The sequence below is a fragment of the Pseudomonas sp. NBRC 100443 genome, assembly GCF_030268185.1.
GTDB lineage: Bacteria > Pseudomonadota > Gammaproteobacteria > Pseudomonadales > Pseudomonadaceae > Pseudomonas > Pseudomonas citronellolis.
The window spans coordinates 1-111,280 of record NZ_BSQE01000023.1 but is presented as its reverse complement, the minus strand read 5'-3'; the positions used below and the strand labels follow the sequence as shown (position 1 = coordinate 111,280).

Sequence of the window (111,280 nt, the reverse complement as noted above, 5' to 3'; positions counted from 1 at the left end):
CAGAGCCTGCACGCCCAGGTCGGTCTGCGCGATCACATCGACGTCGCGGATGCAGCCGTAGACCACGATGCCTTCCCAGCCGTTCTTCGCCGCCTTCTCGGCCAGCATGTCGCCCAGCAGCGCGCGGCGCAGCGAGCCGCCGCCGTCGACCACCAGCACCTTGCCCTTGCCGTCCTTGTCCACCTGCTCCTTGACCAGCGAGTTGTCCTCGAAGCACTTGATGGTGACGATCTCGCCGCCGAAGGAGTCGCGACCGCCGAAGTTGCTGAACATGGGCTCGACGACCTGGACCAGGTCGGGATAGGCATCGCACAGATCAGGGGTGACGTATTGCATGGAGAGACTCCTTGGAGTGTCGGGATGAACCTGCGGCGGACCGGCGGAGCGGCGATGAAGCCCGGAATGACCGGAACCCGGCTTGGCGTCACAGTCTAGCGACTGTCACGCCATCCGCCTACGCCCGCCGCCCTGCTCCGCGGCTTGGCGCCTTTCGCCGGGAGGCACGCGTAGGGCGCATAACGCCTACGGCGTTATCCGCCGCCTGGCCTTGATTGCCGGCGGCGCCAGGGTTGACCTGGGCGTTGGCCATGGCCTCGGTGTATCGGCGGATAACCGCGAACGGTTATTCGCCCTACGCCGCCCCACCTGCACCATTCCCCTGCGCGCGAAATCGCGGGCAGGGCCCGCTCCTACAGCCCGCCGGATGGCACGGTATTCCTCCCCCCGTAGGAGCGGACCTTGTCCGCGATAACCGGACGTCCCGGCGCGGATCGCGAATAAGATCCGCTCCTACGCTGCCCCACCCACGCCATTCCAATGTAGGAGCGCGCCCTGCGCGCGAAATCGCGGGCAGGGCCCGCTCCTACAGCCCGCCGGATGGCACGGTATTCCTCCCCCGTAGGAGCGGACCTTGTCCGCGATAACCGGACGTCCCGGCGCGGATCGCGGATAAGATCCGCTCCCACGCTGCCCCACCCGCGTCATTCCCCTGTAGGAGCGCGCCCTGCGCGCGAAATCGCGGGCAGGGCCCGCTCCTACAGCCCGCCGAATGGCACGGTATTCCTCCCCCCGTAGGAGCGGACCTTGTCCGCGATAGCCGGACGTCCCGGCGCGGATCGCGGATAAGATCCGCTCCTACGCTGCCCCACCCATGCCGTAACCATGTAGGAGCGCGCCCTGCGCGCGAAATCGCGGGCAGGGCCCGCTGTCCTACGAAAAGCACCTCGGCGCAGCCTGTAATCCTACGGGTTGCCGGGAGGCAGGGCCTGGTGCTGCAGCCAGTGCAGGACCCGCGGCCAGACCTCGCGCTGGGCGCTCTTGCTCACCAGCATCTCGACGTGCCCGAAGTTTTCCGAAAAGCCCTGCCGGCGCCCCAGGCAGAGGTATTCACGGACCTCGGAGCCGAACTGTTCGAACAGCTTGCGGCAGGCCCAGGGCGGGTCCTGGCGGTCGCCCTCGGCGCTGACCGCCAGCACCGGCGCCGTCACCTTGGCCAGGCCGCCCCACCAGTCGTTGTCGCGTTCGCCGAAGCGGCCGAACAGGCCGTACCAGCGCAAGGCCTCCAGGGCCAGGCCGATGGGCTCGTCCTCCGGGCCGCGGCGCAGGCGCGGGCCGGGGATCACGCCCATGCGCTTGAGCAGCAGGCGCCCGCTCCAGGCCACCGGCGGCAGCTTCAGCGCCCAGTAGTCGCGGCTGACCTGGCTGCCGAACAGGGCCACGCTGGCCACCTGCTCCGGCGCCAGGTAGCCGCCGCCGAGGGTCGCCGCCAGGCTGATGCCGCCCAGGGAATGGCCGATCCAGTGCGGCGCCTGGCCGCTCTGCTCGACGACGAAGGCGGCGATGGCCGGCAGGTCGAAGCGCGCGTAGGCGGCGACGCTGTTGCGCGAATAGTCGAGGTTGCGCGGCGACAGGCCGTGGCCGCGCATCTCCGGTATCCACACGTCGAAGCCGGCGCGCGCCAGGTACGGCCCCAGGCCGATGCCCTTGGGCGAGTACCAGAAGCGCCGGTTGGAGAAGCTGCCGTGCACCAGGATCACCGGTACGCCACGCTGCTCGCGGCCCGGCAGGCCCAGGCGGGTCAGCGCCAGCTCGACGCTGGGGTCCGGGCTGTTGTTGGGTTTCAGGCGGTAGACGTCCTCGGTGAGGTCGCCACGCAGTTCGGCGCTGACGAGCGCCACGGGAAAGAGTCGGCTACTGCTGTGCATGTCGTTGGATGGGCTGGCACGAAAAAGGGCGGGTGCAAGCACCCGCCCTTCCTGAACCCGCAGGTTCGGTTGGCGTCAGGCCTGGCCTTCGGCCAGGAAGAACCAGGTGTCGAGCACCGAGTCGGGGTTCAGCGAGACGCTCTCGATGCCCTGCTCCATCAGCCACTTGGCCAGGTCCGGGTGGTCCGAGGGGCCCTGGCCGCAGATGCCGATGTACTTGCCGGCCTTGTTGCACGCCTGGATAGCGTTGGCCAGCAGCTTCTTGACCGCCGGGTTACGCTCGTCGAACAGGTGCGCGACGATGCCCGAGTCGCGGTCCAGGCCGAGGGTCAGCTGGGTCAGGTCGTTGGAGCCGATGGAGAAGCCATCGAAGAACTCCAGGAACTCCTCGGCCAGCAGGGCGTTGGACGGCAGTTCGCACATCATGATGACCTTCAGGCCGTTCTCGCCGCGCTTCAGGCCGTTGGTGGCCAGCAGTTCGACCACCTGGGAAGCCTCGCCGAGGGTGCGCACGAAGGGCACCATCAGCTCGACGTTGGTCAGGCCCATCTCGTTGCGGACCTTCTTCATCGCCCGGCATTCCAGCTCGAAGCAGTCGCGGAAGGATTCGCTGATGTAGCGCGAGGCGCCACGGAAGCCGAGCATCGGGTTCTCTTCTTCCGGCTCGTAGAGCTTGCCGCCGATCAGGTTGGCGTACTCGTTGGACTTGAAGTCCGACAGGCGCACGATGACCTTCTTCGGCCAGAAGGCCGCGGCCAGGGTGCTGACGCCCTCGACCAGCTTCTCGACGTAGAAGCCCACCGGGTCGTCGTAGCCGGCGATGCGCTTCTCGACGCTTTCCTTGATGTCGGCCGGCAGGCTGGCGAAGTTCAGCAGCGCCTTGGGGTGCACGCCGATCATGCGGTTGATGATGAATTCCAGGCGGGCCAGGCCCACGCCCTCGTTGGGCAGTTGGGCGAAGTCGAAGGCGCGGTCCGGGTTGCCGACGTTCATCATGATCTTGAACGGCAGCTCGGGCATGGCGTCGACCGAGTTCTGGCGCACGTCGAAGCCCAGCTGGCCTTCGTAGATCAGGCCGGTGTCGCCTTCGGCGCAGGACACGGTGACCTGCTGGCCGTCCTTCAGCACGGCGGTGGCGTTGCCGCAGCCGACCACGGCCGGGATGCCCAGCTCACGGGCGATGATCGCCGCGTGGCAGGTACGCCCACCGCGGTTGGTGACGATGGCGCTGGCGCGCTTCATCACCGGCTCCCAGTCCGGGTCGGTCATGTCGGAGACCAGCACGTCGCCGGGCTGCACCTTGTCCATCTCGGAGACGTCGTGGATGACCTTCACCGGGCCTGCGCCGATGCGCTGGCCGATGGCGCGGCCTTCCACCAGGACCTTGCCCTTCTCCTTGAGCAGGTAGCGCTCCATCACGGTGGCGCTGGAACGGCTCTTCACGGTTTCCGGGCGGGCTTGGACGATGTACAGCTTGCCGTCGTCGCCGTCCTTCGCCCATTCGATGTCCATCGGCCGCTGGTAGTGCTTCTCGATGATCAGCGCCTGCTTGGCCAGCTCGGTGACCTCGGCGTCGGACAGGGCGAAGCGCGCGCGGTCGGCCTTCTCCACGTCGACCACCTTGACCGACTTGCCGGCCTTGGCTTCGTCGCCGTAGATCATCTTGATCGCCTTGCTGCCCAGGTTGCGGCGCAGGATCGCCGGGCGGCCGGCTTCCAGGGTGGGCTTGTGCACGTAGAACTCGTCGGGGTTCACCGCGCCCTGCACCACGGTCTCGCCGAGGCCGTAGGCGCCGGTGATGAACACCACGTCACGGAAGCCGGATTCGGTGTCCAGGGTGAACATCACCCCGGCGGTGCCGGTTTCCGAGCGGACCATGCGCTGCACGCCGGCGGACAGGGCGACCAGCTTGTGGTCGAAGCCCTGGTGCACGCGGTAGGCGATGGCACGGTCGTTGAACAGGGAGGCGAAGACTTCCTTGGCCGCGCGGATCACGTTGTCCACGCCGCGGATGTTCAGGAAGGTCTCCTGCTGGCCGGCGAAAGAGGCGTCCGGCAGGTCTTCGGCGGTGGCCGAGGAGCGCACGGCCACGGCCATGTTGTCGTTGCCGCCGGCCATCTCGGCGAAGGCCTTGCGGATGTCGGCGTCCAGCTGGGCGGGGAACTCGGCGTCCATCACCCACTGGCGAATCTGCGCGCCGGTCTTGGCCAGGGCGTTGACGTCGTCGACATCGAGGGCGTCCAGGGCGGCGTGAATGCGGTCGTTCAGGCCACTCTGCTCGAGGAAGTCACGGTAGGCCTGGGCGGTGGTGGCGAAACCACCGGGAACCGAAACCCCAGCACCGGCGAGGTTGCTGATCATTTCGCCCAGGGATGCGTTCTTGCCCCCCACACGTTCGACATCATGGACGCCGAGCTTATCGAGGGAAACTACGTACTCTACCAAGGTGATCTCTCCACTGAATGTTGGAAAAGCTCAAACGGGCCACCGCGACACCGCCCCTTTCTGGCCGCGGCCAGAAAAATAAGTGACAATGCCCCGGCAGGAGGCCTTGCAAAAGCGCGGCCTATCATACTCAGGATTCTTTCCTACATTAAGGCCCGCAGCGCAATGAAACGTACGGCTTTCTTCATTTCCGACGGAACCGGCATCACCGCCGAAACCCTCGGCCAGAGTCTTCTTGCGCAGTTCGAGAACATCCATTTCCACAAACTGACGCGACCGTACATCGACACCGAAGAAAAAGCGCGCGTCATGGTACAGCAAATCAACGCGGCTGCGCAGGCGGACGGCGCCCGCCCGATCATCTTCGACACCATCGTCAACCGTGAGATCCGGGCGGTCCTGGCCCAGTCGAACGGCTTCATGATCGACATCTTCTCGACCTTTTTGTCCCCTCTGGAGCAGGAATTATCCGCGGACTCGTCGTATTCCGTCGGAAAATCCCACAGCATCGGCCACAATCCGCACTACATGGAGCGGATCGACGCGGTCAACTTCGCCCTCGACAACGACGACGGCGCCCGCACCCACTACTACGACAAGGCCGACCTGATCCTGGTCGGCGTGTCGCGCTGCGGCAAGACGCCCACCTGCCTCTATATGGCAATGCAATATGGCATTCGTGCGGCGAACTATCCGCTGACCGAGGAGGACATGGAGCGCCTGCAGTTGCCCAACGCCCTCAAGCCCTACAAGGGCAAGCTGTTCGGCCTGACCATCGACCCCGACCGGCTCACCGCCATCCGCAACGAGCGCAAGCCCAACAGCCGCTACGCCAGCTTCGCCCAGTGCGAGTTCGAGGTGCGCGAGGTGGAGAACCTGTTCCGCCGCGAGAACATCGCCTACATCAACTCCACCCATTTCTCGGTGGAGGAGATCGCCGCCAAGATCATGGTGGAGAAAGGCGTCGAGCGCCGCCTGAAGTAGCCCCGCACGGCCCTGTGAACCGACTCACGCTGCCGCCCGCCGGGGCCTGGCGGGTGTCGTCACACGGCACCTGCGTGCTAGAATCGCGCCCCGCATCCCTCCTGGGGGGCCCAGGCCCCGGCCAAGGATGACTCGCCCGCAGGCCGTGGCGTTTGCCGGATGTACCCGTTCACTGGCCTACGGCCCCCAGCGCTCAGGACTTATGAGACTCAAGCCCACAGCCCTGCTGCTCCTGATTTTCCTGGCGGCCTTCGGCGGCCCCGCCGGCGCCGCCGGCAAGACCGTCTACGGGCTCATCGAATACGCCCACATCGGCCAGCTCGACCAGGTGCTGGCGGCCAAGCTCGACACCGGCGCCAAGACCGCCTCCCTGAGCGCCCGCGACATCAAGCGCTTCAAGCGCGACGGCGAAACCTGGGTGCGCTTCTACCTGGCCACCGACACCGCCGACAGCCAGCCGCTGGAGCGGCCGCTGGCGCGCATCAGCAAGATCAAGCGGCGCCACGGCGACTTCGACCCCGACGAGGGCAAGGCCTACACCGCGCGTCCGGTCATCGAGCTGGACGTCTGCCTGGGCAGGCTGCGCCGCACCATCGAAGTGAACCTTACCGACCGCAGCGCATTCCAATATCCCCTGCTGATCGGCTCCGACGCGCTCAAGCGCTTCGGCGCCCTGGTCGACCCCAGCCTGAAATACGCCGCCGGCCAGCCCGGTTGCCCCGTTGCGAAACCTGCCGAGTAAAGCCCATGCGCTCCATCAACCTGCACCTGAAGATCCTGATCGCCATCCTGGTGGTCCTGGGCGTTTCCATCACCGCCTACCAGATCTTCATCCTCGGCATCCCCATGACCGAGGCGGAAACCGACGACCTGTGGAACATCGACGCCAAGGTCGAATTCCTCGCCACGCCGAAGACCCCGGTCAAGGTGCAGATGTTCGTGCCGCCGCTGACCCAGGGCTACGTCAGCCTCAACGAGAGCTTCGTCTCGAACAACTACGGGGTGAGCATCAACCGCGCCGACGGCAACCGCAAGGTGACCTGGTCCTCGCGCCGCGCCAACGGCAAGCAGACGCTCTACTACCGCCTGGTGCTGACCAAGCGCTTCAGCGGCGAGCAACCCAAGGAAAAAGGCCCGATCTTCCGTGACAGCCCGCCCCTGGAAGGCCCGGAGAAGATCGCCGCCGAAGCGCTGATCGCGCCCATCCGCCAGCACTCGGCGGACATCGAGACCTTCGTCAGCGAAACCATCAAGCGCGCCAACAACCTGGCCGACGACAACGTCAAGCTGCTGCTGGCCGGCGACACCAGCCTGGAGAAGCGCTCGTACATCGTCGAGACCCTGCTGGCCCAGGCCCACGTGCCCATGGAGCGCGTGCACACCCTGCGCCTGCTGGCCAACCAGGCGCAGAGCCCGGAGCTGTGGCTGCGCAGCTACAACGGCAAGGACTGGCTGTACTTCAACCCCGAGACCGGCGAGCGCGGCCTGCCCGCCGACCGCCTGATCTGGTGGCTGGGCGACGAGCCGCTGCTGGCGGTGGAAGGCGGCAAGAAAGCGCTGATCAGCTTCAGCCTGAACAACAGCGAGATGAACGCCATCCGCCTGGCCAAGCTGACCAACGAGAACACCGACGCGTCCTTCCTCGACTACTCGCTGTACGGCCTGCCGCTGTCCACCCAGCAGACCTTCCAGATCATGATCATGATCCCCTTCGGCGTGCTGGTGATCCTGGTCCTGCGCAACCTGATCGGCATCCAGACCCTCGGCACCTTCACCCCGGTGCTGATCGCCCTCGCCTTCCGCGAGACCGGCCTGCAGTGGGGCATCGGCCTGTTCACCGTGATCACCGCCCTGGGCCTGTCGCTGCGCTCCTACCTCGAGCACCTGAAGCTGCAGATGCTGCCGCGGCTGTCGGTGGTGCTGACCTTCGTGGTGGTGATGATCGCCGCCATCAGCCTGCTCAGCCACCGCCTGGGCTTCGAGAGCGGCCTTTCGGTGGCGCTGTTCCCCATGGTGATCCTGACCATGAGCATCGAGCGCCTGTCGATCACCTGGGAAGAACGCGGCGCCGCGCACGCCATGAAGGCGGCGGTGGGCACCCTGTTCGCCGCGGCCCTGGCGCACATCCTGATGCGCGTGCCGGAGCTGGTGTACTTCGTGTTCACCTTCCCGGCGGTGCTGCTGCTCCTGGTGGCCTTCATGCTGGCGATGGGTCGCTACCGCGGCTACCGCCTGACCGAGCTGTTCCGCTTCAAAGCCTTCCTGAAGGACTGAGCCATGTTCGGCCTGATCAAGCGGTGGAAAGCCCTGGAAGCCAAGGGCATCATGGGCATCAACCGGCGCAACGCGGACTTCGTGCTGAAGTACAACAAGCGCCACCTGTACCCGATCGTCGACGACAAGATCATCACCAAGGAACGCGCCATCGCCGCCGGCATCCACGTGCCGGAGATGTACGGGATCATCTCCACCGAGAAGGAAATCGAGAAGCTCGATTCCATCATCGGCGAGCGCAACGACTTCGTCATCAAGCCGGCGCAGGGCGCCGGCGGCGACGGCATCCTGGTGATCGCCGACCGTTTCGAGGGCAACTTCAAGACCGTCTCCGGGCGCATCATCAGCCGCGAGGAGATCGAGTATCAGCTCTCCAGCATCCTCACCGGCCTGTACTCCCTGGGCGGGCACCGCGACCGCGCGCTGATCGAGTACCGCGTCACCCCCGACCAGATCTTCCGCAGCATCAGCTACGAGGGCGTGCCGGACATCCGCATCATCGTCCTCATGGGCTACCCGGTGATGGCCATGCTGCGCCTGCCGACGCGCCAGTCCAACGGCAAGGCCAACCTGCACCAGGGCGCCATCGGCGTGGGCGTGGACCTGGCCACCGGCATCACCCTGCAAGGCACCTGGCTGAACCGCAAGATCGCCAAGCACCCGGACACCACCAACGCGGTGGACGGCGTGCAGCTGCCGCACTGGGACGGCTTCATGAAGCTGGCCGCCGGCTGCTACGAGCTGTGCGGCCTGGGCTACATCGGCGTGGACATGGTGCTGGACCAGGACAAGGGCCCGCTGATCCTCGAACTCAACGCCCGCCCCGGGCTGAACATCCAGATCGCCAACGACTGCGGCCTGACCGGCCGCGCCCAGGCAGTGGAGGCCCACCTGGTGGAGCTGCAGGCCAAGGGCGTGCAGGAGACACCGGAGGAGCGGGTGCGTTTCTCGCAGAAGCTGTTCGGGCATGTGCCGACGCGGGAGATCTGAGGCGGAGTCGGGGGCTTTTCGTAGGAGCGAGCTTGCTCGCGAACAACCGAGTCAAGCTCGACTCCAGAGCGATATCGAAGTCCGTCCCCTCTCCCCAACCCTCAGCTGCGCGCCCCGCCCTGAAGGGAGAGGGGGCTTGTCCGTGCGGAGAGGAGGAATGGTTTCAGCCGGAAACCTTCGGTGCTGCCGGCTGACTCAGGAATACCTACGCACTCCGAACGGTCCCCTCTCCCTTCAGGGAGAGGGTTAGGGAGAGGGAGCGGAGCCAAGCCCGAGCACCGTACCCGGCAGGCCCCTCCCGCCTGTAGCCCATCGGGGCTCTCGCGACATCCATGTCGCATGACCTCCTGAGCGCCGGTTTCGCTCGGCCTTCTGAAGGGGCGTTTCGGTGCGCGCGGCTATTTCTCTGGAAGTCCGAATCGCGGACAAGGTCCGCTACACCACCCCACCCACACCATTCCCTGTAGGAGCGCGCCCTGCGCGCGAAATCGCGGGCAGGGCCCGCTCCTACAATCCGCCGGGAGGCATGGTGTTTCCCCGTAAGCGGACCTTGTCCGCGATAGCCGGAACCTCCGGCGCGATTCGCGGATGAGATCCGCTACGGTTCCAGGAAGCACGGCTTTTCGTAGGATGGTGTTGAGCGAAGCGATACCCATCACCACGGCAGCATGGGTATCGCAAGCTCAACCCATCCTACGGTTCAGGGAGGCACGGGCGTAGGAGCGGACTCCGTCCGCGATCGACCAACCGCCCGCAGCGGGCTATCCGGTGACGCTCAGCGCACCACCGCCAGCTCGAACCCACCCTGGTCGGCATGCTGCCGCACCTTCATCCCCTCCTCGTTCACCGCCAGGTTTTCCAGCGGGCGCTTGTAGGGTTTGTTGTCCAGCGTCTGCAGGGCGCGGTCCTCGTCGGTGGTCAGCAGCAGCACGTAGCGCTCGCCCTGGTTGGCGCGCACCGGTACCGTGCCTTCGATGAAGGCGTAGCGGTACCAGGTTTCCGGGTTGAGCTTGTAGACCGCGTCGCTGACCAGGCGTGTCGGGCGCTTGCGCTCGTCGAGGAACAGCAGCGAGGGGTAGACCACCTGGTGGTTGGAGAAGCTGCGCACGCGCAGGCCGTAGACCTGCTGCGAGGCCGGCAGCTTCATGGCCACGTAGTAGCTCTTGCCCATGGGGAAGTCGAAGCTCGGCGAGAACTTGTTGAGCTCCTCGTAGCGCGGCTCGTCGGCGTTCAGCTCGGTGAACTCGCCCTCGGCGATCTGCTCGCAGCAGCGCCTTTGCAGGTCCTGGTAGAGATCGTTAAGGGTCTTGCCGCTGCCCTTGAGCAGGGCCTTCATGGCGTCGCTCTGCTCGCCGCTGCCGTCCAGCCCCGGCAGGGCCTGTGGGCGCTGTTTGAATTGCACTTCACGGCCCTCGGTGAAGGCGATCTGGTTGCGGCGGATGCCGTCGGCGCGGTCCTGGGCGGTGATCGGCGAGTTGTGCATGCGGCCCTGCTCGTCGACCCAGGTGTAGTACGGGTTGCCGTTCTCGCTACGGACGAAGCCCTTGTCCTCGTAGGCCTCAGCGTCGATGTACTCGGAGGAGTGGTCGCCGTTGGGCAGCACGTAGTCGCCACGCCCGGCGGGCACCTGGTTGCCGGCATAGAAGCTGTTCTGCAGGTTGCCCTGGCCGTCCACCCAGGTGAAGTAGCGGCGCTTGCTCTCCCCCGCCGGCGCGCTGCCGGGCCAGAGGGTGCCGCCGTCGTCGCGCAGGCGGGCGCGGTCGCTCTGGTCGATGCGCCTGGCCGCCTGGCGCTGCTGCTGGCCGTAGCCGGCGTCGACGAAGGTGTTGTGCACCTGGCCGCTGTCGTCGATCCACGACAGGTAGCGCCCGGCGTCGGCCAGCGCCGGCAGCGGCGCGGCCGCCGTGGCCAGCAGGCAGAGGAACAGGTGGCGGGAACGCTGCATCGGGCCGCTCCTCAGAAGGTGGTGTTGTAGGTCAGGGCGAAGATATAGGCCTTCACCGTGGTATGTACATCCATGCCGGCATAGGGGTTGTAGACCAGGTTGTCGATGCCGGTGCAGGTCAGGTTGCAGCTCTGCCCGGACTTGATGCTCTGCTTGGAGACGAAGTAGTTGAAGCCCAGGTCGATGTTGGTGTCCTTGTCCCAGCGGTAGCCCAGGCCCAGGCCGTAGAGGTCGGCGTCGCCGATGGGCACCAGGGCGTCGGCCTTGCTCTTGGGGATCGCCGAGGGCCGGTACTCGTAGCCGGCGCGCAGCTGCAGGCGGTCGTTGACGTCGTACTGCACGCCCATGGCGTAGCTCCAGGTGTCGCGGTAGCCACGGTCGAGGATGATGCTGTGGTCGGTGGCGCCGTTGGGGGCGAAGTTCTTGGCGATGCGCAGCAGGTCCAGTTCCCTGTCGAACTCGATCTCCAGGTTGTTCCAGTCGCTGTAGCCGCTCCACTTCAGGTCGAAGTTGAACTGCCAATTATCGAACGGGCGCAGCTTGATGCCGGTGGAGAAGTTGTCCGGGTTGGTCATCTTCAGCGTCGCCACGCCGTGCTCCTCCTCGGCGTTGCCGTAGGGGAACAGCGGGCTGAGGAAGGCGCCGAACACCGAGTTCTGCAGGCCCGACCAGAAACCCTGCCAGTCCTTGGTGTAGTCCACCCGGTACTTGCCCTTGAGCTTCATGCGCGACTCGCTCTGGTACACCGCGCCCCAGGCGAACCAGTCGGTGGGCTCCCAGAGCACGCCCAGGTTGTAGCTGGGCGAGAGGGTCTGCTGCATGTCCAGCTTGAGGTTGGCCAGGGTGTCGTAGGGGCCGATGCGCCCGCCGCAGACGTTGAACACCAGCTCGACGATCTCCTGCGCGCCGGGCACGCAGGTGGTGTCGTGGAGGGTCTGCAGCAGGCCGGTGAGCAGGCCGGGGTTGCGGAAGTCGGTGTCCAGGGCCATGGCCTGGTGCGAGAAGCCGATGGACAGGCCGAACGACAGCGTGTCGTTCATCTGGTAGCCCACCGAGGGCGAGAAGTAGGTCAGCCGCTGCAGCGACACGCGGCGCCCGTCGTAGCGCCCCGGGTCGCTGTCCGAGTCCCGCGAGTAGCCCAACGCCTGGGGCGTGTAGACGTTGGTGGCGAAGGTGAACTTGGAGCCCGGCGGGTTGATCGACAGGCCCGCCAGCGGCGCCACCAGCATGGGCACGTCGGTCATGCCGCCCAGGCCCGGCAGGTACATGGTCGGCGTCATGGTGCGGCTGTGGGAGTTGGCCACCGGGTCGTCGGACACGCCGAAGGTGCTCTCGCCGTAGTTCGGCGGCGCGTGGAAGCCGGCGCGGATGTCCATCACCCCGCTGACCAGCTTCACCGTGGTCTGCCGGCCCTTGAGCTTGGTCAGCGCCGCGGGGTTGTAGTGCACGGCGTCGATGCCGGTGGAATCGGCGGTGACCGCGTTGCCCAGGGCCATCGCCTTGGGGTTGCCGATGGTGATGTCGTTGGCCAGTTGGGCCTGGGCCGGCAGAATCCAGCCAAGCCCCGCCCCTGCCATCGCCAGCAGAAGTGGCGAAATGCGCTTCGTCATGGGAACTCCGCTCGCCGTTTAGTCGGGCTTAAGGCCCTTGATATCCAGGGGCAGGGAAACCCCCAGCAAGATATCCGGTGAGTCTTCAGTCAAGCCGAAGCCGGCGTTCACGTTGACGATGTAGTCAGGCGAGGTGCGCAGGCCGAGCGAGAAGTTCATGACCGCGCTGGTCTGCTCGGGAGCCTCCACCGTGCGGGTGTCGAAGTGGTAGCGGCTCTTCATCTGGTAGGCCATCTGGTAGGAGGTGGCCAGGGACACGTCGTAGGACAGCGCGTAGGCCATGCCCATGGCGAAGTTCAGGGTGTCGCCCGGGGTGACCTTGTTCAGCTCCTCGCCGTACTGGTTCTGGTGGATGTTGTCGACCTTGAGGTTGTAGGTGTAGCCGAGCGAGCCGTAGAGCACGACCGGATCGATCACGTAGGACATGTTCGCGCCCACGCCGAGGCTGTAGTAGCCGTTGCCGGTGGACACGTCCTTGTCCGGGTTCATGTCGAACGGGCTGTCGCCGGTGGGCAGCCCGAGGGTGGCGTAGAAGGTGGTGACCGGGCGGCCGCGCATCGCTGCCCAGGGCTGCCAGCGCAGGGTCGCGGAAATGTCGCCGAGGCTGTAGGCGTGGACGTCGCTCTCGGTGTCGTACTTGGCCACGAAGGGCAGGCGCAGGCTGAAGGTCAGGTTGTCCCAGATGCCGTAGTCGAAGGTGAAGGAGTTGGTGAAGGTGTGCTGCGCCTCGCTGGTCGCCAGCACGCTGTACACGCTGTCGCCGGTGCGCACCTGCTGGATGCGGGTGTCGCGCATCATCGAGTAGTCCAGGCCGTAGGTGAGGGTCCGCTCGCCCTTCTTCAGCAGGGTGTAACTCTTCTCCGCCGCCTGGAATACCTCTTCCAGGGCCTTGGCGCTGTCGGCGTCGTCGGCCTTCTTGGCCAGCGCGTCACGCGCCTGGTCGACCGAGCCTTCCTCGGCCGGCGCCGGGCCCGATGCCAGCAAGGCCAGTATGGCGGCGCACGCATACCCCCTGAATCTCATGATGCAATCCCCTGGTCTTGTTCTTATGGAAGGATGAAACGTCGATCACTTGCTGCGTATGAACTGCACGTCGCCTTTGGATGCGGCCTCGATCATCCGGTTGCTGGTGAACTTGCTCATCTCCGGGAACTCGCGGAAGGCCAGCAGGCTCACGGTACGGTCGTCCACCAGGCGCAGGTCCTGCTCCTTCAGGGCCAGGGCGTTCTTCGGCTCCTGGCCGCTCGGGTAGATGACGAAGAGCACGTTCTGGTCCCAGATCGCCTCGAAGCGGCTGCGGGTGAAACTGATGTTGCCCAGGGCAGGATCGGCAACGAAGACGTGGTCGTTGTAGACGTCGCGCACCACCACGAAATGCTTGAAGCCACCGTAGTGGATGGGCACCAGCGCCGGGTGCTCGAGCGAATCCAGGTCGGAGAATTCGGCGCGGAAGCCACCGCTCCTGTAGCCCAGCGCGGCCGCGTAGCGCTTCATGTCCAGCAGCGAGAAGCCGCGGCGCTGGACGATCTTGTCGGCCTCGCCGTACTTGAGCAGGCCTTCCATCACCTGGCGTTCCTGCAGGTCGCGGCCCAGGTAGTAGTCCAGCAGGGTGGTCAGCGCCGCCGAGCCGCAGCTGTAGTCGTAGGCCTGGCGGATGACGTTGCGGAACTGCACCTGGCTCATGGGTTCGAGTTGCACGGCCTCGCGGAAGGGGCCGTTGGGCGTGAGCTGCTGGGTGATGTTCACCGTGCCCCGGGGTTGCGGTTGGGTATCCACCGTCTGGGTGAAACCGAACAGGCCGAGCAGGCTTCCCAGCAGTATCTCGAACATCCCCTCTCCTCTCTCCTGGAAGAACCCTTGCCGGCACGGGCCGGCAAGGGGATACGCGTCACACGACCGATGGATCAGTGGCCCCAGATGCGAACCTGGGAACCGGCCATGTTCAGGTTGGAAACGGTCAGCGAACCGATGCTGGCGGCGCTGGTGTCGCCCACCTTGATGGCGCCCACCGAGACGTCGCCGGTCATGCCCGGCAGGCCCAGGGCCAGTTGCTGGGTGTCGGCGGTGCCGATCTTGGTGGTGACCACGTCGACGGTCAGCGGGTTGGCATCGTCGATCTTCAGGGCGGTGCCGCCCGGGCCGGTCAGGGTGATGTTCTCCAGGCGCAGGGAACCGGACTTGGTGTCGTCGATCTTGTCGGTGTAGACCACCGCCCCGATGCTCGCCTTGAAGTCACCGGCGATACTGATGCCGTCCTGGCCGGTCACGCCGGCGAGCGCGCTGTCGTCCATGGATTTCAGATCGGCATGGGCCAGGAAGGGAGCGGCCAGAACAGCACTTGCAAGAACCAGTTGTTTGATTTTTTTCATTCTTGTTTCTCTCCAGTGTTCAGGTGGGTTGCCCCAGGGCACTGCAGGGGGCGTCCTGCCCCGCTGCAGGTTGGCCGGCCAAGCCGACCCTCCAGACCCGCGCCGTCTTCCCTAGGTGCCGCGGGCATGGATTCGTGAAGCTCCAGGCTTCGCGTCCTGTTTCCCAAGCTACTGGGCAACCCCCCACCTGCCAGCCCATCCAAGGGATGGAGCCGGAAACGTCGTTCGCCTCAGGCTTCGCTGAGCAACCCCAGGCTCTTGCCCTTGAGTACCGCCTGGGTACGGCTGCGCACCCCCAGCTTGGCGAACAGGTTGTGCAGGTGCCACTTGATGGTGGCCTCCGACAGATGCACCGCCTGGGCGATGTCGCGGTTCGAAAGCCCGGCCGCCACCAGCCGCAGGATTTCCCGCTCGCGGTGGCTAACATCTTGATTTTCCTCGAAACCTGCTGGGTCGACGGACAGCCTGCGGCACTGTTCGCGGAGCAGTTCCGCCACCCCCTGCCAGGCCGCGGCGCGCTTGGGCTCGGCCTCGCGCCAGGCGTCCCAGAACGGCAGCAGCCAGATGGCGTCGTCCTGGAACAGCCGGCGGTAGCCCTGGTTCCAGGCTTCCTCCAGGGTGGGCGCGAACAGGGCGAAGGCCTTTTCGCTGTTACCTTTCTGCCAATACGCCACAGAAAGTAACAAGGCCAGACGCAACCGCCGGTCGCGCAGATAGGGCGAGGCGTTCGCCGCCAGCGCCGATTCCAGACGCTGCTGGGCGCGCTCGGCGCGCCGCTCGGACAGCGCCACCCGCGCCTCGGCCAGGGCCAGCGCAGCCTGGGCATCGGCATAGCGCTCGGCGGAGAGCCCCGACAGGTGCCGGGCCAGTTGCAGGCAGACGCGCTCGGCCTCGTTCGGCCGGCGCAGCCACAGCAGCAGCTGCACCTTGCAGCCCATGGCCAGCGCGTAGACGCGCTCGTAGCCCGGCGACTGCAGGCCGGCCAGCCATTCGTCGAGCTGGGCCAGGCCCTGTTCGGCCTCGCCGGCGAAGAAGCGCGCCTTGGCCATCACCAACTGGCCGCGGCTGATCAGCTCCATGGGCGTGGCCACATCGCGCCAGGTGGTGGCCAGCGGCAGTTCGGCGAGGATGGCCGCATGGCGGTCCTGCTCGTAGAGGATGTCGGCATAAGCCAGGGCCAGCGGCCCGCCCACCCGGCTGCGCCGGCCGAACACGCGCTCGACGCGGCTGCGCGCGCCCTCGGCGATGGTCCGGCCGCGCTCCAGCTCGCCGCTCTCCTTGCAGATCAGCGCCTCGATCATGCTCGCCACCACCTGCAGGTACTCGCTGTCGGCCATGCGCAGGCACTCGCGGGCCACGCCGATGGCGCCGGCGGCCTCGGCGTAGTCGCCCAGCAGCGCATGGGCCGCGGCCAGGATGCAGGCCAGGCTGGCGCGGAACACCGGCTGGTTGGCCGGCACCAGCGCCAGCCACTGGCGCGACACCTTGAGGCTGGCCTCCAGCTTGTCCTGGTACAGCAGCACCAGGGCCTTGAGCACCTGGGCCACGGCCAGCAACTCGGCCAGGCCGAAGTTGCGCGCCTTGCCCTGGCCCATCAGCAGGCGGGCACTGAGTTCCTCGATGAGCGCCTCGGCCTCGGCGAACTTCTGTTCGAAGGCCAGTTGCCAGGCGTAGAAGATCTGGAACACCGGATGCTCGCGGATCACCTCGGCGGGAATGCCGCCGAGCATGCCGAGGATGCTGTACACCCGGTTGCCGGCGATCAGCCGCGCGCCCTGGCGCTCCAGCAGGTCGGCGGCGAAGGCGTAGTCGCGGGCGCGCAGGGCGTAGCGCACGGCGCGGTCGGCCATGTCGCGGCTTTCGCACCAGCGCGCGGCGGCGTTGAGCAGCGGCGTGGGGTCGGCGCTGCGGGCCAGGCGCCCCTGGAGGAAGTCGGCGAACAGGTGGTGGTAGCGGAACCACTCGCGCGTATCGTCCAGGGGGATGATGAACAGCTGCTCGTTCTGCAGGCGCATGAGCATGTCCAGGCCGTCGCGGCGCCCGGTCAGGGCGTTGCACAGCTCGGCGCAGAACTCGTCGAGCACCGAGGTCTGGTCGAGGAACTGCTGCAGCGCCGGCGGCAGACTGGCCAGCACATCCTCGGCGAGGTAGTCGGCGATGTCCCGCTCGGTGCCCGACAGCCCGCGCAGGAAGCCCTCGCGATCGCTGTGCCGGGCCAGCGCCAGGGCGGCCAGGTGCAGCGCGGTGATCCAGCCCTCGGTGCGCTTGTACAACAGGCCCAGCTCGGCGTCGTCCAGCTGCAGGCCCTTGAGCTCCAGCAGGTAGGTGTCGGCCTCCTCGCGGGTCAGGCGCAGGTCGGCGCCGTTGAGGCAGAAGGCCCAGGGCGCCAGCGCCGGCTCGTCCACCAGGAAGCGCGGGCGGTAGCGGGTGCTGGTGACCAGGCGCACGTTGTCTGGCAGGTGCTCGATCAGGTAGCGCGCCCCCGGTTGCAGGGCCGGGTGGCGGATCTGGTGGAAGTCGTCGAGGAACAGGTAGAGCGCCCCGTCGATGCGCTTGAGGTCGGCGAGGAAGGCATCCAGCAGCCCTTCCAGCGGCAGGGTCATGTCCGACTGCAGCAGGTTCGAGGTGTTGGCGCCGAAGCCGGGGACGACGCTGCGGATGCTCTCCACCAGGTACTGCAGCAGGCGCTGCGGCTCGCTGTCGCCCTCGTCGCAGGACAGCCAGGCCACCAGCGCGCCGCTGGCCAGCAGGCGCTCGCGGAACAGGCTGAGCACGGTGCTCTTGCCGAAGCCGGCCGGCGCGCTGAGGATCAGCGCGCGCTGCTGGCGCGCCGCGAACAGGCGGTCGATGAGCGCCCGCCGCGGCAACAGCAGGGCGCCGTCGGTGCGCGGCGGGAACAGCTTGGTGCGCAGCAGCGGCAGGGGCGGCTGCTGGGAGTTGAGTGTGGTCATGTCAGAGCAGGCTCAGCTCGCGGGCACGGCGAATCGCTTGGGTCCGATTGCGCACCTTGAGCTTCTCGTAGATGTTGTGCAGGTGCCATTTGACGGTGCCCAGGGCCAGCGACAGTTGCTGGCCGATCTCCTCGTTGGAGAGCCCCTGGGCCGCCAGGCACACCACTTCCCGCTCGCGGTCGGTCAGCCCTTCCTCGAGCACGTCCTGTGCCTTGCGCGTTTCCTGGCCGGGCCACAGTCCCAGCAGGCTGCGGATGAACACCTGCAGCGCCGGCTGGCGCTCGGTGGCCTCCAGTTGCTGGAGCATCTGGCGGATGCCCTCGCCTTCCTCGATGAACAGGCTGCGCACGCCTTCGCGCTCGGCGCCCACCAGGCATTGCCCGAGCAGGCTGTTGGCGCGCTCCTGGTAGCCCAGGCGCTGGTAGCTGAGCGCCGCCAGCAGGTCCAGGCGCAGGCGCTGCAGGCCGTGCCAGTTGGCTTGCAGCAGGCCGCGCAGCTGGGTGATCTCGTGCAGCGCCTCGCTGAAATGGCCGCGCGCCTGCAACAGGCGCACGCGGCTCAGGCCGCGCACCCAGAGCACCGGGTTGAACGGGCCCTGGCGGTAGGAGGCGGCGAGCTTCTGCCAGTCGATGCCGTTGAGGCGCTGCTCGGCGCGCTTGCAGCGGTCGGCCGCCGGCTCCTGGAGGATCAGGTTGATCTCCTCGCCCACGGCCATGGCGAAGATGCGCCAGGAATGGTTGCGCGAGGCCAGGCTCTGCATCAGCCCGAGAGTCGCCAGGGCCTCCTTGCCGCGCCCCTGCAGACGCTGCACCCGCGCCAGGCACTGCATGCCCTGGGCGTAGAGGTCGATGGGGTTGATCACGTCGACGCGCCCCAGCGCCCAGCGCAGGCGCTCTTCCAGGCCATCGACGTCCATGCGGTAGTAGGCGGTCAGGCCCTCGGTGATGGCCGGCAGGGCCAGCGCCTGGGAACGCCGGTCGAACAGCGGCACGGCCTGCTGCTTGACGCGCTCCACCAGCAGTTGCGCCTGCTTCACCTGGCCCTGCTCCAGGGCCAGCATCACCTCGATGGTGGACAGCTGCATGTGCAGGTAGCGGCCGTCGAGGAAATGGTTGCGCTGCTGCGCCAGGCCCATCAGGCGGCGCGCCTGCTCCGGCTGGCCGTGCATCACCTGGGCGAAGGCGGCGACCAGCAGGATGGCGCACTCGAGGAAGGCCGAGTTCTGCCCCAGTTGGCTCTCCACCCGACGGGCCAGGGCGATGCACTGCTCCAGGTCGTCCTTCTGCAGCGCCAGCACGGCCTTGACCGCCAGCGCCGAGAGGTACTGGTCGCCCATCGGCGTCTGCGGCTTGCCGTCGCTCCAGCGCGCCAGCAGCTCGTCGAGCATGCGGTTGGCCTCGGGCAGGCTCAGTTCGCTGGCGCGGGTCCAGACGTCGCTGAGCACCAGGATCGGGTAGCGCGCGGCGATCTCGTCGGGCACCTGCCGGCGCCAGCGTGAGATCAGGTACAACTGGCCGCGGTTGATCAGCTCCAGGCCGTAGCCGTCGACCAGGGCGGCGAGCATCTCCGGGTCCTCGGCCAGGCAGGCGTGCTCGATGGCCAGGGTCGGCATGTGGTGGTTGGTGAACCACAGGCTGGCGTTGAAGTGCAGTTGCTTGAAGCGCTCCGGCTCGCGTTCGCGCAGGTGCGCGCGAAGAAAGTCGGCGAACAGCTGGTGGAAGCGGTACCAGTGGCGCTCGCGGTCCAGCGGCATGAGGAACAGTTGCAGGCTGTCCAGGCGCTCCAGCAGGGCCTGGCCGTCCTGGCGGCCGGTCAGGGCGTTGGCCAGCTCGCCGTTGAAGCGGCTCGCCACGCTGAGCGTCAGCAGGCTGTCGCGGATGTCCCGGGGCAGGCGCTCGAAGACGCTGCGCAGCAGGTAGTCGCCGACCTCGGCGGGGCCGCCGCCCAGCTCGGCCAGGTCGCGCTGGGCGCCGGCGGGCGGCTGGCGCAGCCACAGGCCGAACAGCTGCACGCCCATCACCCAGCCCTCGGTGCGGGCGTACACGGCCTTCAGGCAGGCCTCGTCGAGTTCCACGCCCTCGCCGCTCAGGTATTCGCGGGTCTGCTCCTGGGACAGGCGCAGCTCTTCCACCCCGACTTCCAGCAGCAGGCCCTTGGCCCGCCAGGTGGCCAGGCTCAGCGGCGGCTGCGAGCGGCTGCCGATGGCCAGGGTCAGGCCCGGCGGGGCGTACTGCACCAGGCGGTTGAGGCCGGCGAAGATGTCCGGCTGGGTGATCCGGTCCAGGTCGTCGAGCACCAGCAGCAGCGGCACGTCGACGCGCAACAGGTCGGAAAGCAGGCTCTCCATGACCGCCACGGCCGGCACCCGCAGGGTGTTGTGCAGGTAGGCGGCGGCGTCCCGGCCGACGTCCGGCAGGCTGGCGGCCAGGGCCTCGGTGAGCTTGCCGCAGAAGCGCCCGGGGTCGTCGTCGGAGCCTTCCAGGGAAAGCCACACCACTTTCTGCCCCTGCGCTTCGCGGCGCTCGGCGAGCATGGCCAGCGCGGCGCTCTTGCCGAAGCCGGCGGGGGCGCTGAAGAGCAGGACGCGATGATGGGCGGAACGCTCCAGGGCAGCCTGGAGCTGGGGGCGGTACTGGTATTCGGCAGGCACCCCGGGAGGTGTCGATCTGGTACGCAGAAGGCTGCCGGCTGCGGTTTTTAGCACTACGTCCACGGCCTCTATCCCTGTTTCATTATCGTTGTGGTACGGAGCATGGCTTCCGCGGGATAATCCAATTCTTATCAGAATGCTTACCTTGCGTAAACCGAAGAGAAGGGCTCTAGCATCGACTCTTCGGGCGTGCGCAGGAATGGCTCTCAGCCTAGCCCAGGGTTCCTGTTCCTACCTATGTCCCGCTATTGTGTACACCCGCTCCCCTACCGGGAAGATCCGACGGCGCGCTTCGCCCGCATCGCCCAGGCGCCCGGCGCCGTGCTGCTGGACGCCGGCAGGCCTGGCGCCGACCGTGGACGCTATGACCTTATGAGCGCCTGGCCATTGGCAGAACTGGCGCCAAGTGCCGACGAATCGGCCAAGGCGTTCTTCGCCCGCCTGCGCACGGCATTGCAGAGCCTCGGACAGGCCGACGCGGGGGAAATTCCGGACCTGCCATTCGTCGGCGGAATGATCGGTTATCTGAGCTACGACCTGGGACGGCGCATCGAACGCCTGCCGCAGCACAGCCGGGACGACCTCGGCCTACCCGATGCGCGGGTCGGCCTGTACGCCTGGGCGCTGGTCACCGACCACCAGCGCGGCACCAGCCAGCTGGTGTTCCACCCGCGCCTGGAAGCCGCCGAGCGCCAGCGCCTGCTGGCGCTGTTCGAGGCCGACGCGGCGGCGCCGGCGCTGCCGCCCTTCCGCCTGCATGCCGGCTTCCGGCCGGACCTGAGCCGCGAGCAGTACCGCCAGGCCCTGGAGCGGGTGCAAGGCTACATCCTCGCCGGCGACTGCTACCAGGTGAACTACACCCAGCGTTTCCGCGCGCCCTGCAGCGGCTCGCCCTGGCTGGCCTACCTGGCCCTGCGCGAGGCCTGCCCGACGCCCTTCGCCGGCTACCTGGGCCTGGGCGACGGCGCCATCCTCAGCCTGTCGCCCGAGCGCTTCATCCGCATGCACCGGCGCCAGGTGGAGACGCGCCCGATCAAGGGCACCCGCCCGCGCGGCCGCACGCCCGCGGAGGACGCGGCCAACGCCGAGGAACTGCTGGCCAGCCCCAAGGACCGCGCCGAGAACCTGATGATCGTCGACCTGCTGCGCAACGACCTGGGACGCAGCTGCACGCCCGGCACGGTGCGGGTGCCGGAACTGTTCGCGCTGGAGAGCTACCCCAACGTGCACCATCTGGTCAGCAGCGTGACCGGCGAGCTGGCCGCCGACAAGGACGCCCTCGACCTGCTGCTGGGCAGCTTCCCCGGCGGCTCCATCACCGGCGCGCCCAAGGTCCGCGCCATGCAGATCATCGACGAGCTGGAGCCGAGCCGCCGCGGCATCTATTGCGGCAGCCTGTTCTACCTGGACGTGCGCGGCGAGCTGGACAGCTCCATCACCATCCGCACCCTGCTGGTGAAGGACGGCCAGGCCAGTTGCTGGGGCGGCGGCGGCATAGTCGCCGATTCGGACTGGGAGGCGGAATACGCGGAGTCGCTGACCAAGGTGGACGTGCTGCTGCGCACCCTGGAACGCCTCGGCGACTGAGCGCCGCGCCGCGCAGAGCGCTACGCCGCAGCCCGCCTCGGCAGGGCCACCCGTACCCGCAGGCCGCCCAGTTCGCTGCCTTCCAGCGCCAGGCTGCCGCCGCAGGCCGCGGCGATGTCGCGGGCGATGCCCAGGCCCAGGCCGTGGCCGGCCACCTGCTCGTCCAGGCGGGTGCCGCGCTCGAGCACGCTGTCGCGCAATTCCTCGGCGATGCCCGGGCCGTCGTCGTCCACCAGCAGGCGGTAGCCGTCCTCGCGCTTCTCCACTTGCAGGCGCACCTCGCTGGCCGCCCACTTGCAGGCGTTGTCCAGCAGGTTGCCGAGCAGTTCCAGCAGGTCCTCGCGGTCGAACGGCAGGCGCAGACCGGGCGCCGCCTGGCAGCTGATGCGCAGGTGTTCGCCGTGGATCAGCTGGAGCATCTCGCGCAGGCTGGGCAGCTCGGCGTCGCAGTCGAAATGCGCGCCGGGCAGCGCCTCGCCCACCAGGCGCGCGCGGCCCAGTTCGCGGGCCAGGCGCTGGTCGATCTGCTCCAGCTGCTCCTGCAGCACCCGCTTCAGCTCGGGGTGCTGCCGCAGCTCCTCGCGCTCGGCCAGGCTGATCAGCACCGCCAGCGGCGTCTTCAGCGCATGGCCGAGGTTGCCCAGGGCGTTGCGCGAGCGGCGCAGGGTTTCCTCGGTGTGCTGCAGCAGGTGGTTGACCTGTTCCACCAGCGGCTCCAGTTCCTGCGGCACCCGGGTGTCCAGCTGGCTGCGCTGGCCGTCCTGCAATTGGGCGATCTGCTGGCGCACCCGTTCCAGCGGGCGCAGCGCGCGGCGCACCGTCAGGCGCTGGAAGAACAGGATCAGCAGCAGCGCCAGCGCCCCGGCGCCCAGGCCGATGTTGCGCAGGCGGTTGAAGCTCTTGAGGATCGGCGTGTAGTCCTGCGCCACGCTGATCCGCAGGCTGCGCCCGTAACGCTTGTAGTCGCCGCGGAAGACCAGCAGGCGCTGGCCTTCCGGGCCCTTGGCCAGGCCTTCGCGCAGCCCCGTGCGCTCCGGCACCTTCAGCTCGTGGTCCCACAGCGAGCGCGAGCGCCAGTCGGTCTGTTCGAAGTGGATCTGGAAGTAGCGCCCGGAGAACAGCCGCTCGTAGGCGCCGTCGACGCGCTGCGGGTCCAGCTGCAGGCCGGCCGGGCCGCGAATGATCGCCACCAGCAGGCTTTCCGCCTCGTCCTGCAGGCCGCTGGCCAGGTAGCGGCGCAGGCCCTGGTCGAACAGCCAGAGCCCGGCCTGGGCCAGCGCCAGGCCGACCACCAGCAGCACCGCGGCGAGGCCGAAGCCCAGGCGCCGCTGGATCGAGATCAAGCCGCGCCCCCGCTGCTGCCGGCGAAGCGGTAGCCCTGGCCGCGGCGGGTCTCGATGATCTCGCGGCCGAGCTTGCGGCGCAGGTGGTTGATGTGCACCTCGATGACGTTGGAGTCGCGCTCGGTCTCGCCGTCGTAGAGGTGCTCGGCCAGGTGCGACTTGGACAACAGCTGGCCCGGGTGGAGCATGAAGTAGCGCAGCAGGCGGAACTCGGCGGAAGTCAGGTCGACCTCGCGGCCATCCTGCTGCACGCACTGGCGCGCCTCGTCCAGGCGCAGGCCGCCGGCCTCCAGCTGGGCCTGGTTGGCCACGCCGTGGGCGCGGCGCAGCAGGGCCTGGATGCGCAGGAAGAGTTCTTCGGGGTGGAAGGGTTTGGTCAGGTAGTCGTCGGCGCCGGCCTTCAGCCCGTCGATGCGCTCGGCCCAGGAACCGCGCGCGGTGAGGATCAGCACCGGGGTGGCCAGGCCCAGGCCGCGCCATTCGCGCAGCACGTCCAGGCCGGGGCGGCCCGGCAGGCCGAGATCGAGGATGATCAGGTCGTAGGGCTCGCTGGCCCCCTGCACCGCGGCGTCGCGGCCGTCGGCCAGCCAGTCCACGGCGTAGCCCTGGCGGCTCAGCCCGGCCAGCAGTTCGTCGGCGAGGGGGACGTGGTCCTCCACCAGCAGCAGACGCATCAGTCGTCTTCCTTATCCTTGAGGATGCGCCCGTCACGGGCATCCAGTTCCAGTTCGCGGACCACGCCGCCGGCGGTGAGCAGCTCTATCTCGTAGATGTAGGCGTCGTGCTCCTTCTCCAGCTCCGCCTCGAGCAGGCGCGAGCCGGGGTAGCGCTGCAGCGCGGCCGGCAATATCGACTCGAAGGGGCGGATCACCCCTTCGCGGGTCAGGCGCAGGGCCTCGTCCTGGCTGATGTCGTGGGCCGACGCCGCCCCGGCCAGGCAGACCGCGACGAGCAGCGCGTAACGCAGAGGATAGGTCATCAGTGGTCCTGGCGGTCCTTGAGCACTTCACCGCTCACCGCGTCCAGCTCGACATCCCACTTCACCCCCTGGGCGTCCTTGATGTCGACCTTGTACAGGTAGCGGCCGTGTTCCAGTTCGAGCTCGCTATCGTACACGGTTCCGCCGGCGTGCTTGGCCAGCGCGGCCTGGTTCAGGCGCTGGAAGTCCTGGATGGTGCCGGCGTCGCGCAGGCGCAGGGCCTCGTCGGGGCCGATGTCGTGGGCCAGCGCCAGGCTGGAGGCGCCGAAAAGAGCAGTGGCGGCGATCAGACGGGTGAGGGTTTGCATGGGAAGGCTCCTGCGAATTGCCAATGCTCGCAGGCTATCGAAAGGCCATTAACTCAAGCTGAATGGATGCAGGACGGATCATTCACCGGATGAAGGATGCTGCCTAGGAAAATACAGCGCTTATAATCGGCGGCTCGCCAGAGAGTGCCCCCATGACCGCCATCCACATCAAGTCCCCCGCCCTCACCCTCAAGGCCGGCGCCCGCGCCCTGCGGCGCATCCGCGAGCGCGGCCTGAGCCCCGCCGACGTCGGCATCCTGCCCGGCGCCGCCGGCGGGCCGAAGGCGCTGGGCATCCAGGGGCTGGACCTGGCGCTGTTCGGCGAATGGCTGCCGCGCGCGCCGCGCGAGCGCTCGCTGATCGGCGCCTCGATCGGCTCCTGGCGCTTCGCCAGCGCTTGCCTGGCGGACGCCGCCGCCGGCATCCGCCGCCTGGGCGAGCTGTACACGCAGCAGCGCTTCTCGCGCAATGCGGACATAGCCGAGGTCTCCGCCAGTTGCACGCGGATGCTCGACGACCTGCTCGCCGGGCAGGACGCCAGCGTGCTGGCCAACCCGCACTACCGCCTCAACGTGGTGGTGGTGAAGAGCCACGGGCGCCTGGCCGACGACGGCAAGCGCGCGCTCGGCCTGGGCCTGGGCGCGGTGATCCGCGACAACCTGCTCGGCCGCCGCCGCCTGCACCGCCACTTCGAACGGGTGATCCTCCACGACGCGCGCCTGGCCCCGCCGCTGGCGCCGCTGCGGGACTTCCCCTCGCGCTGCCTGCCGCTGGACGTCGGCAACCTGCGCCATGCGCTGCTCGCCTCCGGCTCCATCCCGATGGTCATGCAGGGCGTGCGCGACATTCCCGGCGCCGGCCCGGGCACCTACCGCGACGGCGGCCTGCTCGACTACCACCTGGACCTGCCCTACGAAACCGACGGCGTGGTGCTCTACCCGCACTTCACCGACAAGGTCATCCCCGGCTGGTTCGACAAGGGCCTGCCCTGGCGCCGCGGCGACGCCACCCGCCTGCAGGACGTGCTGCTGCTCGCCCCCTCCCCCGAGTACCTGGCACGCCTGCCGCACAACAAGCTGCCGGACCGCAAGGACTTCAAGCGCTACCTGGGCGACGACGCCGGCCGCGAGCGCTACTGGAACAAGGCGATGGACGAAAGCCGGCGGATGGGCGACGAGTTCCTCGAACTGGTCGACGGCGGGCGCCTGGGAGAAAGGTTGGTGCCGCTGTAGGGCGCATAACGCCTACGGCGTTATCCGCCGCTTGACCTTGGCCATAATCCCGCTCGCTCTCAGCCATGCAGCGGCCGGCAAGGAAGGTGTAGCGGCGGATAACCGCGAACGGTTATTCGCCCTACGTCCATGCTGGGCTTGGCGTAGGGCGCATAACGCCTACGGCGTTATCCGCCGTTTGACCTTGGCCATAATCCCGCTCGCTGCCAAGCACGGAGCCGCCGTCAAAGCCGCGCCAGGCTCAACCATGCAGGGGTTGGCGAGGAAGGTGTAGCGGCGGATAACCGCGAACGGTTATTCGCCCTACGTCCATGCTGGGCTTGGCGTAGGGCGCATAACACCTACGGCGTTATCCGCCGCTTGACCTTGGCCATAATCCCGCTCGTTGCCGAGCACGGAGCCGCCATCAAAGCCGCGCCAGGCTCAGCCATGCAGCGGCCGGCAAGGAAGGTGTAGCGGCGGATAACCGCGAACGGTTATTCGCCCTACGTCCATGCTGGGCTTGGCGTAGGGCGCATAACGCCTACGGCGTTATCCGCCGTTTGACCTTGGCATAATCCCGCTCGTTGCCGGGCACGGAGCCGCCGTCAAAGCCGCGCCAGGTTCAGCCATGCAGCGGCCGGCGAGGAAGGTGTAGCGGCGGATAACCGCGAACGGTTATTCGCCCTACGCCCATGGTGAACTTGGCGTAGGGCGCATAACGCCTACGGCGTTATCCGCCGCTTGACCTGGGCCATAATCCCGCTCGCTGCCAAGCACGGAGCCGCCGTCAAAGCCGCGCCAGGCTCAACAGGGAAGCACGTACGTAGGAGCGAACTCCGTCCGCGATGGGCCGAGCCCGCACACCACGCCCCACAGATGAATCCCCTACCCCGGCTGCCCGTCGATCCGGGCCTTCCACAACATCGGCCCGTAGTACCCGGCGAAGATCAGGAACGCCAGCGACCAGCACAGCGCCGCCAGCAGCAAGCCACCCAGCGGCAGCCACCACACCACCAGCACCCGCGCCACCACGCCCAGGTTGAGCAGGCCGAAGCCCCAGGCCATCGCCTTCGGCGGCTGCAGCGCGCGGCCGGTGTGGCCGAGGCTGACGCGGGCGATCATCGCCAGGATCAGCCCGCCGACGCCGCCCACGGTCAGCGCGTGCAACGGCAGGCTGGAGGGCAGCGCCACGCCGGCCGCGGAAGCCGCCAGGCCGAACAGCGCCAGGGTCATCCAGGCATAGGCCAGGTGCAGCGACCACAGCAGCGGCACGCTCCACAGGTCGCGGTCGTACCAGCGCACCAGGCGCACCAGGTGGCCCAGGCCGAGCAGGCCGAAGAGCAGCGCCAGCACAGGCCCCGGTTGCAACGCCGGGCCGGTGGCGCTGAGCACCGCGAGCAGTGCGCCACCCAGCAGCAGCGCCCAGTCCAGCCACGGCCAGGCCGGCACCTGGGCGGTACGTCCCAGGCCGCGCTGGGTGAAGAAGGGAATCACCCGCCCGCCGATCAGGCTCATCAGCGCCACCACCAGCCACAGCGCAGCCAGAACGCCGCCACGCTGCCAGGCCTCGTTGCCCAGCGCCTGTCCGGCCATGACCAGGGCGTCGGCCAGGGTCAGCAGGACCAGCACCATCAGCACCGGGTAATTGCGCGTCTGCCGCACCTGGTAGAGGCTGCGGCCGACGAACCAGGCCAGGGCCGGCGGGAAGGCCAGCTCCAGCACCGTGGCCAGCCACCAGGGCGCGCCCAGCAGCCAGGCCAGCCGTGCCGCCAGCCAGAGCAGGGCCAGGTTGCGCAACGGAGCGCCACTGAGGCCCGGGCGGCCGGTCCAGGTCTGCACCGCGGTGAGCAGGAAGCCGGCGATGATCGCCAGGGCAAAGCCGAACACCATCTCGTGGCGGTGCCAGCCCAGCCAGCCGCCCAGCGGCTGCCACGCGGGCAGCCAGCCGGCCAGCGCGGCGAGCCAGAGGAATATGGCGAGCGCCGCGAACAGCGCCCCGCCGAGGAAGAAAGGACGGAAACCCAGCCGCCACAGCGGCGGAATCGCCAATAGAACCTTGCGATCAACCAACAGCACAACAGACCTCCCAGCCTGGTTGGCGCATCTGCCGCTGGGCGATCAGGCGCAGCACGTAGCCCAGCTTGATGGCGGTCGGCCCGAGGACGGTCAGGGCGTGGGCGGCCACCAGTTGCGGCAAGTTGAGAAAGGCGTCGATGAAATAGGCGCCGAAGATGCCTCCCAGCAGCATAGCGGCCCCCGCGCTGAGCAGGGCGTTGGAATGGCTGAGATTGCGTTGCGGACAGGCGAAGAAGCCTTTCATCACACACCTCCGGTAGTTCGGGGTGGCCGGCCCGCATGGGCCGGCCGGTCTAGCCTCAGGCCTCCAGCGCGCTGGCGGGGCCGAAGAACTCGTAGTGGCACTGCTTTTCCGGCACGCCCAGCTCGCGCAGGAGGCGCTTCACCTGGGCCATGAACGGCTTGGGCCCGAGGAAGTAGGCGTCCAGGTCGCGCTGCTCCGGCAGCCAGTTGCTCAGCAGCTGCTGGCTGATGAAGCCCTCGGCATCGGCCTGGTCCTGCTCGCGCGGCTCGCTGTAGCAGAAGAAGTGCAGCAGCGTCGGGTGCTTGCGCGCCTGGTTCTCGATGAACTCGCGGAAGGCGTGCACGCCGCCGTGGCGCGCGCAGTGAATGAAGTGCACCACGCGGCCGGCGTCCAGCGCCTGCTGCAGCATGGCCAGCGACGGGGTGATGCCGACGCCCGCGGTGATCAGCGCCAGCGGCTTGTCGCTGTCGCCCAGGACGAAGTCCCCGGCCGGCGGGAACAGGTCGATCTCGTCGCCTTCCCGGACCTGGTCGTGCAGGTAGTTGGAAACCCTGCCCTCGGGCTCGCGCTTGACGCTGATGCGGTACTCGCGGCCGTTGGCCGGGGCCGACAGCGAATAGTTGCGGCGTACTTCCTCGCCATCCAGGTCCAGGCGCAGACCGATGTACTGGCCCGGCTCGAAGTCGAGCAGCGCGCCGCCGTCCACCGGTTGCAGGTAGAAGGAGGTGATTTCCTCGCTCTCGGCCACCTTGCGCGCCACGCGGAAGCGCCGCGCGCCGCGCCAGCCACCCTCTTCGGCGGCATTGCGGGCGTATACCGATTCCTCGGCGCCGATCAGGATGTCGGCCAGTTGCTGGTAGGCGGCGGCCCAGGCGGCGATCACCTCGTCGGTGGCGATCTCCTCGCCCAGCACTTCGCGGATGGCGCGCAGCAGGCAGGCGCCGACGATGGGATAATGTTCCGGCAGAATCTGCAGCGACACGTGCTTGTTGACGATCTGCCCCACCAGCGGGCCGAGGCGCTCCAGCTCGTCGATGTGGCGGGCGTACATCAGCACGCCGTTGGCCAGGGCCCGTTGCTGGTCGCCGGAAGCCTGGTGGGCCTGGTTGAAGAGCGGACGCACCTGCGGATACTCGGTCAGCATCAACTGGTAGAAGTGCCGGGTCAGGGCTTCGCCACCGGTTTCCAGCAGCGGGACGGTCGCCTTGATCAGGGTGCGTTGTTCGTTGGACAGCATGCGGATCTCCTTGGAACGCAAGACAGGGTGGGAACTGCCTGTAATCCTTCAGAAAACGTGCCAAGGCCGGCGCCCAGTATTCGCGGGACTTCCGCGGCGTCAGAAGTCATAATGACCAGCAATCATTCGAGTCATACGGACTACATAGAGGTCAGAATGACCAGCAACCCCTTGCTTGCCACCCTGCTCCCCCTGGTCGACGACCTGTCCCGCGAACTGCCCGACGAAGAACGCTACCGCCGCCTGCTGGAAGCCCTGCGCGAACTGCTGCCCTGCGACGCCAGCGCCCTGCTGCGCCTGGAGGGCGAGCAACTGGTGCCCCTGGCAGTGGACGGCCTGAGCCCGGACACCCTCGGCCGCCGCTTCAAGATCGCCGAACACCCGCGCCTGCAGGCCCTGCTGGAACGCCCCGGCCCTACCCTGTTCGACGCCAACTGCGGCCTGCCCGACCCCTACGACGGCCTGGTGGAAGGTGTGCACCTGGAAGTGCACGACTGCATGGGCTGCCCGCTGTACCTCGACGAGCAGCCCTGGGGCCTGCTGACCCTCGACGCCCTCGAGCCCGGGCGCTTCTCCAGCGGCGACCTGGACAACCTGCAGGCCTTCGCCAGCCTGGCGGCGGCCACGGTGAAGGCCAGCCAGCGCATGCTCGACCTCACCCTGCGCGCCGAGCACGAGCAGCAGCGCGCCGACGCCTACCAGCGCGCCGCCGGCGAGGCCCCGCGCGAACTGGTCGGGCAGAGCCCGGCGCACCGCCAACTGGTGGACGAGATCAAGCTGGTGGCCGGCAGCGACCTCAGCGTGCTGGTCACCGGCGAGACCGGCGTGGGCAAGGAACTGGTGGCCCAGGCCATCCACCAGCGCTCGCTGCGCCACGCCCAGCCGATGATCAGCCTGAACTGCGCGGCGCTGCCGGAAACCCTGGTGGAGAGCGAACTCTTCGGCCACGTGCGCGGCGCCTTCTCCGGCGCGGTGGGCGAGCGCCGCGGCAAGTTCGAGCTGGCCGACGGCGGCACCCTGTTCCTCGACGAAGTGGGCGAGCTGCCCCTGGCGATCCAGGCCAAGCTGCTGCGCGTGCTGCAGAGCGGCCAACTGCAGCGCCTGGGCTCGGACCGCGAGCACCGCGTGGATGTGCGCCTGATCGCCGCCACCAACCGCGACCTGGCCGCGGAAGTGCGCGCCGGGCGCTTCCGCGCCGACCTCTACCACCGCCTGAGCGTCTACCCGCTGCGCGTGCCGCCGCTGCGCGAGCGCGGCAACGACATCCTGCTGCTGGCCGGCTACTTCCTCGAACAGAACCGCCCGCGCCTGGGCCTGCGCAGTCTGCGCCTGAGCGCCGAGGCCCAGGCCGCCCTGCTCGGCTACCCCTGGCCGGGCAACGTGCGCGAACTGGAACACCTGATCGGCCGCGCCTCGCTCAAGGCCCTGGCCTCAAGCCCCGAACGCCCGCGCATCCTCACCCTGGAGCTCGACGACCTCGGCCTCGAACAGGGCCTGCACCTGCCGGAAGCCGGCAAGACAGCACCCGCCCGCGAACTGCCCAAACCCGGCATCGAACTGCGCACCGCGCTGGACGACTTCCAGCGCCAGCTGATCGCCGCCAGCCTGCAGCGCCACGCCGGCAACTGGGCGGCCGTGGCCCGCGAACTGGGAGTGGACCGGGCCAACCTGAACCGCCTGGCCAGGCGCCTGGACCTCAAGTGAGGGAGTGGGCGGGAAAGCAGACACCTCGACTCGACTACTGCTGTTCCAAACGTCATCGAAAAATATCGTCATATATCAGGCGGAGTGCCAGCATTCCTATCGTCTTCGAGTAAATGCTAGAAAACATGGCTTATCGATGGAGAACACCTGGCATGGAGCGCAAGCCCCTTCCTTCACTGGTTCGAATCATTATTCTCGGCTTGATTAGCATCGGCTTCCTAAGTGCTGCCGTATTGACGGCAATGCAGACAATCGATTTTCTGGAAAGTGCCGAAGTCGCACCTGGAGTGGTCAGCCGGTTGAATGCCGGTGGCTCTCATCCGCAAGTCCAATTCACCACCCTATCAGGCCAACAGTATGAGTTCCCGCAAGGGGGATTCATCTTTGGCTACAAGGAAGGAATGGCGGTAGACGTCTATTACCTCTCCGAAAATCCGGGCATGACGGCTGTGATCAAGGACCCCGGCGCAATCTGGGTTATACCGGCGACGTTCGGAATGTTCTGCGTTGTCACCCTGGGATATGCAGTACTGGGGATTCGACAACGCAGAAAGGAATGTGGCGAATGAGTACTCTTCAACTAAATCTACGCAAAAGCCGGTGGCTCTATAAATCTTCTGCAACAGGCGGCGCAACGATCGGGTTCGTAGCGGGTTCGGGGGGAACCATCACACTGACCTCCCCTTACCAGGTTTTTCATACTTATAGTTTTGCTGGCGCAGGATTCGGCTTTGGAGCGGGGGCGCGGCTACCCCGATTCGGCAAGGTCAATCTGAATATTAAAGGCCGCAGCATAGGCGGAGCAGGCGCCACAGAATCATTTCTAAGCTACGGCTTGGTATTCGCTTCCGACAACATAATCAAACGCGACCTGTCGCCTGCCGACTTCCGCGGCCCTTGCCTGTACGTGGAAGCTGGGTTTGGGGTTGCCGCAGGTATTTCCGGCAGTGCATTGCTGTTTGGCCTCGATCCTCTACGTTTGGCTGCTCTGATCCCAATGGCCGCAAGTCCCCTGAGTGCAAACCTGGCTATTCAACTCCTCATAGAGTCGGCAAACGGCGCAATATTGATGGCCGGCGCTAATGTCGGCGCACAACTTGGGGCAGGAACTGCCGCCTATATCGGCGGAATCTTCTGACGCTTCACTGCCTACCTCTCATAGCGGTTCCGGCTAGACTTCATCGACATCATCGGATTCGCGAACTGCACCATCACGTTCACGAGCATTATCGAACCCTCCTGTCATCTGCACGGATACCAGCGAGATGCGTCCGGCTGTCTTCCAGGCTGCAGCGCGAACAGCTGGCAACCAGAGGGAAAGCCCCATGCGCCACCTGTTCGTCGCCCTGCTCGGCCTCGCCCTGGCCGGCTGCATCTCGCCCAACCAGGGCCGGCCGCTGAACTTCGGCGAGTTCACCAGCGCCGAGTACCAGGCGCTGGCGGTCCACGGCAACGGCAGGATCGACGGCCGCGCCTTCCTCAAGACCCGCGCTGGCACCCTGAAGCCGGCGGCCGGCAAGGACGTGGCGCTGATCCCGGCGACGCGCTACATGGCGCCGCTGTACAAGGCCTACCAGGAGCGGCGGCCGCTAGGCGAGCCCGACGCCCGGGCGAAGATCTACACCCGCACGGTGCGCGCCGACGCCGAGGGCCGTTTCAGCTTCGCCCAGGTGCCGGCGGGGCGCTATTACCTGAGCTGCGAAGTGACCTGGGAAACCACCGGCGCCAACGGCCCGACCACGGTGGGCGCCACCGTCATGGCGCCGCTGATGCTGCGCGAGGGCGAGGAAGTCCAGGTCGAGTTGACGCGCTGAGCCGCCGACGGGGTGTGCCCGGGCGGCGGGCAAAGTGGGTACAATGGGCGGTTGCAATTGCCCACTGATGATCTGAAGGCCACCTCTTGGAACTGTTCAAGGAATTCACTTTCGAGTCCGCCCACCGCCTGCCCCACGTCCCGGAGGGCCACAAGTGCGGCCGCTTGCACGGCCACTCCTTCCGCGTGGCGCTGTACATCGAGGGCGAGGTCGACCCGCATACCGGCTGGATCCGCGACTTCTCCGAGATCAAGCAGATCTTCAAACCGATCTACGAACAGCTCGACCACAACTACCTGAACGACATCCCCGGCCTGGAAAACCCCACCAGCGAGAACCTCTCGCGCTGGATCTGGCAGCAGGTCAAGCCGCTGCTGCCGGAATTGTCTCGGGTGCGGGTGCATGAGACTTGCACCAGTGGGTGTGAGTATCGCGGGGATTGATGCTGCGTAGCGCGCAGCTCCTCGTAGGAGCGAGCTTGCTCGCGAAGGGTGCTTCCCGGTGACGCAGATGTTGGGGGTAAGAGCGCCCTCTCCCCAGCCCTCGGCTGCGCGCCCCGCCCTGAAGGGAGAGGGGGCTGTTCTGAGCAACGTGTCGGTCAGGCGCCATCCTCCCACCTTCGTCATTCCCGCGAACGCGGGACGCGGCTCCATCGCGAACAGCGCTTGCGCTGGCCCGAAGGGGAATAACCCAGTTGCCTCGGCTTGGGTGTTTCTGCGCCGCACCGAATCTGCCCGACCTTCTTGTTTCGCCCCCTCGGGCGAGTCCCTTTTGTCAATCGCCACAAAAGGAACCAAAAAGGCTTGCCCCGACATACGGGCCCGATGGAGCCGGGCTACCCTCGCGAATTCCCCCGCCACGGAGGCCCGCCCCGAGGGTACGTCCCTGTAGCCCATCGGGGCTCTCGCGACATCCATGTCGCATGACCTCCTGAGCGCCGGTTTCGCTCGGCCTTCTGAAGGGGCGTTCCGGTGCGCTCGGGTATTTCTCTGGAAGTCCAAAAGCCAGAGCCAATGCGCTTTGGCTTTTCGTAGGAGCGAGCTTGCTCGCGAACCCAGGGCTCGCGTTCTCGGGAATGACGAGAGGAGGTAGGCGTTCCGGGATGACTCCGAACTCCCCGCACGCTCCGAACAGCCCCCTCTCCCTTTGGGAGAGGGCTGGGGTGAGGGAGCGAAGCCAGGCTGGCGCACCTTCGCTGAACCACCACCTATCGCTTAAGTGAACAGCATTACGGCACTCAGGCGGGGCTTTTCATTAGCCTAAACCTCAACGCGCCGCAGTACGCCCGCCCTTCTTCTTGCCACCGAGCAAATGCGAGAACACCGCATGCAGGTCGCCCGAGGCGCTGTCGCCTTCCAGGTTCAGCTTGTCGTCGATGTGCGCCATGTGGTGCATCATCAGGGTCACGGCCTTTTCCTTCTCGCCCTTCTCGATGGCGTCGAGGATTTCGTTGTGCTCGTCGAACGAGCAGTGCGAGCGGCCGCCCGCCTCGTACTGGGCGATGATCAGCGAGGTCTGCGACACCAGGCTGCGCTGGAAGCTGACCAGCGGGGCGTTCCTGGCCATTTCCGCCAGCTTCAGATGGAACTCGCCGGACAGGCGGATGCCCGCGCCGCGGTCGCCGCGGGCGAAGCTGGCCTGTTCCTGCACCACCATCTCGCGCAGCTCGGCCAGGGCCTCGGCGCTGGCGTTGTCCACCGCCAGCTCGGTGATGGCGCGCTCGACGGTGCGCCGGGCGAAGAGGATCTGCCGGGCCTCGTCGATGCTCGGGCTGGCCACCACCGCGCCGCGGTTGGGGCGCAGCAGCACCACCTGCTCGTGGGCCAAGCGCGACAGGGCGCGGCGGATGATGGTGCGGCTGACGCCGAAGATTTCGCCCAGGGCCTCTTCGCTCAGCTTGGTGCCCGGCGCCAGGCGCTGTTCGAGGATGGCATCGAAGATGTGCGCGTAGACGATCTCGTCCTGCGTGCCGGTACGGCTCTTGCCGTTGCGCGCCGGCTTCTTGATCTGTTGCAGCGGGTCGGTCATGGATCCTCAACCTTGTTGGGCGGACCGGCGGCCTGGGCAATCCGCTACCAGGTACGCAGGCGCGACGAAATGATGGCCACCAGTGTACACAAAATGCCCAGCACCGCGCACCCGGCGCATCCCCCCTGCCATGCGGCATTCAGCCGTCCCCTCTGTACAAATTCCGCGCAATGCCTGAGCGAATCTTCCGATGAATTGTTTGGAGGAAGGCGGGAGGTAGGTACGAAACATTATTTGATTTTTTTGTATACAACCTCATAATCGCCGGCGTGACTTCCTGACTCGCAAGTCAAGAACACGCCCTCAAGCCTTCCGCCGAGCCAGGGACGCAGGTGAACCAGCCGACGGCAAGGACCAACAACAAGAGCGTTGAGGAGTACCCGCTGTGGAAAGCACCAAACAAGAACAACAAACCGCTGTCGCCTCCAGCCCACCCGCCACCGGCCTGCTCGAACGCCTGTTCAAGCTCAGCCAGCACGGCACCACGGTGAAGACGGAACTGGCCGCCGGCCTGACCACCTTCATCACCATGGCCTACATCATCTTCGTCAACCCCAACATCATGGCCGACGCCGGGGTCAACCACGGGGCGGCCTTCGTCGCCACCTGCCTGGCCGCCGCCCTGGGTTGCTTCCTGATGGGCCTGTACGCCAACTGGCCGGTGGGCCTGGCGCCGGGCATGGGCCTCAACGCCTTCTTCACCTACACCGTGGTCAAGACCATGAACTACAGCTGGGAGATCGCCCTGGGCGCGGTGTTCATCTCCGGCGTGCTGTTCATGGTGCTGACCTTCTCGCGCATCCGCGAATGGCTGCTCAACAGCATCCCGCCGAGCCTGCGCTTCGCCATGGGCGCGGGGGTCGGGCTGTTCCTCGGGCTGATCGGCCTGAAGACCGCCGGCATCGTGGTCGCCAGCCCCGCCACCCTGGTGCACCTGGGCGACCTGACCAAGCCCGGCCCGCTGCTGGCGGCGATCTGCTTCCTGATGATCGCCGTGCTGGAATACCGCCGGGTGTTCGGCGGCATCCTCATCAGCATCCTCACCGTCACCGTGGCCGGCATCGCCCTGGGCCTGGTGCAGTTCGGCGGGGTGTTCTCGATGCCGCCGAGCCTGGCGCCGACCTTCCTGGCCATGGACATCGCCGGCGCCTTCAACGTGACCATGATCAGCGTGATCCTGGCCTTCCTCTTCGTGCACATGTTCGACACCGCCGGCACCCTGATGGGCGTGGCCCAGCGCGCCCATCTGGTGCGCGAGGACGGCCGCATCGAAAACCTGTCCAAGGCGATGAAGGCCGACAGCACCTCCAGCGTGGTCGGCGCCGTGCTCGGCGTGCCGCCGGTGACCAGCTACGTGGAAAGCGCCGCGGGCGTGGCCGCCGGCGGCCGCACCGGGCTGACCGCGGTGACCGTCGGCGCGCTGTTCGTCGCCGCCATGTTCTTCGCCCCGCTGGCCGGCATGATCCCCGCCTACGCCACCGCCGGCGCGCTGATCTACGTGGCCATGCTGATGATGGGCGGCCTGGCGCACATCGACTGGCAGGAACACACCGAGACCATCCCGGCCATCGTCACCGTGATCATGATGCCGCTGACCTTCTCGGTGGCGGACGGCATCGCCATGGGCTTCGTGACCTACGTAGCGATGAAGGTCTTCACCGGCCGCCACAAGGACGTGACCGTAAGTCTGTATGCACTCTGTGCAATATTTGTAGCCAAATTCATCTTCCTGTAATCTGGAGCGGCCCCGCCACGGCCCCGACGCATGCCTGCGTCGGGGCCTTTGCATTCGAGAGCCCGCGATGAACCTGGAAACCTGGCTGCTCTACAGCAGCGCCGCCCTGATCGTGATCCTGATTCCCGGCCCGTTGTCGCTGCTGATGGTCAGCAACAGCCTCAACTATGGCCTGCGCCGTTCGCTGCCGGCCTTCCTCGGCGGGGTCAGCGCCTCCATCTGCCTGCTCAGCGCCTCGGCCCTGGGCCTGGGCGCGCTGCTGCTGGCCTCGGAGAAGCTGTTCAGCGTGCTCAAGGTGCTGGGCGCGCTCTACCTGTTCTACCTGGCCTGGCAGAGCTGGCAGGAATCGCGCATCGCCGGCCAGCCGCGCGCCGCCGAGGAGATGCCGGTCAACCCGGGCTTCCGCAGCCTGTACTGGAAGGCCTTTGGCCTGGGCGCCAGCAACCCGAAGGACATCCTGTTCTTCGCCGCCTTCCTGCCGCAGTTCCTCAAGGCTGACCACCCGCTGTGGCAGCAGCTGCTGGTGATGATCCTCACCTGGGCGCTGCTCGACTTCGCCTGCAAGCTGTTCTACGGCCTCAGCGCCCGCGGCGCGGCGCGCTTCCTGCGCTCGGGTAAGGGCCAGGCCTGGTTCAACCGCGGCAGCGCCGCGCTCTTCGCCACCGCTGGTGGGGCTTCGTTGTTGAGCCGCTGAGGCCCATAGAACCGTTCGCGAGCAAGCTCGCTCCTACGAAGAGCGTTGGCGCCTGTAGGAGCGAGCTTGCTCGCGAACGGTGTTTACCGGCAGCAGGGAGAGGGAGCTGTCCAGCGCGAACGAGAGGTTCGGCATCAACCTGTAGGAGCGGGCCCTGCCCGCGATTTCGCGCGCAGGGCGCGCTCCTACATGGGAACGCGGTGGGGGTGGAGTGGAGCGATACCCATCGCCATTGCCCGATGGGTTTCGCAAGCTCAACCCATCCTACGAAAGCCTCTCGGCGCAAGAACGCACAGGCAAAAAAAAGACCCGCCAGAGGCGGGCCGATGGGACTCCACGAAGAGTCGGGTGGGAAGTCGGTGGCGGCCTAGCTGCCGCGGTAGGTCGAGTAGCTGTACGGCGAGATCAGCAGCGGCACGTGGTAGTGGTCGCTTTCCGAGGCGATGCCGAAGCGCAGCACCACCTGGTCGAGGAAGGCCGGTTGCGGCAGTTGCACGCCACGGGCGCGGTAGTAGTCGCCGGCGTTGAACTGCAGCTGGTAGACCCCGGCGCGGAAGTCCTCGCCCTGCAGCAGCGGCTCGTCGCAGCGGCCGTCGTCGTTGGTCACGCGGGTGGCGACCAGTTCCAGCTGCTGGCCTTCCACGCGGTAGAGCTCGACCTTGATGCCATGGCCGGGGCAGCCGTGGGCGGAATCCAGTACGTGCGTCGTCAAACGTCCCATGGGCTCTGGGCATCCCCGGCGCGGCCGGCGGACGCCGTCCTCCTTCTCGGTGTGGTGTGGGTTGCACCCCGCAGGCGGCGGCCGGCCGGGTGGATTGGATGGGACGAAAATACGCCATCACCCAAACATTGTATACAAAAAATTTGCTCCAGCGCCCCGAAACGGCACCCGCGCACCAGCACGCGGCATTTCGATCCGCAGCCGGAGCCAGGAAGGCCACAGCCCGCCGGGCTGACCGTTCGGGCAGGCAGTTTGCTTGCTTTACCGACGGATGCGGATGACGACGGATGGCGAAATCGGCACGCGGGATTGTATTTACATACGGCCACACAACTTGTATACAATGTCTCGCAACACGGTGACGCACGCCCTACCGCCCGCGCCACCCCCAACAAGAAGGAACACTGCAGTGAGCGCTGACTACCCACGCGACCTGATCGGTTACGCCGACAACCCTCCCCACCCGCACTGGCCGGGCGACGCCCGCATCGCGCTGTCCTTCGTGCTCAACTACGAGGAAGGCGGCGAGCGCTGCATCCTCCATGGCGACAAGGAATCCGAGGCCTTCCTCTCCGAGATGGTCGCCGCCCAGCCGCTGCAGGGCGCACGCAACATGAGCATGGAATCCCTCTACGAATACGGCAGCCGCGCCGGCGTCTGGCGCCTGCTCAAGCTGTTCAGGAAATACGACCTGCCGCTGACCATCTTCGCCGTGGCCATGGCCGCCCAGCGCCACCCGGATGTGATCAAGGCGATGGTCGCCGCCGGCCACGAGATCTGCAGCCACGGCTACCGCTGGATCGACTACCAGTACATGGACGAGGCCCAGGAGCGCGAGCACCTGCTGGAGGCCATCCGCATCCTCACCGAGCTGACCGGCGAGCGCCCGCAGGGCTGGTACACCGGCCGCACCGGCCCGAACACCCGGCGCCTGGTGCGTGAGGAAGGCGGCTTCCTCTACGACTCCGACACCTACGACGACGACCTGCCCTACTGGGACCCGCAGAGCACCGCCGAGAAGCCGCACCTGGTGATCCCCTACACCCTGGACACCAACGACATGCGCTTCACCCAGGTGCAGGGCTTCAACAAGGGCGACGACTTCTTCGAATACCTCAAGGACGCCTTCGACGTGCTCTACGCCGAAGGCGCCGAGGGTGCGCCGAAGATGCTCTCCATCGGCATGCACTGCCGCCTGCTCGGCCGCCCGGCGCGCCTGGCCGCGCTGGAGCGCTTCATCCAGTACGTGAAGGGCCACGAGAAAGTGTGGATCGCCCGCCGCGTCGACATCGCCCGCCACTGGCACGAAAAGCACCCGTTCAAGGAGAGCCAGGCATGAGCCGCTTCCAGACCCTCACCCCGGCCAGCCTCGACCGCGCGGCCTTCGTCGCCGCCTTCGCCGACATCTACGAACACTCCCCCTGGGTGGCCGAGAAGGCCTACGACCTGGGCGTGGACGAAAGCCTCAACGACATCGAGAGCCTGCAGCAGCGCATGGCCGACATCCTCCTGTCGGCCAGCCATGAAGCCCAGCTGGCACTGATCAATGCTCACCCGGACCTCGCCGGCAAGGCCGCGGTGCGCGGCGAGCTGACCGCCTCCAGCACCTCCGAGCAGGCCGGCGCCGGCATCCACGAATGCACTGCCGAGGAATTCGCCCGCTTCAACGAACTCAACGATGTGTACAAGGCGAAATTCGGCTTCCCCTTCATCAAGGCGGTGAAGGGCAGCAACCGCCACCAGATCCTCGCGGCCTTCGAGGAGCGCATCCACAACACGCCGGAGCAGGAATTCCAGACCGCCCTGGCCGAGATCAACAAGATCGCGATGTTCCGCCTGCAGCAGCTCTGAGCCGCGCAACCGGAAATTCACGTCACCAAGGAGAACAAGATGAGAACCTACAACGCTCCCTTCGAGAAATTCGTCAACCTGGCCGACGAGCGCCTGGGGAGCAAGGTGATCAGCGTCACCGACGAATGGTTCGCCGCTGCCAGCCGCATGCTGCAGCCCACCCCCGCGGTGTGGAAGGAAGGCGTATTCGACGACAACGGCAAGTGGATGGACGGCTGGGAATCCCGCCGCAAGCGCTTCGAAGGCTATGACCACGCGGTAATCCGCCTGGGCGTGCCGGGCTCGATCAAGGGCGTGGACATCGACACCAGCTTCTTCACCGGCAACTTCCCGCCGTCGGCCTCGATCGACGGCTGCTTCGTGGCCGAGGGCGAGCCGAACGACGACACCCAATGGACCGAAGTGCTGTCCTCCGTCGAGCTGCAGGGCAACAGCCACCACTACCACGAGATCAGCGACGAGCGCCCCTACACCCACCTGCGCCTGAACATCTACCCGGACGGCGGCGTGGCGCGCCTGCGCGTGTACGGCATCCCGTTCCGCGACTGGGCCAAGCAGAACCCCAACGAGCAGGTCGACCTGGCCGCGGCCCTCAACGGCGGCCGCGCCCTCGCCTGCTCCGACGAACACTTCGGCCGCATGAGCAACATCCTCAACCCCGGCCGCGGCGTGAACATGGGCGACGGCTGGGAAACCGGCCGCCGCCGCACCCCGGGCAACGACTGGGTGATTGTCGCGCTGGGCCACGCCGGCATCGTCGAGAAGATCGTCGTCGACACCCTGCACTTCAAGGGCAACTACCCGGAGAGCTGCAACATCCAGGCGGCCTTCGTGAAGGGCGGCACCGACAACCAGATCGCCACCCAGAGCCTGTACTGGCGCGAACTGCTGCCGAGCCAGAAGCTGCAGATGCACAACGAGCACACCTTCATCGAACAGATCAGGGAACTGGGCCCGATCACCCACGTGCGCCTGAACATCTTCCCCGACGGTGGCGTCAGCCGTCTGCGCCTGTTCGGCAAGGTGGCCAGGTAAGCGAAACACCGCCGTCGCCCCCGCAGGCGCGGGGATGACGGAAAGAAAAAGCGGTTCCCGGGCCCCGCCCGGGTTCAGTACAACAAATACAAGTGACCAGCCATGCGTACCCTGAAGATCGAACCGTTGACCAAGGAAGCCTTCGCCCCGTTCGGTGATGTCATCGAGACCGAGGGCAGCGCCCACTTCATGATCAACAACGGTTCCACCCGCCGCTATCACAAGCTCGCCACGGTCGAGACCGCGCAGCCCGAGGATAAGGCGATCATCAGCATCTTCAGCGCCGAAGCACTGGAGATGCCCTTGCGCATCCGCATGCTGGAGCGTCATCCGCTGGGCAGCCAGGCCTTCATCCCGCTGCTCGGCAACCCCTTTCTGGTCGTGGTCGCGCCACTTGGCGACGTACCTGTACCGGGCCTTGTCCGCGCCTTCCTGACCAACGGAAGGCAGGGCATCAATTACCACCGCGGCGTCTGGCACCACCCGGTGCTGACGATCGAAAAGCGGGATGACTTCCTGGTGGTCGATCGCAGCGGTTCCGGCAACAACTGCGACGAGCATTTCTTCACCGAGGACGAGCAACTGCTCCTCGACCCCCAACTAAACTAATAAGAGAGGCCCGTCCGCCGCGACGCCGGCGCCCGGGCAAGAGGTAATGACTGTGGAAGCACATCTCATCGAATGGGCGAACCTGCTGGTTCGCTGGATTCACATGATCGTCGGCATCGCCTGGATCGGTGCCTCGTTCTACTTCGTCTGGCTGGAAAACAACCTCAACCGCGTCAACCCGCGCGAGGGGCTCTCGGGTGACCTCTGGGCGATCCACGGTGGCGGCATCTACCACCTGGAGAAATACAAGCTGGCGCCGCCGAAGATGCCGGACAACCTCCACTGGTTCAAATGGGAGGCCTACTCCACCTGGCTCTCGGGCGTGTGCCTGCTGACCATCGTCTTCTACCTGAACCCCAGCCTGTACCTGGTGGCCCCGGGCAGCGACCTGGCGCCCGCCGCGGCCATCGCCATCGGCATCGGCTCGCTGATCGCCGGCTGGTTCATCTACTCCGGCCTGTGCGACTCGCCGCTGGGCAAGACCCCCGCCCTGCTCGGCGCCATCCTGTTCGCCCTGCTGGTGCTCGCCGCCTACCTGCTCAGCCAGGTGTTCAGCGGCCGCGGCGCCTACCTGCACGTCGGCGCGATCATCGGCACCATCATGGTCGGCAACGTGTTCCGGGTGATCATGCCGGCCCAGCGCGCGCTGGTTAAGGCCATCGAGGAAGGCCGCGAGCCCGACCCGGTGCTGCCGGCCAAGGGCCTGCTGCGTTCGCGCCACAACAACTACTTCACCCTGCCGGTGCTGTTCATCATGATCAGCAACCACTTCCCGAGCACCTACGGCAGCCACTACAACTGGCTGATCCTGGCGTGCATCGCGGCGCTGGCGGTAATAGTGCGGCACTACTTCAACACCCGCCACAACGGCAACGGCATGGCCTGGGCCCTGCCCGCCGGCGCCGTGGGCATGATCGCCCTGGCCTTCGTCACCGGCCCGACGCTGCAGAGCGCCGCCCCCGCCGGCAACGCCGCGCAGGTGCAGTACCAGCCGCTGCCGGAAACCGCCATCGGCGGCAAGACCGCCGCCGAACGCGCCAAGGAAGAGGCCGACAAGCCCGCCGCCGCGCAGGCCCAGGCGCAAGCCTCGGCGCCCGCTGGCGTGGATTTCGACAAGGTTCATCACGTGATCCAGGAGCGCTGCGTGGCCTGCCACTCGGCCAAGCCGACCAGCCCGCTGTTCAGCGCGGCCCCGGCCGGCGTGATGTTCGACACCCCGCAGCAGATCCAGGCCCAGGCCGCGAAGATCCAGGCCCTGGCCGTGGCCTCGCAGGTGATGCCGCTGGGCAACATCACCCAGATGACCCAGGACGAGCGCAACCTGCTCGGCAACTGGATCGCCAAGGGCGCCCAGACCAACTGAGCCACCGCGGTTCGCCGGAACCAGAAAGACCGCACCTTCGGGTGCGGTTTTTTTATGCCCGCGGGGGCTCACGGCGAGCTGGCGAGTTGTAGGAGCAACTATCTTACCGACTGCGTCAGGGGCGCTCTTCGTAGGATGGGTTGAGCTTGCGAAACCCATGTTGCCGTGGCGATGGGTATCGCTTCGCTCAACCCATCCTACGAGGCTTTGAACCCACCTGCAGGAACATCGAACCCATGAAATAAAAATGTAGTTCCACCCGACCTGCGGCTACATCCCGCCAAGACCACGGAACACGCGGCCTAGAGCGATCCGGAACCCGTCATTCACAAGCCGACCGGATAGTTGTATACAAAAACATATTGAAGCGAATACACATCGACGCTATAAAGTCCCGCACCGCTTCACCCGCACGGCCCCGGGGGTGTGGCGAGCCAGTACTACCCGGCCGCCGAGCCTGATCGGCGTCCACCAGTGACACAACAATAAAAAATCGAGGTGTTGCATGTCCGAGGTAACTGAGCGCCACGCGGCCGGCTCGTCCGCCGACCAGCGTCTGCCGTTGCTGCAACTGCTGCTGGTGGGATTCCAGCACGTGCTCCTGATGTACGGCGGCGCCGTGGCCGTCCCGCTGATCGTCGGCCAGGCCGCCGGCCTGTCCCGCGAGGAAATCGCCTTCCTGATCAACGCCGACCTGCTGGTCGCCGGCATCGCCACCGTGGTGCAGTCGCTGGGCATCGGCCCGATCGGCATCCGCATGCCGGTGATGATGGGCGCCAGCTTCGCCGCCGTCGGCAGCATGGTGGCCATGGCCGGGATGCCCGGCGTGGGCATCAACGGCATCTTCGGCGCGACCATCGCCGCCGGCCTGTTCGGCATGCTCGTCGCGCCCTTCATGAGCCGCATCGTGCGCTTCTTCCCGCCGCTGGTGACCGGCACCGTGATCACCTCCATCGGCATGTGCCTGTTCCCGGTGGCCATCAACTGGGCCGGCGGCGGCAAGGGCGCGGCCAACTTCGGCGCCCTGGAATACCTGTTCCTGTCCAGCCTGGTGCTGGCCGCCATCCTGCTGGTCAACCGCTTCCTCAAGGGCTTCTGGACCAACGTCTCGGTGCTCATCGGCATGCTGCTGGGCTATATCGTCGCCAGCGCCATGGGCATGGTCGACCTGTCCGGCATCGATACCCGCCCGGCCTTCGAGGTGGTCACCCCGCTGCACTTCGGCGCGCCCAGCTTCCACCTGGCGCCGGTGCTGTCGATGTGCCTGGTGGTGCTGATCATCTTCGTCGAGTCCACCGGCATGTTCCTCGCCCTGGGCAAGATCACCGACGACGAGATCTGCCCCAAGCGCCTGCGCCGCGGCCTGCTGTGCGATGCCACGGCGTCGTTCTTCGCCGGCTTCATGAACACCTTCACCCACTCGTCGTTCGCCCAGAACATCGGCCTGGTGCAGATGACCGGGGTGCGCAGCCGCTTCGTCACCGTGGCCGCCGGCGGCTTCCTGATCCTCCTGAGCCTGATGCCCAAGGCCGCCTACGTGGTCGCCTCGATCCCGCCGGCGGTGCTCGGCGGCGCCGGCATCGCCATGTTCGGCATGGTCGCCGCCAGCGGCATCCGCATCCTCCACGAGGTGGACATCGTCGACCGCCGCAACCAGCTGCTGGTGGCGGTGAGCATCGGCATGGGCATGGTCCCGGTGGTGCGCCCGGACTTCTTCGCCGCCCTGCCCGCCTGGATGGAACCGATCACCCACAGCGGCATCGCCATGACCGCGATCTGGGCCGTGCTGCTCAACCTGCTGTTCAACATCCTCGGCGAACGTGGCCGCGACGCCCTCTGCGGGCACCACTGAAGCCGACGCTTTCGGCGGGCCCCTCCCGACGCCCGCCGCTTCCAGCCGCGCCTCACTCCTGCGCGGCTTTTTTCATTCGCGCGGTAGTGACTGGAGCAACTGCCGGCGCAGTGCCGTAGGGGTTAAGAGCGCCTACACCGCCGGGAAGCTCCATTCGCGAGCAAGCTCGCTCCCACGACCCCAGAGAACCGCCGAACCGAATCAGAACACCAGCTTGTAGCCAATGCTGAACAGCATCACCGCCAGGCACGGCCGCAGGACGTTGTCCGAGATGCGCCCGGACAGATGGCTGCCCAGGTAGATCCCCGGCAGCGAACCGCACAGCAGGTACCCCAGCAGTTGCCAGTCCATGTTGCCCATGCTGGCGTGGCCCAGGCCGGCCACCAGGGTCAGGGGCACCGCGTGGGCGATCTCGGTGCCCACCAGGCGGCGGGTGGCGAGGAAGGGATAGAGCACGAACAGCGCCACCGTGCCCAGCGCGCCGGCGCCGATGGAGGTCAGCGCGACCATGGCGCCAAGCACCACGCCGGTGAGAATGGTGAGGCCGTTGAGGCTGGCGCCGCCCAGGTGGTAGTGGTCGCCGGCATGCTTGTGGGCGAAGGCCAGCAGCTTCTGCTTGAACAGGATGGCCAGGGCGGTGAGCAGCAGGACCACGCCCAGGGCGTGCTTGATCACCGTGTTCAGCGCCTGGGTGTCGGCGCCCAGGCTGTGCAGGAACAGCAGGGTCAGCCCCGCCGCCGGCACGCTGCCGAGGGTCAGCCAGCCGGTGATGCGCCAGTCGACGTTCTTGTGCCGGGTGTGCACCAGCACGCCGCCGGACTTGGTGATGGCCGCGTACAGCAGGTCGGTGCCCACGGCGGCAGCCGGGTTGATGCCGAACCAGAGCAGGATGGGCGTCATCAGCGAACCGCCGCCGACGCCGGTCATGCCCACGATGAACCCGACCAGCAAGCCTGCGACAACGAAACCAAGGACGCCGAATTCCATCAACCCTTCCTGAAAGCCGTGAACGGCTTGCGAAAACCGGCGGGCAGGATAGCGGCTTTCCTTATAAGCGCTTATATCAATATCGACTTAATTTATAACCAAATCTTAAAGCGCCGCCCACGAAAAAGGGGCCCGCAGGCCCCTTCTCCGTCACGCGCCGGTCAGTCGCTGTCCGGCTTGCTGTCCACCACGCCGGTGGTGTTGTTCAGCAGGCTCCTGGTGGCGGTCTGGATGAAGGATTCCAGGCGCTTCTTCAGCTCGGCCTCGTCCGGCACGCTCTGCACGCGCTCGGCCTTGGGATGGGCGCCGACCTGGTAGTCGTACACGCGGATGTCGCCTTCCTTGGGCTTGATCAGGATGCGGTTGCCGGAAAGGATGGCCACCACCTGTTCGCTGCCCGAGGGCTTGATCACGCCGAAGCCCTTGTCGCCGGCCGGCAGGTTCAGCAGGTCGCGGCCCCAGCACTGGTGGCGCACCTCGCCGCCCAGGCGGCCCATGATGGTCGGCACGATGTCGATCTGGGTGCCGACGGTGTCGCGGCTGGCGCCGTACTTCTCCTGGATGCCCGGGGCGATGATCAGCAGCGGCACGTTGAAGCGGAACAGGTCCATCTCGGTCAGCTGTTCCGGCGCGCCGAAGCCGTGGTCGCCCACCACCACGAACAGGGTGTCCTTGTAGTACGGCGACTTCTTCGCCTTCTCGAAGAACTGGCCCAGCGCCCAGTCGGAGTAGCGCATGGCGGTCAGGTGCTCGTCGAGGCTGCCGTTGCCGGTCACGCGCTCCACCGGCAGGTCCTTGGGCAGGGCGTAGGGCACGTGGTTGGAGAGCGTCTGCAGCAGGGCGTAGAACGGCTTGCCGCTGGCCGCCAGGCGGTCCAGCTCCTCGTTGCCGCGGGAGAACATGTCCTGGTCGGACACGCCCCAGGTCGGGTCGGAGAACACCGGGTTCACGAAGTCATTGCGGCCGACGAAGGTGGTCATGCCCTGGTTGGCGAAGAAGCCGGACTGGTTGTCCCAGGCGAAGTCGCCGTTGTAGACGTAGACGTCGTCGAACTGGCGCGCGCTGAGCAGCTGCGGCAGGCCGGAGAACTTGTGGCCGCCCTCGGGCGTCTGCATCAGGTACTCGAAGCCCGGCAGGTTGGGGAAGCAGGCCATGGTGGCGAACATGCCCTGGTGGGTATGGGTGCCGTTGGAGAAGAACTGGGTGAACAGCAGGCCTTCCTTCGACAGCTTGTCGAAGTACGGGGTGATGTTGCCCGGTGCGCCCAGGGCGCCGACGAAGTGGCCGGCGAAGCTTTCCATGAGGATCACCACCACGTTCTTCACGCCCGGCAGCGTGCCTTCGGCCGGTGGGGTGAAGTCGCGGCGGATGGCCGCGTCGTCGGCGTCGACCAGCTTGTCGTTGGGCGTCAGCAGCATCTGCCGCACGGTGTCGCGGGCCTGGTCGTCGGGCAGTGTGGCCTTCCAGATGTTCGCGCGGTCCTCGCCGAAGCGGTCCTCGGCGGCCTTGAGCAGGGTCATGGAGCCGTTCAGGCCCAGGTGGTTGGCGAACATCGAGTCGGTGGTGAAGGCATCGCCCCAGCGCAGCGGCGGGCCCTGGCGCAGGGTGCCGCGGTAGGCGACGCCGGCCACCAGCACCACCACCAGCAGGGCGGCGACGCGCAGGTACCAGGCGGCGGCCGAGGCGCCCACGGCGCTGGGCCGGGTGGCGCGGTCGACGCCGCGGAACAGCATGAACAGCAGCCAGGTGGCCACGGCCCAGGCCAGCAGGTAGCGGACCACCGGGTAGCCGTACCAGATCATGCTCATGACCGTCTTCGGGTCTTCGGACATGTACTGGAACACCAGGCTGTTCAGGCGCTGGTGGAACTCGCGGTAGAAGTCCAGCTCCAGCACGCCGAGGAACAGCGTCAGGCTGGCCAGGGCGGTCAGCCACAGGCGCCAGAACATGCGCCAGCGCATGGCGGTGACGCTGGCCAGGGCGAAGATCATCGGCGCGACTATCAAGATCACCGCGCGGATGTCGAAGCGCAGCCCGGTGACGAAGGCCTCGACGAAGGCGCTGGCCGGGGTGTCGCCGATCAGCTCGCGGTTGTAGATCAGCAGCGCCAGGCGCAACAGGGAGAACATCAGCATCAGCGCCAGGCTGCCGAGCAGGATGAACCCCAGGTGGCTGGACACCGTGGCGCGCGCCAGGTTGGCGGCGCGCTGGCGGGTATTCAGGACTTCCGATTGGCCCATGTTTCAGGTTCCGTTCTGTGCAACGTTCGGTTCGGGCGCCCTCCCCTGCGGGGAGGCGCGGAGGCTCCACGTCCGGGAGCGGGACGTGGAGCGGGCGGCGCATTCTAGTCGGTGAAAATTAGCCGGACCTTAAGAAAGTGCCGTCAAGGTGTCGGATTATGCCCAACGCAGGTGAAAAAAGAGTCGCCGCCGCCGGATGGTTCCGACAACGGCGCTTGCGGATCAGTCGTTGTGCGGCTTGCCGATGGCCTGCAGCACGTACTGCGGCAGGGCGAAGGCGCCCTGGTGGATTTCCGGGTTGTAGTAGCGGGTGGCGATGCCGCTGGCGGCGAAGCGCTGGCGCAGGGTTTCCAGCGGCACGCGGCGCAGGGCGGGCTCAAGGGCGCCCCAGGCGAAGGTCATGGCGCCGCCGATGTAGGTGGGCACCGCCGCCTGGTAGAAGTGCCAGTCGGCGAACAGGCCGTTCATCCGACCGGCGGTGTTGCGCACGGTGTCCAGCTGCATGAACGGGGTGCCGTTCTGGGTGACCAGCACGCCGCCCGGGTTCAGGCAGCGGTGGCAGGCCTGGTAGAAGTTCTCGGAGAACAGCACCTCGCCCGGGCCGATGGGGTCGGTGGAGTCGGAGATGATCACGTCGAACCTGCGCTCGGTGGTGGCGACGAAGCGCATGCCGTCGTCGATCACCAGGTCCAGGCGCGCATCGTCGAAGGCGCCGTTGGAATGGCGCGGCAGGAATTGCTTGCACATGTCGACCACGGTGCCGTCGATCTCGACCATGGTGATGTGCTCGACGCTGGCGTGCTTGCACACCTCGCGCAGCATGCCGCCGTCGCCGCCGCCGATGATCAGCACGCGCTTGGCCGCGCCATGGGCGAGGATGGGCACGTGGGTGAGCATCTCGTGGTAGATGAACTCATCGGCCTCGGTGGTCTGGATCACCCCGTCCAGGGCCATCACCCGGCCCATGCGGGCGTTCTCGAAGATCACCAGGTGCTGGTGCTCGGTGCGCACCTCGTGGAGCAGCTGGTCGACGCTGAAACGCTGGCCGTAGCCTTCGTAGAGGGTTTCCTGGTAATCGCGCATGGGCGGTCTCCCGGTTCGACGGTGAATGAAGCGGGCCGAGGGCCGGCCGTGAAAGGCGCGCATTCTACTGTGCGAGGCATGACAGGTCGAACCCGCGCACTTCGCCCATTCACCTTGCCCGCTCACTTTGCCCACTCACTTTGAAAGCCAGCTGCGGGACGACAGCGCGGCAGCGGCGGGTTATGGTCAGCGCCATGAACGCACCCATCACGCCCCTCGTCCTGCACCTGCCCTACCAGCTGCCCTGGGACTGGGCACAGTTCCACGCCCATTTCGCCCTGCGCCGCCTGGCCGGGGTGGAAACCCTGGGCGAGGCGCATTACCGACGCAGCCTGCGCCTGGATGGCGTGCCCGGCTGGATGGACATCCGCCCGCTGGCCGACGAGCCGGCGCTGCGCCTGGAGCTGCACCTGGACGGCGCCGGCGCCGACAGCGCCCCGCTGGCCGCGCGGGTGCGCAAGATGTTCGACCTGGACAGCGACCCGCGGGCGGTGGCCGCGCACCTGGGCGCCGACCCGCTGCTGCGCCCGCTCGTCGAGGCCTGGCCAGGGCTGCGCCTGCCCTGCGCCTTCGATCCGTTCGAGCAGGCGGTGCGCGCCATCGTCGGCCAGCAGGTCACGGTGAAGGCCGCGGTGACCATCACCGGCCGCCTGGTGCAGCGCCTCGGCCAGCCCCTGGGCAACGCCGTGGCCGACGGCCCGCAATACCTCTTCCCTACCCCGCGGGCCCTGGCCGAGGCGAACCTCGACGGCATCGGCATGCCCGGCAAGCGCGTGGCCAGCCTGCAGCGCTTCGCCGCCGCGGTGGCCGAAGGCGCCCTGGAACTGCACGTGGAGGATGGCGCGCAAGCGCTGGTGAAACGCCTCTGCGAGCTGCCCGGCATCGGCCCCTGGACCGCCGAGTACGTGGCCCTGCGCGCCTTCGGCGAGGCCGACGCCTTCCCCACCGCCGACCTGGGCCTGCTCAAGTCGCCGGTCTGGGGCGAGGCCGGCACCACCGCCCGCGACCTGCAACGCCGCGCCGAGGCCTGGCGCCCCTGGCGCGCCTACGCCGCCGTCTATCTCTGGCAAGCCTATTCGCAAGGCAGCCGCATCGGAGGATGAAGCCATGCATTACCGCTACTACGACAGCCCCCTCTGCCGCCTGCTGCTGGCCGGCGACGAACAGGGCCTGCGCATGCTCTACATGACCCCGTTCGAAGGCCACGAGCCGGGCCCGGACTGGCGCGAGGCCAGCAGCCAGCTCGACGCCGTGATGCGGCAGTTGGACGAATACTTCGCCGGCAAGCGCAAGGTCTTCGACGTGCGCCTGGCGCCCCAGGGCACCGAGTTCCAGCGCCAGGTCTGGCACGCGCTGACGCAGATTCCCTACGGCCACACCACCTGGTACGCCGACCTGGCCGAACGCATCGGCCGGCCGAAGGCGGTGCGCGCGGTGGGCGCGGCCAACGGCGCCAATCCGATCAGCATCATCATCCCCTGCCACCGGGTGATCGGCCGCGACGGCAGCCTCACCGGCTACGGCGGCGGCCTGCCGCGCAAGGAGGCGCTGCTGCGGCTGGAGGGGGTGATGGTGGGGGCGTCGCGGGAGTTGGAGCTGATCTGACGGTTTCGCGGCCCGATCGCGGACAGAGTCCGCTCCTACAGCATGAGCGAGCATGGCTTTTCGTAGGATGGTGTTGAGCGAAGCGATACCCATCAGCGCAACCGCATGGGTTTCGCAGGCTCAACCCATCCTACGATCATGCCTCCCGGGACCTGTAGGAGCGGACTCCGTCCGCGATTGGATTCACCGGCCGCGCCGGATCGTCCACCGATACGACCAGCCCGAGGTCAAACCCGCACGTTGCCCTTGGGCCCGGCGATCGCCCAGATCACCAGCCCGAGCAGCGGCAGGATGAGGATCACCAACACCCAGATGATCTTGATGGGCACGTCCGCGCTGCTCTTGAGCACGCTGATGATCGCCCAGACGTCGAGGGCGAAGATGATCAGGCCGATCAGGCCGTTGAAGGTCGAACCCATGGCGCCGCTCCCGCTGCTGGAGGTGTGCCCTCCAGCATAGACGGCGGCGGCCTCAGCAGCGGGCCGGGTCGATCAGGGCGAAGCTGGCCTGCGTCTCGTGGCCTTCCAGGGCGCCGCCTTCGCGGGCCAGGCCGATGGTCGCCAGGCCCGCCTCGCGGGCGGCGTCCAGCTCCTGCACCACGTCGGAGAGGAACAGCACCTGCTCCGCCGGCAGGCCGATGGCCTGGACGATGCGCGCGTAGGAGGCGGCCTCGCGCTTGGGCCCGCTGGTGGTGTCGAAGTAGCCGGAGAACAGCGGCGCCAGGTCGCCGGCCTCGGAGCAGCCGAAGATCAGCTTCTGCGCCTGGATCGAGCCGGAGGAGTAGACGTACAGGTCATAGCCCTCGGCCTTCCAGCGGCGCAGCGCTTCCACCGCGTCCGGGTAGACGTGGCCCTTGAGCTGGCCGGCGCGGTAGCCCTGCTCCCAGACCATGCCCTGCAGCGCTTTCAGCGGCGTGGCCTTGCGGTCTTCGGCGATCCATTGCAGGAGGATGGCGATGCAGCGCTCGACGTCGGCGCCGGCTTCGCCGCTCTCGGCGCGCACCGCGTCCAGCTGCGCGGCCACTTCCGCCTCGCCGGCGTGCTCGCGGACGAAATCCGGCAGGTGCGCGGCGGCATAGGGGAAGAGCACGTCGAAGACGAAGCTGACGGCGCTGGTGGTGCCTTCGATGTCGGTGAGGATGGCTTTGATCGGCATGGTAACTCCGGTGTAACGCTATCCGTAGGAGCGGACCTTGTCCGCGATGGCCGGAGGTTCCGGCGCGATTCGCGGATGAGATCCACTCCTACGAAAGAAATAGAACGGGGGGTCAGTCTTCCAGCAGCGGGAAGCGCCTGGCGATCTCGTCGCCGGTGAACTTCGCCACCCAGCCCTCGGGATTGTTGAACAGGCGGATGGCCACGAAGTGCGGGCGCTCGCCCATGTCGAACCAGTGGCGGGTGCCGGCCGGCACCGAGATCAGGTCGTTCTTCTCGCAGAGCACGGCGTAGACGTGGTCCTCGACGTGCAGGGTGAACAGGCCGCGGCCGGCGACGAAGAAGCGCACTTCGTCCTCGCCGTGGCGGTGTTCGTCGAGGAACTTGGCGCGCAGCTCGTCCTTCTGCGGGTGGTCGGCGCTGAGGCTGACCACGTCGACGGTGACGTAGCCCTGCTCGTCCTTCAGGCGCTGGATCTCCGGCGCGTAGGCGGCCAGCACCTCGTCGGGGCTGGCGCCGGGGGCGATGGGCGCGCTGGCCTGCCAGCGCTCGAAGCGCACGCCGAGTTCGGCCAGGGTGGCGGCGATGTCCTCGGCGTGGGTCAGCAGCTTCAGCGGCTGCTCGGGGGCGGATTCGTGGTAGACGGTCAGGCTGCTCATGCTCGGGTCCTCGGGTACTGCCGGATTCGCTCAGCGCGCGCCGCCGCGAAGGCTGATCACTTTAAGTTCGCATTCGAAGAGGAATTCGAAGGCTTCCACCTGGCGCAGGGCGTCTTCCATGCGCGGCCCCCAAGTGTACAGGCCGTGGCCGCGGATCAGGTAGCCGGGGCAGTCCGGGTGGGCGTCCAGCCAGGGCTGGACCTTGCACGCCAGGCGGGCGATGTCCTGGTCGTTGTCGAAGATCGGCACCGTCACCCGGCCCTCGTGGGTGGTGACGCCGGCGAAGGCCTTCTGCAGCTCGTAGTCCTCAAGCTCCAGGCGGTCGCCCTGGGTCAGGCGCGAGAGCACGGTGGCGTTCACCGAGTGGGTGTGCAGCACCGCGCCTATCTCGGCGCGCCAGGCGTACAGCTGGGTGTGCAGCAGCGTCTCGGCCGAGGGTTTCTTTCCCGCCTCGAGGCTGTTGCCGGCAAGATCGGTCTCCAGCACGTCGTCGACGCCCAACTGGCCCTTGTGCTTGCCCGAGACGGTGAGCAGCGCGCGGTCGGCGGCCAGGCGCGCGGAATAGTTGCTGCTGGTGGCCGGCGACCAGCCGCGGCCATACAGGAAGCGCCCGGCCTCGATGATCTGGCGGGTCAGGTGTTCACGGTTGTTGCTCATGGCCGCTCCTCTTTCAGACGGGTACGGATGATAACGGCTGCGGCCAGCGCCGCCAGGCTGGCGATGGCGAAAGTCCAGGCCGGGCCCAGGCTGGCCCAACTGTAGCCGGAGTAAAGCGCGCCCAGGGCGCCGCCGGTGCCGGCCAGGGCGGCATAGAGCGCCTGCCCTTGCCCCTGCTGGCGCGCCTGGAAGCTGCGCTGGACGAAATGGATGGCGGCGGCGTGGAAGGCGCCGAAGGTGGCCGCGTGCAGCAGCTGGGCGAACAATAGCAGGCCCAGGTGGTCGGCCAGGCTGCCCAGCAGCAGCCAGCGCAGCGCCGCCAGCAGGAAGCTCGCCGCCAGCACCTGGCGCAGGCTGAAGCGCCCCAGCAGGCGCGGCATCACCAGGAACAGCAGCACCTCGGCCACCACGCCCAGGGCCCACAGCCAGCCGATCAGCCCGCGGCTGTAGCCGAGGGCCTCCAGGTGCAGGGTGAGGAAGGTGTAGTACGGCCCGTGGGACAGCTGCATCAGGCACACGCACAGGTAGAAGGCGATCACCCCCGGCTGGCGCAGCTGGGCCAGGAAGCCGCTGGCCGGCGCGTCGCCGTGGCGCCAGGCCGGCTGGGCGTTGGGCACCCACCAGCTGGCGGCGACGATGCCCAGCATGATCGCCAGCAGCGCCACGGGGTAATAGTCCAGGCTGGTGGCTTCGAACAGCCAGCCGAGGCCGACCACGGTGCAGATGAAGCCGATCGAGCCCCACAGGCGGATGCGGCTGTAGCTGGCGGTGCGCTCGCCCAGGTGGGCCAGGGTGATCACTTCGAACTGCGGCAGCACCGCGTGCCAGAAGAACGCATGCCCGGCCATCACCAGCGCCAGCCAGGCGTAGCTGTGGTCGAGGAAGATCAGCGCGAAGCACGCCGCCGTGCACAGCGCGCCGAAGCGCACGATGCGCAGGCGCTGGCCGGAACGGTCGCCCAGCCAGCCCCACAGGTTCGGCGCCACGCAGCGCATCAGCATGGGGATGGCCACCAGCTCGCCGATGCGCGCGGCGGAAAAGCCCAGGTGGTGGAAGTACAGGGCGAGGAAAGGCGCGGTCCCGCCCAGCAGGCAGAAATAGAAGAAGTAGAAGCTGGACAGGCGCCAGTAGGGGAAAGAAGCAGCCATGGGCTGGAAGCTCGAAGCTGGAAGTGGCGGCTCTGGGCTTCAGGCTTCCAGCTTCTGGCTCAGAGCTGCCCCAGCACCGGCGTATTGACGCGCACGTCGGCATTCTGCGCACGCTGGCGCAGCAGGTGGTCCATCAGCACGATGGCCATCATCGCCTCGGCGATGGGCGTGGCGCGGATGCCCACGCAGGGGTCGTGGCGGCCCTTGGTGACCACGTCCACCGGGTTGCCGTTCACGTCGATGGAGCGGCCGGGGGTGGTGATGCTGGAAGTCGGCTTGAGCGCCAGGTGCGCGACTATCGGCTGGCCGCTGGAGATGCCGCCGAGAATGCCGCCGGCATTGTTCGACAGGAAGCCCTCGGGGCGCAGCTCGTCGCGGTGCTCGGTGCCGCGCTGGGCGACGCTGGCGAAACCGGCGCCGATCTCCACGCCCTTGACCGCGTTGATGCTCATCAGCGCGTGGGCCAGTTCCGCGTCCAGGCGGTCGAAGATCGGCTCGCCCAGGCCCGGCGGCACGCCTTCGGCGACCACGGTGATCTTCGCGCCCACCGAATCCTGGTCGCGGCGCAGCTGGTCCATATAGGCCTCCAGCTCCGCCACCTTGTCCGGGTCGGGGCTGAAGAAGGCGTTCTGCTCGACGCTGTCCCAGGTCTTGAAGGGGATTTCGATCGGGCCCAGTTGGCTCATGTAGCCGCGCACCCGGATGCCCAGGCTCGCCAGGTACTTCTTGGCGATGGCCCCGGCGGCCACGCGCATGGCGGTCTCGCGGGCCGAGGAACGGCCGCCGCCGCGGTAGTCGCGCACGCCGTACTTGTGGTGGTAGCTGTAGTCGGCGTGGGCCGGGCGGAACAGGTCCTTGATCGCCGAGTAGTCCTTGGACTTCTGGTCGGTGTTGCGGATCAAGAGGCCGATCGGGGTGCCGGTGGTCTTGCCCTCGAACACGCCGGAGAGGATTTCCACCTCGTCGGCTTCCTGGCGCTGGGTGGTGTGCCGGCTGGTGCCGGGCTTGCGCCGGTCGAGGTCGCGCTGCAGGTCTTCCAGGGAAAGCTCCAGCCCCGGCGGGCAGCCGTCGACGATGGCGACCAGCGCCGGGCCGTGGCTTTCGCCAGCGGTGGTGACGGTGAACAGCTTGCCGTAGGTGTTGCCGGACATGCGAGGCTCCGCGGAAGACTTGGGTGAACGAAAAGGCCCAGCAGTATACCTGCGACATACCGCCCTGCGAACCTTCCGCGGCGCGCGCCGTCAAACCGCTATCATGCAGTCCATGAAGCCTTCCATGCCGCGCCTTATCACCTTTCTTTCCTGCTGGCTGTTCGCCGCAATGACCTACGCCGCCTCCCCCACCATCCTGCAACGCCCCTACGACCTGGACACCGGCCACGGCGTGCTGCGCGGCACCCTGCTGCTGCCGCAGACCGCCAGCCCGCCGCCGCTGGCCCTGCTGGTGGCCGGCTCCGGCCCCACCGACCGCGACGGCAACAACCCCGAGGGCGGCAACAACGCCTACCTGCGGCGCCTGGCCGAGGCCCTGGCCAGCAACGGCATCGCCAGCCTGCGCTACGACAAGCGCGGCATCGCCCGCAGCCGCGACGCCGCGCCGGACGAACGGCAGCTGAGCGTCGACGGCTACGTCGACGACCTGGTGGCCTGGAGCGACCGGCTGGCCGAGGACCCGCGCTTCGGCCCGCAGGTGCTGGTGGGCCACAGCGAGGGCGCGCTGATCGCCAGCCTGGCCGCGCCGCGCAGCAAGGCCGCGGCCCTGGTGCTGATCGCCGGCAGTGGCCGGCCGATCGACAAGGTGCTGCGCGAGCAGCTTTCGATGCGCCTGCCGCCGCCCCTGCTGGCGACGGCCGATGCCATCCTTGACCAGTTGCGCGGCGGCCACCAGGTGCCCGAGGTGCCGGCGCAGTTGAACGCGCTGTTCCGCCCCAGCGTGCAGCCCTACCTGATCTCGCTGTTCCGCCACGATCCGGCGCGGGCGCTGGCCCGGGTGCGCCAGCCGACGCTGATCCTGCAGGGCACCAGCGACATCCAGGTCGACGTGGCCGACGCCCAGGCGCTGCAGCGCGCCAGGCCGGACGCCGAATTGCAGCTGATCTCCGGCATGAACCACATCCTGCGCATCGTCCCGGCCGACGTGAAGAAGCAGTTGGCGTCCTACAACGACCCCGGGCTGCCGCTGGCCCGCGACCTGGTCCAGCGGCTGGTCGGCTTCATCCTGCGGACCCGTCCGCAGACTCCATCGGCCGAAGACATGAGCTGAAACGGGCGTCTCAAGAAATCACTGTCGGCGTCGATAATCGCTTAGCCCCTGTATGAAAGTCGTTACTTACACGCTTCCTACAGAAGTTGAGTTGATCCCTGGCCGTCGGCCAGGCCCGAGGAATCCGATGACCGACGCCGACCCGCGCAGCGACGCCGCCGCCCCCGCCGAAACACCGGCCCCGCCCCATCCCTGGGCGGAGCTGGCGCCGGAGCATTTCCGCCTGCTGCGCCTGGCGCCCCTGCCCACCGACCGCAGCACCGGCGCCCGCGCCCTGCGCTTCGTCCAGCTCGGCCGGGTGGAACGCCACGCCCCGGAGCAGAGCCTGCTGCGCCTGAGCATCCAACTGCCCGGCCAGGCCCTGCGCAAGGAGCAGAACCTGTTCGAGGTCTGGGCCGACCACCGCAACAAGGAAGTGCGCTTCGGCGCCGACAGCGGCTTCGCCCTGGAGCCGATCAACCGCGGGCTGGGCCGCTTCCTGCTGGCCCAGGGCATCGCCTGGGCGCGGCAGAAGTGGGCGCATTACAAGGTCGAGGGCGGCGTGCTGGGGGTGAAGGACGCGCCCAACGAGGACATCCGCCTGCGCCGCGACCACTTCCTGCGCGCCCAGGGCTTCGACGTGGAATACGAGGACTCGCGCCAGCTCAAGGCCCGCTACGGCGCCGGGCGGGTGAGCGAGCTGTACGACGACTGGAACAAGGACAAGGTGCAACTGCTGCCGCTGCTGGACGCCGCGGCCATGCTGGAGCAGGCCGACCAGAACCTGGCCAGCCAGGACAACGAGATCCGCAAGCTGCAACAGCGCATCGAGACCTTCCGCCGCGACGACACCAGCCTGCGCTTCATCATCGCCTGCCTGACGGTATTCGCGGTATTCCAGGCCGGGCTGCTGATCTGGATGGCGACGCACTGAGGGCCGGCGCGGACGGACGGGCACGGCTCGCTCCTACGAAGAGCACGGCCGCGGGAGACTTTTGTAGGATGGGTTGAGCGAAGCGATACCCATCACCACGGCCGCATGGGTTTCGCAAGCTCAACCCATCCTACGAAAAGCACCTCGGCGCAGTCGGCAAGACAGTTGCTCCAACAAGAAAATGCCGTGCCCCACGGCATACGTAGGGCGAATAACGCTCCGCGTTATCCGCCCTGCTGGCGGAATCGCGGATGAATCCGCTCCTACGCCCTCCGGCAAACACAAGACCCGTAGGATGGCGTTGAGCGAAGCGATACCCATCGCCACGACCGCATGGGTTTCGCAGGAGCCCCCGGTATCGCCCCCTGTAGGAGCGCGCCCTGCGCGCGAAATCGCGGGCAGGGCCCGCGGCGCCTCAGTTCACCCGCGAACGGAACAGCGCCTGGTGTTCGCGGCACTGCGCCGCCGACAGCAGGAACACCCCGTGCCCGCCGTGGCGGAATTCCAGCCAGGTGAAGTCCACCTCCGGGTACAGCGCCTCGACGTGCACCTGGCTGTTGCCCACTTCGACGATCAGGGTGCCCTGCTCGGTCAGGTGGTCGGCGGCCTCGGCGAGCATGCGCCGCACCAGGTCCAGGCCGTCGTGACCGCAGGCCAGGCCCAGTTCCGGCTCGTGCTGGTACTCGGCCGGCATGTCGGCGAAGTCCTCGGCGTCGACGTAGGGCGGGTTGGACACGATCAGGTCGAAGCGCTGCCCCGGCAGGCCGGCGAAGCCGTCGCCCTGCACGGTGTAGACGCGCTCGCCCAGCTCGTGGCGCTCGATGTTGACGTTGGCCACTTCCAGGGCCTCGAAGGACAGGTCGGCCAGCACCACTTCCGCCTGGAGGAATTCGTAGGCGCAGGCGATGCCGATGCAGCCCGAGCCCGTGCACAGGTCGAGGATGCGCGCCGGTTCCGCCGCCAGCCAGGGCTCGAAGCGCTGCTGGATCAGCTCGGCGATGGGCGAACGCGGCACCAGCACGCGCTCGTCGACCACGAACGGCAGGCCGCAGAACCAGGCCTCGCCCAGCAGGTAGGCGGTGGGCACGCGCTCCTCGATGCGCCGGCGCAGCAGTTCGCGCAGTTGCTCGCGCTCGTCGTCCTCGAGGCGGCAATCCAGGTACGCATCGGCCATTTCCCACGGCAGGTGCAGCGCGCCGAGCACCAGCAGGCGGGCGTCGTCCCAGGCGTTGTCGGTGCCATGTCCGAAGTACAGCCCCTCGGCATGGAAGCGGCTGACCGCCCAGCGGATATGGTCTCGAAGGGTCAGCAAACGGGATTCGGTCACGGCGCAGGGTCCTCGCGGCGGGCAAAAAGGCCGGCATTCTAGCCCAAGGCGGCCTGCCGCGGGCGCACACCGGCGTCGAGGGGGTCAATACCACTTTGCGCGGGTTTCGCATAGATTCACAGCGCCCGCGGAACAGACCACAATGGTGGCATACGCATCATAGGAGTTCGTCATGTCTCAACCGCTCAGCATGCTGAAGATCAGCGGACGCGGCTATCCGCCCGCCACCCTCCGCCAGAGCACGCTGCTGATCATCGACGCCCAGGAAGAGTACCGCAGCGGCGTCCTCGCCCTGCCCGGCCTGGAACCGGCGGTCGCGCAGATCCGCCAACTGCTGGATGCCGCGCGCAGCCAGGGCACCCCGATCGTCCACGTGCGCCACCTGGGCATCCACGGCGGCCTGCTCGACCCGCAGGGTCCGCGCGGGCAGTTCCTGCCCGAACTGGCGCCGCTGCCCGGCGAGGTGGTGGTGGAGAAGCGCCTGCCCAACGCCTTCTCCGGCACCGAACTGCACGACCGCCTGCAGCACAACGGCCGGCTGGACATCATCGTCTGCGGCTTCATGACCCATTCGAGCATCAGCACCACCGTGCGCGCGGCCAAGGACTACGGCTACCGCTGCACCCTGGTCACCGCCGCCTGCGCCACCCGCGACATCCCCACCCCGGATGGCGGCGTGCTCTCGGCGCGCGACCTGCACCACGCGGAAATGGCCGCCCTGGGCGACAACTTCGCCGCCGTGGTCGGCGAGGCCCAGGCGCTGATCTGAGCGCCGTCCGTCCCGCTGCGGCGGCAAGCTGCCGCCGCAGCTATTAGGCTGTAAGGCGACACATCCAGCGGGCACGCGCCGGACGGGCGGGCCAGGCATTCCCTGCGGGGGCGGAACCCCCTCCCGCCGACACCGGTCATAGCCTCGTTCAGCAGATGAGGAAGCCGGGATGAAGATGTCCGACAGTTTCGATCCACGCACGCTACGCCCGAAGCGACCGGGCCGCTGGCGCTGGCGTTTCGTGGCCGCCGTGGCCGCGCTGATCGCCGCGTTCGGCGTGCTCGGCGCCCTGGCCGGCGGCGCGGCCTTGCTGCGCCGGCAACCGGCGGCGGGGGTCATGCACATCGAACCGGCGGCCGGCGCGGTATTGCTGGTGATCGGCCTGCTCGCCCTGTGGCTGGGCGTGCTGTTCTGGCGCCTGGCGCGGCGCCGCGCGCGGCATGGCGACGGCCTCAGCCTGTCGCCGCGGCTGATGAAGAAGCGCGGCTGAGCGGCTTGCCGCAAAGCGCCCGCGATCCGCTAGAATGCCGCCTCTTCGCGGAGGCTCCATGCAAGACGACGATTTTTCCCTGTTCGCCAACGAGATGCGCGGCGTCAAGCGCATCCAGGTGGACCAGGCCGACACCGGCAAGCCCAAGGCCGACCGCCAGCAGGTCAAGCTGCGCCAGCAGAACGCCACGACCAAGGTGGAAAACCAGCGCGTCGACGGGCTGTCCGACCTGTTCGTCATCGACGTCGGCGCCGAGGACGAGCTGTACTGGGCCCGCGACGGCGTGCAGGAAGGCCAGATGCGCAAGCTCAAGGCCGGCCAGATCGGCTTCGAGGGCAGCCTCGACCTGCACGGCATGAATATCGAGAAGGCCCGCGAGCTGCTCTGGGACTTCCTCGCCGAGGCCAGCCGCCTGGAGGTGCGCTGCGTGCGCGTCACCCACGGCAAGGCGGCGCGCACCGACGGCCGTCGGCCGCTGCTCAAGAGCCACGTCAACACCTGGCTGCGCCAGCATCCGCAGGTCCTGGGCTTCACCTCGGCCCTGCCGCGCCATGGCGGCACCGGCTCGCTCTACGTGATGCTGCGCCGCACCATGCTGGAGGGGCGCGACGAATAATCCGTCGCTCCCGCTGGCGCACCGCGCCCTTGCCAGCACGCCACGCGCGCCCTACCCTGCGCCTCTGCGCTTCAACGAGTCCCAACAGGTAGAACATGTCCCTGGAACAAAACTACTCGCAGATCCTCAGCCAGCTCGGCGAGGACGTCACCCGCGAAGGCCTGCTCGACACGCCCAAGCGCGCCGCCAAGGCCATGCAGTACCTCTGCCGCGGCTACCAGCAGACGCTGGAAGAGATCGTCAACGGCGCGCTGTTCAGCTCCGACAACAGCGAAATGGTGCTGGTCAAGGACATCGAGCTGTACTCGCTGTGCGAGCACCACCTGCTGCCCTTCATCGGCAAGGCCCACGTGGCCTACATCCCCAACGGCAAGGTGCTGGGCCTGTCCAAGGTGGCGCGCATCGTCGACATGTACGCCCGCCGCCTGCAGATCCAGGAGAACATGTCGCGGCAGATCGCCGAGGCCGTGCAACAGGTCACCGGCGCCCTGGGCGTGGCGGTGGTCATCGAGGCCAAGCACATGTGCATGATGATGCGCGGCGTGGAGAAGCAGAATTCCTCCATGGTCACCTCGGTGATGCTCGGCGAGTTCCGCGAGAACGCCGCTACCCGCAGCGAGTTCCTCAGCCTGATTCGCTGAGGTCGCTTGCGGGGATGGAAAACCGGCCTGTGGGGCCGGTTTTTCTTTGGGCTTCGGGTAGTCCGTGCGGCCGGGGGTAATCGCGGACGGAGTCCGCTCCCCCGTAGGATGGCGTTGAGCGAAGCGATACCCATCACCGCCACCGCACGGGTTTCGCAGGCTCAACCCATCCTACGAAGAACACCTCGGTGCAGCCCCGTAGGATGGGTTGAGCGAAGCGATACCCATCACCGCCACCGCATGGGTTTCGCAGGCTCAACCCATCCTACGAAGAACGCCTCGGAGCGGCCTGGGAAGCACGGGCGTAGGAGCGGACTTTGTCCGCGATTGGATTCACCGCCCACGCCGGACGCTCCGATGGCACGAACGGCTCCTGGCGGACTCACCCCCCCGCCGTGTAGTACCCCACCGCCACCAGGTAATGCCCGCTCTTGCGCAGCAGGGCATGCTTGTTCTCCACCTTGCCGGTCACCGGGTTGCGCCACTGGTAGTCGAACTGCCCTTCGCCCTTGCTCTTGGCCAGCGCCAGCATGGCCTGGCCGATGGCGTTGCCGGCCGGGTCCTTGAGGCTGGCGAAGTCGGTGCCGACCATCCGGGTGTTGTAGCCGTGGGCGACGAACTTGCCGGTGTCCATGTCGACCACGAAGGCATAGAGGTCATCCTCGATGAAGGCCTTGTCGAGGTCGTTGATGCGCTTGAAGGTCGCTTCCGGCGCGCCTTCCACCGCCTTCGCCGTCTTCTCCAGCATGGCCTCGGCCTGGCGGGCGTCGGCGCGCGGGATGTAGTAGCCCACCGCCAGGAAGCGGTCGCCTATGCGCTGGTAGTAGGTGTGCTTGCGCTCGACGCGGCCGTCGGCCCAGTTCTTCCAGCGGTACTCGGTTTCCTGCACCTTGCCGTTCTCCGGGGCCTTGAGGGCCTTGGCGAACTGCTTGCGCATGTTCGGGTCGAGCAGTTGCGAGACGTCGCGGCCGATCAGCACCACCGAGGGGCCGCCGCTGGCCAGCATCACGCCCTTGCTGTCGACGACGTAGACGTACAGCTCGTTGTCGATGAACTCGCCCTGGCGGCTGAACGCGGCGAAGGCCTTGTCGCCCTCCTGGCGATAGTAGGCCACGGCCTTCTCCAGCAACTGCCGGGCCCGCTGGGCCTGGGCGGCGTCGGCCGCGGTGCTGGTGGCGGCCGGCAGGTGCAGCGGGGCCAGGCAGGCGAGGCAGAACAGCAGCGCACTGAACAGGCGTTTCATGCAGGGTCCTCCATGTCGTCCCTTCTTGTTCTGGACTGAGCATAGATGGCCGCCGCGGTTTCGCCCGCCGGCGTCAGCCGAAGAAGCGCTTCATCGAGCGCGACAGCCAGCCGCCGTGGCTCTGGTCGTGGGTCAGCTCGTGCATGCTGGCCTTGACCGACTCCACGTAGTTGGCGTCGTCGTTGCGGATGTGGGTGAACAGCCAGCGCCCGAGCAACCCCTTGAGTTCCTCGGCGACGTCCTCGCCGGCGGCGAAGCGCAGGCGGTAGTCGGATACGCGCTTGATGAAGAGTTCGTGGACCTTCTTGTGGGCGCGGGTGAACTGGTAGCCGGAGTCTTCCAGCAAGGTTTCCTCGAAGGCGAAGTGCGACTGGGTGTAGTCCACCAGTTCCTCGATCACCTCGCCGACCCGCGCCTTGTCCAGGGTGCCCTGGGCCTCGTGCAGTTGGTTGATCATCTCGACGATTCGCTTGTGCTGGTTGTCGATCACCTGGATGCCGGTGTTCAGGTCATCCTGCCAGACCAGATAGGCCATTTTTCCCTCCCCCACCGGTCGCCGGCATTCCTGCCGCCGCGGCCCGGCTACTGCTCTATTGTTGGCTGGGTCCAGGGTAGGGAGGCGAAACGGCGCGCGCCATGATGCCCGTCAATGGGGAGGCCCTTAAACTGCGAGCCAGAGCGCACGAATACGAAAAAGCCCGCGCGATGGCGGGCTTCTTCTGACACCTCGGGCCCCTCAGTCGAGCATGCCGACGTGCCGCGGGTGCGCCGCGACGCGCGCCATCCAGGCGTTGATCGCCGGGTAGCCGGAGAGGTCGAAACCGCCCTGGTGCGCCACGTGGGTGTAGGCGTACAGGGTGATGTCGGCGATGGAGTAGCTGTCGCCCACCAGGTAGGGCGTGCGCGCCAGCTGCTGCTCCATCACGTCCAGGGCCTTGTAGCCGCCCTTCAGGCAGTCCTCGTACTCGGCGCGGCGCTCGTCCGGCATCTTCAGGTAGAACTGGATGAAACGCGCCACCGCCACGTAGGGCTCGTGGCTGTACTGCTCGAAGAACTGCCACTGCAGCACCTGGGTGCGCAGGCGCGGTTCCTTCGGCAGCAGCTCGCTGCCGTCGGCGAGGAAGTTGAGGATGGCGTTGGATTCCCACAGGCAGCTGCCGTCCTCAAGTTCCAGCACCGGCACCTTGCCGTTGGGGTTCTTGGCCAGGAATCCGGGGGTCTGCGTCTCGCCCTTGAGGATGTCGACGTCCTGCCACTGGTACGGCAGGCCCAGCAGGTGCAGGACCAGCTTGACCTTGTAGCAGTTGCCGGACAACCGGTCGCCGTAGACGGTGTACATGGCGCCTCCTCAGGCAGATTGGGCCGCTTGCGCTTCGCGGATCACCGTGGCCAGGCGGCGCAGGCCCTCGCCCAGGCGCTCCGGCGCCACGTGGCTGAAGTTCAGGCGCAGGTGGCCGGGGTTGGCGTCGGGGTCGGTGAAGAAGGGTTCGCCGGGCATGAAGGCCACGTTCTGCTGCAGGGCCTTGTCCAGCAGGCCGCGGGTGTCCAGCGGCTGCTTCAGGGTCAGCCAGAAGAACAGCCCGCCCTGGGGCACGTTCCACTCGGCCAGGTCGGCGAAGTGCTCTTCCAGCTGGGCCTGCATGGCGTCGCGGCGGATGCGGTAGAAGTCGCGCAGCTCGGCCAGGTGGCCACGGTAGGCCTCGGTGCCGAACCACTGCAGGGCCTGCCACTGGCCGATGCGGTTGGTGTGCAGGTCGGCCGACTGCTTCAGGCGCAGCAGGTGCGGGAACAGGTCCGGGGTGGCGATCAGGAAGCCCACGCGCAGGCCCGGCAGCAGGGTCTTGGAGACGGTGCCGGTGTAGATCCAGCTGGCCTTCTTCAGGCGGCTGACCAGCGGGGTGGCGCTGCCGGCGTCGAACACCAGCTCGCGGTAGGGTTCGTCTTCGATCAGGGTCACGCCGAACTCGTCGAGCAGCGCCGCCACTTCGTCGCGGCGTTCTTCGCTGTAGCGCACGCCGGACGGATTCTGGAAGGTCGGGATGAGGTAGGCGAAGGCCGGCTTGTGGCGCTCCAGGCACTGGCGCAGGGCGGCCACGTCCGGGCCCTCGGCGCCCAGCGGCACGGTCACGCAGTCGGCGCCGAACAGCTGGAAGGCCTGCAGCGCGGCCAGGTAGGTCGGCGCTTCGAGCAGTACCTCGGTGCCCGGGTCGATGAACAGCTTGCTGGCGAGGTCGAGGGTCTGCTGCGAACCGCTGACGATCAGCACCTGGCTGGCCTCGCAGGGCACGCCCAGGGCCCGCGCTTCGGCGGCGATGGCCTCGCGCAGGGCCGGCTCGCCCTCGCTCATGCCGTACTGGCCCATGCTGGCCGGCATGTCCGCCCATTCCACCTTGGGCAGCATGGGTTCGGCCGGCAGGCCGCCGGCGAAGGACATCACCTCCGGACGTTGCGCCGCAGCGAGGATTTCACGGATCAGGGAGCTTTTCAGGCGGGCGATACGTTCGGAGAAGGCCATGGGGTCACCGGTAGCGGAGGCAGGAGCAAATGGGTCAAACTGGTTGACCGAAGCTACGACGGCCGAACGGATACGTCAATATGCCTGACCTTCTGCCCTCCGACACCTGGTCGGAAGCCATGCAAGCCTTTTACTTCAGCTACCGGGCGTTCACCGCCAAGCCGGACGAGATCCTCGCCCGCCGCGGCCTGGGCCGGGTGCACCACCGCATCCTGTTCTTCGTCGCGCGCCAGAGCGGGTTGAGCGTGAAGGAGCTGCTGGCCACCCTGGGCGTGAGCAAGCAGGCGCTGAACATGCCGCTGCGGCAACTGCAGGAGATGCAGCTGATCCGCAGCGAAGCCTCGCCGGCCGACAAGCGCAAGCGCCTGCTCAGCCTCACCGCCGAGGGCGCCAAGCTGGAACGGGCCCTGCGCAACGAGCAGGCGCGCCTGCTGCAGCGCGCCTTCGCCGAGGCCGGCGAAGAGGCGGTACACGGCTGGCTGGCGGTCAACCAGGCCCTGGCGCAGCCGCTTCAGGAAACCTGAGCGCCGCCCTCCAGCTCCCGCGCGCCGCGCAGGAACATCAGCGCCAGCGGCAGCAGCGCCGCGGCGGCCAGGACGGTGCCGGGGATGAACAGCAGGATGCTGGCCATGCACACGCCCGAGAGCACGTCGAGCCAGCCCAGCACCTTCACCGAAGGGTACGGCAGGCCGATCTTCAGCACCCGCACGCCATACCACAGGCCCACCAGGCCGCTGGGCAGGAACAGCGCCATGAAGCCGGCCAGGGCGGCGTTGGGCGTGCCGTCGAGCTGGGCGTCGAAGATCACCGCGTAGGCCTGGATCACCAGCGCCAGGCCGATGGACAGCCACAGCGGCCAGGCCATGCCGCGGGCGCCGAAGCGCTCGACCAGGAACTGCGTGGCGCGCCAGCTGAGGTAGCAGCCGAGCAGCGTGCAGAGCACGCCCAGCCACAGGCTGTAGCTGTCCAGGGCGTCGCCGCGCCCGCTGCCGCCGAGGAACGACAGGCCGAACAGCACGCTCTGCGCCAGCAGCAGCGCCAGGCTCAGCCAGGCCAGCAGGCGCAGGTGGCCGGGGCTCCAGCGGCCGCCGGCGAGGCTGGCCGGGGTGCGCGCCTCGATCAGCTCGACCTTGGGCGCGGCATAGGGGTTGTGGTCCATGGCGGGACTCCACGACTGCGACCTGCCCACCATATCCACAGCACGCCGGGCGCGCCACTGTACGGCCCGATCCGCCCCTGGCTGTTACGCGACAGCCCGCAGGCCGGGGGTTAGGCTGCGGAAAAACCACAAGACGCGTGCCACCATGCCCCTCGAACTCCTGGCCGCCTTCATCGGCTTCGCCTTCGTCACCTCCATCACGCCCGGGCCGAACAACATGATGCTGCTGGCCTCCGGGGTGAACTTCGGCGTGCGCCGCACCGTCCCGCACATGCTCGGCATCAGCATCGGCTTCCTGCTGCTGGTGGTCGCCGTGGGCCTGGGGCTGGACCAGCTGTTCCACGCCTTCCCCTTCACCTACCAGGCGCTGCGCTACCTGGGCGCGGCCTACCTGCTGTACCTGGCCTGGGGCATCGCCCGCGCCGGCGCGCCGCAGGCCAACGGGCGCGGCAGCGGCAAGCCGTTCAGCTTCCTGCAGGCGGCGGCCTTCCAGTGGGTCAACCCCAAGGCCTGGATCATGGCCATCGGCGCCATCACCACCTATACCCCGCAGCAGGGCTTCGTCGGCAACGTACTGCTGATCGCGGTGCTGTTCGCCGTGGTCAACCTGCCCAGCGTCGGCGTCTGGACGGTGCTCGGCAGTTGCCTGCGGCACTGGCTGGAACAGCCGGCGCGGCGCCGCGTGTTCAATATCGGCATGGCCCTGCTGCTGGTAGCCTCCCTCTACCCCCTGTTCGTGGACATCACCCCCGCATGACCGATTCGACCAGCGCGCGCCTGCGCCCCTTCGCCGACTCCTCCCCCGCCGCCGTGGTGGCCGGCTTCGTCGCCATGCTCACCGGCTACACCAGCTCGCTGGTGCTGATGTTCCAGGCCGGCCAGGCCGCCGGGCTGAGCAACGCGCAGATTTCCTCGTGGATCTGGGCGCTGTCCATCGGCATGGCGCTGACCACCATCGGCCTGACCCTGCGCTACCGCACGCCCATCGTCATCGCCTGGTCCACCCCCGGCGCCGCGCTGCTGATCAGCAGCCTGCCGGGCGTGCCCTACTCGGAAGCCATCGGCGCCTTCATCGTCTGTGCCGCGCTGATCACCCTGTGCGGCATCACCGGCAGCTTCGACCGCCTGATGCGCCAGGTGCCCGGCTCGCTGGCCTCGGCGCTGCTGGCCGGGGTGTTGTTCCGCATCTGCATCGAGATCTGCCGCGCGGCCGAGCAGCAGACGCTGCTGGTGGCGGCGATGTTCCTCAGCTACCTGCTGGCCAAGCGCCTGTCGCCGCGCTACGCGGTGTTCGTCGCGCTGCTGGTGGGCGTGGCCCTGGCCGGCGCCCTGGGCCTGCTGAACTTCAGCCACTTCCAGCTGGAGCTGGCGAAACCGGTGTGGACCACGCCGAGCTTCTCCCTGGCCGCCACCATCAGCATCGGCATCCCGCTGTTCATCGTCGCCATGGCTTCGCAGAACATGCCGGGCCTGGCCGTGCTGCGCGCCGACGGCTACCAGGTGCCGGCCTCGCCGCTGATCTCCAGCACCGGCATCGCCTCGCTGCTGCTGGCGCCGTTCGGCTCCCACGGCATCAACCTGGCGGCCATCAGCGCGGCCATCTGCACCGGCCCGGAAGCCCACGAGAACCCGCACAAGCGCTACACCGCGGCGCTCTGGTGCGGGGTCTTCTACGGCGTGGCGGGCATCTTCGGCGCCACCCTGGCGGCGCTGTTCGCGGCCCTGCCCAAGGCGCTGGTGCTGTCCATCGCCGCCCTGGCGCTGCTCGGCTCGATCACCAACGGCCTGAGCAACGCCATGGCCGAGGCTCGCCAACGTGAGGCGGCGATGGTTACCTTCCTGGTGACTGCCTCGGGTCTCACGCTGTTTTCCGTGGGCTCGGCCTTCTGGGGGCTGGTGGCGGGGTTGGTGACGCAGTTGGTGTTGAATTGGCGTCGGGCGATTTGATGAGGAAGGTTCAGGGGTTGGGCGAGAGCCCCTCTCCCCAGCCCTCGGCTGCGCGCCCCGCCCTGAAGGGAGAGGGGGCTTGTCCGTGCCAACGGGGAGAATGGCCTACGCCGGATACTTCGCGCTTGCCGGCTAACTGTGGAGTACCCACGCACGCCGAACGGTCCCCTCTCCCTGCCGGCCAAAACAGGCTCCTGCTGTAACAGAATGCAAAACACTGGGCGGACGCCGGTCGCCTGCGCTGTTCCAGGTCAAGCCCGGCGGACGCCCGCCTGTCCATGCTGTAGCTCATCCCTGCCCCATCCGACAGGAGCCTTGCATGAGCCGACGCCGCGTTTCCCACTCCGACGCCAGCGCCACGCCCTGGCACAGCCTCGCCGGCGACGAGGTCCAGGCCCGCCTGCGCAGCGGCCCCGGCGGCCTCGACGAGGCCGAGGTGCAAAGCCGCCGCCAGCAATACGGCGAGAACCGCCTGGCGCCGCCGCGCCGGCGCGGCCCGCTGCTGCGCCTGCTGCTGCAGTTCCACAACATCCTGCTCTACGTGATGCTCGCCGCCGCGCTCGTCACCGCGCTGCTCGGCCACTGGGTGGACACCGCGGTGCTGCTGGGCGCGGTGCTGATCAACGCGGTGATCGGCTTCATCCAGGAAGGCAAGGCCGAATCGGCGCTGGACGCCATCCGCGGCATGCTCTCCTCCACCGCCACCGTGGTGCGCCAGGGCAAGCGCCAGCAGATCGACGCCGCAGCCCTGGTCCCCGGCGACCTGGTGCTGCTGGCCTCCGGCGACCGCGTGCCGGCCGACCTGCGCCTGCTCGGCGGCAAGGAACTGCGCGTCGACGAGGCGGCCTTGACCGGCGAATCCCTGCCGGTGGAGAAGAACGCCCAGGCGGTGGCCGCCGACGCGCCCCTGGGCGACCGCTACGGCATGGCCTACTCCGGCACCCTGGTGGTCTACGGCCAGGCCCGCGGCCTGGTGGTGGGCACCGGGGCGGACACCGAGCTGGGGCGCATCAACCAGATGCTCAGCAGCGTGGAGAACCTGACCACCCCGCTGCTGCGGCAGATCGACCGCTTCGGCCGCATCCTGGCCATGGTCATCCTCGGCATCGGCGCCCTGGTGTTCCTGCTCGGCACCCTGTGGCTGGGCGAGACGCCGGAGCAGATGTTCATGATGGTGGTGGCCCTGGTGGCCTCGGCCATCCCCGAGGGGCTGCCGGCGATCATGACCGTGACCCTCGCCCTGGGCGTGCAGCGCATGGCCCGCCAGCGCGCCATCGTGCGGCGCCTGCCGGCGGTAGAGACGCTGGGCTCGGTGACGGTGATCTGCTCGGACAAGACCGGCACCCTGACCTGCAACGAGATGACCGTGCAGCGCCTGGTCTGCGCCGAGCGGGTGTATGAAGTGGAAGGCGTCGGCTACGTCCCCGAGGGCGGCTTCAGCGTCGACGGCCGCGCCGTGCAGCCGGACGCGCAACCGGCGCTGCTGCAGGCGATCCGCGCCGGGGTGCTGTGCAACGACGCCCAGCTGCGCGAGGACGGCGGCCAGTGGAGCATCGAGGGCGACCCCACCGAAGGCGCGCTGCTGGTGCTCGGCGCCAAGGCCGGGCTGCCCCAGGAAGCCTGCGCCCGGGACTGGCCGCGGCTGGACAGCATTCCCTTCGAGTCGCAGCACCGCTTCATGGCCAGCAGCCACCAGGACGCCGAAGGCCGCCCGTGGATACTGGTCAAGGGCGCGCCGGAGCGCATCCTCGAAATGTGCTCGACGCAGCTCACCGATGCCGGCGCGGCGCCGCTGGACCCGGACTACTGGCGGCGCATGGCCACCGACACCGCCGCCCGCGGCCTGCGCCTGCTGGCCCTGGCCGCGCGGCAGGCGGCGCCGCAGGGCGCGCAACTGGGCTTCGACGACGTCGCCGAGGGCTTCACTCTGCTGGCCCTGGTGGGCCTGATCGACCCGCCACGGGCCGAGGCCATCGCCGCCGTGGCGCACTGCCAGCAGGCCGGCATCCGCGTCAAGATGATCACCGGCGACCATGCCGAGACCGCCCGCGCCATCGGCGCGCGGCTGGGCATCGGCGTCGGCCGCCCGGCGGTGACCGGCGCCGAGGTGGCGCTGATGGACGACGCCGAACTGCGCCGCGTGGCCCTGGAGGTGGACGTGTTCGCCCGCGCCAGCCCCGAGCACAAGCTGCGCCTGGTGCAGGCCCTGCAGGAGGACGGCCAGGTGGTGGCGATGACCGGCGACGGCGTCAACGACGCCCCGGCGCTCAAGCGCGCCGAGGTCGGCGTGGCCATGGGCCGCAAGGGCACCGAGGCGGCGCGCGAGGCCGCCGACGTGGTGCTCGCCGACGACAACTTCGCCAGCATCGCCAGCGCCGTGCGCGAGGGCCGCGCGGTCTACGACAACCTGAAGAAATTCATCCTGTTCATGCTGCCGACCAATGGCGGCGAGGCGCTGGTGGTGATCGCCGCGCTGTTCCTCGGCCTGGGCCTGCCGCTGACGCCGGCGCAGGTGCTGTGGATCAACATGGTCACCTCCAGCACCCTGGGCCTGGCCCTGGCCTTCGAGCCGGCCGAGCACGACATCATGCGCCGCAGCCCGCGGCCGCCGGGCAACGCCCTGCTTTCCGGGTTCTTCGTCTGGCGCGTGCTGATGGTGGCGCTGCTGATGATGCTCGGCGCCTTCGGCCTGTTCCTCTGGGAGCTGCAGCGCGGCACCGGCATCGAGTCGGCGCGGACCATGGCGGTCAACGCGGTGGTGATCGCGGAGATGTTCTACCTGATCAACAGCCGCTCGATCTTCGGCTCGGTGCTCAACCGCGAGGGCCTGTTCGGCAACCGCTGGGTGCTGCTGGCCATCGCCGCGTGCATCCCGTTGCAGCTGGCCTTCACCTACGCGCCCTGGATGCAGGAGATCTTCGGCTCCAGGGGCCTGAGCCCGGCCGAATGGCTACGGGCGCTGGGCGCCGGGCTGCTGGTGTTCCTCGGCGCCGAGCTGGAGAAGTGGGTGATCCGCCACAGCGGCCTGGCGCAGCGCCTGGCCAGGCACTGAGCCTCAGACCGCGGTGTGCCCGCCATCCACCGGCAGCGCGATGCCGGTGGTGAAGCCGGCGTTGTCGCTGCACAGGTAGAGCACCGCCGCGGCGATCTCCTCGACCTTGCCGACACGGCCCACCGGGTGCATGGCGGCGGCGAACTCGGCTTTCTTCGGGTCGGCCTCGTAGGCGCGGCGGAACATGTCGGTGTCGATCACCGCCGGGCACACGGCGTTGATGCGCACCTTCTTCTTCGCGTATTCCACCGCCGCCGACTTGGTCAGGCCGATCACCGCGTGCTTGGAGGCGGCATAGATGCTCATCTTCGGCGCCGCGCCCAGGCCGGCCACCGAGGCGGTGTTGACGATGGCGCCGCCGCCCTGGGCGAGCATCACCGGGATCTGGTGCTTCATGCACAGCCAGACGCCCTTGACGTTCACCCCCATGATGGCGTCGAACTCGCTTTCCTTGCCCTCGGCCAGCCGGCCCTGCTCGATCTCGATGCCGGCGTTGTTGAAGGCGTAGTCCAGGCGGCCGTAGGCCTCCATCGTGGCGGCGACCAGCGCCTGGACCTCGGCGTCGCGGGTCACGTCGCAGCGGATGAAGCGCGCATCGCCGCCGGCGGCGCGGATCAGCTCGACAGTGGCTTCGCCGCCAGCTGCGTCGACGTCGGAAACCACCACCTTGATGCCCTCGCGGGCGAAGGCCTGGGCGGTGGCGCGGCCGATGCCGGCGGCGGCGCCGGTGACCAGGGCGACCTGGCCGGAAAGCAGCTGACTCATGGACTGTCCTCGAACGGATGGAGAATCGTCCGAGTCTAGCCGGCGCCCGCCGCGGGCAAAGCATTATCAGGCCGCTGTAGCTCGTACTATCCGTGCGAGTGATGAATACCTCGCGTCTGGATCATTTACATGGATAACCGGGCATTCTCGTGGTCGGCGGCAGCTTGCCGACGCCGCCGCCGCGGACTATCCCTAGGTTTCCCCCTCCCCGAGGCCACTGCCATGACCGCCCCGCTCAACCGCCAGTTCGTGCTCGCCCAGCGCCCCCAGGGCGCCATCGACCAGGACACCTTCCGCTACCAGGAAACCCCGCTCGGCGAGCCCGGCCCGGGCCAGGTGCTGGTGCGCAACCTGTACCTGTCGCTGGACCCGGCCATGCGCGGCTGGCTCAACGACGCCAAGTCCTACATTCCGCCGGTGGGCATAGGCGAGGTGATGCGCGCCCTCGGCGTGGGCCAGGTGGTGGCCTCGAACAACCCGGCCTTCGTCGTCGGCGACCACGTCAACGGCGCCCTCGGCGTGCAGGACTACTTCCTCGGCGAGCCCAGGGGCTTCTACAAGGTCGACGCGAACCGCGCGCCGCTGCCGCTGTACCTCTCGGCCCTGGGCATGACCGGCATGACCGCCTACTTCGGCCTGCTCGACGTCGGCCTGCCCAAGGCCGGCGAGACCGTGGTGGTCTCGGCCGCGGCCGGCGCGGTGGGCAGCGTGGTCGGGCAGATCGCCAAGATCAAGGGCTGCAACGTGATCGGCATCGCCGGCGGCGAGGACAAGTGCCGCTACCTGGTGCAGGAACTGGGCTTCGACGGCGCCGTCGACTACAAGAACGAAGACCTCGCCCTGGGCCTGAAACGCTGCTGCCCCAACGGCATCGACGTGTTCTTCGATAACGTCGGCGGCGACATCCTCGACGCCTGCCTGGCGCGCCTGGCGCCCAAGGCGCGCATCGTGATCTGCGGCGCCATCAGCCAGTACAACAACAGGCAGGTGGTGAAAGGCCCGGCCAACTACCTGTCGCTGCTGGTCAACCGCGCGCGCATGGAAGGCATGGTGGTGATGGACTACGCCAGCCGCTTCCCCGAGGCCATGCGCGAGATGGCCGGCTGGCTGGCCGAGGGCAAGCTGAAATCGAAGGAAGACATAGTCGAAGGCCTACAGACCTTCCCGCAGACGGTGCTGAAGCTGTTCAGCGGGGAGAACTTCGGCAAACTCATCCTCAAGCTCTGAAGGCTTTGCGACACCCTGCAGGAGCGCCCCCTGGGCGCGAATCGCGGGCAGGGTCCGCTCCTACAGGTGCAGGAGAGCCGCTGACGTAGGATGGGTTGAGCGAAGCGATACCCATCGCCGTGACCGCATGGGTTTCGCAAGCTCAACCCATCCTACGAAGAGCATCCCGGCGCAGCCCTTCTAGCGTCCTCTCGAAATCCTTCGTCTTCCTACGCCTGTAACTGACGCCGGGCAAGCTGCGGCCCTACACTGTGGCTAAGCTTCAGCCCGACGTTTCACGGAAGACACCCATGCCCCTCACCCGCTGGCTGCCCGGCCTGGACAACCTGCTGCACTACCGCTCCGCCTGGCTGCGCCCGGACGTCGTCGCCGGCCTGTCGGTGGCGGCCATCCAGATTCCCACCGCCATCGCCTATGCGCAGATCATCGGCTTCCCGGCCCAGGTCGGGCTCTACGCCTGCATCCTGCCGATGCTGATCTACGCCCTGGTCGGCAGCTCGAAACAACTGATGGTCGGCCCCGACGCCGCCACCGCGGCCATGGTCGCGGCGGCCATCACCCCGCTGGCGGCGGGCGACCCGCAGCGCCTGTTGCAACTGTCGATGATAGTCGCGGTGATGGTCGGCCTGCTGTCCATCGTCGGCGGTCTGGTGCGCGCCGGCTTCATCGCCAGTTTCCTGTCGCGGCCGACCCTGGTGGGCTACCTCAACGGCATCGGCCTGAGCCTGATCGCCGGCCAGCTGGGCAAGCTGCTGGGCTACCACACCGAGACCAGCGGTTTCCTCGCCGGCCTGCTGGCCTTGCTGCGCAACCTCGGCAGCACGCACTGGCCGACCCTCGCCCTGGGCGCGGCCACCCTGCTGCTGATGGTCCTGCTGCCGCGGCGCTACCCGAAGATCCCCGGCGCCCTGGTCGGCGTGCTGTTCGCCACCCTGGCCAGCGTGGCGCTGGGCCTGGACCGCTACGGCGTCGCCCTGCTCGGCGCGGTGCCCCAGGGCCTGCCGGAGCTGAGCTGGCCGCGCACCAGCGTGCAGGAGATGGGCAACCTGTTCCGCGACGCCCTGGGCATCACCATCGTCAGCTTCTGCAGCGCCATGCTCACCGCCCGCAGCTTCGCCGCGCGCCACGGCTACAGCATCGACGCCAGCCGCGAGATGGTCGCCCTGGGCGTGGCCAACATCGGCGCCGGGGTATCCCAGGGCTTCGTCATCAGCGGCGCCGACTCGCGCACCGCGGTCAACGACATGGTCGGCGGCCAGACGCAGATGGTCGGCATAGTCGCGGCCCTGGTCATCGGCCTGGCGCTGGTGCTGTTCAGTGCGCCGCTGGGCTGGATTCCCATGCCGGCCCTGGGCGCGGTGCTGCTGATGGCCGGCTGGGGGCTGATCGACTTCAGCGCGCTCAAGGGTTTCTGGCGCCTGTCGCGCTTCGAGTTCGGCCTGTGCCTGCTGACCACCGTCGGGGTGCTCAGCGTCGGCGTGCTGCCGGGCATCTTCGTGGCCATCGTCATCGCCCTGCTGCGCCTGCTGTACCTGACCTACAAGCCGAGCGACGCGGTGCTCGGCTGGGTCCACGGCATCGACGGCCAGGTCGAGCTGAGCCGCTACCCGCAGGCGCACACCCTGCCGGGCCTGGTGATCTACCGCTTCGACGCGCCGTTGCTGTTCTTCAACGCCGACTACTTCAAGCAGCGCCTGCTGCAGGTGGTGGCGCAGACCAAGGCGCCGCGCGCCGTGCTGCTCAACGCCGAGGGCGTGCTGAACCTGGACGTCAGCGGCCTGACGGTGCTGCGCGAGGTGCAGCAGACCCTGGCGGCGCAGGACGTGCACCTGTCCCTGGCGCGGGTGCCGCGGGAAACCCTGGCGATGCTGGAGCGCTCCGGCCAGTTGGGCGAGCTGAAGCCGCCGCTGGTGTTCAGCTCGGTGCGCGCGGGGGTGAACGCCTACCGGCGCTGGTACAAGCGCCAGCAGGAGGCCGCCGCAAGCGCTTCGTAGGATGGGTTGAGCGAAGCGATACCCATCAGCGCAACTGTTCTTGCCCTGGGCAGGCCTGCGGCCCCCTCACCCTAACCCTCTCCCGGAGGGAGAGGGGACCGTTCGGAGTACATGGGTGTTTCGGCGTTAGCCGGCTAGCACAGGGACTGCCGGCTGAAACCGGGCCGTCTCTCGGCACGGACTAGCCCCCTCTCCCTCCGGGAGAGGGCTGGGGTGAGGGAAAAGCCCGAGCGCAGATGTCATTCCCCTGCGCGCGAATCGCGAACAGAGTCTCCTACAGGGGCTCGGTGCTGCCTACAGGCGGAACTGCCCCACCATCCCCTGCAGGTCGCGGCTGAGCTGGGCCAGCTCGACGCTGGAGGAGGCCGTGGACTCCATCGCCTGGGCCGATTCGTCGGCGATGCCGCGGATGCTGGTGACGCTGCGGTTGATCTCCTCGGCCACCGCGCTCTGCTGCTCGGAGGCTGCGGCAATCTGCTGGTTCATCTGGTGGATCACCGCCACCGCCGCGGCGATCTCGCCCAGCGCGGTCTCGGTCTGCTCGGCGTCGCCGACGCTCTTCTCCACCAACTGGTGGCTGTGCTGCATGTGCTGCACCGAGGCCTGGGCGCCGTTCTGCAGCGCGCCGATCAGCTTCTCGATCTCCGCCGTCGACTGCTGGGTGCGCCGCGCTAGGGCGCGCACCTCGTCGGCCACTACGGCGAAGCCCCTGCCCTGCTCGCCGGCCCTGGCCGCCTCGATGGCGGCGTTGAGCGCCAGCAGGTTGGTCTGCTCGGCCACCGCCTTGATCACGTCGAGCACGCTGCCGATGTTCTGGCTCTCGCGGCCCAGGTCGTGGATGCTGGCGGAGGCCTCGCGCACCGCCTCGGCCAGCTCGGAAATACGCCCGAGGGTGCGCCGCACCACCTGCTGCCCGCTGGCCACGGTGCCATCGGCCTGCTCGGCGGAGTGCGCCGCGGCCTCGGCGTTGCGCGCCACCTCGTGGACGGTGGCGGCCATCTGGTTCATCGCCGTGGCCACCTGGTCGGTCTCGGCCTTCTGGCTGTTGACGCCGCTCTGGGTGCGCTCGGTGACGCCGGATAGCGCCTGCGCCGAGGAGGTGATGCGGCCGACGCCTTCATGAAGACGGCTGACGATGCCGCGCAGGCTCTGCGCCATGGCGTCCACCGCGGCCATCAGTTGGCCCACCTCGTCCTTGCGCTCGACGCGGATGGTCTGGCTCAGGTCGCCCTCGGCGATGCGGCTGGCCATGCCGATCACCTGGCGCAACGGGCGCACGATCAGCAGGCTGATCAGCAGCGCGGCCAGGGTACCGACCAGCAGCGCCAGCGCCGCCGAACCGAGCATCGCGCCCACGCTACTGTGCAGCACGCCGACCATGGCCGCCTGTTGCGCGGCGTAGGAGGCGTCCACCTGCTGCATCATTTCCTCGGCGCGCTGCGACATCTCGCGGTGCGCCTGCTGCTCCTTGGCCAGGCCGGCGGAGTAGTCGCCGAGGTTGTTGCCGAAGCCGTCGATGTTGGTGGCCACGTCCTTGATCACCGAGACGTAGGCCGGATCGGTGATTGCCGTCTGCAGTTGCTTCGACAGCTCCAGGGCCTCGTCGGCGGACTTGATGCGCGCATCGCCCGCGGCCTCGCCGTCCTTCTGGTCCAGGCGCGCGCGGGCCTCGTTCAGGCCCTGCAGCACCAGGCGGTAGAGCTGGCCGACCTGGGCCGCCTGCTTGAGCAGTTCCTCGCCGTTCTGGCCCTGGCTCTGCTTGAGTTCGTAGGCGCCGTCGTCGGCCAGGCTGGACTGCAGGATGTCCAGGCTGTTGGAGGCGCTGGACACCGACCAGTTGGCGGCCTCCAGGGCCAGGTGGCGGCTCTTGCTGGCCTGCTCGAAGCGGTCGAAGGAGGCCAGGTAGCCGGCCATGGCCTGGGCCACGCGCTCCATGGCCCCGGCCTGGCCGGGGTGCGCCTTGAGCTGCTCGACGTGCCCAGCGAGGAGCTTGGCGCGCTGGCGCAGCTGCTCGGCGGCCTTGGGGCTGGCGTCACGGACGAAGTCCTTCTCGCTCTGGCGCATCTCCAGGACTTCGCGGTTGACCGCGCTCATGGCGTCCAGCAGGGCGAAGCGCTGCTCGATGGAGCGCAGCGCGCCGACGCCGATCCCGGCCACCAGCGCCGTCAGCAGCAATACCAGGCCGAAGCCCAGCGCCAGTTTCTTCGCCGTGCCCAGATTGGCCAACCGCCGTTGCACGAACGCGACCATGCCACCCCTCCCCTTGCCGAATGCCTTGCGGGAGAGTCTTCGACCGAAGCTCTCCCGTTCTTTGTCGTTGCTTTGGGACGGAACATTAGGAGCCGGCCGACCGGCGGAACAAGGGGCGGCGTCGATGATGGCAATTCGATGTTGCGCACGGGCATGCGCAGGTCGCATCCAGGACAGTCGCGCGCCAAGGTCCCGGCGCGCGGCGGCCTGCGCCCCTATTTGGGGCGGATCATGCTGAAGGTGTCGCGGGTGAAGCTGTACTGGGTGCCGCCCAGGCGGCCGACCAGGTCGAGCTTCGCCGGGTCGACGTGGCGCTCGTCGCGCAGCACGGCGTCGTCGATGTGCGCCAGCAGCACGCGGGCGAAGATCAGGTAGCAGCTGGGCTTGTCCGCCGGGTAGGGCTGGATCTGCGCCAGTTCGCACTCGAAGGCCACGGCCGCGCCGGCCACCCGCGGCGGCGCCACGCGCACGCTGGGCAGGGTGGCGATGCCGACCTGTTCGATCTCGCTGACGCCATGGGGCAGCGTGGCGGCGGTGGCGTTCATGGTCTCGGCCTGGGCGGCGCTGACCAGGTGGATCACCAGTTGGCCGGTCTCGCGGACGTTGCGCAGGGTGTCCTTGACGCTGCCGTCGTCGCGGATGCTGGTGTTGACCATCAGCGTCGGCGGCTCGTCGCTGATGACCTGGAAGAAGCTGAAGGGCGCCAGGTTGCCATGGCCCTGCGCGGACAGGGTGGACACCCAGGCGATGGGCCGCGGGGTGACGGTGGAGGCCAGCCAGCGGTAGGCGTCGGCGGGCGCGAGGGTGCTGAAGTCGAGCTGCATGGAGAGGGTTCCTGACTGCCGGGCGGGCCGGAGCGCCCGTCCGCCCGGCGATTATGCCCGCCTTGCCCGCGCCCGGTCAGCGGCCCGCGCGCGATTCCTTGATGTAGAAGCGCGCCTTGCTGGCCTTGTCCAGGCAGCCGCCGTAGGACTCGACCTGCTGCTCGGTCTTGGCCGCACTGATCAGCGCCAGCGCCTTGGAGTAGCTGACGGTGCCGGCGAAGCCTTCGGCCTTGGCCAGGTCCAGCTCGTGCCAGGCGGCGTTCAGTTCGCTGGCGCAGCTGTCGCGGTTGACCGTCTTGCCGGAGCAGCCGGCCAGCACCAGGCTGGCGGCGAGAACTGCGAAAAGTGCCTTCATGACGACCTCCTTGGTGGTTCGGGCGACTTCCAGCTTAGACCGCCGCAGCCCAAGGTTACAGGTGGGTTTGGCGTAGGGCGCATAACGCCTACGGCGTTATGCGCCCGACGTGACGGCCTGCCTTTCGTAGGAGCGGTCTACCGGGGGGCTCGGGAACGCAGGTACTCCACCACCTCGTCGTGGTTGCCGCGGAACTCGATGCGCGATTCCTTGCTCTGCAGCTGGTAGGCGTACATGGGGTCGTAGTACTCGCCCAGCAGCCCCTCGATCCAGCCGCGGTGCAGGTCCACCGCGCCGCTGCGGCGCTGCTCGTCCAGGGCCTCGTCCATGACCGCCGCCAGGCGCTGGTAGCGCTCGCCGCCCAGGCGCTTGACGATGCCCGACAGGCTCTTGCGCAGGTAGGCGGCGAAGGCCTCGAACCCCTCTTCCGGCGCGCCCTTCACCTCGACGAACTCGGCGCACAGGTCGATCACGTAGTCCTTGAGGATGCGTTCCACCCGCCCCTCGAAGCTGTCCTCCAGCCACACCAGCGGGTAGCCCTGCATGCCCTGGTACAGCTCCAGCGGCAGCGAGCAACTGCCGACGATGCGTCCCTCGTCCTCCAGCACGAACTGGCTCATGCCGGCGTGGCGCTTCTTCAGGATGTCGATGGCCAGGCGGTTCTCGAAGTCGATCTGCGCCGGCTGCGGCGTGGCCCGGCGGCCGAAGCTGGAGCCGCGGTGGTTGGCGTGGCCTTCCAGGTCCAGGGCGTTGTCCAGCTGCGCCACCACCTCGGTCTTGCCGGTGCCGGTGAGGCCGCCGATCAGCACGAAGGAACATTCCTCGGTGGCCGCGCGGGTGGTGTCGAAGAGGAAGCCGCGCAGCGCCTTGTAGCCGCCGACCACGCGCGGGTATTCGATGCCGGCGTCCTTCATCCACTGCTGGACGATCTGCGAACGCAGGCCGCCGCGGAAGCAGTACAGGTAGCCGTCCGGGTGGCGCCGGGCGAAGTCCAGCCAGGCTTCGATGCGCTCGGCCTTGAGCGGGCCGCAGACCAGCTCGTGGCCCAGGGCGATGGCCGCCTGCTGGCCATGCTGCTTGTAGCAGGTGCCCACCTTCTGCCGCTCGACGTCGTTCATCAGCGGCAGGTTCTCGGTGTGGGGGAAGGCGCCCTTGGTGTATTCCACCGGGGCGCGCACGTCCATCAGCGGGACGTCATTGAGGAAGAGTTCGCGGTAGTGCCGGGTGTTGTCGCGCATCAGGCCACCTCTACCGCGTGACTCTGTCGCTCGACCAGCTCGCCGATGGGCGCCAGTCGCAGGCCCAGCTCGGCGGCGGTGGCGAGGAATTCCGCCTCGCCCTCGGGGGTCACCGCCACCAGCAGGCCGCCGCTGGTCTGCGGGTCGCACAGCAGCAGCTTGTGCAGTTCCGGCAGCGGCGCGATGCGCTCGCCGTAGCTGTCGAAGTTGCGCAGGGTGCCGCCGGGCACGCAGCCCTGCTCCAGGTAGTATTGCACGTGCTCCAGGCGCGGCACCGCGTCGAAGCGGATGCGTGCGGTCAGGCCGGCGCCGTCGGCCATCTCCACCAGGTGGCCGAGCAGGCCGAAGCCGGTGACGTCGGTCATGGCCGTCACCCCGGCGAGCTTGCCGAAGCGGCTGCCGGGCTTGTTCAGGGTGCACATCCAGTCGCGGGCCAGGCCCACGTCCTCGGCGCGCAGCCTGGACTTCTTCTCGGCGGTGGTGAGGATGCCGATGCCCAGCGGCTTGGTCAGGTACAGGCGGCAGCCGGCGGTGGCGGTGTCGTTGCGCTTCATGAAACGCTTTTCCACCAGGCCGGTGACGGCCAGGCCGAAGATCGGCTCGGGGGCGTCGATGGAGTGGCCGCCGGCCAGCGGGATGCCCGCCTCGTCGCAGACCTTGCGGCCGCCGGCGATCACCTCGCGGGCGATCTCCGGGGCCAGCACGTTGACCGGCCAGCCGAGGATGGCGATGGCCATCAGCGGGTCGCCGCCCATGGCGTAGATGTCGCTGATGGCGTTGGTGGCGGCGATGCGGCCGAAGTCGAAGGGATCGTCGACGATGGGCATGAAAAAGTCGGTGGTGGACACCACGCCGCGCTCGCCGTCGATAGCATAGACCGCAGCGTCGTCGCGCGAGGCGTTGCCGACCCACAGGTTCGGGTCCAGGTTCTGCGCGCCGCTGCCGGCCAGGATCACTTCCAGCACCTTGGGGGAAATCTTGCAGCCGCAGCCGGCACCGTGGCTGTACTGGGTCAGGCGGATGGGTTCGCTCATGTTGGCTCCGGGGCGGGAAGTCGATCGGCCGATTCTAGCAAACACCCTTGGCGCCCCGCCCTACCCGGGCGTATCGTCAGTGACATCCGGCGCCGGCCCAGGCCGCCCGCCGCGCCTTGCAATGCGTTGTTTTCAGAGGAATAACCGTCCATGTCGAAACAAGTGGCGCTGGTGCTCGGCTCCGGCGGAGCACGGGGTTATGCGCATATCGGCGTGATCGAGGAACTGGAGCGGCGCGGCTACGAGATCGCCTGCATCGCCGGCTGCTCCATGGGCTCGGTGATCGGCGGCATCTACGCCGCCGGCAAGCTGGGCGAATACCGCGACTGGGTGGAAAGCCTGGATTACCTGGACGTGCTGCGCCTGCTGGACGTCAGCTTCCGCCTCGGCGCCATCCGCGGCGAGCGGGTGTTCGGCAAGATCCACGAGATCATCGGCGACATCAACATCGAGGACCTGCCCATCCCCTACACGGCGGTGGCCACCGACCTCACCAACCAGCAGGAAATCTGGTTCCAGGAAGGCGACCTGCACCAGGCCATGCGCGCCTCGGCGGCCATTCCCAGCCTGTTCACCCCGGTGATGCAGGGCCCGCGCATGCTGGTCGATGGCGGCCTGCTCAACCCGCTGCCGATCGTGCCGGTGGTGTCCAGCCACGCCGACCTGATCATCGCGGTGAACCTCAACGCCACCAACCAGCGCCAGTACCAGTTGCCGGTGATCGAGCGGCCGGCGGCGCTCAAGGGCCGCTTCGACAGCCTGATCGGCAGCCTCGGCGACAAGCTCAGCCGGTTCCGCCGCCACGGCCCGGAGCTGGAGCCGCCGGAACTGCGCGCCGAAGCCCTGCTGGAGCCGGTGCCCGACAGCGAGGAACCGGCCGAGCCGGAGATGCAGCAGCCGGCCGCGGCGCCCCTGGGCAAGGGCTCGCCGAAGTCCGCCAGCGGCAGCCAGGTGATCGACAGCAGCAGCCCGGCCTCGTTGCTGGAGCTGGTCAACCAGAGCTTCGAGGTGATGCAGACCTCCCTGGCGCAGTACAAGATCGCCGGCTACCCGCCGGACGTGCTGATCAACGTGCCCAAGCGCGTGTGCCGCTTCTTCGAGTTCTACAAGGCGCCGGAGCTGGTGGCCCTGGGAAGGCAGATCGCCAGCGATACGCTGGACCGGTACGAGGCGGAGAATCCGTAGGGCGCATAACGCCTACGGCGTTATCCGCCGATTGGCCTGGATCGGTACGAGGTGGAGAATCCGCGTCCACAGGATTGCACCGACCTTTCCACCCGCGCCGAACAGCCCCCTCTCCCGCTTGCGGGAGAGGGCTGGGGAGAGGGTGCTCTTTGCGCGGGTTCGAGCTATCGCAGACGGAGTCCGCTCCTACGACGGGGTTTCGCCTGGCACACAGGTGCGGGCCCTACCCGCGATTCGCGCAAAAGTTGCGCTCCTACGGTTCATGCCGAGCGGCAGGCCCCATTGTGTAAGCGGACTCCGTCCGCGATTTTCATCAGGCATCGCGCAGGCGATAACCGACGCCGGCCTCGGTGACGATGAAGCGCGGGTTGGCCGGGTCGTCCGCCAGTTTCTGCCGCAGGTGGCCGACCACCACGCGCAGGTAGTGGGTGTCCTCGACGTGGGTCGGGCCCCAGATGTCCTTGAGCAGTTGCTGCTGGGTGACCACCCGCCCCAGGTGCCGGGCCAGGGTGGCCAGCACCGCGTATTCCTTGCGGGTCAGCGCCACTTCGGCGCCGTCGAGGCTCACCCGGCGGTAGGCGAAATCGACCAGTAGCGGCCCCACCGCCACTTGCGCTTCCTGGTTCTCGCCCTGGTGGCCCTGGCGCAGCAGCGCGCGGATGCGGGCGAGGAATTCCTGGATGCCGAAGGGCTTGGTCACGTAGTCGTTGGCGCCGCCGTCCAGGGCCAGTACCTTCTCGCTCTCGGCGGCGCGCACAGAGAGCACCAGCACCGGCACCTGCGACCATTCGCGCAACTCGCGCAGCACCTCCTGGCCGTCCTTGTCCGGCAGGCCGAGGTCGAGCACCACCAGGTCCGGGCGGTTCAGCGCCGCCTGGGCCAGGCCCTCCTCGCCGCTGCCGGCCTCCACCACCCGGTAGCCGCCGGCGTTGAGGCTGATGCGCAGGAACTTGCGGATCTGCGGTTCGTCGTCGATGACCAGGATGCAGGCGGCGTTGGCGTTGCTCATCGGGCTCGGCTGGCTGGGGGCGGTGGCGCCTAGCTTGGGCCTTTCAACCACCGGCATCAAGCTGCTCCAGGTTCGGCTGGCGCTGCAGCGGCAGGTGCAGGGTCAAGGTGGTGCCGTGGCCATCCAGGCCGTCGCCGACGCTGATGCGCCCACCGTGGGCGCCGACCATGCCCTGGCAGATCGCCAGGCCCAGGCCGGTGCTCGGCCCACCGCGGTCGCCCCGGGCGGCGCTGTAGAACATGTCGAAGATCTTCTCGCGCTCGACCTCGGGAATCCCCGGGCCCTCGTCGCTGACGCTGAACTGCAGCTCGTCGCCGACCTGCGCGGCCTGCACCCGCAGGCGCCCGCCCGGCGGCGAGAAGCGCGCGGCGTTCTCCAGCACGTTGACCAGCGCCTGCTCGATCAGCGCCGCGTGCACGTACAGCAGCGGCAGTTCGGCCGGCACGCGGGTTTCCACGCGATAGGGCGCGAGCAGCGCGCGCAGGCGGTGCACGGCGCTGCCGACGATATCTTCAGGGGCCACCCAGTCGCGCGCCAGCTTCAGCCCGCCCTGGCCCAGGCGGGTCATGTCCAGCAGGTTCTGGATGTAGCGGTCCAGGCGCTCGGCCTCGTCGCGGGTGCTTTCCAGCAGTTCCTTGCGGTCGGCCGGGGGAATCGCCTCGCCCAGCGCCAGCAGGCTGTCGATGGCGCCGCGCATGGTGGTCAGCGGGGTGCGCAGGTCGTGGCTGACCGACGCCAGCAGCGCGCTGCGCAGTTGCTCGGTCTCGCCGTGCAGGCGCGCGGCTTCCAGGTCGTCGGCCAGGCGCGCGCGGGCCAGGGCCTGGGCCAGCGGCTGGCCGAGGGCGGCGAGCAGGCGGCGGCGCTGGCCGGGCAGCGGCTCGCCGTCCTTGGGCCGCACGCCGAGCAGCGCCAGCGGCCCCTCCTCCGCCGACAGCGGCCACCACCACCAGCGCCCCGCCGGCAATGTGCCGGTGCCCAGGCCGGCCGGCTGGTCGTGCTGCCAGGCCCAGTCGGCGGCGGCGCGCTCCTGCTCGTCGAAGCCGCGGGCGTGGCCGCTTTCCACCTTCCAGTCGTCGTGCTGGCGGGCCAGCACGCAGATGTCCAGGTCATTCCACAGGGCGAACTGCTGGGCGGCGGCGGCCAGCACCGCCTGGCGGTCGGTGGCGGCGGTGAGCTTGCGCGAGAGTTCCAGCAGCGCGCCGGTCTCCTCCTGGGTGTCGCGCAGCACTTGCAGCTGGCGGCGCTGGCGCGCGGCGAGGTTGCCGGTGAGCGCGGCCATGAGCAGGAAGAACAGCAGGGTCAGCACGTCCTGCTCGCGCTGGATGGAAAGGGAGAAGTACGGCGGGATGAACAGGAAGTCGTAGGCCAGGAACGACAGCACCGCGCACACCAGCGCCGGCCACAGGCTGCTGCGCACCGCCACCAGCAGCACCGCGGCGAGGAACACCAGGGAGATGTTCGGCAGCTCCAGCAGACGCGACACGCCCCAGGCCAGGGCGCTGGCGCCGGCGGCGGCCAGGGCCGCCAGCAGGTAGTCGCGCCAATGGCCGCGCTCGCGCCGGCGCGGCGCGGCCGGGGCCAGGTCGGCCTCGCTGTCCAGCACGCTGATTTCCAGGCCTTCGCCCAGGCGCAGCAGGCGCGCCGCCAGGCCGCCGCCGAACAGCCTGCGGTACCAGCGCTGCCGCGAACGGCCGACCAGGATCAGGCTGGCGCGGCGCTCGCGGGCGTGTTCGACCAGGGTGCGCGCCACTTCCCCACCGCGCAGCTGCACCACCTCGCCACCCAGGCGCTCGGCCAGTTGCTGGGCGTTCTGCAGGTACAGGCGCGACTGCTCGTCGCGGGCATCGCCGGTGTCGACGTGGACCAGGCTCCAGGGCAGGTGGCGGCGCTCGGCCACCCGCGAGGCATGGCGCACCAGGCGCTCGGCGTTGCGCTCGCCGTCCACGCCCAGCAGCAGCCGGCCGCGCAGCGCCGGGGCCTCGCCGCCCTGCTGGCGGTAGCGGTGCGCCAGGTCGGCGTCCACCCGCGCGGCGGCGGTCTGCATGGCCAGTTCGCGCAGCGCGGTGAGGTTGGTCTGGCTGAAGAAGGCGTCGATGGCCGCCCTCGCCTGCTCCGGCACGTAGACCTTGCCTTCGCGCAGGCGCTCCAGCAGCTCGCGCGGCGGCAGGTCCACCAGCAGCAGTTCGTCGGCCTCCTGCAGCACCCAGTCGGGCACCGTTTCGCGCACCTGCACGCCGGTGATGTCGCGCACCTGGTCGTTGAGGCTTTCCAGGTGCTGGACGTTGACCGTGGTGTAGACATCGATGCCGGCGGCGAGCAGCTCCTGGATGTCCTGCCAGCGCTTGGCGTGGCGGCTGCCGGGGGCGTTGCTGTGGGCCAGCTCGTCGACCAGGGCCAGTTGCGGCGGCTCGCGCAGCAGGCCGTCGAGGTCCATCTCGGCGAGGTGGATGCCGCGGTATTCCGAGCGCAGCAGCGGCTGCTGCGGCAGGCCGGCGAGCAGCGCCTCGGTCTCGGCGCGGCCGTGGGTCTCGACGATGCCCACGCGCAGGTTCACGCCCTGGCGCAACTGGCCCTGGGCGGCCAGCAGCATGGCGTAGGTCTTACCTACGCCGGGGGCGGCGCCGAGGAACACCTTCAGGCGCCCGCGGCCGTTGCGCTCCAGGTCCGCGAGCAGGGCGTCGGCGCGCTTGGGATCGGTCATGCTGGCCTCCAGGGGGTTGCGCGCAAGTCTAGCGAGGCAGTTGCTCGAGGGCCATGTTCAGGGCCAGCACGTTGACCACCGCCGGGCCCACCAGCGGCCGCCGGGTATGTGCCTCGACCAGGTTCTGCACGGCCGGCTCCGGCAGGCTGCGTGCCTGGGCGATGCGCGGCACCTGGTAGAGCGCGGCATCCGGCGGCAGTTGCGGGTCCAGGCCACTGCCGGAGGTAGTGACCAGCGCCAGCGGCACCGGGCGCCCGGCCACCGCTTCGGCGGCGGCATCCTTGGCGATGCGCGCCGCCAGCGCCGGATTGCCCGGGGCCAGGTTGGAAGCGCTGCTGGAGACGGTGGCGTAGTCGCCGGCCGAGGGCCGTTCGTGGAACCACTGCGGGCCCTCGAACTTCTGCGCCAGCAGCGCCGAGCCACGGACTTCCCCCTTGGCGTCACGCACCAGGCTGCCGTTGGCCTGCTCGGGGAAGGCCAGCTGGGCGATGCCGGTGACCAGCAGCGGATAGGCCACGCCGGTGACCAGCGAAAGCAGGGCCAGGGAGGCGATGGCGGGACGGATGTGATTGAGCATTTTCGGTTTCCTCGATGATGCGGGCTCGCTCCTACGGTTCGGGTAGCCCGTAGGATGGGTTGAGCGAAGCGATACCCATCGCCACGGCGGCAGTCCTGTTCAAGCCAGGCCCAGGGCCACCAGCAACAGGTCGATGGCCTTGATCCCGATGAAAGGCGCGATGATCCCGCCCACCCCGTAGATCAGCAGGTTGCGCCGCAGCAGGTGCATGGCGTCGCTGGCCGCCACGCGCACGCCGCGCAGGGCCAGGGGGATCAGCGCGATGATGATCAGCGCGTTGAACACGATGGCCGAGAGGATGGCGCTTTGCGGGCTGGCCAGGCGCATGACGTTGAGCACCTGCAGCTGCGGGTAGATGCCGGCGAACAGCGCGGGCAGGATGGCGAAGTACTTGGCCACGTCGTTGGCCACCGAGAAGGTGGTCAGCGCGCCGCGGGTCACCAGCAGTTCCTTGCCCACCTGGACCACGTCGAGCAGCTTGGTCGGGTCGCTGTCCAGGTCCACCAGGTTGGCCGCCTCGCGGGCCGCCTGGGTGCCGTCGTTCATGGCCATGCCGACGTCCGCCTGGGCCAGCGCCGGCGCATCGTTGGCGCCGTCGCCGCACATGGCGACCATGCGTCCCTCGCCCTGCTCCTGGCGGATGCGCGCCAGTTTCTTCTCCGGCGTGGCTTCGGCGATCACGTCGTCCACCCCGGCCTCGGCGGCGATGGCCGCGGCGGTCAGTGGGTTGTCGCCGGTCACCATCACAGTGCGGATGCCCATGCGGCGCAGTTCGGCGAAGCGCTCGCGGATGCCCGGCTTGACCACGTCCTTGAGGTGGATGGCGCCGAGCAGCCTGCCGTCGGCCACCACCAGCAGCGGGGTACCGCCGCTCTGGGCGATGCGTTCGACTTCCTTGGCCAGGCTTTCCGGCATGTCGTCGCGGGCGCGGCCGACGAAGGCCAGCGCGGCGTCCACCGCGCCCTTGCGGTACACGCGGCCGTCGAGGTCAACGCCGGACAGGCGCGTCTCGGCGCTGAAGGCGATGGGCGTCAGCTGCTCGCGCGACGGCTCCGGCAGGATGATCTGCGCGCGGAGGAACTCGACGATGGACTTGCCCTCCGGGGTGTCGTCGGCCAGCGAGGCGAGGAAGGCGCCCTCGGCCAGCTCCGGCGCGCTCACCCCGGGCGCGGCGTGCAGCGCGGCGCAGCGGCGGTTGCCGAAGGTGATGGTGCCGGTCTTGTCGAGCATCAGCACGTGCACGTCGCCGGCGGCCTCCACCGCGCGGCCGGACTTGGCGATCACATTCAGCCGCACCAGGCGGTCCATGCCGGCGATGCCGATGGCCGAGAGCAGGCCGCCGATGGTGGTGGGGATCAGCGTCACCAGCAACGCCACCAGGAACACCAGCGGCAGGCTGCCGCCGGCGAACAGGGCGAAGGGCTTGAGCGTCACCACCACCAGCAGGAAGATCAGCGTCAGGCCGATCAGCAGGATGTCCAGCGCCACCTCGTTGGGCGTCTTCTGCCGCTTGGCGCCCTCCACCAGGGCGATCATGCGGTCGAGGGTCGACTCGCCGGGGTTGACGCTGATGCGTACCAGCAGCCAGTCGGAGACCAGCCGGGTGTTGCCGGTCACGGCCGAGCGGTCGCCGCCGGATTCGCGGATCACCGGCGCCGATTCGCCGGTGATGGCGGCCTCGTTGACCGCCGCCACGCCCTCGATCACCTCGCCGTCGCCGGGGATCAGCTCGCCGGCTACCACGCGCACCACGTCGCCCTTGCGCAGGCTGGTGGCCGGCACGCTCTCGTAGGCGCCGTCGACGTTCAGGCGCTGCGCCATCAGGCCCTGGGTGCCGGCCTTGAGGCTGTCGGCGCGGGCCTTGCCGCGGCCCTCGGCGAGGGCCTCGGCGAAGTTGGCGAAGAGCACGGTGAACCACAGCCAGGCGGCGATCTGCGCGGCCACCGACAGCGGCACCGCATCGCCGCCGGTGAAGCACAGCACGGTGGTGAGGATGGCGGTCAGCTCCACCACCAGCATCACCGGCGAGCGCTGCAGCTGGCGCGGGTCGAGCTTGACGAAGGCCTGCAGCAGCGCCGGCCTCCACAGCGCGGCGAAGCTCAGGCTGTGGCGTTTCTCGGGGGCGGACGTGGCGCTCTTGAGCGGCATGTCCTGGGTCTTGGCGTTCATCTATCGGCTCCTCAGAAGCCCAGGGTCAGGTGATCGGCCACCGGGCCGAGAACCAGGGTCGGCAGGAAGTTCAGGCCACCGACCAGGAGGATGGTCGCCGCCAGCAGGCCGACGAACAGCAGGCCATGCGTGGGGAAGCTGTTCGGCCCCACCGGCACGCGCTTCTTGGCCGCCAGGCTGCCGGCGATGGCCAGCACCGGGACGATGTAGCCGAAGCGGCCGATGAGCATGGCCAGGGCGATCATCAGGTTGTGGAACGGGGTGTTGGCGCCGAAGCCGGCGAACGCCGAACCGTTGTTCGCGGTGCCCGAGGTATAGGCGTAGAGCAGCTGGCTGAAGCCATGGGCGCCGGGGTTGCTCACCGCGCTCGCGGGGCCCGGCAGGCTGGCGGCGATGGCGCCGAGCACCAGCACGCCGACCGGCATCACCAGCAGGGTGGCGACCAGCAGGCGGACTTCGCGGGCCTCCAGCTTCTTGCCCAGGTATTCCGGGGTGCGGCCGATCATCAGGCCGGCCAGGAACACCGCGACCAGGACGAACAGCAGCATGCCGTAGAGGCCGGCGCCGACGCCGCCGAAGACCACCTCGCCGAGCATCATGTTGAACATCGCCACCAGGCCGCTGAGCGGGTTGAGGCTGTCGTGCATGGCGTTCACCGAGCCGTTGGAAGCGGCCGTGGTGGTCACCGCCCAGAGCACGCTGGCGGTGGTGCCGAAGCGGCTCTCCTTGCCTTCCAGGGGCGCGCCCTGGGTGATCGGCAGGTGCGCCAGCGCCGGGTTGGGCTGGTACTCGGCCCACAGGGCGACGCCCAGGCCGACGACGAACAGCAGCAGCATGCAGCCGAGGATGGCGCGGCTCTGGCGCAGGTCCTTGACGTAGTGGCCGAAGGTGAACACCAGCGCCGCCGGGATCAGGATGATCGACGCCAGCTCGAACAGGTTGGCCCAGGCCGTGGGGTTCTCGAACGGGTGCGCCGAGTTCACGCCGAAGAAGCCGCCGCCGTTGGTGCCCAACTGCTTGATAGCGATCTGGCTGGCCGCCGGGCCCAGCGGGATGGACTGCTCGGCGCCCTGCAGGGTGGTGGCGTGGACGTAGTCCAGGAAGGTCTGCGGCACGCCCTGCCACACCAGCAGCAGCGCCAGGACCAGACACAGCGGCAGCAGGCCGTAGAGGGTCGCGCGGGTCAGGTCGACCCAGAAGTTGCCGAGGTGCTGCGTGGACTTGCGGGCGATGCCGCGGGCCAGCACCACCAGCACCGCCAGGCCCACCGCCGGGCTGACGAAGTTCTGCACGGTCAGGCCGAGCATCTGGCTCAGGTAGCTCAGCGCCGCCTCGCCGCTATAGGCCTGCCAGTTGGTGTTGGTGACGAAGCTCACCGCGGTGTTGAAGGCCAGGGTCCATTCCAGGCCCGGCAGGTGCTGCGGGTTGAGCAGCAGCATGCCCTGGCCGACGAGGATGGCGAACAGCAGCGCAAGGCCGGCCAGGTTGAAGGCGAGCATGGCCAGGGTGTAGGTCTTCCAGTCCTGCTCGGCCCGCGGGTCGATGCCGCAGACGCGGTAGACCAGGCGCTCCACCGGCGCCAGCACCGGGCTGAGGAAGGTGCGCTCGCCCTCCATCACCTTGTAGTAGAAGCGCCCGAGCAGCGGCGCGGGCAGCAACACCAGGGCGAAGAAGGCGGCGATCAGCAGCACGTCATGGCTGTTCATGCAGCCCCCTAGGAACGGTCGGCGCGCAGCAGCGCCACCAGCAGGTAGATGAAAAGTCCCGTGGCCAGGACCAGGGACACCCCGTCGAGCACGCTCATGTCTGTCTCTCCTTACGCAGGCGAATCCTCGCGATGGGAAAAGTCTCCGCAAAGCGGGCGTAAAGAAGCGATTGGCGGGGCTTCCGGCGGGCATAAAGAAAGCGTAAAGAAGCGCTATGGCATGGCTTTGTAAGTGCACTGATACATTGACGACACTCTGTCGATATCCGTTGCCGTCAACCTTGCCTACCGTGGCCCCCCCGTGCGACGGCGGGTTAGCATTGACCCCGCGCCCCGGGCGCTCCCAGCGACAGGTACTGCATGTTTCCCTCCAGCCCCACCTCCAGCCAAGACAGCCAGCGCCGCTGGACCATCCGCGCCCTGCTGGTGGACGACGACGAGCCGATCCGCGAACTGCTCTGCGGCTACCTGGCGCGCTTCAACATCGAGGCGCGCGGCGTGGCCGACGGCGCGGGCATGCGCCAGGCGCTGGCCGAGGAGAACTTCGACGTGGTGGTGCTGGACCTGATGCTGCCCGGCGAGGACGGCCTGTCGCTGTGCCGCTACCTGCGCAGCGAATCGGACATCCCGATCCTGATGCTCACCGCGCGCTGCGAGCCGGCCGACCGCATCATCGGCCTGGAACTGGGCGCCGACGACTACATGGCCAAGCCCTTCGAGCCGCGCGAGCTGGTGGCGCGCATCCAGACCATCCTGCGCCGCGTGCGTGGCGACGAGGCGCGCAACGAACCGCGCGCCCAGGTGCGTTTCGACCAGTGGCGGCTGGACAGCGTGCTGCGCCAGCTGCATTCCCCGGAGGGCCTGGTGGTGCCGCTGTCCAACGCCGAGTTCCGCCTGCTCTGGGTGTTCCTCGAACGCCCGCGCCGGGTGCTCAACCGCGAACTGCTGCTGGACGCCGCGCGCGGCCGCGCCATCGAGGCCTTCGACCGCAGCATCGACCTGCTGGTCTCGCGCCTGCGCCAGAAGCTCGGCGACGACCCGCGCTCGCCGCGGCTGATCAAGACCGTGCGCGGCGAAGGCTACCTGTTCGACGTCCGTGACATCGCCTGACCCCGGCCCGGCCAAGGAGGCCAGATGAAGAAGCGCTCGCTGCAGCTCGCCGACAGCCTGTTCGCCCGTCTGTTCGGGGTGTTCCTGCTGGCCATCGTGGTCGCGCACCTGCTGGCCTTCGTCTGGTTCAGCCACTTCCGCCATCCCGGACCGCCGCCACCGCCGCCGCCACCGCCCCATGAGCAGTTCGAGGGACACATGGTCGGCCCGCCGCCGCCCCCGCCGCCGCGGCTGCCGTTCTGGAGCATGCCCTTCCTGTTCCAGTTGCTCGCCCTGGTCGGCGCCGCCTGGTTCGGCGCGCGCCTGCTCGCCAGCCCGGTGGAGCGCCTGGGCAATGCCGCGCTGCAGCTGAGCGAGGACCTGGACAGCCCGCCGCTGCCGGAAACCGGGCCGCAGGAGGCGCAGCGCGCGGCACAGGCCTTCAACCGCATGCGCAAGCGCATCCGCGAGCAGGTACAGCAGCGCGGCCGCATGCTGGTGGCGGTGTCCCACGACCTGCGCACGCCGCTGTCGCGCCTGAAGCTGCGTGTGGAGGAGATCGACAACCCGCAGCTGCGCGCGCGCTTCGCCCAGGACCTGGGCGAGATGATCGGCATGCTCGACTCCACCCTGCACTACCTGCACCAGGAGCGCACCAGCGAGGCGCTGCAGTGGTTCGACGTCAACGCCCTGGTCGAATCGCTGGCCGAGGACGCCTGCGAGCACGGCGCCCGCGTCAGCGTCGAAGGCCAGTGCGCGCCGCTGAAGGTGCAGCCGCTGGCCCTGCGCTCGTGCCTGTCGAACCTGCTGGACAACGCCCTGCGCTATGCCGGCGAGGTGCAGCTGATACTGCGCGACAGCGGCCAGCAGGTGGAGATCCTCGTCCGCGACCACGGCCCGGGCATCCCCGCGCAGATGCGCGAACAGGTGTTCGAGCCCTACTTCCGCCTGGAAGGCTCGCGCAACCGCAACTCCGGCGGCGTCGGCCTGGGCCTGGCCATCGCCCGCGAGGCGGCGCGGCGCCACGGCGGCGACCTGCACTTCGAGGAAACCCCCGGCGGCGGCGCCACCGCGGTGCTGCGCCTGCCGCGCGCCTGAGGCTTTGTCGGCCGCCGCATACAAAGCGCACATACCGCCGACAAGGCGCCCATCGAATCTGCCAGGACCGGAACTCCAGTTCCGGACCTATAACCTCATGGAGGCAGTCCGATGATCAGCGGAGTCAGCAGCTACAGCAGCTATTACAGCAGCGCCGCGCTCGCCAGCACCCAGCGCAGCGCCAGCAGCTCCAGCAGCACAACCAGCACCAGCGGCAGCAGCGACAAGGCGCAGAAATTCGCCGCCGACCTGTTCAAGTCCCTCGACAGCGACGGTGACGGCAGCGTCAGCTCCAGCGAGCTGGACAGCGCGCTATCCGCCTCCGGCAGCGACAGCGGCGACATCGACATCGACTCGCTGCTGGCCCAGCTGGACAGCGACGGCAGCGGCGGCATCAGCCAGGACGAACTGAGCAGCGCCCTGCAGCAGGCCCAGGGCGACATGCCGCCGCCCCCGCCGCCGCCCTCCTCCGACCAGGCCGCCAGCGACCTGCTGTCGTCCCTGGACAGCGATGGCGACGGCAGCATCAGCAGCGACGAACTCAGCGCCGCCAGCGCCTCCGGCACCGACAGCAGCAAGCTGTTCAGCGCCCTGGACAGCGACGGCAACGGCAGCATCAGCCAGGACGAACTGAGCAGCGCCCTGCAACAGGCCCAGGGCGACATGCCGCCGCTCCCGCCGCCCGCTTCCGGGGAAACCGACAGCAGCCTGACCAGCAGCACCAGCAGCGACGCATCCAGCACCAACAGCGGCTCGGCCGGCGCCGAAGCCGTGCAGCAGATGCTCGCCATGCTGGCCAGGCACTACCAGGACAGCAGCGCCGCCAGCTACCAGAACACCAGCGGTAGCCTAGTCAATATCGCTGCCTGAGTCTCCTGCCGGCTGCGCCGGGGCGCTTTCGATACCCATCGGGCAATGGCGATGGGTATCGCTTCGCTCAACACCATCCTACGGGTGCCGGGATGCTCCCGTAGGGCACATAACGCCTACGGCGTTATCCGCCGTTTTCATCGGGCACCGGGAGGTTCGGCGTAACCCTGTAGGGGCAGCTGTCTTGCCAACCGCGCCGAGACGCTTTTCGTAGGATGGGTTGAGCTTGCGATACCCATCGGACCATGGTGATGGGTATCGCTTCGCTCAACACCATCCTACGGGGTGTTGTGCTTGCCGGACTCCGTCCGCGATTTCGCGCGCAGGGCGCGCTCCTACAGGGGGGCGATCCGCGCCTTGCCAGCCCCCCACCGCTGCAGTAGCCTGTCCGGCCTAATCATCCGATGATTGGATGTCTATATGGCCAATCCCCTCAAGCGCTCCCTGGTCGACATCGCCCTGGAGCAGATCCGCCAGCGCATCGACAGCGGCGCCTGGGCCCTCGGCCAGCGCCTGCCGCCGGAACCGGAGCTGGCGGAAATCCTCGGCATGAGCCGCAACACCGTGCGCGAGGCGGTGCGCGTGCTGACCTTCTCCGGCGTGCTGGAAGTGCGCCAGGGCGACGGCACCTACGTGCGCGCCTGCGCCGACCCGCTGGACACCATGCTGGCCCTGGCCCGCGGCTCCATCGAACAGGCCCTGGAAGCGCGCGGGGTGATCGAGGTCGAGGCCGCGCGCCTGGCCGCCCTGCGCCGCAGCGACGCCGACCTGGCCGCCCTGCGCCAGGCCCTGGCGCTCAGCGCGCAGCACTTCGGCGGCGACCTTCAGGCCTACGTCGAGCACGACCTGGCCTTCCACCAGCGCGTGGTGGACAGCGCCCACAACCCGCTGCTGAGCGAGCTGTACCGCTACTTCTCCCAGGTCATCCGCGCCGGCCTGCAACACACCATCAGCGAACCCGGCCGCCCGCAGCCGGCCTTCGAGCTGCACCGGCAACTGCTGGACGCCCTGGAGCGCCAGGACGCCGAGGCGGCCGCGGCCGCCAACCGCGCGCTGCTGATCTGACTTCCCTTCCCACTGCCTTGCGATCGCCACCATGTCCCGACAACAACACCACGCCGACGAACTGCTGATCGACGCCGAGATCGACGAAGCCCCCGCCCCTACACCCGCACCGGTGCGGCCCTGGCTGCTGTTGCTCGGCCTGGTGCTGGTGGCGCTGAACCTGCGCCCGGCGCTGTCGAGCCTGGCGCCGCTGCTGAACACCGTGCGCGAGCACACCGGCCTGTCAGCCGCAGCCGCTGGCCTGCTGACCACCCTGCCGGTGCTCTGCCTGGGCCTGTTCGCTCCGCTGGCGCCCCGCCTGGCACGGCGCCTGGGGGCCGAGCGGGCGGTGCTGGCGATCCTCCTGCTGCTGGCCGCCGGCATCGTCCTGCGCAGCCTGTTCCCGGTGGCCGGGCTGTTCCTCGGCAGCCTGGTGGCCGGCGCCAGCATCGGCATCATCGGCGTGCTGCTGCCGGGCATCGTCAAGCGCGACTTCCCGCACATCGCCGGGATCATGACCGGCGTCTACACCATGGCCCTGTGCCTGGGCGCGGCCCTGGCCGCCGGGGCCAGCGTGCCCCTGGCCGAACTGTTCGGCGGCAGCTGGCAGCCGGCCCTGGCCGCCTGGGCCCTGCCGGCGGTGCTCGCCGCGCTGGTCTGGCTGCCGCAGACGCGCCAGGCCCAGCACGCCCACCGCCAGGCCTTCCAGGTCCGCGGCCTGTGGCGCGACCCGCTGGCCTGGCAGGTGACCCTGTACATGGGCCTGCAGTCGTCGCTGGCCTACATCGTGTTCGGCTGGCTGCCGTCGATCCTCATCGACCGCGGCCTGAGCCCGACGGCCGCCGGGCTGATGATGTCCGGCTCGGTGATGGTGCAACTGCTCAGCGCGCTGGGCGCGCCCTGGCTCGGCACCCGCGGGCGCGACCAGCGCCTGGTGGTGTTCCTGGTCCTGGCGCTGACCCTCGCCGGCCTGCTCGGCCTGCTCTACGCGCCCGGCGGCAGCCTGTGGCTGTGGGCGGTGGTGCTCGGCCTGGGCCAGGGCGGCACCTTCAGCATCGGCCTGGCGCTGATCGTGCTGCGCTCGCCCGACGCCCACGTCGCCTCGCACCTGTCCGGCATGGCTCAGGGCGTGGGCTACACCCTGGCGGCCCTGGGGCCCTTCCTGGTCGGCCTGGTGCACGATCTGAGCGACGGCTGGAATGCGGTGGGCGTCATCTTCATCGTCATCAGCCTGGGCGCGCTGGTGGCCGGCCTGGGTGCCGGCCGCGACCGCCTGGTCGGCGTGCGCAGCGAGGCGCTTTCGTAGGGCTTCGCTGCATGGGCCAACGGCGTATAACCGCGAACGGTTATACGTCCTACGGCTCCAGGGAAGCACGGTCGTAGGATGGGTTGAGCCTGCGAAACCCATGCTGCCGTGGCGATGGGTATCGCTTCGCTCAACGCCATCCTACGACGGGCGATAACCGAAGATTCCGGCCTAGGGCGCCTTGTCCCCCGGGCCGCCCGGCGGCAGGGTGCCGCGCTTGGGGCTCTCGATCCAGTCGTTGACCAGGTTGTAGACCACTGCCAGCAGCACCGGGCCGAGGAACAGGCCGATGAAGCCGAAGCTGAGCAGCCCGCCGAGCACGCCGAGCAGCACCACCACCAGCGGCAGGTTGCCGCCGCGGCTGATCAGGTAGGGCTTGAGGATGTTGTCCACGCCGCTGATGACGAAGAAGCCCCAGATGCCCAGGAACACCCCGTAGCCGTACTCGCCCTGGAAGAACAGCCAGACGGTGGCCGGCCCCCAGACCAGCGGCGGGACCATCAGCAGGCTGCAGACGAAGGTCAGCAGGCCGAGCAGGATCGGGCCGGGCACCCCGGCGATGCTGAAGCCGATGAAAGCCAGCACTGCCTGGGCCGCCGCGGTGCCGATCACGCCGTTGACCACCCGCTGCACGGTGCCGGCGATGAGCTCCATGTAGTGCTCGGCGCGCGGGCCGATCAGGCGCTCCAGCATCTGGTAGGCGAAGGCTTCCAGGCGCTTGCCGTCGCGGTAGAAGAAGAAGATCAGCACCAGGCTCAGGACCAGCTCGAAGATGCCCCCGGCCAGCTTGGCCGAACGCGCCAGCAGCCAGTTGCCGACCTCGCCCATGTAGGGCTTGAGCGCGGAGAAGATGGCCACCCCCTGCTGGTCGATGGAGTACCACCAGCCGATCAGCCGGTCGCCGATCAGCGGGGTGCGCGCCAGCCAGCTCGGCGGCGGCGGCAGGCCGGAGACCTGCAGGTTCTTCACCAGCTCGACGCCGGCGCGCAGCTTGTCCGCCAGGCCGAAGCCCAGGCCCAGCAGCGGCAGCGCCACCACGATGATCCAGAAGGCGGTCAGCACGCCCGCCGCCAGGGCCTCGCGGCCGCCCAGCAGGCGCGTCAGCAGGCGCATCAGCGGCCAGCTGGCGAAGGCCAGCACGGCGGCCCAGAACAGCGCCGTCCAGAACGGCGCCAGCACCCACAGGGTGGCGACCAGCAGGACCACCAGGAGGATGCGCAACAGCAGGTTATCGAACATCGGGGCCGGACTCCTTCTCGGTACGGCGACGGCAGCCGGGCACAGGGCGCGCCCAGCTTCAGCGTAGGCGAATCAGCGCAGCCAGGTCAGGTGCAGCCCGTCCCCTTCGCCGCTGCCCAGCTCCAGGCGGGCATCGCGCACGCCCTGGCCGGCCAGGGCGCTGCGCCAGTCGGCGGCGTGGGCGCCGGCCAGCTCGACGCGCACGCCGGTGTCCTGGCGCAGGGTGCGCACCAACAGGTCGAGCCAGGCGCCGCCGGGCTCGGCGGGCACGTGGCTGAGGGTCAGCTCGCCGTTGGCCTTGAGCAGGCGCATCAGGGTCGCGGCGCTGGGCAGCAGTTCGCCCAGGGCGCTGCCGGCGTCCAGTTGCTCGGCGTGCAGGTAGGCGCGGCGGTTGCCGCGGGTGATGGCGTAGACCGCCAGCAGGCTGTCCTGCTGCGGCGCGGCCAGGCGCACCAACAGGTAGGCCTGCTGGTCGTCCGGGCCGTAGAGGCTGGATTTGCCGAACACCGCGTTGGCCAGCAGGCTGCTGGAGCCGCAGTCGCGGCCCTCGCACCAGAACAGCGGGGTGGCGTCGGCCTTGAGCAGGTCCTTGCGCGCGGCGGCGAAGACGCTGGCGCTGGAGTCCTCGTCGGGCAGGCGGTAGGTCAGCGCGGTGAGCTGGCCGAGGGCGCGCGCCTCGCCTTCCATGCGCAGGCGCCCGCTGATGCGGCTGATCGGCCCCAGCGGATAGACGCGCTCGGTGGCGGGGGCGCTGGTGAAATCAACGATCTCCGCCCTCGGGAAGCGGGGCAGCGCGTCAAGGTCGTGGCTGTCGGGAACGTCGGCGGCGAAGACGCTGGCCGCGAGCAGCGAGCCCACCAGGGGCAGCAGGGAAAGGCGAGGCATGTCAGGCGTCGCACCTCCGTTGCGCACGCCGCGGGGCATGCGCGCCCGGGCCGCTGGAGTCCTTGGGGCCGCCCGGCATGGCGGTGGCGAAGAGCTGAATCATGCAGAATCTCCCGACTGCGATCCATGCAGCGTCGTGGCAAGCCCCGCTTTAGTCAAGCGGGGTGCGGCAACGGGGTGTTTCCCCGCGCCTACGCGCCCAGGAACGGCTGGAAGATCGTCGCCACCGCCTGCGCACCGGCTTCGTCGTCCAGGTGCAGGTGATGGCCGCCGGGCAGCTCGTGGACGTCGAAGGGGCGCCCGTCGATCAGCTTGCGGATGCCCGGCTCGGCGGCGAGCATGCCGCCCTGGGCCAATACCAGGCTGACCGGGCACTGCACGGCCTGGACGAAGCTCGCGGCGTGGGCGCGGGTGAAGCGCAGCGGCGAAGGCAGGGTCAGGCGCGCATCGCTGCGCCAGGTGAAACCGCCGGGCACCGGCATCAGGCCGCGCCGGGCCAGCAGTTCGGCGGCTTCGCGGCTGACCGCGCCGACACCCTTCATGCGTGCCTCCACCGCGCGGTCGATGGCTTCGTACACCGGCTTGCGCTTGTTCGGCAGCGCCAGTTGCGCCTTCAGCGCCTCGCCCAGCTTGGCCGGCGCGCTGTCGGCCTCGCCGGTGTAGGGCACCAGGCCGTCGATCAGCGCCAGGCGCTCGATGCGCTCGGGCATGGCGCCGGCCAGCAGCACCGAGACGATGGCGCCCATGGAATGCCCGAGCAGCGAGAAGCGCTCCCAGCCCAGTTGCTCGGCCACCGCCAGCACGTCGTAGGCGTAGTCCCACAGCAGGTAGCTGGCCCCGGGAGCGCGGTGCGCCGAGTGGCCGTGGCCGGCGAAGTCCAGGGCGACGATGCGCAACCCGTCCAGCTTCGGCGCCAGGCGCGCGAAGCTCATGGCGTTGTCCAGCCAGCCGTGCAGGGCCAGCACCGGCTTGCCGTCCTCCGGGCCGAACAGGTGCGCGGCCAGTTCGATGTGCGGAAGGTTCAGGCGGATCTCTTCGACCTGGGCGCTCATGGGCTGGAATTCTCCTGTTCGGCGCGGCGCTGCCAGCGCTCGACGACCTGCTTGATCAGTTCGGCGGTGTCGCGCGGGCGCTCCAGCGGGAACATGTGCCCACCGGGCAGCGACAGGGCTTCGCCCTGCGGCGCCAGGCGCACCGCGCGGGCATGGTGCGGCAGCACCACCCGGCTGTGGCGGCCGCGCACCAGCGCCAGCGGCACCGCCAGGCGCCGCGGGCTGCCCGGCGCGGCATGGGGCACGTTGCGGTAGATGCTGATTTCGGTGGCCGGGTCGAACTTCAGGCGCAGGCCCTGGCCGCTCGCGGCCAGGCCGTGGCGCACGTAGTCCGCCAGGCAGTCCGGGTCGAAACGGCGGAACAGCGACTTGCCGCCGAAGTAGCGCAGCGCCTCGTCGAAGTCGGCAAACGCCTCGCGCCGCCCCAGGGTGCGCCCGGCCGGGGTGATGCGGTCGATGAAGCCGAAGCGCTTGGCGGCGCGGATCACCCACTGGTCGGCGAAGGTCAGGGTCGGCGAGTCGAGCATCAGCACGCCGCGGTACAGCTCCGGGCGGCGCAGCGCGGCATGGTAGTGCAGCAGACCGCCGAGGGAATGGCCGACGCCCCACACCGGCGCGCCCTGGGCCTCCAGGTGGAACAGCAGTTCGTCCACCAGGTTCGCCCAGTTGGCGTTCACCGGGAAGCGCGGGTCGTGGCCGTGCATGTCCAGGTGGCGCACCTCGAATTCCGGCGCCAGAGCCTGGAACAGCTTGCCGTAGGTGGCCGAGGGGAAGCCGTTGGCGTGGGCGAAGAAGATCGCGTGGGACATGCCGGTGACCGCAGTGCTGATGACTGCGGAATTCTCCCCCAGGCCATGGCTGGCCACAATGGCCGGGCCCACCGCCGGCCAGGGCACTCCGGCCAAAAGCCAGGGCGCCTCAGAACTGCCGCGCCAGGCTGAGCGCGATGCCGCCGGCCACCAGCAGGAACACCAGGCCGCAGGCGCCGTCGATGACCGGCACCGCGCGCAGCAGGCGCTGCTGCAGCGCCGGGCGGGTGAGGGTCACGCTGAGCAGGCTGAACCAGGCGAAGCCGGTGCAGAACAGCATGGCCGCCACCGCCAGCTTGCCGGGCACGGACATGTCCAGCGGGATCAGGCTGCTGAGCAGGGCGAGGAAGAACACCAGCGCCTTGGGATTGAACAGGTTGGTCGCCAGCCCGCGCAGCCAGGGCCCCAGCGGCGAGGCCGGCAGCTCGCCGTCCAGGCGCCCTGCCCCGCCGGCGCCACGCCGCGACCAGGCGCGCAACGCGCCGATGCCGAGCCAGCCCAGGTAGAGCGCGCCGGCTCCCTGCAGCAGGCCGAACAGCACCGGCGAATGGCGCAGCAGTAGCGACACGCCGGTCAGCACCAGGGTGCCGTGGACCAGGATGCCGCAGGCCAGGCCCAGGGCGCTGAGCACGCCGGCGCGGCGCCCCTGGTGCAAAGCGGTGCGCACCACCAGGGCGACATCCGGGCCCGGGCTGACCAGGGCGACGGCGAATACGGCGGTGAGCGTCAGCAAGACGCGGGCCTCCTGCATGGCGGGATTCTCCAGGGGAAAGTGAGTATCGGGGTGGGATCAGGGTTGGCGCAGGCGCGCCGGCGGCAGTCCGTAGGTGCGGCGGAACAGGCGGCTGAAGTGCGCCTGGTCGTAGAAACCCAGGCTCAGCGCCACCTCGCTCAGCGGCTGGCCGGCGAGCACCCGCGGCAGGGCCCGCTCCAGGCGCAGCTGGGTCAGCCACTGGTGCGGCGGCAGCCCGCAGTGGTTGCGGAAGCGCCGCAGTACCTGCCAGGGGCTGAGGTCGCAGAAGGCCGCCAGCTCGTCCAGCGTCGGCGGGCTCTCCAGACGCGATTCCAGCCAGTCGCGCAGGCGCCGCCAGGTCGCGGCGTCGAAGCCCTGGCGCGGCTCGCGGATGCGCAGGCTGGAGGCATGCCCGAGCAGCGTGGCCAGGCCCTGCCAGAGCCGGCCTTCCTGTTCCAGGCGCTCGCCACCGGCCAGCACCTGGTGCAGACCGTGCAGTTGCTGCCGCAGCTGTTCGTCGCGCAGCTGGCTGGCCAGCAGCCGCGGCGTACCCTGGCGGCCATCGCTGAGGCTGCGCGCGGCCTGCTCCAACCACTGCGGCTCGATGGACAGCACGCGGATGCGGTAGCCGCCGTCGCCCTCGCTGGCGCCGTCGTGGATGCTTTCCGGGCTCATCAGCAGGATGTCGCCGCCACCGGCCAGGCAGCGTTCGCCGGCGTGCACGTAGCGCTGGCGACCGTCGAGCATCAGCCCGATGTGGTAGTCCAGGTGAAAGTGCCGGGGGAAGGCGAAACGGTGGTACTCGGCGTCGATGTAGCGCACGCCGGGCAGCCCGCTGCGGTGGTGTTCGATGCGTTCCATGGGCCTACTCTAGCGCCCGGGCGCCGGCAGGTCTTGGATAAAATTGCGCGGCCGGAGCGCCCCATGGACGCGAATCGCGGACGGACCCTCTCGCGGGCACGGCTTCTCGTAGGATGGGTTGAGCGAAGCGATACCCATCACCACGGCAGCATGGGTTTCGCAGGCTCAACCCATCCTACGAAGAACACTTCGGCGCAGCCTGTAAGACAGTTGCTCCTATACCGCCCCAAACGCGCCATTCCCCTGTAGGAGCGCGCCCTGCGCGCGAAATCGCGGGCAGGGCCCGCTCCTACAGGTCTTGCGTATCGCCTAGCGCTCCAGCGGCACTATGGCCATGGTCAGCCGCGAGATGCAGCTGGGCTTGCCGTCGTCGCCATGCAGGCGGATTTCCCAGACGTGGGTGGAGCGGCCGAGGTGCACCGCCTTCGCCACCGCCGTCACCCGCCCGCTGCGCAGGCCGCGCAGGTGGTTGGCGTTCACCTCCAGGCCCACGCAGTAGTACTTGCTGGTGTCGATACACAGGTAGCTGGCGGTGGAACCGACGGTCTCCGCCAGCACCACCGAGGCGCCGCCGTGCAGCAAGCCATAGGGCTGGTGGGTGCGCGCATCCACCACCATGCTGGCGGTCAGCGAGTCGTCGTCCACCGCCTCGAAGCGGATGTCCAGGACCTCGCCTATGGTCTTCTTCAGGTTGGCGTTGAGCGCCTCCAGGTCAGGCGTAGTGCGCCACTGGCTCATGCATTCACTCCCGGCAGTTCAGTCATGCCACTGCACCGCCTCGCGGCGCTCGGCCCATTCGTTGAAACGCGCGCCATAGGTGGATTCCACCACGTTGCGCTTGATCTTCAGGGTAGGCGTGAGGAAGCCGTTGTCCACGCTCCACACGTCCCTCACCAGCACCAGCCCGGCCAGGCGCTCGTGCTTGTCCAGCTCGCCGTTGACCTCCTCCACCAGCTGCCGCAGGCTCTCTTCCAGCTGCGAGCGCGAGCCGTTGGCGGCCTCCTGGCGGCCGACCTCGGACAGCACGCACAACCCCAGCGGCGCCACCAGGCCGTCGCCGACCACGCAGATCTGCTCGATGCGCGAATGCACCGCCAGGCGGTTCTCGATGGGCGCCGGGGCGACGTACTTGCCCTTGCCGGTCTTGAAGATTTCCTTGAGCCGGCCGGTCAGGCGCAGGTTGCTGTCGGCGTCCTGCTCGCCCTTGTCGCCGGTGCGCAGGTAGCCGTCCTCGGTGAGGGTCTCGGCGGTGCGCTCGGGGTCCTTGTAGTAGCCGAGCATGGTTGCGCCGCTGCGCACCTGCACCTCGCCCTCGTCGCTGATACGCACTTCCACCCCGGGACTGGACTGGCCGATCCAGCCTTCGCGCTGCCTGCCCGGGCGGCACACGTGGGAGTAGCCGCAGTTCTCGGTCATGCCGTAGACCTCCAGCACACTCAGGCCCAGGCGCCTGTACCAGTCGAGCAATGCCGGCGGCACCGGCGCCGCGCCGCACAGGGCGTAGCGCACCGCGTCCAGGCCCAGGCCGGCGAGTACCTTGCGCCCGACCAGGCGGCCGACGATGGGCAGACGCAGCAGGCGGTCGAGCTTCTGCGCCGGCATCTGCGCGTAGACGCCCATCTGGAACTTGGTCCAGATCCGCGGCACGCCGAAGAACACCGTGGGCCGCGCGCGGCGCATGTCGGCGATGAAGGTGTCCAGGCTGTCGGCGAAGAAGATCGTCTGCCCGGCGTAGATCGAGGCCATCTCCACGAACATCCGCTCGGCTACGTGGCACAGCGGCAGGTAGGACAGCAGGCGGTCCTCCTCGCCGACGCCGAACAGTTGCATGGCGTGGCTGGCGGCGAAGTCGAAGTTGGCGTAGGAATGCATCACGCCCTTGGGCGTGCCCGTGGTGCCGGAGGTATAGATGATGGTGGCGAGGCTGGCGGGATCCGGCAGCGGCACCTCCTGCAGCGGCTCGCAGGCCTGCAGGTCGTCCCAGCTATGGTCGAAGCGCCCTGCCGGATGCAGCGGCAGGGATACGCTGAGCACTTCGGCCGGCAGCCCGGGCGCCATCGCCGGCCAGTCGTCGAGCTTGCCGACGAAGGCAACCGCGGCTTCGGAGTGGCTCAGCACCTGGCGCGCCGATTCGGCGGTGAGGTTCGGGTACAGCGGCACCGAGACGTGCCCGGCCATCCAGATGGCGACGTCGGCGATGATCCAGTGCGCGCAGTTCTTCGAGATGATCGCCACGCGGCTGCCCGGCGGCAGTTGCAGGCTGCGCAGCCAGGCGGCTGCACGCCGCGCCTGGTCACCGGCCTCGCCCCAGGTGAGGCTCTGCACCTGACCGCCCGGCAACGGCTGGACCAGGTAGCGCTTGTCCGGATGACGCGCCTCGCGTTGCAGGAATTGCTCGAGCGGAGAACGAATTTCAGTGACCACATGCCCCTCCTTTTTTGTTGTTCTAGAGGTGTAGCGATAGATCAACCAAGCACTTGCTTGGTCGAATATTCCATGCGTCCTACAGACTGGCAAGAAGGGATATGTGAACTTTTGTAGGGAGATGCTTCAGCAGCGCATGGCGCGTCCGACGGCGAACTGCTAAAAGCAGCGGCAGGCCCCTGTGGAAAGCTGCCCATGCCGTTCATCACCGACAGCGCGCTGGCCGAGTTGCCGCTGCTATTCAACCTACTCTGCGCCACCCTGTTCGGCGGTCTGATCGGCCTCAACCGCCAGTTGCACCACCGCCCCGCCGGGCTGCGCACCCACGCCCTCACTGCGCTGGCCGCGGCGCTGGCGATCACGGTGATCCAGCAGTTGCAGCCGGCCACCGCGGATGCCGCCAGCCGCGTGGCCCAGGGCGTGCTCACCGGCATCGGTTTCATCGGCGCGGGGGTCATCGTCCACCACGAGCGTCGCTACCGCGTCGAGGGGCTGACCACCGCCGCGACCATCTGGGTCTCGTCGATGCTCGGCTTGGCCTGCGGCACCGGGCACGTGCTGACCGCCGCCGTCGGCCTGGCGCTGACCTTGCTGATCCTGGTGCTGGGCAACCGCCTGGAACAGCGCCTGGCCGGACGCGGGCCGAACGACGACGTCAGCCTGACGGACGACGACAAGCCGAATTGACCCGCAGAAACGCCAAGGCCCCGCGAGGGGCCCTGGCGGAACCGTCAGCCGCGTCCGGGATGGTAGAGGGAAACCAGCGTCATCAACCCCGCCAGCGGCCCCTCGCCTTCCAGCTCGGCCAGGGAGGCGGTGGCCATCGGCAGCGCCTCGTCGCGGCTGCCGTGCACCAGCAGCCCGCCCAGGGAGCCGAGCAGCGGCTGGTGGCTGACCAGCAGCAGGTTGCGCTCGCTGCGGTTGTCGAGGAAGCGCAGCACGTCGCGCGGGTCGTCGTCCGGCGTCAGCCAGGGCGCGGTGCCCACCGCGCCGTCGAAGCCCAGCGCCTCGCGCACCAGTTCGGCGGTCTGCTGGGCGCGCACGTAGGGGCTGGCCAGGATGCCATCCAGCGGGTGGCCGGCCAGGTGCCCGGCGCTCTGCAGCACTTCCTTGCGGCCATGGGCGGTCAGCTCCCGCTCGGCGTCGCGGCGGGCCTGGGGCTCGGCCTGGCCGTGGCGCAGCAGCCAGATCCTCACAACTTCGGCTCCTCGTCGCGCACCGGGTGCGGCGCCGGCGGCACGGCATGGGCGGCCTCGCCCTCGGGGGCGCGGGCGGCCGGCCAGTCGGCGAAGGGCCAGGGCTTCTCGTCGCTGTTGAAGGTGCCGAAGCGGCCGATCTGCGCCAGGTACTGGCTGAGGCTGTCGCCGAAGGCCAGCAGGCTGGCGCTGGGCGCGCCGTAGATGATGCGGTAGACCAGCTGCACCACCACCACGGCGCCGAGCAGCATCTGCGCGACGTACCACACCAGGGCGAACAGCAGCATCCAGAGGATGCGCAGGGCCAGGGATTCCTTGTTCATACGGTCGGCCAAACGATCAGCGGACATGGGTATCTCCTCAGAAGCCACTGGTGGGAATGAAGTCGGTGTCGGTCTTCGGCTCGCCGCTCATCAGCGCCTGGATCACCTGGGCCAGGGTGCGCCCGCCGAAGAGGATGGCGTAGAGCCCGGCGACCAGCGGCATGTAGACGCCCAGCTCGTCGGCCTTGGCCTTGAGCACCTTGAGGGTGTTCACCCCTTCGGCGGTCTCGCCCATGCGGGCGACGGCGTCGTCGAGGCTCAGGCCCTCGCCCAGGGCGAAGCCGACCTGATAGTTGCGGCTTTTCGGTGACGAACAGGTGACGATCAGATCGCCCACCCCGGCCAGGCCGAGGAAGGTCATGGGGTTGGCGCCGAGCTTGACGGCGAAGCGCGTCATCTCCGCCAGGGCGCGGGTGATCAGCATGCCCTTGGTGTTCTCGCCCATGCCCAGGGCCGCGGCCATGCCGGCGATGATGGCGTAGACGTTCTTCAGCGCGCCGCCCAGCTCGACGCCGAAGCGGTCGCCGCTGGCGTAGACGCGGAAGGTGCGGCCGTGCAGCGCTTCCTGCACACGGCTGCAGAGCGCCTCGTCCTCGCTGGCGACCACGGTGGCGGTCAGCTCATGCTCGGCGATCTCGCGGGCCAGGTTCGGCCCGGAAATGACCGCGATGCGCGCGGCCGGGGCGATTTCCTCGAGAATCTGGCTCATCAGCTTGAAGCTCTGCGCCTCGATGCCCTTGGTCAGGCTGACCAGCGACTTGCCCGCCAGTTGCCCGGCGAAGGGCTCCAGCACCTTGCGCAGCGCGCTGGAGGGCACGGCGACGAAGATGAGTTCGCAATCGTTCAGGGTCGCTGCGAGGTCGGTGACCGGCTCGACGTTCTCGTGGATGCGCACGCCCTTGAGGTAGCGCGGGTTCTCGCGCAGGGCGCGGATGCTCGCGGCCTGCTCCTCGTCGCGCATCCATTGGCGCACGCGTTGGCCGTTCTCCGCCAGCAGGTTGGCGAAGGCGGTGCCGAAACTGCCGCCGCCCAGCACAGCGATCGGTTGCTGCTCAGTCATGTCACTTCCATCACGGGCCGCACGCGGGCGGCGATTGGGGCATTATAAGGCGCCACCGCCAGGCGGCCAGTGCACATCGCACGCTGGCAAAGCGCCCCGCCTCGTTTAACATCCGTCCCCGTAGAAAACCGAGAACAGGGCCGTTCCGTGCACGCCACGCACCATCGCCAGAATCGACCAGCCGCCGGAGAGGCACGATGACTCCGCGCAAGGGCTGGAACATCCAGAACCGCATGCTCGCCATCAGCCTCGGCCCCGCGCTGCTGCTGACCCTGCTGCTGACCGGCTACTTCACCTATTCGCGCCTGCAGGACCTGCGCCAGGAGCTCAACCACACTGGCCAGCTCATCGCCAACCAGCTCGCCCCGGCAGCGGAGTATGGCGTGCTTTCGGGCAACCTGCCGGTGCTGCAGAGCCTGCTGCGCACCACCCTGGGCACGCCGCACGTCCGCTTCATCGAGGTGCGCAACCGCAATGACGAGATTCTCGTCTACGCCGAGCAGCCGCCCGCCGACAACGGCCAGGTCGCGCCCAAGATCGAGGTGTTCCACGCCGCCATCCAGCGCGAGCACGTCGCCCCCGAGGTGCCGGGCGACGCCGCCACGCTGCGCCACACACCGGGCCGCCAGGACCAGCCGGCCAGCGACGCCGACTACCTGGGGCGCGTGGTGGTGGGCATGGCCAACGACGCCTTCAGCGAACGCCAGCAGGAAATCCTCTTCAAGGCCAGCCTGCTGGCCTTCTTCGCCCTGCTGCTGACGCTGCTGCTGGCCCGCCGCCTGGCGCAGCGCCTGGCGGCGCCGATCAGCACCATGGCCAATGCGGTACAGGCGATTCAGACCGGCGACTACCAGACCAGCCTGCCGGTGCTGGACAATGGCGAGGTCGGCGACCTCGCACGGCACATCAACAACCTGGCGCGCGGCCTGCAGCAGGCCAGCAAGGAACAGGAGCGCACCATCGCCCAGCTGGTGGCGGCCCGCGAGGAGGCCGAGCAGGCCAACCGCAGCAAGTCGGACTTCCTGGCGATGATGAGCCACGAGCTGCGCACGCCGATGAACGGCGTGCTGGGCATGCTGCAACTGCTCGAGACCACCGAACTCAACCACGAGCAGGCCGAATACACGGCGCTGGCCACCGAGTCCACCGAGCACCTGCTCAAGGTCATCAACGACATCCTCGACTTCTCGCGCATCGAGCGCGGCGCCCTGGAGCTGGAGCGCATCCCCTTCAACGTGCTGGAGCTGATCCAGGGCTCGCTGCTGGCCTTCCAGCACAGCGCCCAGCAGCGCGGCCTGACGCTGCGCATGGACGTCCAGCCCGGTCTGGAGCACCTGGAGGTGCGGGGCGACCCGACGCGCCTGCGGCAGATCCTGGTCAACCTGCTGGGCAACGCGCTGAAATTCACCGAGGAAGGCGCCATCCGTCTGGAAGTCCGCTGGCAGGCCCTGGACGACGAAGTGCTGTGGCTGACCTGCGCGGTCAACGACAGCGGCATCGGCATCTCCCCGGAACGCCTGGAGCACATGTTCGAAGCCTTCAAGCAGGCCGACTCTTCCACCTCGCGGCGCTACGGCGGCACCGGCCTGGGCCTGGCCATCGCCCGCACCCTGGCCGAACGCATGGGCGGCACCCTGCAGGCATCCAGCGAGGAAGGCCTGGGCTCGACTTTCACCCTGGAGATTCCCCTGCCCTTCCAGGTGCGCAGCCTGGGCGCGGCCGAACGCGCCCTGCGCGCCTCGGAGCCGGCCACCGGCCAGTCGGTGCTGCTGGTGGAGGACAACCCGGTGAATCAAACGGTCATAGAAGCCATGTTGCGCAGCCTCGGCTATCGCGTCACTCTGGTCGGCGATGGCGCGCAGGCGGTGCGCACGGCAGAACGTAACGAATTCGATGCCATCCTCATGGATTGCCGCCTGCCGCTGCTCAACGGCTACGAGGCCACGCGACAGATTCGCGCACTCCCCGGACGCCAGCAGGTGCCGATCATCGCCCTGACGGCCAATGCCCTGCAGGGCGATCGCGAGCTGTGCCTGGAGTCGGGCATGGACGATTACCTGGCCAAGCCGTTCAAACGCGCCGATCTACAGAAAATTCTGCAGCGCTGGTTGACCTCCGGCCGTTGATCCGCGGGGCCTGTTCGCCCAAACTCGTGGGCCTGCGAGGCTGATCGGCAAAATGCACGCCCAGCTGGAGCAACGAGGCATCGAAAGAAAGTGAACAACCGTTCGCCCGGTGCTGTGACTTTAACCATCAGGCAATAGTCTATGACTAGGCTGCCGCAGGACGCCGCTACAAGAATGAGGCGCGCGGAGCCGCAGGACGACCGATTTCGCCCTGCCGTTCAGGATTTTTGAGGAGCTCGCATGACCAAACAACACGCCTTCACCCGAGAAGACCTGCTGCGCTGCAGCCGCGGCGAGCTCTTCGGCCCGGGTAATGCGCAACTGCCCGCCCCGAACATGCTGATGATCGACCGCATCACCCACATCAGCGACGTTGGCGGCAAGTATGGCAAGGGCGAACTGGTCGCCGAGCTGGACATCAACCCCGACCTCTGGTTCTTCGCCTGCCACTTCGAAGGCGACCCGGTGATGCCGGGCTGCCTGGGCCTGGACGCCATGTGGCAGCTGGTCGGCTTCTACCTCGGCTGGCAGGGCAACCCTGGCCGCGGCCGCGCCCTGGGTTCGGGCGAGGTGAAATTCTTCGGCCAGGTCCTGCCGACCGCCAAGAAAGTCACCTACAACATCCACATCAAGCGCACCATCAACCGTTCGCTGGTCCTGGCCATCGCCGATGGCAGCGTCAGCGTCGATGGCCGCGAAATCTACAGCGCCGAAGGCCTCCGCGTCGGCCTGTTCACCTCCACTGACAGCTTCTAAGGGTAATCCGCATGCGTCGCGTCGTGATCACCGGCCTGGGCATCGTATCCTGCCTGGGCAATGACAAAGACACCGTCTCCGCCAACCTGCGCGCCGGCCGTGCCGGTATCCGCCACAACCAGTCGTACGTCGACATGGGGCTGCGCAGCCACGTCTCCGGCTCGGTGAACCTCAACCTCGAAGAGCTGATCGACCGCAAGGTGTTCCGCTTCATGGGCGACGCCGCGGCCTATGCCTACCTGGCGATGGAACAGGCGATCAAGGACTCCGGCCTGACCGAAGAGCAGATCTCCAACCCGCGCACCGGCCTGATCGCCGGCTCCGGCGGCGCTTCCACCCTGAACCAGATGGAAGCCATCGACACCCTGCGCGAAAAGGGCGTCAAGCGCATCGGCCCATACCGCGTCACCCGCACCATGGGCAGCACCGTTTCCGCCTGCCTGGCCACCCCCTTCCAGATCAAGGGCGTGAACTACTCCATCTCCTCGGCCTGCGCCACCAGCGCGCATTGCATCGGCAATGCCATGGAACAGATCATGATGGGCAAGCAGGACGTGGTCTTCGCCGGCGGCGGTGAAGAAGAGCACTGGAGCCAGAGCTGCCTGTTCGACGCCATGGGCGCCCTCTCCACCCAGTACAACGACACTCCGGAAAAGGCCTCCCGCGCCTACGACGCCAAGCGCGACGGCTTCGTCATCGCCGGCGGTGGCGGCATGGTGGTGGTCGAGGAACTGGAGCATGCGCTCAAGCGCGGCGCCAAGATCTACGCCGAGATCATCGGCTACGGCGCCACCTCCGACGGCTACGACATGGTCGCCCCGAGCGGCGAAGGCGCCATCCGCTGCATGCAGCAGGCGCTGTCCACCGTCGACACCCCGATCGATTACCTGAACACCCACGGCACCTCCACCCCGGTGGGCGACGTGGCGGAAATCCGCGGCATCCGCGAAGTCTTCGGCGACAAGGCCCCGGCCATCAGCTCCACCAAGAGCCTGTCCGGCCACTCCCTGGGCGCCGCCGGCGTGCACGAGGCGATCTACTGCCTGCTGATGATGCAGGGCAACTTCATCGCCGGCTCCGCCAACATCGACGAGCTGGACCCGGAAGTCGCCGACATGCCGATCCTGCGCGAGACCCGCGAGAACGCCAAGCTCGACACCGTGATGAGCAACAGCTTCGGCTTCGGCGGCACCAACGCCACCCTGGTGCTGCGCCGCTTCAACGGCTGATCGTTAGCTCGGTACGGAAAAGGCGCCCTTCGGGGCGCTTTTTTGTTGCCTGTGTTTCTTGGCCGCCGGAGGCCCCGCTGGGGGAAAGCGAAACACGCAGGGCATATAGCCATACGCCGATGGCCCTGGCGCGGGAACTGACGGCCTGCCGGCCGGATCGCGGATGAATCCGCTCCTACGGGGTGCAGCCCCGTAGGATGGCGTTGAGCGAAGCGATACCCATCAGCGCCATGGCTTTCACGGGCCCTGCCCGCGATTCGCGCGCAGGGCGCGCTCCTACAGGGGAACGCCATGGGTGGGGCGGCGTAGGAGCGGATCTCATCCGCGAATCGCGCCGGGACCGCCGGCTATCGCGGACAAGGTCCGCTCCTACGGGTGCAGGACGTACCCTCGTAGGATGGCGTTGAGCGAAGCGATACCCATCAGCGCCATGGCCTTCACGGGCCCTGCCCGCGATTCGCGCGCAGGGCGCGCTCCTACAGGGGGAATGGCGCAGGTGGGGCGGCGTAGGAGCGGATCTCATCCGCGAATCGCGCCGGAACCGCCGGCTATCGCGGACAAGGTACGCTCCGGGTGCAGGACATACCCTCGTAGGATGGCGTTGAGCGAAGCGATACCCATCGCCATGGCCTCGCGGACACGGCGGGGGTGGGGCGGCGTAGGAGCGGATCTTATCCGCGAACCGCGCCGGGACCTCCGGTGATCGCGGACAAGGTCCGCTCCTACAGGGAAATGCGCCGGCTTTCCGCGCCCCAAAAGCAAAACCCCCGACCAGCCAGGCTGATCAGGGGTTTTGGGATAGGTGCTTGACGATGACCTACTCTCACATGGGGAAACCCCACACTACCATCGGCGATGCGTCGT

At 68.3% G+C, this 111,280-nt stretch carries 100 protein-coding genes and 1 pseudogene (1 of these 101 cut by a window edge); 43 read left to right on the top strand and 58 right to left on the bottom strand.

Annotation, left to right across the window (positions count from 1 at the left end):
• From rraA to ppsA, 3 genes are all read right to left on the bottom strand, one after another.
• Positions 1 to 336: the 5' portion of a ribonuclease E activity regulator RraA gene (rraA, locus tag QSJ95_RS25825; protein WP_009618721.1), read on the bottom strand. Its footprint begins 153 nt before the window's first position; only the first 336 of its 489 coding nucleotides appear in the window; its start codon is at positions 334 to 336; its stop codon lies beyond the left edge, outside the window.
• 905 nt (positions 337 to 1,241) lie between these two features.
• Positions 1,242 to 2,204 carry an alpha/beta fold hydrolase gene (locus QSJ95_RS25820; RefSeq protein ID WP_285646307.1) on the bottom strand — a complete coding sequence of 321 codons (963 nt, stop codon included), beginning with the start codon at positions 2,202 to 2,204 and terminating at the stop codon, positions 1,242 to 1,244.
• Positions 2,205 to 2,279: 75 nt separating this feature from the next.
• The gene (gene ppsA, locus QSJ95_RS25815; protein ID WP_009618717.1) at positions 2,280 to 4,649 is read right to left on the bottom strand and encodes a phosphoenolpyruvate synthase; all 2,370 of its coding nucleotides are present in this window, start codon (positions 4,647 to 4,649) and stop codon (positions 2,280 to 2,282) included.
• A gap of 165 nt (positions 4,650 to 4,814) precedes the next feature.
• Between ppsA and ppsR the strand changes: the two genes are divergently transcribed.
• The 4 genes from ppsR to QSJ95_RS25795 all read left to right on the top strand — a co-directional run bounded on the left by ppsR (position 4,815) and on the right by QSJ95_RS25795 (position 8,897).
• Positions 4,815 to 5,633 carry a posphoenolpyruvate synthetase regulatory kinase/phosphorylase PpsR gene (gene ppsR, locus QSJ95_RS25810; RefSeq protein WP_009618715.1) on the top strand — a complete coding sequence of 273 codons (819 nt, stop codon included), beginning with the start codon at positions 4,815 to 4,817 and terminating at the stop codon, positions 5,631 to 5,633.
• Positions 5,634 to 5,835: 202 nt separating this feature from the next.
• Positions 5,836 to 6,375, top strand: coding sequence for a retropepsin-like aspartic peptidase RloA (gene rloA, locus QSJ95_RS25805; protein ID WP_043272133.1), 540 nt, complete (start codon positions 5,836 to 5,838; stop codon positions 6,373 to 6,375).
• Positions 6,376 to 6,380: 5 nt separating this feature from the next.
• The gene (rloB, locus tag QSJ95_RS25800) at positions 6,381 to 7,907 is read left to right on the top strand and encodes an osmotic stress tolerance membrane protein RloB (protein WP_058070251.1); all 1,527 of its coding nucleotides are present in this window, start codon (positions 6,381 to 6,383) and stop codon (positions 7,905 to 7,907) included.
• A 3-nt stretch (positions 7,908 to 7,910) separates the two neighbouring features.
• Complete coding sequence (locus QSJ95_RS25795) at positions 7,911 to 8,897, top strand: alpha-L-glutamate ligase-like protein (RefSeq protein ID WP_009618710.1); 987 nt, start codon at positions 7,911 to 7,913, stop codon at positions 8,895 to 8,897.
• A gap of 775 nt (positions 8,898 to 9,672) precedes the next feature.
• On the opposite strand, the gene QSJ95_RS25790 is transcribed toward QSJ95_RS25795, so the two are convergent.
• The 7 genes from QSJ95_RS25790 to QSJ95_RS25760 all read right to left on the bottom strand — a co-directional run bounded on the left by QSJ95_RS25790 (position 9,673) and on the right by QSJ95_RS25760 (position 20,485).
• Entirely contained in the window at positions 9,673 to 10,842 is a 1,170-nt protein-coding gene (locus QSJ95_RS25790) for a MalM family protein (protein ID WP_074986043.1), read from the bottom strand.
• 11 nt (positions 10,843 to 10,853) lie between these two features.
• Positions 10,854 to 12,452: an outer membrane protein transport protein gene (locus tag QSJ95_RS25785; protein ID WP_285646295.1), complete on the bottom strand. Its 1,599-nt coding sequence runs from the start codon at positions 12,450 to 12,452 to the stop codon at positions 10,854 to 10,856.
• Between the two features lie 18 nt (positions 12,453 to 12,470).
• Positions 12,471 to 13,475 carry a transporter gene (locus QSJ95_RS25780; RefSeq protein WP_009618707.1) on the bottom strand — a complete coding sequence of 335 codons (1,005 nt, stop codon included), beginning with the start codon at positions 13,473 to 13,475 and terminating at the stop codon, positions 12,471 to 12,473.
• Between the two features lie 45 nt (positions 13,476 to 13,520).
• Complete coding sequence (locus QSJ95_RS25775; protein ID WP_009618706.1) at positions 13,521 to 14,282, bottom strand: C39 family peptidase; 762 nt, start codon at positions 14,280 to 14,282, stop codon at positions 13,521 to 13,523.
• Positions 14,283 to 14,356: 74 nt separating this feature from the next.
• Positions 14,357 to 14,821, bottom strand: coding sequence for a DUF6160 family protein (locus QSJ95_RS25770; RefSeq protein WP_009618705.1), 465 nt, complete (start codon positions 14,819 to 14,821; stop codon positions 14,357 to 14,359).
• Positions 14,822 to 15,051: 230 nt separating this feature from the next.
• Positions 15,052 to 17,772, bottom strand: a complete 2,721-nt coding sequence (locus QSJ95_RS25765) for a helix-turn-helix transcriptional regulator (protein WP_074986047.1) — start codon at positions 17,770 to 17,772, stop codon at positions 15,052 to 15,054.
• Between the two features lies 1 nt (position 17,773).
• Entirely contained in the window at positions 17,774 to 20,485 is a 2,712-nt protein-coding gene (locus QSJ95_RS25760; protein WP_082033795.1) for a winged helix-turn-helix domain-containing protein, read from the bottom strand.
• 174 nt (positions 20,486 to 20,659) lie between these two features.
• Here QSJ95_RS25760 and pabB point away from each other — a divergent pair, with 174 nt between their 5' ends.
• Positions 20,660 to 22,009, top strand: coding sequence for an aminodeoxychorismate synthase component I (gene pabB, locus QSJ95_RS25755; RefSeq protein ID WP_009618702.1), 1,350 nt, complete (start codon positions 20,660 to 20,662; stop codon positions 22,007 to 22,009).
• Positions 22,010 to 22,029: 20 nt separating this feature from the next.
• On the opposite strand, the gene QSJ95_RS25750 is transcribed toward pabB, so the two are convergent.
• The 4 genes from QSJ95_RS25750 to QSJ95_RS25735 are packed head-to-tail and all read right to left on the bottom strand — an operon-like array spanning position 22,030 to position 24,639.
• Entirely contained in the window at positions 22,030 to 23,352 is a 1,323-nt protein-coding gene (locus QSJ95_RS25750; RefSeq protein ID WP_285646290.1) for a sensor histidine kinase, read from the bottom strand.
• Positions 23,349 to 24,026 carry a response regulator transcription factor gene (locus tag QSJ95_RS25745; protein WP_009618700.1) on the bottom strand — a complete coding sequence of 226 codons (678 nt, stop codon included), beginning with the start codon at positions 24,024 to 24,026 and terminating at the stop codon, positions 23,349 to 23,351. The genes QSJ95_RS25750 and QSJ95_RS25745 overlap by 4 nt, the downstream gene beginning before the upstream one ends.
• Entirely contained in the window at positions 24,026 to 24,331 is a 306-nt protein-coding gene (locus QSJ95_RS25740; protein ID WP_009618699.1) for a PepSY domain-containing protein, read from the bottom strand. The genes QSJ95_RS25745 and QSJ95_RS25740 overlap by 1 nt, the downstream gene beginning before the upstream one ends.
• On the bottom strand, positions 24,331 to 24,639 hold the full coding sequence (locus QSJ95_RS25735) for a PepSY domain-containing protein (protein ID WP_009618698.1): 309 nt from the start codon (positions 24,637 to 24,639) through the stop codon (positions 24,331 to 24,333). Before QSJ95_RS25735 ends, QSJ95_RS25740 begins: the two co-directional genes overlap by 1 nt.
• Before the next feature lie 152 nt (positions 24,640 to 24,791).
• On the opposite strand from QSJ95_RS25735, the gene QSJ95_RS25730 reads away from it, so the two are divergent.
• Positions 24,792 to 25,871, top strand: coding sequence for a patatin-like phospholipase family protein (locus QSJ95_RS25730; protein ID WP_285646284.1), 1,080 nt, complete (start codon positions 24,792 to 24,794; stop codon positions 25,869 to 25,871).
• Between the two features lie 867 nt (positions 25,872 to 26,738).
• Here the strand turns inward: QSJ95_RS25730 and QSJ95_RS25725 are convergent.
• The 3 genes from QSJ95_RS25725 to hmpA are packed head-to-tail and all read right to left on the bottom strand — an operon-like array spanning position 26,739 to position 29,410.
• The gene (locus tag QSJ95_RS25725; protein ID WP_285646281.1) at positions 26,739 to 27,929 is read right to left on the bottom strand and encodes an NnrS family protein; all 1,191 of its coding nucleotides are present in this window, start codon (positions 27,927 to 27,929) and stop codon (positions 26,739 to 26,741) included.
• A complete protein-coding gene (locus QSJ95_RS25720) occupies positions 27,916 to 28,173 on the bottom strand; it encodes a hypothetical protein (RefSeq protein WP_009618692.1) in 258 nt (85 codons plus the stop codon). The genes QSJ95_RS25725 and QSJ95_RS25720 overlap by 14 nt, the downstream gene beginning before the upstream one ends.
• A 55-nt stretch (positions 28,174 to 28,228) precedes the next feature.
• The gene (hmpA, locus tag QSJ95_RS25715; RefSeq protein ID WP_058490214.1) at positions 28,229 to 29,410 is read right to left on the bottom strand and encodes an NO-inducible flavohemoprotein; all 1,182 of its coding nucleotides are present in this window, start codon (positions 29,408 to 29,410) and stop codon (positions 28,229 to 28,231) included.
• Between the two features lie 156 nt (positions 29,411 to 29,566).
• On the opposite strand from hmpA, the gene norR reads away from it, so the two are divergent.
• From norR to queD, 5 genes are all read left to right on the top strand, one after another.
• Complete coding sequence (gene norR / locus QSJ95_RS25710) at positions 29,567 to 31,114, top strand: nitric oxide reductase transcriptional regulator NorR (protein WP_058490215.1); 1,548 nt, start codon at positions 29,567 to 29,569, stop codon at positions 31,112 to 31,114.
• A gap of 152 nt (positions 31,115 to 31,266) precedes the next feature.
• A complete protein-coding gene (locus QSJ95_RS25705) occupies positions 31,267 to 31,683 on the top strand; it encodes a DUF3592 domain-containing protein (RefSeq protein ID WP_285646275.1) in 417 nt (138 codons plus the stop codon).
• Positions 31,680 to 32,252, top strand: coding sequence for a hypothetical protein (locus tag QSJ95_RS25700; protein WP_281686226.1), 573 nt, complete (start codon positions 31,680 to 31,682; stop codon positions 32,250 to 32,252). The genes QSJ95_RS25705 and QSJ95_RS25700 overlap by 4 nt, the downstream gene beginning before the upstream one ends.
• A 187-nt stretch (positions 32,253 to 32,439) precedes the next feature.
• Positions 32,440 to 32,928 carry a peptidase associated/transthyretin-like domain-containing protein gene (locus QSJ95_RS25695; protein WP_281686227.1) on the top strand — a complete coding sequence of 163 codons (489 nt, stop codon included), beginning with the start codon at positions 32,440 to 32,442 and terminating at the stop codon, positions 32,926 to 32,928.
• Positions 32,929 to 33,014: 86 nt separating this feature from the next.
• Positions 33,015 to 33,371, top strand: a complete 357-nt coding sequence (gene queD / locus QSJ95_RS25690; RefSeq protein WP_009618684.1) for a 6-carboxytetrahydropterin synthase QueD — start codon at positions 33,015 to 33,017, stop codon at positions 33,369 to 33,371.
• A gap of 823 nt (positions 33,372 to 34,194) precedes the next feature.
• Here queD and QSJ95_RS25685 read toward each other — a convergent pair.
• Complete coding sequence (locus tag QSJ95_RS25685; protein ID WP_043272143.1) at positions 34,195 to 34,956, bottom strand: GntR family transcriptional regulator; 762 nt, start codon at positions 34,954 to 34,956, stop codon at positions 34,195 to 34,197.
• 385 nt (positions 34,957 to 35,341) lie between these two features.
• Here QSJ95_RS25685 and QSJ95_RS25680 point away from each other — a divergent pair, with 385 nt between their 5' ends.
• Positions 35,342 to 36,691 carry an NCS2 family permease gene (locus QSJ95_RS25680; protein ID WP_043314301.1) on the top strand — a complete coding sequence of 450 codons (1,350 nt, stop codon included), beginning with the start codon at positions 35,342 to 35,344 and terminating at the stop codon, positions 36,689 to 36,691.
• A 67-nt stretch (positions 36,692 to 36,758) separates the two neighbouring features.
• Complete coding sequence (locus QSJ95_RS25675; RefSeq protein WP_009618679.1) at positions 36,759 to 37,385, top strand: LysE family translocator; 627 nt, start codon at positions 36,759 to 36,761, stop codon at positions 37,383 to 37,385.
• Positions 37,386 to 37,752: 367 nt separating this feature from the next.
• On the opposite strand, the gene uraH is transcribed toward QSJ95_RS25675, so the two are convergent.
• Positions 37,753 to 38,106 carry a hydroxyisourate hydrolase gene (gene uraH / locus QSJ95_RS25670; protein WP_009618677.1) on the bottom strand — a complete coding sequence of 118 codons (354 nt, stop codon included), beginning with the start codon at positions 38,104 to 38,106 and terminating at the stop codon, positions 37,753 to 37,755.
• A gap of 409 nt (positions 38,107 to 38,515) precedes the next feature.
• Here uraH and puuE point away from each other — a divergent pair, with 409 nt between their 5' ends.
• The 6 genes from puuE (at position 38,516) to QSJ95_RS25640 (ending at position 44,816) form a co-directional block, all read left to right on the top strand.
• A complete protein-coding gene (gene puuE, locus QSJ95_RS25665; protein WP_285646270.1) occupies positions 38,516 to 39,445 on the top strand; it encodes an allantoinase PuuE in 930 nt (309 codons plus the stop codon).
• Complete coding sequence (uraD, locus tag QSJ95_RS25660) at positions 39,442 to 39,957, top strand: 2-oxo-4-hydroxy-4-carboxy-5-ureidoimidazoline decarboxylase (RefSeq protein WP_285646268.1); 516 nt, start codon at positions 39,442 to 39,444, stop codon at positions 39,955 to 39,957. The genes puuE and uraD overlap by 4 nt, the downstream gene beginning before the upstream one ends.
• Before the next feature lie 39 nt (positions 39,958 to 39,996).
• Positions 39,997 to 40,992 carry an allantoicase gene (gene alc / locus QSJ95_RS25655; protein WP_285646266.1) on the top strand — a complete coding sequence of 332 codons (996 nt, stop codon included), beginning with the start codon at positions 39,997 to 39,999 and terminating at the stop codon, positions 40,990 to 40,992.
• Positions 40,993 to 41,094: 102 nt separating this feature from the next.
• Entirely contained in the window at positions 41,095 to 41,601 is a 507-nt protein-coding gene (locus tag QSJ95_RS25650) for an ureidoglycolate lyase (RefSeq protein WP_043272149.1), read from the top strand.
• 52 nt (positions 41,602 to 41,653) lie between these two features.
• A complete protein-coding gene (locus QSJ95_RS25645) occupies positions 41,654 to 42,964 on the top strand; it encodes a urate hydroxylase PuuD (protein WP_043272257.1) in 1,311 nt (436 codons plus the stop codon).
• Between the two features lie 505 nt (positions 42,965 to 43,469).
• Complete coding sequence (locus QSJ95_RS25640; protein WP_064582626.1) at positions 43,470 to 44,816, top strand: nucleobase:cation symporter-2 family protein; 1,347 nt, start codon at positions 43,470 to 43,472, stop codon at positions 44,814 to 44,816.
• A gap of 201 nt (positions 44,817 to 45,017) precedes the next feature.
• Here QSJ95_RS25640 and QSJ95_RS25635 read toward each other — a convergent pair whose 3' ends face one another.
• The 3 genes from QSJ95_RS25635 to speE form a co-directional block, all read right to left on the bottom strand.
• Positions 45,018 to 45,803, bottom strand: coding sequence for a sulfite exporter TauE/SafE family protein (locus QSJ95_RS25635; protein WP_009618662.1), 786 nt, complete (start codon positions 45,801 to 45,803; stop codon positions 45,018 to 45,020).
• Between the two features lie 161 nt (positions 45,804 to 45,964).
• Entirely contained in the window at positions 45,965 to 48,043 is a 2,079-nt protein-coding gene (locus QSJ95_RS25630) for an LTA synthase family protein (protein WP_285646264.1), read from the bottom strand.
• A gap of 222 nt (positions 48,044 to 48,265) precedes the next feature.
• Positions 48,266 to 49,126: a polyamine aminopropyltransferase gene (gene speE, locus QSJ95_RS25625; protein WP_285646260.1), complete on the bottom strand. Its 861-nt coding sequence runs from the start codon at positions 49,124 to 49,126 to the stop codon at positions 48,266 to 48,268.
• A 194-nt stretch (positions 49,127 to 49,320) separates the two neighbouring features.
• Between speE and QSJ95_RS25620 the strand changes: the two genes are divergently transcribed.
• The gene (locus tag QSJ95_RS25620) at positions 49,321 to 50,229 is read left to right on the top strand and encodes a DNA-3-methyladenine glycosylase family protein (protein ID WP_285646258.1); all 909 of its coding nucleotides are present in this window, start codon (positions 49,321 to 49,323) and stop codon (positions 50,227 to 50,229) included.
• 4 nt (positions 50,230 to 50,233) lie between these two features.
• Positions 50,234 to 50,731 (top strand): methylated-DNA--[protein]-cysteine S-methyltransferase, encoded by a 498-nt coding sequence (locus QSJ95_RS25615; RefSeq protein ID WP_285646256.1) that lies wholly within the window; start codon positions 50,234 to 50,236, stop codon positions 50,729 to 50,731.
• A 227-nt stretch (positions 50,732 to 50,958) separates the two neighbouring features.
• On the opposite strand, the gene QSJ95_RS25610 is transcribed toward QSJ95_RS25615, so the two are convergent.
• The 6 genes from QSJ95_RS25610 to aroC form a co-directional block, all read right to left on the bottom strand.
• Positions 50,959 to 51,150 carry a PLDc N-terminal domain-containing protein gene (locus tag QSJ95_RS25610; RefSeq protein ID WP_043272153.1) on the bottom strand — a complete coding sequence of 64 codons (192 nt, stop codon included), beginning with the start codon at positions 51,148 to 51,150 and terminating at the stop codon, positions 50,959 to 50,961.
• A gap of 52 nt (positions 51,151 to 51,202) precedes the next feature.
• On the bottom strand, positions 51,203 to 51,886 hold the full coding sequence (mtnC, locus tag QSJ95_RS25605) for an acireductone synthase (RefSeq protein ID WP_058490240.1): 684 nt from the start codon (positions 51,884 to 51,886) through the stop codon (positions 51,203 to 51,205).
• 112 nt (positions 51,887 to 51,998) lie between these two features.
• Entirely contained in the window at positions 51,999 to 52,544 is a 546-nt protein-coding gene (locus tag QSJ95_RS25600; protein ID WP_009618648.1) for a 1,2-dihydroxy-3-keto-5-methylthiopentene dioxygenase, read from the bottom strand.
• A 30-nt stretch (positions 52,545 to 52,574) separates the two neighbouring features.
• The gene (locus QSJ95_RS25595) at positions 52,575 to 53,201 is read right to left on the bottom strand and encodes a methylthioribulose 1-phosphate dehydratase (RefSeq protein ID WP_285646253.1); all 627 of its coding nucleotides are present in this window, start codon (positions 53,199 to 53,201) and stop codon (positions 52,575 to 52,577) included.
• Positions 53,198 to 54,349: an MFS transporter gene (locus tag QSJ95_RS25590; RefSeq protein ID WP_285646251.1), complete on the bottom strand. Its 1,152-nt coding sequence runs from the start codon at positions 54,347 to 54,349 to the stop codon at positions 53,198 to 53,200. Before QSJ95_RS25590 ends, QSJ95_RS25595 begins: the two co-directional genes overlap by 4 nt.
• A 59-nt stretch (positions 54,350 to 54,408) precedes the next feature.
• Positions 54,409 to 55,500 (bottom strand): chorismate synthase, encoded by a 1,092-nt coding sequence (gene aroC, locus QSJ95_RS25585; protein WP_058490242.1) that lies wholly within the window; start codon positions 55,498 to 55,500, stop codon positions 54,409 to 54,411.
• Between the two features lie 112 nt (positions 55,501 to 55,612).
• Here aroC and QSJ95_RS25580 point away from each other — a divergent pair, with 112 nt between their 5' ends.
• Both QSJ95_RS25580 and QSJ95_RS25575 read left to right on the top strand, forming a co-directional pair.
• Positions 55,613 to 56,611 carry an alpha/beta hydrolase gene (locus QSJ95_RS25580; protein WP_285646305.1) on the top strand — a complete coding sequence of 333 codons (999 nt, stop codon included), beginning with the start codon at positions 55,613 to 55,615 and terminating at the stop codon, positions 56,609 to 56,611.
• 127 nt (positions 56,612 to 56,738) lie between these two features.
• The gene (locus QSJ95_RS25575; protein WP_285646250.1) at positions 56,739 to 57,524 is read left to right on the top strand and encodes a hypothetical protein; all 786 of its coding nucleotides are present in this window, start codon (positions 56,739 to 56,741) and stop codon (positions 57,522 to 57,524) included.
• 415 nt (positions 57,525 to 57,939) lie between these two features.
• On the opposite strand, the gene prmB is transcribed toward QSJ95_RS25575, so the two are convergent.
• The gene (gene prmB, locus QSJ95_RS25570) at positions 57,940 to 58,851 is read right to left on the bottom strand and encodes a 50S ribosomal protein L3 N(5)-glutamine methyltransferase (RefSeq protein WP_285646249.1); all 912 of its coding nucleotides are present in this window, start codon (positions 58,849 to 58,851) and stop codon (positions 57,940 to 57,942) included.
• A gap of 172 nt (positions 58,852 to 59,023) precedes the next feature.
• Between prmB and QSJ95_RS25565 the strand changes: the two genes are divergently transcribed.
• The 4 genes from QSJ95_RS25565 to folE all read left to right on the top strand — a co-directional run bounded on the left by QSJ95_RS25565 (position 59,024) and on the right by folE (position 61,367).
• Positions 59,024 to 59,620, top strand: a complete 597-nt coding sequence (locus QSJ95_RS25565) for a cysteine hydrolase family protein (RefSeq protein ID WP_009618632.1) — start codon at positions 59,024 to 59,026, stop codon at positions 59,618 to 59,620.
• Positions 59,621 to 59,789: 169 nt separating this feature from the next.
• Entirely contained in the window at positions 59,790 to 60,110 is a 321-nt protein-coding gene (locus QSJ95_RS25560; RefSeq protein WP_285646246.1) for a hypothetical protein, read from the top strand.
• Positions 60,111 to 60,168: 58 nt separating this feature from the next.
• On the top strand, positions 60,169 to 60,726 hold the full coding sequence (locus QSJ95_RS25555; RefSeq protein ID WP_009618628.1) for a Smr/MutS family protein: 558 nt from the start codon (positions 60,169 to 60,171) through the stop codon (positions 60,724 to 60,726).
• A gap of 95 nt (positions 60,727 to 60,821) precedes the next feature.
• Positions 60,822 to 61,367, top strand: a complete 546-nt coding sequence (gene folE / locus QSJ95_RS25550) for a GTP cyclohydrolase I FolE (RefSeq protein WP_043314280.1) — start codon at positions 60,822 to 60,824, stop codon at positions 61,365 to 61,367.
• 382 nt (positions 61,368 to 61,749) lie between these two features.
• Here the strand turns inward: folE and QSJ95_RS25545 are convergent, their stop codons facing one another.
• The 4 genes from QSJ95_RS25545 to QSJ95_RS25530 all read right to left on the bottom strand — a co-directional run bounded on the left by QSJ95_RS25545 (position 61,750) and on the right by QSJ95_RS25530 (position 65,125).
• Positions 61,750 to 62,610 (bottom strand): cache domain-containing protein, encoded by an 861-nt coding sequence (locus QSJ95_RS25545; RefSeq protein ID WP_043272161.1) that lies wholly within the window; start codon positions 62,608 to 62,610, stop codon positions 61,750 to 61,752.
• A gap of 73 nt (positions 62,611 to 62,683) precedes the next feature.
• The gene (locus QSJ95_RS25540; protein WP_009618618.1) at positions 62,684 to 63,145 is read right to left on the bottom strand and encodes a bacteriohemerythrin; all 462 of its coding nucleotides are present in this window, start codon (positions 63,143 to 63,145) and stop codon (positions 62,684 to 62,686) included.
• 201 nt (positions 63,146 to 63,346) lie between these two features.
• Positions 63,347 to 63,949, bottom strand: a complete 603-nt coding sequence (locus QSJ95_RS25535) for a glutathione S-transferase family protein (protein WP_009618616.1) — start codon at positions 63,947 to 63,949, stop codon at positions 63,347 to 63,349.
• A 9-nt stretch (positions 63,950 to 63,958) separates the two neighbouring features.
• The gene (locus QSJ95_RS25530; RefSeq protein ID WP_285646237.1) at positions 63,959 to 65,125 is read right to left on the bottom strand and encodes an aminotransferase-like domain-containing protein; all 1,167 of its coding nucleotides are present in this window, start codon (positions 65,123 to 65,125) and stop codon (positions 63,959 to 63,961) included.
• Positions 65,126 to 65,205: 80 nt separating this feature from the next.
• Between QSJ95_RS25530 and QSJ95_RS25525 the strand changes: the two genes are divergently transcribed.
• Positions 65,206 to 65,649 carry a MarR family winged helix-turn-helix transcriptional regulator gene (locus tag QSJ95_RS25525; protein ID WP_009618612.1) on the top strand — a complete coding sequence of 148 codons (444 nt, stop codon included), beginning with the start codon at positions 65,206 to 65,208 and terminating at the stop codon, positions 65,647 to 65,649.
• On the opposite strand, the gene QSJ95_RS25520 is transcribed toward QSJ95_RS25525, so the two are convergent.
• On the bottom strand, positions 65,637 to 66,284 hold the full coding sequence (locus QSJ95_RS25520) for a hypothetical protein (protein WP_043272164.1): 648 nt from the start codon (positions 66,282 to 66,284) through the stop codon (positions 65,637 to 65,639). The two genes, QSJ95_RS25525 and QSJ95_RS25520, sit on opposite strands and share 13 nt — an antisense overlap.
• Before the next feature lie 145 nt (positions 66,285 to 66,429).
• Here QSJ95_RS25520 and QSJ95_RS25515 point away from each other — a divergent pair, with 145 nt between their 5' ends.
• The 3 genes from QSJ95_RS25515 to QSJ95_RS25505 all read left to right on the top strand — a co-directional run bounded on the left by QSJ95_RS25515 (position 66,430) and on the right by QSJ95_RS25505 (position 71,283).
• The gene (locus QSJ95_RS25515; protein ID WP_261746491.1) at positions 66,430 to 67,041 is read left to right on the top strand and encodes a LysE family translocator; all 612 of its coding nucleotides are present in this window, start codon (positions 66,430 to 66,432) and stop codon (positions 67,039 to 67,041) included.
• On the top strand, positions 67,038 to 68,231 hold the full coding sequence (locus QSJ95_RS25510; RefSeq protein WP_285646229.1) for a benzoate/H(+) symporter BenE family transporter: 1,194 nt from the start codon (positions 67,038 to 67,040) through the stop codon (positions 68,229 to 68,231). Before QSJ95_RS25515 ends, QSJ95_RS25510 begins: the two co-directional genes overlap by 4 nt.
• A 319-nt stretch (positions 68,232 to 68,550) precedes the next feature.
• On the top strand, positions 68,551 to 71,283 hold the full coding sequence (locus QSJ95_RS25505) for a cation-transporting P-type ATPase (protein ID WP_285646226.1): 2,733 nt from the start codon (positions 68,551 to 68,553) through the stop codon (positions 71,281 to 71,283).
• Positions 71,284 to 71,286: 3 nt separating this feature from the next.
• Here the strand turns inward: QSJ95_RS25505 and QSJ95_RS25500 are convergent, their stop codons facing one another.
• Positions 71,287 to 72,048 (bottom strand): SDR family oxidoreductase, encoded by a 762-nt coding sequence (locus tag QSJ95_RS25500; RefSeq protein ID WP_285646223.1) that lies wholly within the window; start codon positions 72,046 to 72,048, stop codon positions 71,287 to 71,289.
• Between the two features lie 222 nt (positions 72,049 to 72,270).
• On the opposite strand from QSJ95_RS25500, the gene QSJ95_RS25495 reads away from it, so the two are divergent.
• On the top strand, positions 72,271 to 73,275 hold the full coding sequence (locus QSJ95_RS25495) for an NADP-dependent oxidoreductase (RefSeq protein ID WP_285646219.1): 1,005 nt from the start codon (positions 72,271 to 72,273) through the stop codon (positions 73,273 to 73,275).
• Between the two features lie 290 nt (positions 73,276 to 73,565).
• A complete protein-coding gene (locus QSJ95_RS25490; RefSeq protein ID WP_285646216.1) occupies positions 73,566 to 75,269 on the top strand; it encodes a SulP family inorganic anion transporter in 1,704 nt (567 codons plus the stop codon).
• A 294-nt stretch (positions 75,270 to 75,563) separates the two neighbouring features.
• Here QSJ95_RS25490 and QSJ95_RS33070 read toward each other — a convergent pair whose 3' ends face one another.
• The 6 genes and pseudogenes from QSJ95_RS33070 to selD all read right to left on the bottom strand — a co-directional run bounded on the left by QSJ95_RS33070 (position 75,564) and on the right by selD (position 80,970).
• Positions 75,564 to 76,277, bottom strand: a complete 714-nt coding sequence (locus QSJ95_RS33070) for a methyl-accepting chemotaxis protein (protein ID WP_371857818.1) — start codon at positions 76,275 to 76,277, stop codon at positions 75,564 to 75,566.
• A gap of 144 nt (positions 76,278 to 76,421) precedes the next feature.
• Positions 76,422 to 76,616, bottom strand: a pseudogene (locus QSJ95_RS33065) (HAMP domain-containing protein); the annotation flags it as partial.
• 1,118 nt (positions 76,617 to 77,734) lie between these two features.
• Positions 77,735 to 78,343: a flavin reductase family protein gene (locus tag QSJ95_RS25480; protein WP_285646211.1), complete on the bottom strand. Its 609-nt coding sequence runs from the start codon at positions 78,341 to 78,343 to the stop codon at positions 77,735 to 77,737.
• 76 nt (positions 78,344 to 78,419) lie between these two features.
• Positions 78,420 to 78,698: a hypothetical protein gene (locus QSJ95_RS25475; protein ID WP_009618591.1), complete on the bottom strand. Its 279-nt coding sequence runs from the start codon at positions 78,696 to 78,698 to the stop codon at positions 78,420 to 78,422.
• A gap of 137 nt (positions 78,699 to 78,835) precedes the next feature.
• On the bottom strand, positions 78,836 to 79,936 hold the full coding sequence (mnmH, locus tag QSJ95_RS25470) for a tRNA 2-selenouridine(34) synthase MnmH (protein ID WP_285646208.1): 1,101 nt from the start codon (positions 79,934 to 79,936) through the stop codon (positions 78,836 to 78,838).
• A complete protein-coding gene (gene selD, locus QSJ95_RS25465; protein ID WP_043272173.1) occupies positions 79,936 to 80,970 on the bottom strand; it encodes a selenide, water dikinase SelD in 1,035 nt (344 codons plus the stop codon). Before selD ends, mnmH begins: the two co-directional genes overlap by 1 nt.
• 150 nt (positions 80,971 to 81,120) lie before the next feature.
• Here selD and QSJ95_RS25460 point away from each other — a divergent pair, with 150 nt between their 5' ends.
• Positions 81,121 to 82,155 (top strand): patatin-like phospholipase family protein, encoded by a 1,035-nt coding sequence (locus tag QSJ95_RS25460; RefSeq protein WP_009618585.1) that lies wholly within the window; start codon positions 81,121 to 81,123, stop codon positions 82,153 to 82,155.
• A 313-nt stretch (positions 82,156 to 82,468) separates the two neighbouring features.
• Here QSJ95_RS25460 and QSJ95_RS25455 read toward each other — a convergent pair whose 3' ends face one another.
• From QSJ95_RS25455 to kdpF, 6 genes are all read right to left on the bottom strand, one after another.
• Complete coding sequence (locus QSJ95_RS25455) at positions 82,469 to 83,164, bottom strand: response regulator (RefSeq protein WP_058072315.1); 696 nt, start codon at positions 83,162 to 83,164, stop codon at positions 82,469 to 82,471.
• Between the two features lie 43 nt (positions 83,165 to 83,207).
• Positions 83,208 to 85,865, bottom strand: coding sequence for a DUF4118 domain-containing protein (locus QSJ95_RS25450; RefSeq protein ID WP_285646203.1), 2,658 nt, complete (start codon positions 85,863 to 85,865; stop codon positions 83,208 to 83,210).
• Positions 85,866 to 85,893: 28 nt separating this feature from the next.
• Entirely contained in the window at positions 85,894 to 86,442 is a 549-nt protein-coding gene (gene kdpC / locus QSJ95_RS25445; RefSeq protein WP_285646200.1) for a potassium-transporting ATPase subunit KdpC, read from the bottom strand.
• A 99-nt stretch (positions 86,443 to 86,541) separates the two neighbouring features.
• Complete coding sequence (gene kdpB, locus QSJ95_RS25440) at positions 86,542 to 88,611, bottom strand: potassium-transporting ATPase subunit KdpB (RefSeq protein ID WP_502945320.1); 2,070 nt, start codon at positions 88,609 to 88,611, stop codon at positions 86,542 to 86,544.
• Between the two features lie 11 nt (positions 88,612 to 88,622).
• Positions 88,623 to 90,317, bottom strand: a complete 1,695-nt coding sequence (gene kdpA / locus QSJ95_RS25435; protein WP_285646198.1) for a potassium-transporting ATPase subunit KdpA — start codon at positions 90,315 to 90,317, stop codon at positions 88,623 to 88,625.
• 8 nt (positions 90,318 to 90,325) lie between these two features.
• Entirely contained in the window at positions 90,326 to 90,415 is a 90-nt protein-coding gene (gene kdpF, locus QSJ95_RS25430) for a K(+)-transporting ATPase subunit F (protein ID WP_009618573.1), read from the bottom strand.
• A gap of 261 nt (positions 90,416 to 90,676) precedes the next feature.
• Here kdpF and QSJ95_RS25425 point away from each other — a divergent pair, with 261 nt between their 5' ends.
• The 5 genes from QSJ95_RS25425 to QSJ95_RS25405 all read left to right on the top strand — a co-directional run bounded on the left by QSJ95_RS25425 (position 90,677) and on the right by QSJ95_RS25405 (position 95,723).
• Positions 90,677 to 91,426: a response regulator gene (locus tag QSJ95_RS25425; RefSeq protein WP_009618571.1), complete on the top strand. Its 750-nt coding sequence runs from the start codon at positions 90,677 to 90,679 to the stop codon at positions 91,424 to 91,426.
• Between the two features lie 24 nt (positions 91,427 to 91,450).
• Positions 91,451 to 92,503, top strand: a complete 1,053-nt coding sequence (locus QSJ95_RS25420) for a sensor histidine kinase (RefSeq protein ID WP_285646188.1) — start codon at positions 91,451 to 91,453, stop codon at positions 92,501 to 92,503.
• A gap of 111 nt (positions 92,504 to 92,614) precedes the next feature.
• A complete protein-coding gene (xopAW, locus tag QSJ95_RS25415) occupies positions 92,615 to 93,373 on the top strand; it encodes an EF-hand domain-containing protein (protein ID WP_285646185.1) in 759 nt (252 codons plus the stop codon).
• 420 nt (positions 93,374 to 93,793) lie between these two features.
• Complete coding sequence (locus tag QSJ95_RS25410) at positions 93,794 to 94,438, top strand: FadR/GntR family transcriptional regulator (protein WP_043272180.1); 645 nt, start codon at positions 93,794 to 93,796, stop codon at positions 94,436 to 94,438.
• 31 nt (positions 94,439 to 94,469) lie between these two features.
• A complete protein-coding gene (locus QSJ95_RS25405) occupies positions 94,470 to 95,723 on the top strand; it encodes a CynX/NimT family MFS transporter (protein ID WP_285646181.1) in 1,254 nt (417 codons plus the stop codon).
• A 171-nt stretch (positions 95,724 to 95,894) separates the two neighbouring features.
• Here QSJ95_RS25405 and QSJ95_RS25400 read toward each other — a convergent pair whose 3' ends face one another.
• From QSJ95_RS25400 to QSJ95_RS25365, 8 genes are all read right to left on the bottom strand, one after another.
• Positions 95,895 to 96,962: an AI-2E family transporter gene (locus QSJ95_RS25400; protein WP_009618560.1), complete on the bottom strand. Its 1,068-nt coding sequence runs from the start codon at positions 96,960 to 96,962 to the stop codon at positions 95,895 to 95,897.
• A gap of 72 nt (positions 96,963 to 97,034) precedes the next feature.
• A complete protein-coding gene (locus QSJ95_RS25395) occupies positions 97,035 to 97,847 on the bottom strand; it encodes a DUF4892 domain-containing protein (protein WP_285646175.1) in 813 nt (270 codons plus the stop codon).
• Between the two features lie 191 nt (positions 97,848 to 98,038).
• Complete coding sequence (locus QSJ95_RS25390; RefSeq protein ID WP_285646173.1) at positions 98,039 to 98,899, bottom strand: alpha/beta hydrolase; 861 nt, start codon at positions 98,897 to 98,899, stop codon at positions 98,039 to 98,041.
• Positions 98,896 to 99,708 carry an alpha/beta fold hydrolase gene (locus QSJ95_RS25385; RefSeq protein WP_285646303.1) on the bottom strand — a complete coding sequence of 271 codons (813 nt, stop codon included), beginning with the start codon at positions 99,706 to 99,708 and terminating at the stop codon, positions 98,896 to 98,898. Before QSJ95_RS25385 ends, QSJ95_RS25390 begins: the two co-directional genes overlap by 4 nt.
• A 109-nt stretch (positions 99,709 to 99,817) precedes the next feature.
• Positions 99,818 to 100,459, bottom strand: coding sequence for a LysE family translocator (locus tag QSJ95_RS25380; protein WP_061562185.1), 642 nt, complete (start codon positions 100,457 to 100,459; stop codon positions 99,818 to 99,820).
• Positions 100,460 to 100,498: 39 nt separating this feature from the next.
• A complete protein-coding gene (locus tag QSJ95_RS25375; RefSeq protein WP_285646169.1) occupies positions 100,499 to 101,302 on the bottom strand; it encodes an AraC family transcriptional regulator in 804 nt (267 codons plus the stop codon).
• A gap of 309 nt (positions 101,303 to 101,611) precedes the next feature.
• The gene (locus QSJ95_RS25370; RefSeq protein WP_009618548.1) at positions 101,612 to 102,040 is read right to left on the bottom strand and encodes a hotdog fold thioesterase; all 429 of its coding nucleotides are present in this window, start codon (positions 102,038 to 102,040) and stop codon (positions 101,612 to 101,614) included.
• 18 nt (positions 102,041 to 102,058) lie between these two features.
• Positions 102,059 to 103,726 carry an AMP-binding protein gene (locus QSJ95_RS25365; RefSeq protein WP_285646166.1) on the bottom strand — a complete coding sequence of 556 codons (1,668 nt, stop codon included), beginning with the start codon at positions 103,724 to 103,726 and terminating at the stop codon, positions 102,059 to 102,061.
• A gap of 195 nt (positions 103,727 to 103,921) precedes the next feature.
• On the opposite strand from QSJ95_RS25365, the gene QSJ95_RS25360 reads away from it, so the two are divergent.
• Positions 103,922 to 104,413 carry an MgtC/SapB family protein gene (locus QSJ95_RS25360; RefSeq protein WP_009618545.1) on the top strand — a complete coding sequence of 164 codons (492 nt, stop codon included), beginning with the start codon at positions 103,922 to 103,924 and terminating at the stop codon, positions 104,411 to 104,413.
• Positions 104,414 to 104,457: 44 nt separating this feature from the next.
• Here the strand turns inward: QSJ95_RS25360 and sixA are convergent, their stop codons facing one another.
• From sixA to QSJ95_RS25345, 3 genes are read right to left on the bottom strand one after another with little or no spacing between them, the layout of a single operon-like run.
• Complete coding sequence (gene sixA / locus QSJ95_RS25355) at positions 104,458 to 104,922, bottom strand: phosphohistidine phosphatase SixA (protein WP_009618542.1); 465 nt, start codon at positions 104,920 to 104,922, stop codon at positions 104,458 to 104,460.
• Positions 104,919 to 105,245, bottom strand: coding sequence for a DUF4389 domain-containing protein (locus QSJ95_RS25350; RefSeq protein ID WP_371921149.1), 327 nt, complete (start codon positions 105,243 to 105,245; stop codon positions 104,919 to 104,921). Before QSJ95_RS25350 ends, sixA begins: the two co-directional genes overlap by 4 nt.
• Positions 105,246 to 105,282: 37 nt before the next feature.
• The gene (locus tag QSJ95_RS25345; RefSeq protein WP_009618538.1) at positions 105,283 to 106,305 is read right to left on the bottom strand and encodes an NAD(P)H-dependent glycerol-3-phosphate dehydrogenase; all 1,023 of its coding nucleotides are present in this window, start codon (positions 106,303 to 106,305) and stop codon (positions 105,283 to 105,285) included.
• 197 nt (positions 106,306 to 106,502) lie between these two features.
• On the opposite strand from QSJ95_RS25345, the gene QSJ95_RS25340 reads away from it, so the two are divergent.
• The 3 genes from QSJ95_RS25340 (at position 106,503) to fabB (ending at position 110,416) form a co-directional block, all read left to right on the top strand.
• Positions 106,503 to 108,431 carry an ATP-binding protein gene (locus QSJ95_RS25340; RefSeq protein WP_285646159.1) on the top strand — a complete coding sequence of 643 codons (1,929 nt, stop codon included), beginning with the start codon at positions 106,503 to 106,505 and terminating at the stop codon, positions 108,429 to 108,431.
• A 240-nt stretch (positions 108,432 to 108,671) separates the two neighbouring features.
• Positions 108,672 to 109,187, top strand: coding sequence for a 3-hydroxyacyl-[acyl-carrier-protein] dehydratase FabA (fabA, locus tag QSJ95_RS25335; protein WP_009618534.1), 516 nt, complete (start codon positions 108,672 to 108,674; stop codon positions 109,185 to 109,187).
• Positions 109,188 to 109,198: 11 nt separating this feature from the next.
• Positions 109,199 to 110,416, top strand: coding sequence for a beta-ketoacyl-ACP synthase I (gene fabB / locus QSJ95_RS25330; RefSeq protein WP_009618533.1), 1,218 nt, complete (start codon positions 109,199 to 109,201; stop codon positions 110,414 to 110,416).
• The last annotated feature ends 864 nt before the right edge of the window (positions 110,417 to 111,280 follow it).

Excerpts from the sequence above, each read along its gene's own strand:
- uraH (WP_009618677.1), bottom strand. The coding sequence starts at position 38,106 with ATGGGACGTTTGACGACGCACGTACTGGATTCCGCCCACGGCTGCCCC.
- uraD (WP_285646268.1), top strand. The coding sequence starts at position 39,442 with ATGAGCCGCTTCCAGACCCTCACCCCGGCCAGCCTCGACCGCGCGGCC.
- norR (WP_058490215.1), top strand. The coding sequence starts at position 29,567 with ATGACCAGCAACCCCTTGCTTGCCACCCTGCTCCCCCTGGTCGACGAC.
- QSJ95_RS25520 (WP_043272164.1), bottom strand. The coding sequence starts at position 66,284 with ATGGACCACAACCCCTATGCCGCGCCCAAGGTCGAGCTGATCGAGGCG.
- QSJ95_RS25370 (WP_009618548.1), bottom strand. The coding sequence starts at position 102,040 with ATGAGCCAGTGGCGCACTACGCCTGACCTGGAGGCGCTCAACGCCAAC.
- QSJ95_RS25640 (WP_064582626.1), top strand. The coding sequence starts at position 43,470 with ATGTCCGAGGTAACTGAGCGCCACGCGGCCGGCTCGTCCGCCGACCAG.
- QSJ95_RS25350 (WP_371921149.1), bottom strand. The coding sequence starts at position 105,245 with ATGAACAAGGAATCCCTGGCCCTGCGCATCCTCTGGATGCTGCTGTTC.
- QSJ95_RS25360 (WP_009618545.1), top strand. The coding sequence starts at position 103,922 with ATGCCGTTCATCACCGACAGCGCGCTGGCCGAGTTGCCGCTGCTATTC.
- QSJ95_RS25595 (WP_285646253.1), bottom strand. The coding sequence starts at position 53,201 with ATGAGCAACAACCGTGAACACCTGACCCGCCAGATCATCGAGGCCGGG.
- QSJ95_RS25560 (WP_285646246.1), top strand. The coding sequence starts at position 59,790 with ATGAAGATGTCCGACAGTTTCGATCCACGCACGCTACGCCCGAAGCGA.
- selD (WP_043272173.1), bottom strand. The coding sequence starts at position 80,970 with ATGAGCGAACCCATCCGCCTGACCCAGTACAGCCACGGTGCCGGCTGC.
- QSJ95_RS25510 (WP_285646229.1), top strand. The coding sequence starts at position 67,038 with ATGACCGATTCGACCAGCGCGCGCCTGCGCCCCTTCGCCGACTCCTCC.
- folE (WP_043314280.1), top strand. The coding sequence starts at position 60,822 with ATGTCCCTGGAACAAAACTACTCGCAGATCCTCAGCCAGCTCGGCGAG.
- kdpF (WP_009618573.1), bottom strand. The coding sequence starts at position 90,415 with ATGAGCGTGCTCGACGGGGTGTCCCTGGTCCTGGCCACGGGACTTTTC.
- QSJ95_RS25395 (WP_285646175.1), bottom strand. The coding sequence starts at position 97,847 with ATGCCTCGCCTTTCCCTGCTGCCCCTGGTGGGCTCGCTGCTCGCGGCC.
- QSJ95_RS25745 (WP_009618700.1), bottom strand. The coding sequence starts at position 24,026 with ATGCGTCTGCTGCTGGTGGAGGACCACGTCCCCCTCGCCGACGAACTG.
- kdpC (WP_285646200.1), bottom strand. The coding sequence starts at position 86,442 with ATGCTCAATCACATCCGTCCCGCCATCGCCTCCCTGGCCCTGCTTTCG.
- QSJ95_RS25765 (WP_074986047.1), bottom strand. The coding sequence starts at position 17,772 with ATGACCACACTCAACTCCCAGCAGCCGCCCCTGCCGCTGCTGCGCACC.
- QSJ95_RS25685 (WP_043272143.1), bottom strand. The coding sequence starts at position 34,956 with ATGACCGACCCGCTGCAACAGATCAAGAAGCCGGCGCGCAACGGCAAG.
- QSJ95_RS25615 (WP_285646256.1), top strand. The coding sequence starts at position 50,234 with ATGCATTACCGCTACTACGACAGCCCCCTCTGCCGCCTGCTGCTGGCC.
- QSJ95_RS25575 (WP_285646250.1), top strand. The coding sequence starts at position 56,739 with ATGACCGACGCCGACCCGCGCAGCGACGCCGCCGCCCCCGCCGAAACA.
- QSJ95_RS25495 (WP_285646219.1), top strand. The coding sequence starts at position 72,271 with ATGACCGCCCCGCTCAACCGCCAGTTCGTGCTCGCCCAGCGCCCCCAG.
- QSJ95_RS25785 (WP_285646295.1), bottom strand. The coding sequence starts at position 12,452 with ATGACGAAGCGCATTTCGCCACTTCTGCTGGCGATGGCAGGGGCGGGG.
- QSJ95_RS25375 (WP_285646169.1), bottom strand. The coding sequence starts at position 101,302 with ATGGAACGCATCGAACACCACCGCAGCGGGCTGCCCGGCGTGCGCTAC.
- QSJ95_RS25400 (WP_009618560.1), bottom strand. The coding sequence starts at position 96,962 with ATGTTCGATAACCTGCTGTTGCGCATCCTCCTGGTGGTCCTGCTGGTC.
- QSJ95_RS25555 (WP_009618628.1), top strand. The coding sequence starts at position 60,169 with ATGCAAGACGACGATTTTTCCCTGTTCGCCAACGAGATGCGCGGCGTC.
- QSJ95_RS25345 (WP_009618538.1), bottom strand. The coding sequence starts at position 106,305 with ATGACTGAGCAGCAACCGATCGCTGTGCTGGGCGGCGGCAGTTTCGGC.
- QSJ95_RS25390 (WP_285646173.1), bottom strand. The coding sequence starts at position 98,899 with ATGAGCGCCCAGGTCGAAGAGATCCGCCTGAACCTTCCGCACATCGAA.
- QSJ95_RS25630 (WP_285646264.1), bottom strand. The coding sequence starts at position 48,043 with ATGGGCCAATCGGAAGTCCTGAATACCCGCCAGCGCGCCGCCAACCTG.
- QSJ95_RS25790 (WP_074986043.1), bottom strand. The coding sequence starts at position 10,842 with ATGCAGCGTTCCCGCCACCTGTTCCTCTGCCTGCTGGCCACGGCGGCC.
- QSJ95_RS25730 (WP_285646284.1), top strand. The coding sequence starts at position 24,792 with ATGACCGCCATCCACATCAAGTCCCCCGCCCTCACCCTCAAGGCCGGC.
- QSJ95_RS25460 (WP_009618585.1), top strand. The coding sequence starts at position 81,121 with ATGTCGAAACAAGTGGCGCTGGTGCTCGGCTCCGGCGGAGCACGGGGT.
- QSJ95_RS25500 (WP_285646223.1), bottom strand. The coding sequence starts at position 72,048 with ATGAGTCAGCTGCTTTCCGGCCAGGTCGCCCTGGTCACCGGCGCCGCC.
- QSJ95_RS25600 (WP_009618648.1), bottom strand. The coding sequence starts at position 52,544 with ATGAGCAGCCTGACCGTCTACCACGAATCCGCCCCCGAGCAGCCGCTG.
- QSJ95_RS25410 (WP_043272180.1), top strand. The coding sequence starts at position 93,794 with ATGGCCAATCCCCTCAAGCGCTCCCTGGTCGACATCGCCCTGGAGCAG.
- ppsR (WP_009618715.1), top strand. The coding sequence starts at position 4,815 with ATGAAACGTACGGCTTTCTTCATTTCCGACGGAACCGGCATCACCGCC.
- QSJ95_RS25695 (WP_281686227.1), top strand. The coding sequence starts at position 32,440 with ATGCGCCACCTGTTCGTCGCCCTGCTCGGCCTCGCCCTGGCCGGCTGC.
- QSJ95_RS25740 (WP_009618699.1), bottom strand. The coding sequence starts at position 24,331 with ATGACCTATCCTCTGCGTTACGCGCTGCTCGTCGCGGTCTGCCTGGCC.
- QSJ95_RS25775 (WP_009618706.1), bottom strand. The coding sequence starts at position 14,282 with ATGTTCGAGATACTGCTGGGAAGCCTGCTCGGCCTGTTCGGTTTCACC.
- alc (WP_285646266.1), top strand. The coding sequence starts at position 39,997 with ATGAGAACCTACAACGCTCCCTTCGAGAAATTCGTCAACCTGGCCGAC.
- rloB (WP_058070251.1), top strand. The coding sequence starts at position 6,381 with ATGCGCTCCATCAACCTGCACCTGAAGATCCTGATCGCCATCCTGGTG.
- QSJ95_RS25540 (WP_009618618.1), bottom strand. The coding sequence starts at position 63,145 with ATGGCCTATCTGGTCTGGCAGGATGACCTGAACACCGGCATCCAGGTG.
- fabB (WP_009618533.1), top strand. The coding sequence starts at position 109,199 with ATGCGTCGCGTCGTGATCACCGGCCTGGGCATCGTATCCTGCCTGGGC.
- fabA (WP_009618534.1), top strand. The coding sequence starts at position 108,672 with ATGACCAAACAACACGCCTTCACCCGAGAAGACCTGCTGCGCTGCAGC.
- QSJ95_RS25590 (WP_285646251.1), bottom strand. The coding sequence starts at position 54,349 with ATGGCTGCTTCTTTCCCCTACTGGCGCCTGTCCAGCTTCTACTTCTTC.
- pabB (WP_009618702.1), top strand. The coding sequence starts at position 20,660 with ATGTCCCGCTATTGTGTACACCCGCTCCCCTACCGGGAAGATCCGACG.
- xopAW (WP_285646185.1), top strand. The coding sequence starts at position 92,615 with ATGATCAGCGGAGTCAGCAGCTACAGCAGCTATTACAGCAGCGCCGCG.
- mtnC (WP_058490240.1), bottom strand. The coding sequence starts at position 51,886 with ATGCCGATCAAAGCCATCCTCACCGACATCGAAGGCACCACCAGCGCC.
- QSJ95_RS25530 (WP_285646237.1), bottom strand. The coding sequence starts at position 65,125 with ATGGCCTTCTCCGAACGTATCGCCCGCCTGAAAAGCTCCCTGATCCGT.
- QSJ95_RS25405 (WP_285646181.1), top strand. The coding sequence starts at position 94,470 with ATGTCCCGACAACAACACCACGCCGACGAACTGCTGATCGACGCCGAG.
- QSJ95_RS25545 (WP_043272161.1), bottom strand. The coding sequence starts at position 62,610 with ATGAAACGCCTGTTCAGTGCGCTGCTGTTCTGCCTCGCCTGCCTGGCC.
- QSJ95_RS25525 (WP_009618612.1), top strand. The coding sequence starts at position 65,206 with ATGCCTGACCTTCTGCCCTCCGACACCTGGTCGGAAGCCATGCAAGCC.
- QSJ95_RS25770 (WP_009618705.1), bottom strand. The coding sequence starts at position 14,821 with ATGAAAAAAATCAAACAACTGGTTCTTGCAAGTGCTGTTCTGGCCGCT.
- QSJ95_RS25490 (WP_285646216.1), top strand. The coding sequence starts at position 73,566 with ATGCCCCTCACCCGCTGGCTGCCCGGCCTGGACAACCTGCTGCACTAC.
- QSJ95_RS25610 (WP_043272153.1), bottom strand. The coding sequence starts at position 51,150 with ATGGGTTCGACCTTCAACGGCCTGATCGGCCTGATCATCTTCGCCCTC.
- QSJ95_RS25480 (WP_285646211.1), bottom strand. The coding sequence starts at position 78,343 with ATGCAGCTCGACTTCAGCACCCTCGCGCCCGCCGACGCCTACCGCTGG.
- QSJ95_RS25635 (WP_009618662.1), bottom strand. The coding sequence starts at position 45,803 with ATGGAATTCGGCGTCCTTGGTTTCGTTGTCGCAGGCTTGCTGGTCGGG.
- QSJ95_RS25515 (WP_261746491.1), top strand. The coding sequence starts at position 66,430 with ATGCCCCTCGAACTCCTGGCCGCCTTCATCGGCTTCGCCTTCGTCACC.
- QSJ95_RS25780 (WP_009618707.1), bottom strand. The coding sequence starts at position 13,475 with ATGAGATTCAGGGGGTATGCGTGCGCCGCCATACTGGCCTTGCTGGCA.
- QSJ95_RS25425 (WP_009618571.1), top strand. The coding sequence starts at position 90,677 with ATGTTTCCCTCCAGCCCCACCTCCAGCCAAGACAGCCAGCGCCGCTGG.
- QSJ95_RS25475 (WP_009618591.1), bottom strand. The coding sequence starts at position 78,698 with ATGAAGGCACTTTTCGCAGTTCTCGCCGCCAGCCTGGTGCTGGCCGGC.
- speE (WP_285646260.1), bottom strand. The coding sequence starts at position 49,126 with ATGCGCGATTACCAGGAAACCCTCTACGAAGGCTACGGCCAGCGTTTC.
- QSJ95_RS25620 (WP_285646258.1), top strand. The coding sequence starts at position 49,321 with ATGAACGCACCCATCACGCCCCTCGTCCTGCACCTGCCCTACCAGCTG.
- QSJ95_RS25450 (WP_285646203.1), bottom strand. The coding sequence starts at position 85,865 with ATGACCGATCCCAAGCGCGCCGACGCCCTGCTCGCGGACCTGGAGCGC.
- QSJ95_RS33070 (WP_371857818.1), bottom strand. The coding sequence starts at position 76,277 with ATGAACCAGATGGCCGCCACCGTCCACGAGGTGGCGCGCAACGCCGAG.
- QSJ95_RS25505 (WP_285646226.1), top strand. The coding sequence starts at position 68,551 with ATGAGCCGACGCCGCGTTTCCCACTCCGACGCCAGCGCCACGCCCTGG.
- QSJ95_RS25820 (WP_285646307.1), bottom strand. The coding sequence starts at position 2,204 with ATGCACAGCAGTAGCCGACTCTTTCCCGTGGCGCTCGTCAGCGCCGAA.
- kdpB (WP_502945320.1), bottom strand. The coding sequence starts at position 88,611 with ATGAACGCCAAGACCCAGGACATGCCGCTCAAGAGCGCCACGTCCGCC.
- QSJ95_RS25580 (WP_285646305.1), top strand. The coding sequence starts at position 55,613 with ATGAAGCCTTCCATGCCGCGCCTTATCACCTTTCTTTCCTGCTGGCTG.
- mnmH (WP_285646208.1), bottom strand. The coding sequence starts at position 79,936 with ATGCGCGACAACACCCGGCACTACCGCGAACTCTTCCTCAATGACGTC.
- QSJ95_RS25705 (WP_285646275.1), top strand. The coding sequence starts at position 31,267 with ATGGAGCGCAAGCCCCTTCCTTCACTGGTTCGAATCATTATTCTCGGC.
- QSJ95_RS25675 (WP_009618679.1), top strand. The coding sequence starts at position 36,759 with ATGAACCTGGAAACCTGGCTGCTCTACAGCAGCGCCGCCCTGATCGTG.
- QSJ95_RS25340 (WP_285646159.1), top strand. The coding sequence starts at position 106,503 with ATGACTCCGCGCAAGGGCTGGAACATCCAGAACCGCATGCTCGCCATC.
- QSJ95_RS25650 (WP_043272149.1), top strand. The coding sequence starts at position 41,095 with ATGCGTACCCTGAAGATCGAACCGTTGACCAAGGAAGCCTTCGCCCCG.
- QSJ95_RS25720 (WP_009618692.1), bottom strand. The coding sequence starts at position 28,173 with ATGAAAGGCTTCTTCGCCTGTCCGCAACGCAATCTCAGCCATTCCAAC.
- kdpA (WP_285646198.1), bottom strand. The coding sequence starts at position 90,317 with ATGAACAGCCATGACGTGCTGCTGATCGCCGCCTTCTTCGCCCTGGTG.
- QSJ95_RS25380 (WP_061562185.1), bottom strand. The coding sequence starts at position 100,459 with ATGCAGGAGGCCCGCGTCTTGCTGACGCTCACCGCCGTATTCGCCGTC.
- hmpA (WP_058490214.1), bottom strand. The coding sequence starts at position 29,410 with ATGCTGTCCAACGAACAACGCACCCTGATCAAGGCGACCGTCCCGCTG.
- QSJ95_RS25420 (WP_285646188.1), top strand. The coding sequence starts at position 91,451 with ATGAAGAAGCGCTCGCTGCAGCTCGCCGACAGCCTGTTCGCCCGTCTG.
- QSJ95_RS25385 (WP_285646303.1), bottom strand. The coding sequence starts at position 99,708 with ATGTCCCACGCGATCTTCTTCGCCCACGCCAACGGCTTCCCCTCGGCC.
- rloA (WP_043272133.1), top strand. The coding sequence starts at position 5,836 with ATGAGACTCAAGCCCACAGCCCTGCTGCTCCTGATTTTCCTGGCGGCC.
- aroC (WP_058490242.1), bottom strand. The coding sequence starts at position 55,500 with ATGTCCGGCAACACCTACGGCAAGCTGTTCACCGTCACCACCGCTGGC.
- QSJ95_RS25565 (WP_009618632.1), top strand. The coding sequence starts at position 59,024 with ATGTCTCAACCGCTCAGCATGCTGAAGATCAGCGGACGCGGCTATCCG.
- QSJ95_RS25535 (WP_009618616.1), bottom strand. The coding sequence starts at position 63,949 with ATGTACACCGTCTACGGCGACCGGTTGTCCGGCAACTGCTACAAGGTC.
- QSJ95_RS25700 (WP_281686226.1), top strand. The coding sequence starts at position 31,680 with ATGAGTACTCTTCAACTAAATCTACGCAAAAGCCGGTGGCTCTATAAA.
- QSJ95_RS25795 (WP_009618710.1), top strand. The coding sequence starts at position 7,911 with ATGTTCGGCCTGATCAAGCGGTGGAAAGCCCTGGAAGCCAAGGGCATC.
- QSJ95_RS25455 (WP_058072315.1), bottom strand. The coding sequence starts at position 83,164 with ATGAGCAACGCCAACGCCGCCTGCATCCTGGTCATCGACGACGAACCG.
- QSJ95_RS25735 (WP_009618698.1), bottom strand. The coding sequence starts at position 24,639 with ATGCAAACCCTCACCCGTCTGATCGCCGCCACTGCTCTTTTCGGCGCC.